104 protein-coding genes and 3 pseudogenes (2 of these 107 running past the window's edge) are annotated in these 112,424 nt (G+C 72.1%); 46 read left to right on the top strand and 61 right to left on the bottom strand.

The genetic code is table 11. The features are described from left to right. Nucleotides 1-39 carry the final stretch of a peptide-methionine (S)-S-oxide reductase MsrA gene (gene msrA / locus AC3CH1_RS16505; RefSeq protein ID WP_018956078.1) on the top strand. 627 nt of this gene lie to the left of the window's left edge, so 39 of the gene's 666 nt are visible here — the last part of the coding sequence; the start codon falls outside the window, past its left edge; it ends in the stop codon at nt 37-39. A gap of 63 nt (nt 40-102) precedes the next feature. Here msrA and AC3CH1_RS16500 read toward each other — a convergent pair whose 3' ends face one another. Next, nucleotides 103-810, bottom strand: a complete 708-nt coding sequence (locus AC3CH1_RS16500) for a TetR/AcrR family transcriptional regulator (RefSeq protein ID WP_488463640.1) — start codon at nt 808-810, stop codon at nt 103-105. A 104-nt stretch (nt 811-914) separates the two neighbouring features. On the opposite strand from AC3CH1_RS16500, the gene AC3CH1_RS16495 reads away from it, so the two are divergent. Beyond that, on the top strand, nt 915-1,829 hold the full coding sequence (locus AC3CH1_RS16495; RefSeq protein WP_488463639.1) for an alpha/beta fold hydrolase: 915 nt from the start codon (nt 915-917) through the stop codon (nt 1,827-1,829). Between the two features lie 57 nt (nt 1,830-1,886). On the opposite strand, the gene AC3CH1_RS16490 is transcribed toward AC3CH1_RS16495, so the two are convergent. The 4 genes from AC3CH1_RS16490 to AC3CH1_RS16475 all read right to left on the bottom strand — a co-directional run bounded on the left by AC3CH1_RS16490 (nt 1,887) and on the right by AC3CH1_RS16475 (nt 5,105). Next, the gene (locus AC3CH1_RS16490; protein WP_488463638.1) at nt 1,887-2,336 is read right to left on the bottom strand and encodes a helix-turn-helix domain-containing protein; all 450 of its coding nucleotides are present in this window, start codon (nt 2,334-2,336) and stop codon (nt 1,887-1,889) included. Nucleotides 2,337-2,470: 134 nt separating this feature from the next. Continuing rightward, nucleotides 2,471-3,043, bottom strand: coding sequence for a hypothetical protein (locus AC3CH1_RS16485; protein ID WP_488463637.1), 573 nt, complete (start codon nt 3,041-3,043; stop codon nt 2,471-2,473). Between the two features lie 153 nt (nt 3,044-3,196). Next, on the bottom strand, nt 3,197-4,585 hold the full coding sequence (gene gdhA, locus AC3CH1_RS16480; RefSeq protein WP_018956073.1) for an NADP-specific glutamate dehydrogenase: 1,389 nt from the start codon (nt 4,583-4,585) through the stop codon (nt 3,197-3,199). Nucleotides 4,586-4,922: 337 nt separating this feature from the next. Continuing rightward, complete coding sequence (locus AC3CH1_RS16475) at nt 4,923-5,105, bottom strand: hypothetical protein (protein ID WP_488463636.1); 183 nt, start codon at nt 5,103-5,105, stop codon at nt 4,923-4,925. A 525-nt stretch (nt 5,106-5,630) separates the two neighbouring features. On the opposite strand from AC3CH1_RS16475, the gene AC3CH1_RS16470 reads away from it, so the two are divergent. Then, nucleotides 5,631-6,080: an RDD family protein gene (locus AC3CH1_RS16470; RefSeq protein ID WP_488463635.1), complete on the top strand. Its 450-nt coding sequence runs from the start codon at nt 5,631-5,633 to the stop codon at nt 6,078-6,080. 38 nt (nt 6,081-6,118) lie between these two features. Here the strand turns inward: AC3CH1_RS16470 and AC3CH1_RS16465 are convergent, their stop codons facing one another. The 6 genes from AC3CH1_RS16465 to AC3CH1_RS16440 all read right to left on the bottom strand — a co-directional run bounded on the left by AC3CH1_RS16465 (nt 6,119) and on the right by AC3CH1_RS16440 (nt 10,886). After that, nucleotides 6,119-6,286: a hypothetical protein gene (locus AC3CH1_RS16465; RefSeq protein ID WP_488463634.1), complete on the bottom strand. Its 168-nt coding sequence runs from the start codon at nt 6,284-6,286 to the stop codon at nt 6,119-6,121. A 236-nt stretch (nt 6,287-6,522) separates the two neighbouring features. Next, nucleotides 6,523-7,332: an AAC(3) family N-acetyltransferase gene (locus AC3CH1_RS16460; RefSeq protein ID WP_488463633.1), complete on the bottom strand. Its 810-nt coding sequence runs from the start codon at nt 7,330-7,332 to the stop codon at nt 6,523-6,525. A gap of 58 nt (nt 7,333-7,390) precedes the next feature. After that, on the bottom strand, nt 7,391-7,933 hold the full coding sequence (locus AC3CH1_RS16455; RefSeq protein WP_488464416.1) for a hypothetical protein: 543 nt from the start codon (nt 7,931-7,933) through the stop codon (nt 7,391-7,393). Nucleotides 7,934-8,279: 346 nt separating this feature from the next. Beyond that, nucleotides 8,280-8,663 carry a winged helix-turn-helix transcriptional regulator gene (locus AC3CH1_RS16450; protein ID WP_488463632.1) on the bottom strand — a complete coding sequence of 128 codons (384 nt, stop codon included), beginning with the start codon at nt 8,661-8,663 and terminating at the stop codon, nt 8,280-8,282. 268 nt (nt 8,664-8,931) lie between these two features. Then, a complete protein-coding gene (locus AC3CH1_RS16445; RefSeq protein WP_488463631.1) occupies nt 8,932-10,200 on the bottom strand; it encodes a L,D-transpeptidase in 1,269 nt (422 codons plus the stop codon). Nucleotides 10,201-10,436: 236 nt separating this feature from the next. Then, nucleotides 10,437-10,886 carry a hypothetical protein gene (locus tag AC3CH1_RS16440; protein WP_469221578.1) on the bottom strand — a complete coding sequence of 150 codons (450 nt, stop codon included), beginning with the start codon at nt 10,884-10,886 and terminating at the stop codon, nt 10,437-10,439. Between the two features lie 108 nt (nt 10,887-10,994). On the opposite strand from AC3CH1_RS16440, the gene AC3CH1_RS16435 reads away from it, so the two are divergent. Next, a complete protein-coding gene (locus AC3CH1_RS16435) occupies nt 10,995-11,309 on the top strand; it encodes a hypothetical protein (RefSeq protein WP_488463630.1) in 315 nt (104 codons plus the stop codon). A gap of 104 nt (nt 11,310-11,413) precedes the next feature. Here AC3CH1_RS16435 and hutH read toward each other — a convergent pair whose 3' ends face one another. Continuing rightward, a complete protein-coding gene (gene hutH / locus AC3CH1_RS16430; RefSeq protein WP_488463629.1) occupies nt 11,414-12,973 on the bottom strand; it encodes a histidine ammonia-lyase in 1,560 nt (519 codons plus the stop codon). Nucleotides 12,974-13,095: 122 nt separating this feature from the next. On the opposite strand from hutH, the gene AC3CH1_RS16425 reads away from it, so the two are divergent. Next, the gene (locus tag AC3CH1_RS16425) at nt 13,096-13,833 is read left to right on the top strand and encodes a translation initiation factor IF-2 (RefSeq protein WP_488463628.1); all 738 of its coding nucleotides are present in this window, start codon (nt 13,096-13,098) and stop codon (nt 13,831-13,833) included. A gap of 115 nt (nt 13,834-13,948) precedes the next feature. On the opposite strand, the gene AC3CH1_RS16420 is transcribed toward AC3CH1_RS16425, so the two are convergent. The 4 genes from AC3CH1_RS16420 to AC3CH1_RS16405 all read right to left on the bottom strand — a co-directional run bounded on the left by AC3CH1_RS16420 (nt 13,949) and on the right by AC3CH1_RS16405 (nt 18,458). Continuing rightward, nucleotides 13,949-15,103, bottom strand: a complete 1,155-nt coding sequence (locus AC3CH1_RS16420; RefSeq protein WP_398069321.1) for a GGDEF domain-containing protein — start codon at nt 15,101-15,103, stop codon at nt 13,949-13,951. A gap of 103 nt (nt 15,104-15,206) precedes the next feature. Beyond that, nucleotides 15,207-16,019 (bottom strand): enoyl-CoA hydratase/isomerase family protein, encoded by an 813-nt coding sequence (locus AC3CH1_RS16415; RefSeq protein WP_488463627.1) that lies wholly within the window; start codon nt 16,017-16,019, stop codon nt 15,207-15,209. 191 nt (nt 16,020-16,210) lie between these two features. Then, nucleotides 16,211-17,410 (bottom strand): adenylate/guanylate cyclase domain-containing protein, encoded by a 1,200-nt coding sequence (locus AC3CH1_RS16410; RefSeq protein WP_488463626.1) that lies wholly within the window; start codon nt 17,408-17,410, stop codon nt 16,211-16,213. Between the two features lie 178 nt (nt 17,411-17,588). Next, on the bottom strand, nt 17,589-18,458 hold the full coding sequence (locus tag AC3CH1_RS16405) for a biotin--[acetyl-CoA-carboxylase] ligase (protein ID WP_488463625.1): 870 nt from the start codon (nt 18,456-18,458) through the stop codon (nt 17,589-17,591). Nucleotides 18,459-18,613: 155 nt separating this feature from the next. Here AC3CH1_RS16405 and AC3CH1_RS16400 point away from each other — a divergent pair, with 155 nt between their 5' ends. From AC3CH1_RS16400 to AC3CH1_RS16385, 4 genes are all read left to right on the top strand, one after another. After that, a complete protein-coding gene (locus AC3CH1_RS16400; protein ID WP_488463624.1) occupies nt 18,614-20,194 on the top strand; it encodes an acyl-CoA carboxylase subunit beta in 1,581 nt (526 codons plus the stop codon). A 48-nt stretch (nt 20,195-20,242) separates the two neighbouring features. Next, on the top strand, nt 20,243-20,449 hold the full coding sequence (locus AC3CH1_RS16395) for an acyl-CoA carboxylase epsilon subunit (RefSeq protein WP_488463623.1): 207 nt from the start codon (nt 20,243-20,245) through the stop codon (nt 20,447-20,449). Nucleotides 20,450-20,537: 88 nt separating this feature from the next. After that, the gene (gene mmpB / locus AC3CH1_RS16390) at nt 20,538-20,666 is read left to right on the top strand and encodes a morphogenic membrane protein MmpB (protein ID WP_098018286.1); all 129 of its coding nucleotides are present in this window, start codon (nt 20,538-20,540) and stop codon (nt 20,664-20,666) included. A 101-nt stretch (nt 20,667-20,767) separates the two neighbouring features. Next, a complete protein-coding gene (locus AC3CH1_RS16385; protein ID WP_018956052.1) occupies nt 20,768-21,379 on the top strand; it encodes a Maf family nucleotide pyrophosphatase in 612 nt (203 codons plus the stop codon). A gap of 110 nt (nt 21,380-21,489) precedes the next feature. On the opposite strand, the gene AC3CH1_RS16380 is transcribed toward AC3CH1_RS16385, so the two are convergent. Then, nucleotides 21,490-21,936: a hypothetical protein gene (locus tag AC3CH1_RS16380; RefSeq protein WP_488463622.1), complete on the bottom strand. Its 447-nt coding sequence runs from the start codon at nt 21,934-21,936 to the stop codon at nt 21,490-21,492. A gap of 354 nt (nt 21,937-22,290) precedes the next feature. Here AC3CH1_RS16380 and AC3CH1_RS16375 point away from each other — a divergent pair, with 354 nt between their 5' ends. Next, nucleotides 22,291-24,045: an acetyl/propionyl/methylcrotonyl-CoA carboxylase subunit alpha gene (locus tag AC3CH1_RS16375; protein ID WP_488463621.1), complete on the top strand. Its 1,755-nt coding sequence runs from the start codon at nt 22,291-22,293 to the stop codon at nt 24,043-24,045. 181 nt (nt 24,046-24,226) lie between these two features. Next, a complete protein-coding gene (locus tag AC3CH1_RS16370; RefSeq protein WP_488464415.1) occupies nt 24,227-24,769 on the top strand; it encodes a TetR/AcrR family transcriptional regulator in 543 nt (180 codons plus the stop codon). A 253-nt stretch (nt 24,770-25,022) separates the two neighbouring features. Here AC3CH1_RS16370 and AC3CH1_RS16365 read toward each other — a convergent pair whose 3' ends face one another. Beyond that, nucleotides 25,023-25,982 (bottom strand): DeoR/GlpR family DNA-binding transcription regulator, encoded by a 960-nt coding sequence (locus AC3CH1_RS16365; RefSeq protein ID WP_488463620.1) that lies wholly within the window; start codon nt 25,980-25,982, stop codon nt 25,023-25,025. Between the two features lie 196 nt (nt 25,983-26,178). After that, nucleotides 26,179-27,618 carry an NAD(P)H-quinone dehydrogenase gene (locus AC3CH1_RS16360; RefSeq protein ID WP_007458836.1) on the bottom strand — a complete coding sequence of 480 codons (1,440 nt, stop codon included), beginning with the start codon at nt 27,616-27,618 and terminating at the stop codon, nt 26,179-26,181. Nucleotides 27,619-27,889: 271 nt separating this feature from the next. On the opposite strand from AC3CH1_RS16360, the gene AC3CH1_RS16355 reads away from it, so the two are divergent. The 3 genes from AC3CH1_RS16355 (at nt 27,890) to AC3CH1_RS16345 (ending at nt 31,234) form a co-directional block, all read left to right on the top strand. After that, a complete protein-coding gene (locus tag AC3CH1_RS16355) occupies nt 27,890-28,327 on the top strand; it encodes a gamma-glutamylcyclotransferase family protein (RefSeq protein ID WP_007458837.1) in 438 nt (145 codons plus the stop codon). A 116-nt stretch (nt 28,328-28,443) separates the two neighbouring features. Next, entirely contained in the window at nt 28,444-29,268 is an 825-nt protein-coding gene (locus AC3CH1_RS16350; protein ID WP_488463619.1) for a purine-nucleoside phosphorylase, read from the top strand. Between the two features lie 325 nt (nt 29,269-29,593). Then, the gene (locus AC3CH1_RS16345; protein WP_488463618.1) at nt 29,594-31,234 is read left to right on the top strand and encodes a phospho-sugar mutase; all 1,641 of its coding nucleotides are present in this window, start codon (nt 29,594-29,596) and stop codon (nt 31,232-31,234) included. 76 nt (nt 31,235-31,310) lie between these two features. On the opposite strand, the gene AC3CH1_RS16340 is transcribed toward AC3CH1_RS16345, so the two are convergent. Further along, on the bottom strand, nt 31,311-31,949 hold the full coding sequence (locus AC3CH1_RS16340) for a PH domain-containing protein (RefSeq protein ID WP_488463617.1): 639 nt from the start codon (nt 31,947-31,949) through the stop codon (nt 31,311-31,313). A gap of 171 nt (nt 31,950-32,120) precedes the next feature. Here AC3CH1_RS16340 and deoC point away from each other — a divergent pair, with 171 nt between their 5' ends. The 3 genes from deoC to AC3CH1_RS16325 are packed head-to-tail and all read left to right on the top strand — an operon-like array spanning nt 32,121 to nt 35,420. Further along, nucleotides 32,121-33,068 (top strand): deoxyribose-phosphate aldolase, encoded by a 948-nt coding sequence (gene deoC, locus AC3CH1_RS16335; protein WP_488464414.1) that lies wholly within the window; start codon nt 32,121-32,123, stop codon nt 33,066-33,068. A 5-nt stretch (nt 33,069-33,073) separates the two neighbouring features. Beyond that, nucleotides 33,074-34,513, top strand: a complete 1,440-nt coding sequence (locus AC3CH1_RS16330; RefSeq protein WP_488463616.1) for an aldehyde dehydrogenase family protein — start codon at nt 33,074-33,076, stop codon at nt 34,511-34,513. Continuing rightward, nucleotides 34,503-35,420 (top strand): aldehyde dehydrogenase family protein, encoded by a 918-nt coding sequence (locus AC3CH1_RS16325; RefSeq protein ID WP_488463615.1) that lies wholly within the window; start codon nt 34,503-34,505, stop codon nt 35,418-35,420. The genes AC3CH1_RS16330 and AC3CH1_RS16325 overlap by 11 nt, the downstream gene beginning before the upstream one ends. 75 nt (nt 35,421-35,495) lie before the next feature. Here the strand turns inward: AC3CH1_RS16325 and AC3CH1_RS16320 are convergent, their stop codons facing one another. Next, nucleotides 35,496-35,915 carry a hypothetical protein gene (locus tag AC3CH1_RS16320; protein ID WP_488463614.1) on the bottom strand — a complete coding sequence of 140 codons (420 nt, stop codon included), beginning with the start codon at nt 35,913-35,915 and terminating at the stop codon, nt 35,496-35,498. A 61-nt stretch (nt 35,916-35,976) separates the two neighbouring features. Here AC3CH1_RS16320 and AC3CH1_RS16315 point away from each other — a divergent pair, with 61 nt between their 5' ends. Further along, nucleotides 35,977-36,687, top strand: a complete 711-nt coding sequence (locus AC3CH1_RS16315; RefSeq protein WP_488463613.1) for a uridine kinase family protein — start codon at nt 35,977-35,979, stop codon at nt 36,685-36,687. Between the two features lie 325 nt (nt 36,688-37,012). On the opposite strand, the gene AC3CH1_RS16310 is transcribed toward AC3CH1_RS16315, so the two are convergent. Further along, nucleotides 37,013-37,780, bottom strand: coding sequence for a SigE family RNA polymerase sigma factor (locus AC3CH1_RS16310; RefSeq protein WP_488463612.1), 768 nt, complete (start codon nt 37,778-37,780; stop codon nt 37,013-37,015). 182 nt (nt 37,781-37,962) lie between these two features. Here AC3CH1_RS16310 and afsQ1 point away from each other — a divergent pair, with 182 nt between their 5' ends. From afsQ1 to AC3CH1_RS16285, 5 genes are all read left to right on the top strand, one after another. Further along, on the top strand, nt 37,963-38,640 hold the full coding sequence (afsQ1, locus tag AC3CH1_RS16305; protein ID WP_006127084.1) for a two-component system response regulator AfsQ1: 678 nt from the start codon (nt 37,963-37,965) through the stop codon (nt 38,638-38,640). Continuing rightward, a complete protein-coding gene (locus AC3CH1_RS16300) occupies nt 38,637-40,166 on the top strand; it encodes an ATP-binding protein (RefSeq protein ID WP_488463611.1) in 1,530 nt (509 codons plus the stop codon). The genes afsQ1 and AC3CH1_RS16300 overlap by 4 nt, the downstream gene beginning before the upstream one ends. Continuing rightward, nucleotides 40,163-40,798: a hypothetical protein gene (locus AC3CH1_RS16295; protein WP_488463610.1), complete on the top strand. Its 636-nt coding sequence runs from the start codon at nt 40,163-40,165 to the stop codon at nt 40,796-40,798. Before AC3CH1_RS16300 ends, AC3CH1_RS16295 begins: the two co-directional genes overlap by 4 nt. A gap of 96 nt (nt 40,799-40,894) precedes the next feature. Beyond that, nucleotides 40,895-41,467 (top strand): VanZ family protein, encoded by a 573-nt coding sequence (locus AC3CH1_RS16290; protein ID WP_488463609.1) that lies wholly within the window; start codon nt 40,895-40,897, stop codon nt 41,465-41,467. Nucleotides 41,468-41,560: 93 nt separating this feature from the next. Further along, entirely contained in the window at nt 41,561-41,767 is a 207-nt protein-coding gene (locus AC3CH1_RS16285; RefSeq protein ID WP_215111184.1) for a PspC domain-containing protein, read from the top strand. 127 nt (nt 41,768-41,894) lie between these two features. Here AC3CH1_RS16285 and AC3CH1_RS16280 read toward each other — a convergent pair whose 3' ends face one another. Further along, a complete protein-coding gene (locus AC3CH1_RS16280; RefSeq protein ID WP_488463608.1) occupies nt 41,895-42,197 on the bottom strand; it encodes a hypothetical protein in 303 nt (100 codons plus the stop codon). Between the two features lie 134 nt (nt 42,198-42,331). Further along, nucleotides 42,332-43,486 carry an adenosine deaminase gene (locus tag AC3CH1_RS16275; protein WP_488463607.1) on the bottom strand — a complete coding sequence of 385 codons (1,155 nt, stop codon included), beginning with the start codon at nt 43,484-43,486 and terminating at the stop codon, nt 42,332-42,334. A 103-nt stretch (nt 43,487-43,589) separates the two neighbouring features. On the opposite strand from AC3CH1_RS16275, the gene AC3CH1_RS16270 reads away from it, so the two are divergent. Continuing rightward, the gene (locus tag AC3CH1_RS16270; protein ID WP_488463606.1) at nt 43,590-44,351 is read left to right on the top strand and encodes an alpha/beta hydrolase; all 762 of its coding nucleotides are present in this window, start codon (nt 43,590-43,592) and stop codon (nt 44,349-44,351) included. Nucleotides 44,352-44,375: 24 nt separating this feature from the next. On the opposite strand, the gene AC3CH1_RS16265 is transcribed toward AC3CH1_RS16270, so the two are convergent. Continuing rightward, the gene (locus AC3CH1_RS16265) at nt 44,376-45,329 is read right to left on the bottom strand and encodes a LysR family transcriptional regulator (protein WP_488463605.1); all 954 of its coding nucleotides are present in this window, start codon (nt 45,327-45,329) and stop codon (nt 44,376-44,378) included. Between the two features lie 62 nt (nt 45,330-45,391). On the opposite strand from AC3CH1_RS16265, the gene AC3CH1_RS16260 reads away from it, so the two are divergent. From AC3CH1_RS16260 to AC3CH1_RS16250, 3 genes are all read left to right on the top strand, one after another. Beyond that, nucleotides 45,392-46,702 carry an MFS transporter gene (locus AC3CH1_RS16260; protein ID WP_488463604.1) on the top strand — a complete coding sequence of 437 codons (1,311 nt, stop codon included), beginning with the start codon at nt 45,392-45,394 and terminating at the stop codon, nt 46,700-46,702. Nucleotides 46,703-46,801: 99 nt separating this feature from the next. Continuing rightward, nucleotides 46,802-47,518 (top strand): L,D-transpeptidase family protein, encoded by a 717-nt coding sequence (locus tag AC3CH1_RS16255; protein ID WP_488463603.1) that lies wholly within the window; start codon nt 46,802-46,804, stop codon nt 47,516-47,518. Between the two features lie 179 nt (nt 47,519-47,697). Then, on the top strand, nt 47,698-48,729 hold the full coding sequence (locus AC3CH1_RS16250; RefSeq protein ID WP_488463602.1) for a sigma-70 family RNA polymerase sigma factor: 1,032 nt from the start codon (nt 47,698-47,700) through the stop codon (nt 48,727-48,729). A 180-nt stretch (nt 48,730-48,909) separates the two neighbouring features. Here AC3CH1_RS16250 and AC3CH1_RS16245 read toward each other — a convergent pair whose 3' ends face one another. Then, entirely contained in the window at nt 48,910-49,284 is a 375-nt protein-coding gene (locus AC3CH1_RS16245) for an STAS domain-containing protein (RefSeq protein WP_488463601.1), read from the bottom strand. A 201-nt stretch (nt 49,285-49,485) separates the two neighbouring features. Between AC3CH1_RS16245 and AC3CH1_RS16240 the strand changes: the two genes are divergently transcribed. Continuing rightward, the gene (locus AC3CH1_RS16240) at nt 49,486-52,833 is read left to right on the top strand and encodes a S8 family peptidase (RefSeq protein WP_488463600.1); all 3,348 of its coding nucleotides are present in this window, start codon (nt 49,486-49,488) and stop codon (nt 52,831-52,833) included. Between the two features lie 80 nt (nt 52,834-52,913). On the opposite strand, the gene AC3CH1_RS16235 is transcribed toward AC3CH1_RS16240, so the two are convergent. The 8 genes from AC3CH1_RS16235 to AC3CH1_RS16200 form a co-directional block, all read right to left on the bottom strand. Next, nucleotides 52,914-53,504, bottom strand: coding sequence for a Uma2 family endonuclease (locus AC3CH1_RS16235; protein ID WP_488463599.1), 591 nt, complete (start codon nt 53,502-53,504; stop codon nt 52,914-52,916). Nucleotides 53,505-53,802: 298 nt separating this feature from the next. Continuing rightward, entirely contained in the window at nt 53,803-55,080 is a 1,278-nt protein-coding gene (locus tag AC3CH1_RS16230; RefSeq protein ID WP_488463598.1) for a thymidine phosphorylase, read from the bottom strand. A 125-nt stretch (nt 55,081-55,205) separates the two neighbouring features. Beyond that, on the bottom strand, nt 55,206-55,634 hold the full coding sequence (locus AC3CH1_RS16225; protein ID WP_488463597.1) for a cytidine deaminase: 429 nt from the start codon (nt 55,632-55,634) through the stop codon (nt 55,206-55,208). Then, nucleotides 55,631-56,896, bottom strand: coding sequence for an ABC transporter permease (locus AC3CH1_RS16220; protein ID WP_488463596.1), 1,266 nt, complete (start codon nt 56,894-56,896; stop codon nt 55,631-55,633). Before AC3CH1_RS16220 ends, AC3CH1_RS16225 begins: the two co-directional genes overlap by 4 nt. Then, on the bottom strand, nt 56,893-58,011 hold the full coding sequence (locus AC3CH1_RS16215) for an ABC transporter permease (protein ID WP_488463595.1): 1,119 nt from the start codon (nt 58,009-58,011) through the stop codon (nt 56,893-56,895). The genes AC3CH1_RS16220 and AC3CH1_RS16215 overlap by 4 nt, the downstream gene beginning before the upstream one ends. Then, a complete protein-coding gene (locus AC3CH1_RS16210) occupies nt 58,008-59,591 on the bottom strand; it encodes an ABC transporter ATP-binding protein (RefSeq protein ID WP_488464413.1) in 1,584 nt (527 codons plus the stop codon). The genes AC3CH1_RS16215 and AC3CH1_RS16210 overlap by 4 nt, the downstream gene beginning before the upstream one ends. Before the next feature lie 356 nt (nt 59,592-59,947). After that, a complete protein-coding gene (locus AC3CH1_RS16205; protein ID WP_488463594.1) occupies nt 59,948-60,997 on the bottom strand; it encodes a BMP family lipoprotein in 1,050 nt (349 codons plus the stop codon). 174 nt (nt 60,998-61,171) lie between these two features. Then, a complete protein-coding gene (locus AC3CH1_RS16200) occupies nt 61,172-62,407 on the bottom strand; it encodes an amidohydrolase (RefSeq protein WP_488464412.1) in 1,236 nt (411 codons plus the stop codon). Between the two features lie 328 nt (nt 62,408-62,735). Between AC3CH1_RS16200 and AC3CH1_RS16195 the strand changes: the two genes are divergently transcribed. Continuing rightward, nucleotides 62,736-64,352, top strand: coding sequence for an FG-GAP-like repeat-containing protein (locus tag AC3CH1_RS16195; RefSeq protein WP_488463593.1), 1,617 nt, complete (start codon nt 62,736-62,738; stop codon nt 64,350-64,352). Between the two features lie 75 nt (nt 64,353-64,427). Here AC3CH1_RS16195 and AC3CH1_RS16190 read toward each other — a convergent pair. The 4 genes and pseudogenes from AC3CH1_RS16190 to AC3CH1_RS16175 all read right to left on the bottom strand — a co-directional run bounded on the left by AC3CH1_RS16190 (nt 64,428) and on the right by AC3CH1_RS16175 (nt 69,112). Further along, nucleotides 64,428-65,458 (bottom strand): annotated as a pseudogene (locus AC3CH1_RS16190) (hypothetical protein). A gap of 10 nt (nt 65,459-65,468) precedes the next feature. After that, a complete protein-coding gene (locus tag AC3CH1_RS16185) occupies nt 65,469-66,401 on the bottom strand; it encodes an N-acetylneuraminate synthase family protein (RefSeq protein ID WP_265599740.1) in 933 nt (310 codons plus the stop codon). Nucleotides 66,402-66,413: 12 nt separating this feature from the next. Beyond that, nucleotides 66,414-67,655: a cytidylyltransferase domain-containing protein gene (locus tag AC3CH1_RS16180; protein WP_488464411.1), complete on the bottom strand. Its 1,242-nt coding sequence runs from the start codon at nt 67,653-67,655 to the stop codon at nt 66,414-66,416. A 74-nt stretch (nt 67,656-67,729) separates the two neighbouring features. Next, on the bottom strand, nt 67,730-69,112 hold the full coding sequence (locus AC3CH1_RS16175; protein WP_488463592.1) for a DUF6716 putative glycosyltransferase: 1,383 nt from the start codon (nt 69,110-69,112) through the stop codon (nt 67,730-67,732). Nucleotides 69,113-69,319: 207 nt separating this feature from the next. Here AC3CH1_RS16175 and AC3CH1_RS16170 point away from each other — a divergent pair, with 207 nt between their 5' ends. Then, complete coding sequence (locus AC3CH1_RS16170) at nt 69,320-70,303, top strand: glycosyltransferase family 2 protein (RefSeq protein WP_488463591.1); 984 nt, start codon at nt 69,320-69,322, stop codon at nt 70,301-70,303. Next, nucleotides 70,300-71,634 (top strand): polysialyltransferase family glycosyltransferase, encoded by a 1,335-nt coding sequence (locus AC3CH1_RS16165; protein WP_488463590.1) that lies wholly within the window; start codon nt 70,300-70,302, stop codon nt 71,632-71,634. The genes AC3CH1_RS16170 and AC3CH1_RS16165 overlap by 4 nt, the downstream gene beginning before the upstream one ends. Before the next feature lie 159 nt (nt 71,635-71,793). Here AC3CH1_RS16165 and AC3CH1_RS16160 read toward each other — a convergent pair whose 3' ends face one another. From AC3CH1_RS16160 to AC3CH1_RS16140, 5 genes and pseudogenes are all read right to left on the bottom strand, one after another. Continuing rightward, nucleotides 71,794-72,879 (bottom strand): acyltransferase, encoded by a 1,086-nt coding sequence (locus AC3CH1_RS16160; protein WP_488463589.1) that lies wholly within the window; start codon nt 72,877-72,879, stop codon nt 71,794-71,796. 58 nt (nt 72,880-72,937) lie between these two features. Continuing rightward, nucleotides 72,938-75,310, bottom strand: a complete 2,373-nt coding sequence (locus AC3CH1_RS16155) for a polysaccharide pyruvyl transferase family protein (protein ID WP_488463588.1) — start codon at nt 75,308-75,310, stop codon at nt 72,938-72,940. Then, nucleotides 75,307-76,648, bottom strand: a pseudogene (locus AC3CH1_RS16150) (hypothetical protein). The gene AC3CH1_RS16155 and the pseudogene AC3CH1_RS16150 overlap by 4 nt, the downstream one beginning before the upstream one ends. A 71-nt stretch (nt 76,649-76,719) precedes the next feature. Beyond that, on the bottom strand, nt 76,720-78,102 hold the full coding sequence (locus AC3CH1_RS16145) for a polysialyltransferase family glycosyltransferase (protein ID WP_488463587.1): 1,383 nt from the start codon (nt 78,100-78,102) through the stop codon (nt 76,720-76,722). Between the two features lie 3 nt (nt 78,103-78,105). Further along, on the bottom strand, nt 78,106-79,071 hold the full coding sequence (locus tag AC3CH1_RS16140) for a glycosyltransferase family 2 protein (protein ID WP_488463586.1): 966 nt from the start codon (nt 79,069-79,071) through the stop codon (nt 78,106-78,108). Nucleotides 79,072-79,277: 206 nt separating this feature from the next. Between AC3CH1_RS16140 and AC3CH1_RS16135 the strand changes: the two genes are divergently transcribed. Then, entirely contained in the window at nt 79,278-79,739 is a 462-nt protein-coding gene (locus tag AC3CH1_RS16135; RefSeq protein WP_488463585.1) for a MarR family winged helix-turn-helix transcriptional regulator, read from the top strand. Between the two features lie 8 nt (nt 79,740-79,747). On the opposite strand, the gene leuE is transcribed toward AC3CH1_RS16135, so the two are convergent. Beyond that, nucleotides 79,748-80,458 (bottom strand): leucine efflux protein LeuE, encoded by a 711-nt coding sequence (gene leuE, locus AC3CH1_RS16130; RefSeq protein WP_488463584.1) that lies wholly within the window; start codon nt 80,456-80,458, stop codon nt 79,748-79,750. Nucleotides 80,459-80,699: 241 nt separating this feature from the next. Between leuE and AC3CH1_RS16125 the strand changes: the two genes are divergently transcribed. Then, nucleotides 80,700-81,818: a L,D-transpeptidase family protein gene (locus AC3CH1_RS16125; protein WP_488463583.1), complete on the top strand. Its 1,119-nt coding sequence runs from the start codon at nt 80,700-80,702 to the stop codon at nt 81,816-81,818. 489 nt (nt 81,819-82,307) lie between these two features. Here the strand turns inward: AC3CH1_RS16125 and AC3CH1_RS16120 are convergent, their stop codons facing one another. Together AC3CH1_RS16120 and AC3CH1_RS16115 are read right to left on the bottom strand one after the other, a co-directional pair. Beyond that, a complete protein-coding gene (locus AC3CH1_RS16120; protein ID WP_488463582.1) occupies nt 82,308-83,462 on the bottom strand; it encodes a hypothetical protein in 1,155 nt (384 codons plus the stop codon). Beyond that, complete coding sequence (locus AC3CH1_RS16115; protein ID WP_488463581.1) at nt 83,462-84,223, bottom strand: RNA polymerase sigma factor; 762 nt, start codon at nt 84,221-84,223, stop codon at nt 83,462-83,464. Before AC3CH1_RS16115 ends, AC3CH1_RS16120 begins: the two co-directional genes overlap by 1 nt. A 612-nt stretch (nt 84,224-84,835) precedes the next feature. Here AC3CH1_RS16115 and AC3CH1_RS16110 point away from each other — a divergent pair. After that, nucleotides 84,836-85,903, top strand: a complete 1,068-nt coding sequence (locus AC3CH1_RS16110; protein WP_488463580.1) for a methyltransferase — start codon at nt 84,836-84,838, stop codon at nt 85,901-85,903. A 191-nt stretch (nt 85,904-86,094) separates the two neighbouring features. On the opposite strand, the gene AC3CH1_RS16105 is transcribed toward AC3CH1_RS16110, so the two are convergent. The 7 genes from AC3CH1_RS16105 to AC3CH1_RS16075 all read right to left on the bottom strand — a co-directional run bounded on the left by AC3CH1_RS16105 (nt 86,095) and on the right by AC3CH1_RS16075 (nt 92,627). Further along, nucleotides 86,095-86,766, bottom strand: a complete 672-nt coding sequence (locus tag AC3CH1_RS16105) for a potassium-transporting ATPase subunit C (protein WP_488463579.1) — start codon at nt 86,764-86,766, stop codon at nt 86,095-86,097. 6 nt (nt 86,767-86,772) lie between these two features. After that, nucleotides 86,773-88,887: a potassium-transporting ATPase subunit KdpB gene (gene kdpB / locus AC3CH1_RS16100; RefSeq protein ID WP_488463578.1), complete on the bottom strand. Its 2,115-nt coding sequence runs from the start codon at nt 88,885-88,887 to the stop codon at nt 86,773-86,775. Further along, the gene (gene kdpA / locus AC3CH1_RS16095; protein ID WP_488463577.1) at nt 88,884-90,548 is read right to left on the bottom strand and encodes a potassium-transporting ATPase subunit KdpA; all 1,665 of its coding nucleotides are present in this window, start codon (nt 90,546-90,548) and stop codon (nt 88,884-88,886) included. Before kdpA ends, kdpB begins: the two co-directional genes overlap by 4 nt. A gap of 9 nt (nt 90,549-90,557) precedes the next feature. Then, nucleotides 90,558-90,647 (bottom strand): K(+)-transporting ATPase subunit F, encoded by a 90-nt coding sequence (kdpF, locus tag AC3CH1_RS16090; RefSeq protein WP_018955984.1) that lies wholly within the window; start codon nt 90,645-90,647, stop codon nt 90,558-90,560. Then, nucleotides 90,644-90,796, bottom strand: coding sequence for a hypothetical protein (locus AC3CH1_RS16085; RefSeq protein ID WP_488463576.1), 153 nt, complete (start codon nt 90,794-90,796; stop codon nt 90,644-90,646). Before AC3CH1_RS16085 ends, kdpF begins: the two co-directional genes overlap by 4 nt. Before the next feature lie 122 nt (nt 90,797-90,918). Further along, complete coding sequence (lysA, locus tag AC3CH1_RS16080) at nt 90,919-92,253, bottom strand: diaminopimelate decarboxylase (RefSeq protein WP_488463575.1); 1,335 nt, start codon at nt 92,251-92,253, stop codon at nt 90,919-90,921. 38 nt (nt 92,254-92,291) lie between these two features. Continuing rightward, nucleotides 92,292-92,627, bottom strand: a complete 336-nt coding sequence (locus AC3CH1_RS16075; RefSeq protein WP_488463574.1) for an SAV_915 family protein — start codon at nt 92,625-92,627, stop codon at nt 92,292-92,294. A gap of 201 nt (nt 92,628-92,828) precedes the next feature. Between AC3CH1_RS16075 and AC3CH1_RS16070 the strand changes: the two genes are divergently transcribed. Continuing rightward, nucleotides 92,829-93,398 (top strand): universal stress protein, encoded by a 570-nt coding sequence (locus tag AC3CH1_RS16070; protein ID WP_488463573.1) that lies wholly within the window; start codon nt 92,829-92,831, stop codon nt 93,396-93,398. Nucleotides 93,399-93,447: 49 nt separating this feature from the next. Here the strand turns inward: AC3CH1_RS16070 and AC3CH1_RS16065 are convergent, their stop codons facing one another. From AC3CH1_RS16065 to AC3CH1_RS16055, 3 genes are all read right to left on the bottom strand, one after another. Continuing rightward, complete coding sequence (locus AC3CH1_RS16065; RefSeq protein ID WP_488463572.1) at nt 93,448-94,026, bottom strand: hypothetical protein; 579 nt, start codon at nt 94,024-94,026, stop codon at nt 93,448-93,450. 52 nt (nt 94,027-94,078) lie between these two features. After that, a complete protein-coding gene (locus AC3CH1_RS16060; RefSeq protein ID WP_488463571.1) occupies nt 94,079-94,912 on the bottom strand; it encodes a DUF4328 domain-containing protein in 834 nt (277 codons plus the stop codon). Nucleotides 94,913-95,089: 177 nt separating this feature from the next. Beyond that, nucleotides 95,090-96,700: a beta-N-acetylhexosaminidase gene (locus AC3CH1_RS16055; protein WP_488463570.1), complete on the bottom strand. Its 1,611-nt coding sequence runs from the start codon at nt 96,698-96,700 to the stop codon at nt 95,090-95,092. Between the two features lie 459 nt (nt 96,701-97,159). Between AC3CH1_RS16055 and AC3CH1_RS16050 the strand changes: the two genes are divergently transcribed. The 8 genes from AC3CH1_RS16050 to AC3CH1_RS16015 all read left to right on the top strand — a co-directional run bounded on the left by AC3CH1_RS16050 (nt 97,160) and on the right by AC3CH1_RS16015 (nt 103,613). After that, nucleotides 97,160-97,762: a 2-oxo-4-hydroxy-4-carboxy-5-ureidoimidazoline decarboxylase gene (locus AC3CH1_RS16050; protein ID WP_488463569.1), complete on the top strand. Its 603-nt coding sequence runs from the start codon at nt 97,160-97,162 to the stop codon at nt 97,760-97,762. Nucleotides 97,763-97,987: 225 nt separating this feature from the next. Then, a complete protein-coding gene (gene sdhC / locus AC3CH1_RS16045; RefSeq protein ID WP_078625614.1) occupies nt 97,988-98,368 on the top strand; it encodes a succinate dehydrogenase, cytochrome b556 subunit in 381 nt (126 codons plus the stop codon). Nucleotides 98,369-98,373: 5 nt separating this feature from the next. Beyond that, nucleotides 98,374-98,856 (top strand): succinate dehydrogenase hydrophobic membrane anchor subunit, encoded by a 483-nt coding sequence (locus tag AC3CH1_RS16040; protein ID WP_488463568.1) that lies wholly within the window; start codon nt 98,374-98,376, stop codon nt 98,854-98,856. A gap of 30 nt (nt 98,857-98,886) precedes the next feature. Next, a complete protein-coding gene (gene sdhA / locus AC3CH1_RS16035; protein ID WP_488463567.1) occupies nt 98,887-100,641 on the top strand; it encodes a succinate dehydrogenase flavoprotein subunit in 1,755 nt (584 codons plus the stop codon). Then, on the top strand, nt 100,641-101,417 hold the full coding sequence (locus AC3CH1_RS16030; protein ID WP_488463566.1) for a succinate dehydrogenase iron-sulfur subunit: 777 nt from the start codon (nt 100,641-100,643) through the stop codon (nt 101,415-101,417). Before sdhA ends, AC3CH1_RS16030 begins: the two co-directional genes overlap by 1 nt. Before the next feature lie 136 nt (nt 101,418-101,553). Beyond that, complete coding sequence (locus tag AC3CH1_RS16025) at nt 101,554-102,153, top strand: hypothetical protein (protein WP_488463565.1); 600 nt, start codon at nt 101,554-101,556, stop codon at nt 102,151-102,153. A gap of 113 nt (nt 102,154-102,266) precedes the next feature. Next, nucleotides 102,267-102,701, top strand: a complete 435-nt coding sequence (locus AC3CH1_RS16020) for a hypothetical protein (RefSeq protein ID WP_488463564.1) — start codon at nt 102,267-102,269, stop codon at nt 102,699-102,701. A 156-nt stretch (nt 102,702-102,857) separates the two neighbouring features. After that, the gene (locus tag AC3CH1_RS16015; RefSeq protein WP_488463563.1) at nt 102,858-103,613 is read left to right on the top strand and encodes a TetR/AcrR family transcriptional regulator; all 756 of its coding nucleotides are present in this window, start codon (nt 102,858-102,860) and stop codon (nt 103,611-103,613) included. A 10-nt stretch (nt 103,614-103,623) separates the two neighbouring features. Here the strand turns inward: AC3CH1_RS16015 and AC3CH1_RS16010 are convergent, their stop codons facing one another. The 3 genes from AC3CH1_RS16010 to AC3CH1_RS16000 all read right to left on the bottom strand — a co-directional run bounded on the left by AC3CH1_RS16010 (nt 103,624) and on the right by AC3CH1_RS16000 (nt 107,129). Beyond that, the gene (locus AC3CH1_RS16010; RefSeq protein WP_488463562.1) at nt 103,624-105,177 is read right to left on the bottom strand and encodes an ABC transporter substrate-binding protein; all 1,554 of its coding nucleotides are present in this window, start codon (nt 105,175-105,177) and stop codon (nt 103,624-103,626) included. 290 nt (nt 105,178-105,467) lie between these two features. Beyond that, nucleotides 105,468-106,850, bottom strand: a complete 1,383-nt coding sequence (locus AC3CH1_RS16005) for a metallophosphoesterase (protein ID WP_488464410.1) — start codon at nt 106,848-106,850, stop codon at nt 105,468-105,470. A gap of 33 nt (nt 106,851-106,883) precedes the next feature. Next, nucleotides 106,884-107,129: an SCO4848 family membrane protein gene (locus AC3CH1_RS16000; RefSeq protein WP_228922465.1), complete on the bottom strand. Its 246-nt coding sequence runs from the start codon at nt 107,127-107,129 to the stop codon at nt 106,884-106,886. Between the two features lie 133 nt (nt 107,130-107,262). On the opposite strand from AC3CH1_RS16000, the gene AC3CH1_RS15995 reads away from it, so the two are divergent. Next, nucleotides 107,263-108,618, top strand: a complete 1,356-nt coding sequence (locus tag AC3CH1_RS15995) for a D-alanyl-D-alanine carboxypeptidase family protein (protein WP_488463561.1) — start codon at nt 107,263-107,265, stop codon at nt 108,616-108,618. Here AC3CH1_RS15995 and AC3CH1_RS15990 read toward each other — a convergent pair. Continuing rightward, nucleotides 108,615-109,592, bottom strand: coding sequence for a YihY/virulence factor BrkB family protein (locus AC3CH1_RS15990; protein WP_488463560.1), 978 nt, complete (start codon nt 109,590-109,592; stop codon nt 108,615-108,617). The genes AC3CH1_RS15995 and AC3CH1_RS15990 overlap by 4 nt on opposite strands. A gap of 172 nt (nt 109,593-109,764) precedes the next feature. On the opposite strand from AC3CH1_RS15990, the gene dprE1 reads away from it, so the two are divergent. Together dprE1 and dprE2 are read left to right on the top strand one after the other, a co-directional pair. Continuing rightward, a complete protein-coding gene (gene dprE1, locus AC3CH1_RS15985; protein ID WP_488463559.1) occupies nt 109,765-111,129 on the top strand; it encodes a decaprenylphosphoryl-beta-D-ribose oxidase in 1,365 nt (454 codons plus the stop codon). 53 nt (nt 111,130-111,182) lie between these two features. After that, nucleotides 111,183-111,937, top strand: a pseudogene (dprE2, locus tag AC3CH1_RS15980) (decaprenylphospho-beta-D-erythro-pentofuranosid-2-ulose 2-reductase). A gap of 54 nt (nt 111,938-111,991) precedes the next feature. Here dprE2 and AC3CH1_RS15975 read toward each other — a convergent pair. Beyond that, nucleotides 111,992-112,424, bottom strand: partial view of a 2'-5' RNA ligase family protein gene (locus AC3CH1_RS15975; protein WP_488463558.1) — the 3' portion only. It continues 167 nt past the right edge of the window; the window shows 433 of its 600 coding nt (coding positions 168-600); its start codon lies beyond the right edge, outside the window — the gene reads right to left on this strand; its stop codon occupies nt 111,992-111,994.

Raw genomic sequence — 112,424 nt, 5'->3', positions numbered from 1 at the left:
GTCTCCTGCCCGATCGGCGTGGCCCCGGTCGAGGGCTGATCCCGGGGCCTTACCCCTGCGCCGGCCTTACTCCTGCGTCGGGACCTCACTCCTGCGCCGGCCTCACTCCTGCGCCGCCCCCTGGCCGAGCATCGCCGGAAGCAGTCGTCGCAGCAGCGTGACGAACAGCGCGTCCCGGTCGGCCGGCGGTGCGCCGGCCGCGGTGAGGGCGGCGAGCAGGTGCGGGTGGCGGCCCTCGGCGGCGACGGCGGCCAGATGGGCCGCCTGGGCGGACCGGTCGCCGCCGCCCGTCGCGCCGGTCGCGCGGCGGGCGAAGAGGACGGCCAGGGCGCCGAGGAGGCCGATGGCCTCCAGCTTCTGTCCGGCGGTGCCCGGGGCGGGGGCCAGGATCCCGAGCGCGTGGTCGAGGTAGTCGATCGCGTGCGGGCCCAGCACCTCGCCGCGCCGGTCGTTCAGATCGGCCAGCCACGGGTGCCGGATGTGCGTGTCCCGGGACTGGAGGGCCAGGCCGACGAGCTCGTCCAGCCAGTCACCGCCGGTGGCGCGGGAGAGGTCCAGCTCGCCCGCGACCGCGTCCGCCATGAGGTCCAGCAGCTCGTCCCGGCTCCCCACATAGCGGTAGAGCGAGGCGGGCCCCGTACCCAGCCGCTGCGCGAGCGCGCGCATCGACACGGCCGCCAGGCCCTCCGCGTCGGCGAGGGCGAGGGCCGCCGCCGTGATCTGGGGGCGGCTCCGTTCGGGTGCGGGGCCGCGCGCGCCCCGCTCGGGGCGTGACCAGACGGTCGTCGGCCGGGTCTCGCGGTCATCCACGGTCCGCCACCTTCCTCAGTGCCCCTGTCCGGGCTCCGGAACTGGCTGTAGTCTAATACCGCGAACATCGTTCGCAGTAATGTCGTCCACCGGAGGAGCCCGCCATGACCTGGACCGAACGCCGCTTCGCCCGCAACGGTGCGGTCGAGCTCGCCCACGACCGCCTCCAGGAGGGCGCGGAGGGCGAACCGCTGCTCCTGGTGATGGGTCTCGCGGTCTCCCGGCACTGGTGGCCCGGCGGGTTGTGCGGGGCCTTCGCCGACGCCGGATTCGCCGTCGCCCGCTACGACCAGCGGGACGCGGGCGAGTCCACCCGGGTGCCGAAGCGCACCGCCCGGGGCAACCCCTTCGCCGCCCTGGCCGCCGGCCGCAGTGCGGCCTACACCGCCGAGGACATGGCCGACGACGCCGTCGCGGTCATGGACGCGCTCGGCTGGGAGTCGGCCCACGTCTTCGGGCAGTCGCTGGGCGGTGTCGTCGCCCAGCGCGTCGCCCTGCGTCACCCGGGCCGGGTGCGCACGCTCACCTCGTCCGCCGCGCTCCCCAGCGATGTGGGCGGGCTGGGAGCCTTCCGCCATCTCCGGCTCGGCACGCTCGCGAAGTTCGCCCGCATCAAGCCCGCCCGGGGCCGGGAGGAGCGGATCGCGGTCGGGCTCGCGGTGGCCCGGCTCGTCGCCTCGCCCGGCTACCCGTTCGACGAGGCGGAGGCCCTGGAGCGGATCACCGCCGACGTGGACACCGGCATCGCCGACCCGGACGCCCAGTCCCGCCAGATCGGGGCGCCGTGGCGCGGCCCGTCCCTGGCCGAACTGCGCGTCCCCGCCCTGGTGCTGCACGGCACGGACGACCCGCTGCTCAAGCCCTCCGCGGGACGGGCCACCGCCGCCGCGATCCGCGACGCCCGGCTCGTCGTCCAGCCCGGGGTCGGCCACGACATCCCGCGCGAGCGGCACACCGCCGTCGCCGCCGAGGTACGGGCACTCGCGGACCGGGCCGCCCGGGTCGGCGACCGACCGTGACGGGCCTCCCCGGGCCCGACGGCTCCGCGTACCGGCCCACGCAACGTCCCTCTCACGTCAGGCGGCCAGCAGCACGCCGCCCCTCGGGCCCGACGGGCGCATAGCACCGACCGAACCCGCCGGACCGGTCGACCGCACGGACCGGCGGCCACCGGCCGCACTCGACCCGAGCGAACGCGACCGGGACCGCGCGGCCGTGAGGGCCGCCAGCCGCTCCCCCGCCAGCGCCAGGACGTCGGCGAGGCTCAGGCCGAGCGCCTGGGCCGCTGCGGCCAGCACCTCGGAGGAGGCCTCCTTGAGCCCCCGCTCCACCTCGGAGAGATACGGCATGGAGATCCGGGCCGCCTCGGCGACGTCCTTCAACGTCCGCCCCTGGGCCTGGCGTTCACGGCGCAGCACCTCCCCGACGAGGTCACGCCAGAGCGGCTCCCGGGGGAGAGCCGGGACCGCCGCCGGGAGCGGGCGCAGAGGGATCACGTCGGCCTGGTTCGTCACTCGGATGCTCACCGTCCCCAGCCTAGGAGCGCGACGCCGCCCCGGCACGGGTCGGGCGTTGCGCTCCGGGCGGATCTGCTGGTGGCGAAGTCGCGTGACAGACAGCCGACGCCGGGGGACGGAGGGTTCGAGGAGGCGATGCGCGCTCACCCCGCCACGGCGACGGCGGTTCGACGTCGCCGGTAGTAGGCGATCGCGAGGGCGATGGTGATGGGCCCCCAAGCGGCGATGGGGGTGACGCACACCGTCGCCAGGGCATGCCAGGCGTCGTTGGTGTACCCGATGGAGTCGACGACGCCGTACAGGGTGAGGTCGCGATCATCGCCCAGCGGGACGGCGGTGAACAGAAGAGTGAGGATCAGGCCGCCGAGCACGGCGGGGACGACGGCCGCCATCGGCCGGACGCGTCTGCCGCCGATGACCGGTATCCAGGCGGGCGCCGTCTCTCCCCAGCCCCGGACCAGCCCGATGGTCAGGATCGCGACCACTTCCGTCAGCACGCTGAGCCCGAGAACATACGGGATGCTCAGCCAGTAGGCAGGCAGGCTGCCCTCCTGAGCCTCCTGCCCCATCGTGAAGTGCAGAGCGAAGGGCAGCCGCCACAGGCACGCCGGCAGCAGAAGCAGCGGTAACGCGTAGGCCAGGCGCTTGGCCCAGCGCGGAACGGGCCGCTCGGTGTCACTGACGGTCGGGGGCCGGTGCAGGATCTTCGGCGTCATGACTCCACCCTCGCGGAGCGGGCACGACGCCGAATCCCCCGAGCGAGCCAACCCGCTCCCCCGCCCGGGGGAGACCGTGTCTGGCGGCCTCACCCGGGCGGGGCAGCGGTTCCGGCGGCGACCCCAGCGGAGCCGGGGCCTCGCTCCGTACGGTCAGATCAGCCCCTGCGCCAGCATCGCGTCCGCGACCAGTTCGAAGCCCGCGATGTTCGCGCCCACCACGTAGTTGCCGGGGCTGCCGTACCGCTCGGCGGTCGTGTAGCAGGAGTCGTGGATGTGCCGCATGATCTCGGCGAGCCGCTCCTCGGTGTGGGAGAAGGTCCACGAGTCCCGGGACGCGTTCTGCTGCATCTCCAGCGCGCTCGTCGCGACGCCGCCCGCGTTGGCCGCCTTGCCGGGGGCGAAGGCGACGCCCGCCTCCTGGAACACCCGGACCGCCTCCGGCGTGGTGGGCATGTTGGCGCCCTCCGCGACCGCCTTGACCCCGTTGCGCACGAGGTCCAGTGCGTCGGCCTCATGGAGTTCGTTCTGCGTGGCACAGGGCAGGGCCACGTCCACGGGGACCGACCACACCCCCGTGCCGGGGACGAACCGGGCGTGCGCGCCGCGCCGTTCGGCGTACTCCGAGACCCGGCCCCGGCCGGCCTCCTTGATCTCCTTGAGGAGGGCGAGGTCGATGCCCTTCTCGTCGACGACGTAGCCGCTGGAGTCCGAGCAGGTCACCACGGTCGCGCCGAGCTGCTGGGCCTTCTCGACCGCGTAGATGGCCACGTTGCCGGAGCCGGAGACCGCGACGGTCTGACCCTCCAGCGACTCTCCACGGCTGCGCAGCATCTCGGCGGTGAACAGGACCGTGCCGTAGCCGGTGGCCTCCGTACGGGCCTGTGCGCCGCCCCAGCCGAGGCCCTTGCCGGTCAGGACGCCGGACTCGTATCGGTTGGTGATCCGCTTGTACTGGCCGAAGAGGTAGCCGATCTCCCGGCCGCCCACGCCGATGTCACCGGCCGGGACGTCGGTGTACTCCCCCAGGTGACGGTGGAGTTCGGTCATGAAGGACTGGCAGAACCGCATGATCTCGGCGTCGGACCGTCCCTTGGGGTCGAAGTCCGCGCCGCCCTTGCCGCCGCCGATCGGCATGCCGGTGAGGGCGTTCTTGAAGATCTGCTCGAAGCCGAGGAACTTCACGATGCCGAGGTTGACCGAGGGGTGGAAGCGCAGCCCGCCCTTGTAGGGGCCGAGCGAGCTGGAGAACTCCACCCGGAAGCCGCGGTTGACGTGGATGTCGCCGGAGTCGTCCGACCACGGCACGCGGAAGATCAGCTGGCGCTCGGGCTCGCAAACGCGCTCGATGATGCGCGCGTCGATGAACTCGGGGCGCTGGGTCAGCACCGGCCCGAGCGTCTCCAGGACCTCACGGACCGCCTGGTGGAACTCCTTCTCACCCTGGTTGCGGCGCAGGATCTCGGCGTAGAGCGGCTCGATGACGCGTGCCGCGGCATCGTGCGTGCGGGTGGAGTCGGGCGAGTCGGGGATGACCGGCATCTGATCAGGACCTTCCGTGGTCGGCTCGTGCGCGTCGACGCCCCCGCCCCGGGGAGCGCCACCGGTCTGCCTCCCCCGCCGGAGCCCCGTGGACTCCCTCCGGGGAGGACCACGCGGCCGACGTCCGGCAGGGTGATACGCAGGACCGTCGTACGATCCGATTGTCCCGTGCGGTCCGATGATCTTCGAGGACCATCCATATATTGGCCATGATCGGCCGTTTTGATCAGCGTCCGGGCCGTCGCGCAGGACCCGGAGCAGGCCCGGACCAGCGTTCCGGGCGGCTCACGCGGCTCGGATCCACCGGCCACGCGCCCACCCCTACAAGTGGCCAAGCTCACATTCCGGATCGGCGTTCGCGGGGGCCTCGCAGCACCCAGAGCCCGGCGCCGGAGGCGAGCACGACCACGCCCGAGACGATGCTCAAAGCCATTTCGAGGCCGTTCCTGTCGACCGCGAAGCCGAGGAGGACGTTGGCGACGAGGGCGGCGGACAGGACGAGCCAGAGCAAGGACTTCATGACGGGATGCCTCCGTGGTCGGTGATGCGTCCAGCCTGTCGGCCGGGGCGCGCCGCGAGGAGGAGGCGAGCCCCCGTATCGGGGTGGAGCAGGCTGAACCCCGCCCAGCGAGCGGGCGGGTGGGCGGCGCGGCCGGGGCCGAGCGGGATCATGGACCGGGCCGCCGGGAAGGCGCACGTGCGGCCGGTGGGCGACAACCGCAAGGGTCCCGTGAAAACAACGCCGGGGCGGCGGAGTTACCCGTCAGGAACAAGGACACCCCGCCTGACGATCAGTCATGATGCCCCCATGACGAAGCCGCGGGGGCGTCGGCGAGGACAGCCTCCTGACGCATTACGGGCGCTGTACGACGTACGCCGGGCCGGGGTCGGCGCCGCTCGTTCCCGGTCGGCCCCGCCCACGACCGCGGGCCGGTCGCCGCAGGGGGACACGCCTCCCCGGGCGGCGTATCCGGCGTACGCCCGCTCGGCGTACCCCACCCCCGCGCCCCGGGGGCAGCCGCGCGTCCCCAGGAGCACGGGCGACATGCGGCGCTACCTGGCGGTCGGCCTCGACAGCTACCTGTGCCTGCTCGCCGTCGGGCTCCTGGTGCGGTCCTGCCTGAACTCGGGCGGGACCGGACACGCGGTCGCCCTGCTGGTCGTCCAGTTGGTCACGCTGTCGTTCGCCAACCAGGTGCTGCTGACGATGGCGGTCCGGGCGAGCGCCGGAAAGCTGATCATGGGGGTGCGGGTGATCCGGCTGCCCGACGCGGGGAGGCCGGGATTCCGCCTGCTGGTGCGACGCTGGCTGTACGGGCTCCTCTGGCTGCCGAGCCGGCCCTGGCACCTGCTCCGCGGCCCGGCGGCGGCCGACGCCCCCGACAGGGCCCCGGGCCGCCGCTCCGAGACGCCCGAGGACCTCGCGGGCGTACGCCAGGTCCGGCGCAGCGATCTGCGGTCGTACCGGGCGGCGATGCGGGCGCGTACGGACTGAGCCCGCTCCGTCGAACCCTCGGGCGGGAAAGCTCCTCTTCAGCGCCAGTCGCCGGTGATCCAGGCGACCAGGCGGGGGTGGGCCGTGTACGGGTCGCACTCGACGACCGTGCTGCTGATGACGAAATCGTAGGTGACGACCTGCCCGACGTCGCGGGCCGCTCGGGTGAAGCCGTCGGAGAAGTCCCCGGGTTCCCCGATCGTCATCGGCTCATCGAACGCGGCCGGCGGATCATCGTGGCAGCCGACATGAGGGAGGGGCTGACCGAGGTACCAACCACAGACGAAGACGGCGTACAGGGCGGCGATAGCGCCCAGACGGCGCGGAGTTATCCAGGTTATCCAGTGAGACACCCGCCGGAGTGTTCCACGAACCGGGTTCCGGGGAACGCGGCGACCAGCCCCTGGCGGCACGCGGCGGTCAGCCTGGCGGCACGCGGCGGTCAGCCCCTGGCGGCACGCGGCCGATGCCCGGCGAGCCACTCCTCGGCGTAGGCAACCGCTTCGGCCAGTCCGAACAAGCGGCCCACAGCACCGCCGACTTCTCCCCTGACCACCGCCTTGTCCCTCTCGAAGGCCGCCCCCAGATCATCGAAGCGGTCGTCGGAGATCGCGGTGTCGCGCACCGTCCTCCAACGGCGGCCCCGGGAGGTCATGACCGCGAAGGAGTTGTCGACCTCCATCCCCGGAATCCGGTATTCGGCAAGGTGAAACGCCGTACACGACGCGAAGTCCGTGCCCAGGAGAAGGATCCGCGCTCCACTCTCTTCGAGCCGCGCGAGTGGGCTGCGTTCCCCGAGCCGGCAGTCGAGCGCGTGGCCGTCCACGATGTCGGCGGCGCGCGGACCCACGGCGGCGAAGGACGTCTGCGGATGGCGGCTGCGGAGAGCCCCCGGCCAGGTCCGGACGGTCTCCGGGACCGCACCGACGCCAAGGGCGGGTGTGGTGCGCGCGTCGAAGGGCGGCATCGCCGCACGGATGTCCGGCCACCACGCCTCGGGCACGGGCCTGTTCCCCCAGTGGGCCGGATCCGAGTTGCTTCCCGAGTACGTCGGAACGACCAGGGTTCCCTCGTCGCCGAGAACGTCGAGCAGTGCCATGACGACGACGACGGGACCGCCGCAGACCCAGCCGAGCGAGCCGAGGGAGGAGTGCACCAGCAGCGTTTCACCCGGCTTCAGGCCGAGCGCGCGCAGATCCGAGGCGAGCGAATCGCGTGTGCACATCGGGCCGGCCGGGGCTTTGTGAGGCATGGTCGCCCAGTGTCCTGGCCATACGGCCACCGCACCACAGGATTGTTGGCGACAGGACCTAGCCCGCGCTGCCGGCCGGCGACGGAGTCAGCGGCCCGGCCGTCGCCGGCCTGCGTCGGCGCCAGTACGCGTACGTCAGGATGCCGACCATGGGGCCCCACAGGACCAGAGGGACGTAGCAGGCGTAGAAGTAGACGGTCTCCCAGCCGCCGGCCTTGCTCGGAAAGTCGGCAGGCAGCGGATCGCCGTTGGTCTTGGACTGGGTGACCGTGGTGATGATCGCGATGACCGTGAAGACCAGGGTCAGGATCGTCGCCCCGATGGTGGCCGGGACGACCACGGCGGCCGTCGGTACCCGCCGCCCACCCCGTCCCGGCACCCAGCGGGGGAACACCTCGCCCCAGCGGGCGACCAGCCCGACGGCCGTGAGGGCGAGGACCTCGGAGACGAGGGTGAGGAGGACGACGTAGCCGTCCATCGCCCAGTCCGCGATCGACCCGCCACGCTTGTCCGCGGTGAACAGCACGCCCAGGCGCCAGATCCCGGACGGGAGCACCACCAGCGGCACCGCGTAGGCGACTCGGCGGGCCCAGCGCGGCACCCCTGCGGCGGGCTCGTGCGCCGCACGCCACGTCCGAGGCAGGCGGCCCTCGCGGCGTGGCGTGTTCGCTGCTTCGCTGGTGGTCGTGGTCCTGGTCGTGGTCGTGGTCGTGGTCGGCCTGGCCTGGAACATCTGCGCTCCTCACGTCCACGGGCCGGGCCGGCCCGTGCGCTTCGAGACTCGCAGCAGGGGCGGCCGGTCAGGATCGCTCCGCGGACCGAACGACCTCCGCCGGGCGGGCGAGCACGCATCCGGACGCTCAGCCCCGGGGATGACGGAGCACCGGCGGACGACTCGTACGTGCGCCCGGAATCGCGCACAGCGCGAGGGGCTCGCCGCGTGCCCGTCAGGCGTCGAAACGGCCGCGTGCACTCTCGATGTGACCGAGGTGCTGGTGGGTCCAGCCGCACAGGGCGTCGACCGTGGTGCGCAGGGCCCGGCCGGGCTCGGTGAGGGTGTACTCGACCCGCGGCGGCACGGTGGGGTACACCTTCCGGTCGACCAGGCCGTTGCGCTCCAGCATGCGCAGGTTCTGGGTGAGCATCTTGTGGCTGATGCCCTCGACCTCGTTCCGCAGCTCGCTGAAGCGCAGGGTGCGCTCGCCGAGCGCCTCGATGATCAGGAGCGCCCATTTGTTGGCGACGTCCGAGAAGATCTCCCGCGCCAGGGAGTCCGCGCGCCGCAGGTCGGCGTCCTCGGGCAGGCCCTTGAGCAGTTGCTTGGTCACCATGAGGTTCCTCAGTCACCGAAAAGTGCGTTCTTCCAGGTCAGCCCTCACTCTCCTACAGTTTCCGAGTAACCACAAGAGAGCACAAAGGAAGGCGAACACCGTGGCCGGCCACCATGGATGTCCTCACCTACGACGTGCCGGCCGAGAGCGACTTCGGCTACGCGCACCGGGGCACCGGACACGCCGAAGGCGGCGGTCCCGGAGTCTGCCGGGACCGCCGCCTTCGGGCGGGGACGGGGGGTGCCGAGGAGGAACGGCGGGGGAAGGATCAGGCCTGGGAGCCGGCCGTCCACTCGGACCAGCTCATGTTCCAGCCGTTGAGGCCGTTGTCCGGGGTGATGGTCTTGTCCGGGGAGTTCTTGACGATGACCACGTCGCCGACGAGGGAGTTGTCGTAGAACCAGGCGCCCGGCGCGCTGGAGTCGTTCGCGCCCTTCACATCGGCGAGACCCACGCAGCCGTGGCTGGTGTTGGCGTTGCCGAAGATGCCCTTGCCCCAGTAGTTGCCGTGGATGAAGGTGCCCGACGTGGACAGGCGCATGGCGTGCGGCACGTCCTTGATGTCGTACTCGCCCTTGCCGTCGTCATCGGTGAAGCCGACGGTGGCGCCGTTCATCCGGGTCTCCTTGTGCTTCTCGGAGATCACCATCTGACCGTTGTACGTGGGGTTCTCGGGGGAGCCCGCGGAGATCGGGATCGTCTTGATCGTCTTGCCGTCGCGGGTGACCGTCATCGTCTTGGCCTTCACGTCGACGGTGGAGACCTGGTCACGGCCGACCTTGAAGGTCACGGTCTTCTGCTGGACGCCGAAGACCCCGTCCGCGCCCTCAACGCCGTCGAGCGCCAGCTTCAGGGTGACGGTGGAGCCGCCCTGCCAGTACTTCTCCGGGCGCAGATCCAGTCGCTGGGAGTTGAACCAGTGGCCGACGACTTCCTGGCCGCTGCTGGAGGTCACGGTGATGCCGGCCTGGACGGCCTTCTTGTCCGTGATCGCCTTGTTGAAGTTGATCGAGACGGGCATCCCGACGCCGACCGTGGAGCCGTCCTCGGGGGTGAAGTTCCCGATGAAGCTGTTGTCGGGCGAGACGGTGGTGAAGGAGCTGTTCTCGTGGGCCTCGCGGCCCTTCGAGTCGGCCGCCGTGGCGTCGATCTTGTACGTGGTGGACCGCTCCAGCTGGCCCGCGGGCTTCCAGCTGGACCCGTCGGCCGCCAGCGTGCCCTCGACCGGGTCGCCGGCCGCCGTGGTCATGACGACCTTGGTCAGCTTGCCCTTGGCGACGGTGACCTGGGCAGCGTTGTTGATGCTGGCGTTGGCCGCGCCGTTCTTCGGCTTGATCGCTATCTGCGCCTCGGAGGCGTCCGCGGCTGCTGCCTTGTCCACTTCCTGCTGCGACGACTCCGAACTCCCGGCGTTCGTCTTGCCGCCCTTGTCGCCGTCGTCGCTACAGGCAGAAAGCACCAGCACGCCGCCGAGCAGTGCGGACATGGCCATGAGGCCCCTGCGCCGCTTGCTGTCCGTCATCACACGCTTCTCCATCGTCGCCGATTCCCCAAAATCCCCGGACGGGGCCGCCAGGCCGCTCTTCCCCGTCAATGTTCCAAGAACACCCGGAAAGGGTGCTCCGTTCCACATCCATGACAGATGTGGGGAACACCACTCATCGACGCGGCCCCGGCAGCGGTGGTTCCCGCGCCCCGGTCCTTCTTTCCGCCGGCGCCCGGCACGGCCCCGGTCCGCCGGTGAGCGGGGGCCGGGGCCGGTGTTCTCACCGATCACGCCCGCTGCGCGGGGTCACCGTCCTCGCCGTCGTTCGTCCCATTGTGCGCGACCGCGTCGCCGTACCCCTCCTCCTCGTCCCCGTCCGGCGGCAGGAAGAGGTCCTCGTCGCCGTCGTCCGCGCCGTCCCAGCCCTCCGCGTCGGGGTCGTACTCGATGCCTTCGCTGCTCCAGGAGGCCTGGGCCAGCTCGACCCCGGGCACCTCGCTGACCAGGTCGAAGGGATCGACCAGCGAGGCGAGGGCCTCCGCTCCGTCTGCCCGGACCGTGGCCTCCGCATGCATCCGCTCCTCGGCGGTGTCGCTCCCGGCGACCGCCGCGACGGGCTCCCCGTACTCGGCGGCGATGGATTCGAGGGCGGTACCGGTCAGGGCGTCGAGGTCGGTGACCTCCAGCACCATCTCCACGCGAAGTCGAACAAACCTGGATGTCTCTTCTGTGCTCATAGGCCGGAGCGTAAGGCCCGGCGCGGCCGCGACTTTCCACCGACCCGCTGCTTTGCTTAGCATCGGCCCACGGGGCTAACTCATGGTTGTCGCAAGGGGATCGAATCTGTGTCCGTCACTCGTCGCACACTGCTGACCGCCACCGCCGCAGGCACACTGCTGGCCGCTCTCTGGTTCGTCCCGTCGGCCAACGCGACCGGCGAGAGAGGCATTCAGGGCACCCCTGCCGCCGCGTCCGACCGAGCCGCCGAAGAGCCCGCCGGGAGCCCCGACGACGCCTCCGGCGCGCTCCTCGCCGACACCGGGGCGGGCCCGGACATCACGCCGTATCTCATCGGCGGCACAGCCCTGTTGGGCCTCGGCGCGGGCTTCGTCACGTACTCGGTGCGCCGCGCCGGGTCCGGGGCGCGCCCGGCGCTCTGAGCATTCCGTACGTACACGAGAGGGCCCCGCGACGATGGCGCGGGGCCCTCTCTTGCGTGCGCACGTCACGGCCTCTTCCGTGCACACGTACGTACGGGGTCGGCTCAGGCCAGCGGCCCCGTGACCGGCTCCACGGCCGCGACCAGGCGCCCCTCCCGTACGAACGCGTCGGCGGCGGCCAGGTCCGGCGCGAGGAAGCGGTCCGGGCCCGGGCCCTCGGCGCCGGCGGCCCGCAGCGCGTCCACGGCCGCCTGCGAGGCGGGGGCGGGGGGCAGGCCCTGGGCGGCGCGGATCTCGACGGCGCGGGTCGCGGCGTACAGCTCGACGGCGACGATCCGGGCCAGGTTGTCCACGGCCGTACGGAGTTTGCGCGCGGCGGACCAGCCCATGGAGACGTGGTCCTCCTGCATCGCGGAGGACGGGATGGAGTCGGCGGAGGCGGGCACCGCGAGCCGCTTCATCTCGCTGACCAGGGCGGCCTGGGTGTACTGGGCGATCATCAGGCCCGAGTCGACCCCGGCGTCGTCCGCGAGGAACGGCGGCAGACCGTGCGAGCGGTTCTTGTCGAGCAGCCGGTCGGTGCGGCGTTCGCAGATCGAGCCGAGGTCGGCGGCGACGATCGCGAGGAAGTCCAGGACGTACGCGACGGGCGCGCCGTGGAAGTTGCCGTTGGACTCCACCCTGCCGTCGGGCAGGACCACCGGGTTGTCGACGGAGGAGGCCAGTTCGCGGCCCGCGACCACGGCCGCGTAGTCGAGGGTGTCGCGGCCCGCGCCGTTGACCTGGGGGGCGCAGCGCACCGAGTAGGCGTCCTGGACCCGGGGTGCGTCGCCTGTGATGTCGGCGTGCCGCCCCGTCTGCCCCGACCCGGCCAGCACCCGCAGCATGTTGTCAGCGCTCACACCCTGGCCGGGGTGCGGGCGGATGGCGTGCAGCTCGGGGGCGAGGACCTTGTCCGTGCCGAGCAGGGCCTCCAGGGAGAGGGCGGCGGTGATGTCGGCCGAGGTGTAGAGGTTCTTCAGGTCGGCGAGGGCCATGACCAGCATGCCGAGCATGCCGTCGGTGCCGTTGAGGAGGGCCAGGCCCTCCTTCTCGCGGAGCTCGACCGGGGTGATGCCGTGCGCGGCGAGGAGCTCGCCGGCGGGGCCGACGGTGCCGTCGGGCCCCTCCGCGTCGCCCTCGCCCATCAGGGTGAGCGCGCAGTGCGAGAGCGGGGCGAGGTCGCCGGAGCAGCCGAGCGAGCCGTATTCGTGGACGACGGGCGTGATGCCCGCGTTCAGCACGTCGGCCATGGTCTGCGCGACCTCGGGGCGCACGCCGGTGTGGCCCGAGGCGACCGTCTTGAGCCGGAGGAACATCAGCGCGCGGACGACCTCACGCTCGACGCGGGGGCCCATGCCGGCCGCGTGGGAGCGGACGATGTTGCGCTGGAGCCGCGCTCGTAGTTCCGGGCCGATGTGGCGGCTGGCGAGGGCGCCGAAGCCGGTGGAGACGCCGTAGACCGGCTCGGGCTTGGCGGCGAGCGCGTCCACGATGAGACGGGCGGCGGACAGGGCCTCCACGGCGGCGGCGGAGAGCTCGACCCGGGCGTCGTGGCGGGCCACGGCGACGACGTCCTCGGCGGTGGTTCCGGACGTCCCCACCACAACAGTGTGCATATCCATATTCAGCAGCGTACGTATTGAAAGCCTTCATGTCACTAGTGGTGCCGCGCAGGGCCCCTTACGGGACAACGTGCGTACGTGAGCGGCTTGCCCGTCGCGCGCGCTGCCGGGAGGCTGCACGCATGCGTCGACTCCTGCTGCTCGCCCCGTTGTTGCTGTTCTCCGCCGCCGGATGCGGAATGCTCCAGTCCTCCGAGGGCGAGGCCACGGACTCCGCGCGGGACGTGGCCAGGAAGGCGGGCGAGCGGCTCTACGGTCAGCGTCCGCGCACGGCGGAGGAGGTCGGGTACATCGCCTCCGGCATCGAGGGGGTGGAGGTACTGCGGGTGAAGGGCGCCTCGACCCGTGAGGGGGACGGCATCGAGCTGGTCGTCCGCACGTCCGGCACGGCGTACGACCAGAAGTTCGACCCCCAGCCGGTCACCGTGCGGCGCTGTTTCGCGGTCCGGGTGTCGCCGGAGTCGCAGTGGCGCGAGGACCCGCGTGACGTGGACTGCCCGGACGGCCCCCCTATGACCTTCGCCCCGCCGCCCGAACCGCCCGCGCTGCCGTACGAGGAGCTGCGCGCAAAGCTCCCCCGGGTGCCGGAGGGCGGCCGGGTGGACGAGGCAGAGGTGCGCCGGGCGGTCGCCGCGCTGGACCTGGACGAGGCGATCCGTACCGAGGTGAAGGCGGGCGCCGACCGGGTCGGTGTCCTCCTGTCGGTGGAGGGCAACGGCTACGACCCGCAGGACTGCCTCCTCGGCCGGGTGAGCCCGGGCGCCACCGAGGTGTGGGTGCCGTCCCGGATACAGCGGATGCGCGGAGAGGGCGGCTGCACCGTCCAGAACGCCCTGGACCGGATGCCGCCACCGCACTGAGGCCCGACACCCACCACACGCTGGGACCGACGCACCACCACACGCCGAGACCCGATGCGCCACCTCGCCGGGGCACGCGCCCGCGCTCAGCTCGAACGCGGCGGCACACCCGGGGTCACGGCCTGTTGCCGCGCAGCCTGCGCCGGTCGTGCGCGGACTTCGGCGGGGAGTCCGCGAGCCGGATGACCTCGCCGTCCCGCCCGGCCACCACCGGGCCCGGCGAGCGGGCGGCCTTGGCCCGGTACTGCGCGGCGTCCGCGAGCCGGAAGAGCCTGCGGGCCGAGCGCACCGGGCCGATCGGGTCACCGGTGGAGGCGACCCCGCAGGCGACCCCGTCGCCCAGCTCGATCACCGCCGCCCGGTCGCACAGCTCGGTGGCGACGCCGACCACCGCGTCGGCCGGGGGGCCAGCCGCCAGCAGGCAGAACTCATCGCCGCCGAGCCGGGCCGCCAGCGCCTCCGGCAGCATCGCGCCGCACAACGACAGCACGGAGCCGAAACGTTCCAGCAGGCGGTCGCCGACGGCGTGGCCGTGGGTGTCGTTCACCGCCTTGAGGCCGTTCAGATCGCAGACGACGAGGCTGACGACCGTGTCGTCGACACGGTGCCGCTCGACGGCCTCGTCGAGCCGGATATCGACCGCGCGGCGGTTCGCCAGACCGGTCAGCGGGTCGGTGAAGGCCAGCTTGCGGACCTCCTCCAGGCGCTCGGTCTGGGCGATCCCGGAGGCCACGACGGCGGCGAGCACGGTCGCGAAGTTGGCGTCGGCCCGGTCGAAGACGGGCTGCCCGGCCGGTCGCGCCACATACAGCTCGCCCCACGCCCGGCCGTGCAGCACGATCGGCGCGACCACGCAGCAGCCCCGGCCCCGCCGCCGGAGCGCCGCGACCCGCTGGTGGCAGTACGGGCGGGCGCCACGCGCCGGGCCGCCCGCACCGGGCTGCCCGTCGGCGGTCTCCACCCAGGCGTCGGGTTCACCGCCGCCCGCCCAGCGCTCGTGCAGGAATTCGGTGATCTCCGGGAACTCATGGACCGGGTAGGCCTCCTCCTCGGGGAACTCCTCCTCCCCCTCGGCCCGTTGGCCCGCGTTCACCAGCACCCGCAGTCTGCCCCGGTCCCGCTCCCACACGGAGAGCGCGGCGAAACTGCCGCTCAGCGCCTCACAGGCGCCCAGCGCCGCCGCCCGCCACGATTCACGCGGCGTGTAGGCCGCGGCCATGGTCTGCGCAAGCGAAACCACGGCCCGCAGCCGCTCATCGTCACCACCCATTGCTACAGCTTATGTAGATTTGTTCCTTTTTGATCAGTTTGAAGCGTAACTAATTTCAACTATTTTCCGGACGGGCACTCACTCCGCGTAGCAGGCATTCCGGTCACTCACCGGGCCAGTCGGGGCGCCGCTTCTCGTTGAACGCGGCCACCCCCTCCGCCCGGTCCCCGGAGAAGGCCACCGACCGCCAGGCCGCGTCCTCCACCTCCAGGCCCGCCCGCAGATCGAGCCCCTGCCCCAGCCGGAGCGCCTTCTTGGCCGCACGCAGCCCGACCGGCGAGTTGGCGGCGATCCGGCCGCCCAGCGCGAGGGCCTCCGCACGGTCCCGGCCCGCCTCGACCAGCTCGTCGACCAGCCCCAGCTCGCGGGCGTCGGCGGCCTCGACGCGGCGGGCGCTGAACACCAGCTCGGCGGCGCGCGCCGCCCCCACCCGGCGCGGCAGCAGCTGCGTACCGCCGCCGCCCGGGATCACGCCCACGGACACCTCGGGCAGCCCGACCACGGCGGTGGTGTCGGCGACGATCACATCGCAGGCGAGGGCGAGTTCGAAGCCGCCGCCGAGGGCGAAGCCGTGCACGGCGGCGATCACCGGCATCGGCAGCTCCAAGACCCCGGTGTAGGCGGCGCGGGCGGTGGGCCGCTGGCGTACGAGGTCGGCGTCGGTGAAGGAGTTGCGCTCCTTGAGATCCGCGCCCACACAGAAGGCCCGCTCGTGGCTGGAGGTCAGGACGGTGGCCCGGACGTCCCGGTCGGCGCCGAGTGCGTCGCAGGCGGCGGCGATGGAGCGGGCCATGTCGGTGGAGACGGCGTTCATGGCCTTGGGCCGGTCGAGGACCAGCTCGGCGACGTGACCCTGCCCCTCGTGCCGTCGTACGACGACGAACTCCCCGAACCGCTGCTCGGACGTGACGGTCATGGCTGCTCCCCTGTCATGGACGGTCTGTTAACGAGCGTTACCGTCACGGATCCTAGACAGGTGGTGCCCGCCCCCGACAGGCCGGGACGGCGACGGGGACGCAACGACCGGAAGACGGGCGCGACGACGGAGGCGTGACGGCAGAGGCGGGACGGCAGAGGCGGAGGGGCGGGACGGAGGGGCGGCCGCCCTCAGGAGCCGGTCTTCCCCCGCCGGGCCAGCAGCCACGGCTCCACCACACCGAGCCCGCGCACCGGGCGCTGCCACATCGGCTGGAGCCCGAAGCGGTACGTCGGCAGCGGCGGCTCGTCGTCGGGCTCCAGGCCCTCCTTCTCGGCGACCCGGGCTCGTTCGGCCACGGCCGCGACGGCCTCGGCTGCCTGCGCCTCGGACTCCGGGGCATCGCCGTGCCGGACCAGCTCCTTGGCGAATGCCCCGTCGACCAGGACGGCGTCCTTCGGCGCTATCGAGGTGAGCCGGCTGGCGAGGTTCACCGTGGTGCCGAAGACATCGCCCATCCGGGTGGTGACCGTGCCGAAGGCGATGCCGACGCGCAGGGCGGGCATCGTCTCGTCCTGGGACATGGCCTCGATCAGCCGGAGCGCTATCTCGGCGGCGGTGCCCGCGTCGTCGGCGGCGAAGAGGACCTCGTCGCCGAGGGTCTTGATGAGCCGGCCGCCGTGCGCGGCGACCAGGTCGGCGGCGGTCGTCTCGAAGGACTCGACCAGTTCGCCGAGCTCCTCCTCCTCCAGTCGTCGGGTCAGCCGGGTGAAGCCGACCAGGTCGGCGAAGCCGACGGCGAGCCGCCGATCGACCATCTCCTCGTCGTCTGCGGCCTGCACGACGCGGCCGGTCGCGGCGGCGAGCTGGCGCCGCCACACGTAGACGAGGAACTCCTGGAGCTCCGGGAGCAGCAGCTCGACCAGCGGATACGTGACCTCGGTGCGGGTCATGCCGGGCTCGGGCGGCTCGGTCAGCCCCTCCAGGAACGAGTCGATCTGCCACTCGGCCAGCCGGGCGGTGGTCTGCCCGGTGGAGCGTGCCACCTGGATCGCCATCGGCTCGCTGAGCAGCCCCGCCTCGACGAGACCGGCGAGCCGCCGCAGGGCGAGCACGTCGGCCTCGGTGAGCGCCTTGGCCTGGCCGATGTCGGCGAAGCCCATGGCCCGCCAGAACCGGGAGGCCAGGTCCATGGAGACCCCGGCGGTGCGCGCCGCCTGGAAGGGCGTGTAACGCCGGTCGGCCCCCAGGATCAGCGCTTCGAGGCGGATGGCGAGGGGGTCGTCGGTCGGTTCCACCGTGTGGTCGACCTCGTGGTGGGGTGTGGCGTGGACCGAGGAGTCCGACCCGGGCTCCTCACCCGCGCCGGACGTCGTGTCGCCGACGGTCACCAGCCGCCTCCTGCCCGTTCCCTGCGCACTGCCCTGCCGATCTGTCGCTGGATCGCCTCAACGATACGGCAGGTGTGCCCCAGCTCACGTCCTTGGTTGTCCGTCATCGGTGCGTCGCGCGTGACATCTCAGGCATACGCGGTATCCACCGGTACGCCCGCCGGGGGCACCCGGCCGGTCAGGTCAGGCCGCCCGCGGCGCCCCGCAGGTGGACGACGTCCCCGGCCGACACCGGCCGCTGGAGACCACCCTCGGTGGAGAGGACGAGACGCCCGTCCCCGTCGATCGCGACCGCCTCGCCGATCAGGGACGTACCCCCCGGCAGCTCCGCCCGCACGGTCCGGTCCAGCGTCGCGCAGCCTGCCGCGTAGGCGGCCTGGAGCCCGCTCGCGGCCGCGTCGCCGTCCGCCGCCTTCCACCGGCCGTACCATTCCTCCAGCGAGCGCAGGACGGCGCGCAGCAGGGTCTCGCGGTCGGTGGAGACCGCACCGGCGAGCGCCAGCGACCCGGCGGTGGGGGCGGGCAGCTCGTCGGCGCGGAGCGAGACGTTGATGCCCAGGCCGACGACGATGCCGTCCCCGGCGAACTCGCCGAGGATGCCGCCCGTCTTGCGTTCCTCCCCTTCCACCGAGACCAGCAGGTCGTTGGGCCACTTCAGCGACATGTCGACACCCGCCGACTTCGCGAGCCCGGTCGCGGCGGCGACCCCGGCCAGCAGCGGGACCCACCCCCACCGCTCCACGGGGATGTCGCCGGGCTCCAGGTGGACCGAGAAGAACAGCCCGGAGCGGGGCGGTGCGGTCCAGGTCCGCTCCAGCCGTCCGCGCCCGGCGGTCTGCTCCTCGGCGACCAGCACCGTGCCCTCGCCCGCCGCCCCGGCACGGGCCCGCCCGGCGAGGTCGGTGTTGGTGGATCCGGTGGACTCCACGACCTCCAGCGACGTCCACAACGCGTCCGGCCGCAGCAGTCCGCGCCGCAGCGCGGTCACGTTGAGGGGCGGCCGGTCGAGGTCCGACCAGCGGTTGTGTGGCGCATCCGGGGGTGTCATGCAACCCAGCCTAGGTGTGGCAAAGGACGCACTGCCTTTCCGGAGGCGCGCCGATACCCTACGAGTCAGTAGCCAGAGCCGGACTGACGGCTGGCCGTCCCCCCGTGACCGGTGCCAGACGTCGTCCCCGTGACCAGGCAGGGAGCCGCCCCCCGATGTCCGAGCCGCTAAGCGACATCCACACCACCGCGGGCAAGCTCGCGGACCTGACGCGCCGCATCGACGAGGCGACGCACGCCGGTTCGGCCCGCGCGGTCGAGAAGCAGCACGCCAAGGGCAAGCTGACGGCCCGTGAGCGCGTCGAGCTGCTGCTGGACGAGGGCTCCTTCGTGGAGCTCGACGAGTTCGCCCGGCACCGCTCCACCAACTTCGGCATCGAGAAGAACCGCCCGTACGGGGACGGTGTCGTCACCGGTTACGGCACGGTCGACGGCCGCCCGGTCTGCGTGTACTCGCAGGACTTCACGATCTTCGGCGGTTCACTCGGCGAGGTCTACGGCGAGAAGATCGTCAAGGTCATGGACTTCGCGCTGAAGACCGGCTGTCCGGTCATCGGCATCAACGACGGCGGCGGCGCGCGGATCCAGGAAGGCGTCGTCGCGCTCGGCCTGTTCGCCGAGATCTTCCGCCGCAACGTGCACGCCTCCGGGGTGATCCCGCAGATCTCGCTGATCGTCGGCCCGTGCGCGGGCGGTGCGGTCTACTCGCCCGCGATCACCGACTTCACGGTGATGGTCGACCAGACGTCGCACATGTTCATCACCGGTCCCGACGTCATCAAGACGGTCACCGGCGAGGACGTCGGCTTCGAGGAGCTGGGCGGCGCCCGTACGCACAACACCACCTCCGGGGTGGCGCACCACATGGCGGGCGACGAGAAGGACGCCATCGAGTACGTCAAGTCGCTGCTGTCCTACCTCCCGTCGAACAACCTCTCCGAGGCCCCGGTCTTCCCGGAGGAGGCGGACCTCGCCACCACCGACGAGGACCGCGAGCTGGACACGCTCATCCCGGACTCGGCGAACCAGCCGTACGACATGCACACCGCGATCGAGCACGTGCTGGACGACGGCGAGTTCCTGGAGACCCAGGCCCTGTTCGCGCCGAACATCATCACCGGCTTCGGCCGGGTCGAGGGCCACCCGGTCGGCATCGTCGCCAACCAGCCGATGCAGTTCGCCGGCTGCCTGGACATCAACGCCAGCGAGAAGGCAGCCCGCTTCGTCCGCACGTGCGACGCGTTCAACGTCCCCGTCATCACCTTCGTGGACGTGCCGGGCTTCCTGCCGGGCGTGGACCAGGAGTACGGCGGCATCATCCGGCGCGGCGCGAAGCTGATCTACGCCTACGCGGAGGCGACGGTCCCGCTGATCACCGTCATCACCCGCAAGGCGTTCGGCGGCGCGTACGACGTGATGGGCTCCAAGCACCTGGGCGCCGACCTGAACCTCGCCTGGCCGACCGCCCAGATCGCCGTCATGGGCGCCCAGGGCGCGGTGAACATCCTGCACCGCCGCACCATCGCGGCCGCCGACGACCCGGACGCGACGCGGGCCGAGCTGATGACGGACTACGAGAACGCGCTGCTCAACCCGTACGTGGCGGCCGAGCGCGGCTACGTCGACGCGGTCGTCATGCCGTCCGACACCCGGGCCCACATCGTCAAGGGACTGCGTCAGCTGCGGACGAAGCGGGAGTCACTGCCTCCGAAGAAGCACGGCAACATCCCGCTCTAGCCGCAGCCGTACGTTCGCCCGTTCGCCCGTTCCCAGAAAGGCCTGCCCATGATCAAGGTCGTACGGGGCAACCCGACCCCGGAGGAGCTGGCCGCCGCTCTGGCGGTGGTCCGGGCGCGCGCCGCGGCGGCGTCCGCCGTCTCGTCCGGCGCTCCGCTGCCGCCCGAGCAGTGGTCCGACCCGGGGCGCATCGCCCGCGGCGGCAGCCCGCGTCCGGGCCCCCGGGCCTGGGCCCGGACGTACTGGCCGGCCTGAGCGCGCGAAGCCGCCCCCGCCGGCGCGGGGGCGGCTTTGAGTACCCGTACTCAGGCGTAGGGGCGGGCGGCGCAGCAGGATCGGGAGCATGCTGTGGTCCGACCCCGAGAACAAGCCTCCGAAGGAACTGCGCGACGCCCAGGCCATGATGCGCAGAGCGGGCGTCCTGCTGGCGCTGGCGATGCTGGTGGCGATGTTCGTCCTCGGCATCCGCTGAGAGAGCGGCGTGGGCGGGGTCGCGTCCGCCCGGGTCCCGGCCGCCCGTCGCCCTCCGAGAGCCGGGGCCGTGGCCGCCCGTCCCCCGCGGGCCCTTCTACGATGGCCCGCATGACTGATCAGCGCCGTCTCGTGCTCGCCTCCGCCTCCCCCGCCCGTCTCGGTCTGCTGCGGCAGGCAGGATTCGCTCCCGAGGTGATCGTCAGCGGGGTGGACGAGGACGCCCTGAGCGCACCGACCCCCGCCGAGCTGGCGCTCGTCCTGGCCCGGGCCAAGGCGGCGGCCGTCGCGGAGCGCGCCGAGGCGGCGGGCGCCCTGGTCATCGGCTGCGACTCGGTGCTGGAGCTGGACGGCGAGGCGCTGGGCAAGCCGGCCGACGCCGAGGAGGCCACCGCCCGCTGGAAGTCGATGCGCGGCCGGTCGGGCGTCCTGCGGACCGGGCACAGCGTGATCGACACCGCCTCGGGCCGTACGGCCTCGGCGACGGGATCCACGGTCGTACGGTTCGGCGAGCCGAGCGACGCCGAGGTCGCCGCCTACGTGGCCTCGGGCGAACCGCTCCACGTCGCGGGGGCGTTCACCCTGGACGGCCGCTCGGCGCCGTTCGTCGACTCCATCGAGGGCGATCACGGCAATGTCATCGGGCTCTCGCTGCCGCTGCTGCGCCGACTGCTGGGCGAGCTGGACGTCTCCGTCACGGAGCTGTGGGTCTGATCCGTCACGGCGTCCCGGAGCTGCGGGCCTGATCCGTCACGGCGTCACGGAGCTGGGGGCGTGATCCGTCACGGAGCTGGGGGCCCGCGGCGGTCCCGCCGAAAACACCCCTAGGCCGTCCGGGCCGCCGGGCCCGCCCCGTCGCTCACGCCGTCCTCCTCGGCCCGGGTCTCGGGCCCGTACGCCAGCAGGGTGAGCACCAGCAGGGCCAGCACGAGCATCATGAACGCGAAGGCGCTCCAGCCCACCAGGCCGACGGTGACCGCGCCGAGGACGCCGTGCACGACCGCGCAGCCGATCAGGGCGACGCGTCCGAAGCGCCCCGGGGCGCGGTCGCGGGCCCCGGCCAGCAGGGCGATCAGCCCGCACAGGACCAGCAGCAGGCCGGAGACGACCCCCATCACCCAGGTGCCGGTGGACATGGCGTCCGGGTCCAGGCCGGCGAGCGACATGTTCTGGTTCTCGGCGACCGTGGCCAGGACGGCGTTGATGAGCACGATGCCCACCGCCTCACCGAACAGTACGAGCGCGGTCACGATCGCCACCGGTCTGCGCATGACCGATCCACCCCCTGTTACCTACGGTACGTGCGTAGCGCGGACCCTACTCATGGGTATTCGTTCGGACAAGGGGTCGGACAGGCCCGTGCGCCGGGCAAAGAATCCTTCGACCGTTCGTAGGGACCCCACAAAGAAATGCTGCGAGGCGTTGACCCTAAAGACAGAGACCTGCACCACACCGGCTGGTTACTGTGCGGTTGAGGATCGCGGCGTACCGTGGTGCCACAAGGGATTCCACTACTGGGGCAAGCCTCGGATCACACTCCGTGTGGGCAAGCTCACCAATGGGGACGGGTCGTACAGCCGTGTCGGTAGTCCCTAAACTCAGCTTGTTTCGAGGAGGGAGTCATCGTGCGCAAGGTGCTCATCGCCAACCGTGGCGAAATCGCTGTCCGCGTTGCTCGGGCGTGCCGGGACGCGGGGATCGCGAGCGTCGCGGTCTACGCCGAGCCGGACCGGGACGCGCTGCATGTCCGGGCCGCAGACGAGGCGTTCGCCCTGGGCGGTGACACCCCGGCCGCCAGCTATCTGGACATGGCCAAGGTGCTGCAGGCCGCCAAGGACTCGGAGGCGGACGCGATCCACCCCGGGTACGGATTCCTGTCGGAGAACGCGGAGTTCGCCCAGGCCGTCCTGGACGCGGGGCTGACCTGGATCGGCCCGCCGCCGCAGGCCATCCGTGACCTGGGCGACAAGGTCGCCGCCCGGCACATCGCCCAGCGCGCGGGGGCCCCGCTGGTGGCCGGCACCCCGGACCCGGTCTCCGGGTCCGACGAGGTCGTCACGTTCGCCGAGCAGAACGGACTGCCCATCGCGATCAAGGCCGCCTTCGGCGGCGGCGGTCGCGGCCTGAAGGTGGCCCGCACCCTGGAGGAGATCCCGGAGCTGTACGACTCCGCCGTCCGCGAGGCCGTCGCGGCGTTCGGCCGGGGCGAGTGCTTCGTCGAGCGCTACCTCGACAAGCCCCGCCACGTGGAGACCCAGTGCCTGGCCGACACCCACGGCAACGTGGTCGTCGTCTCCACCCGTGACTGCTCGCTCCAGCGCCGCCACCAGAAGCTCGTGGAGGAGGCCCCGGCCCCGTTCCTGAGCCAGGCGCAGAACGACGAGCTGTACGCGGCGTCCAAGGCCATCCTGAAGGAGGCCGGCTACGTCGGCGCCGGGACGGTCGAGTTCCTCGTCGGCGTCGACGGCACGATCTCCTTCCTGGAGGTCAACACCCGTCTCCAGGTCGAGCACCCCGTCACCGAAGAGGTCACGGGCATCGACCTCGTACGCGAGATGTTCCGCATCGCCGACGGCGAGGAGCTCGGCTACGGCGACCCCGCCGTGCGCGGTCACTCCTTCGAGTTCCGTATCAACGGCGAGGACCCGGGCCGCGGCTTCCTGCCGGCCCCCGGCACCGTCACCACCTTCGCCCCGCCGACCGGCCCCGGCGTCCGCCTCGACGCGGGCGTCGAGTCCGGCTCGGTCATCGGCCCGGCCTGGGACTCCCTCCTCGCCAAGCTCATCGTGACCGGCGCGACCCGCGAGCAGGCGCTCCAGCGCGCCGCCCGCGCGCTCGCCGAGTTCACCGTCGAGGGCATGGCCACCGCCATCCCCTTCCACCGTGCCGTCGTCGCGGACCCCGCCTTCACCGCGGACCCGTTCACCATCCACACCCGGTGGATCGAGACCGAGTTCGTCAACGACATCAAGCCCTTCACCGCCCCGGCCGAGACGGACACGGACGACGAGGCCGGCCGGGAGACCGTCGTCGTCGAGGTCGGCGGCAAGCGCCTGGAGGTGTCGCTGCCGTCCTCGCTGGGCATGTCGCTGGCCCGCACCGGCCTCGCCGCCGGCGCGAAGCCCAAGCGCCGCGCCGCGAAGAAGGCCGGCTCCGCCGCCTCGGGCGACAGCCTCGCCTCGCCCATGCAGGGCACCATCGTCAAGATCGCGGTGGAGGAGGGCCAGGAGGTCAAGGAGGGCGACCTCGTCGTCGTCCTGGAGGCCATGAAGATGGAGCAGCCGCTCAACGCGCACCGCTCCGGCACTGTCAAGGGGCTCAGCGCCGAGGTCGGCGCCTCGGTCACCTCCGGCGCCCTGATCTGCGAGATCAAGGACTGACCGCCCGGCACGCTCCGCAGGGGCCCGGTCCACGTCGTGATGACGCGGGCCGGGCCCCTGCGTCGCAGTGGCATCCTGGAACCCACAGAAGGTCCGAGGTCCGAGGACCTGGGGAGGGGCTGAAGCCATGGCAGGGGCGATCCCGATGGGGACGAGCACGGCACAACCGCCGGTCCGGCCGATGCGCGCGGACGCGCGCCGGAACCACGACCGGCTGGTGGGCGAGGCTCGCAGGGCCTTCGCCGAGCACGGCACGGACGCGTCGCTGGAGGACGTCGCCCGCCGGGCGGGGGTGGGCATCGGCACCCTCTACCGGCACTTCCCGAACCGGGACGCCCTGATGAACGCGGTCTTCCAGGACGCCCTGAGCTCGCTCCTGGACCGCTCCCGGGAGCTGGCGGCGGCGGAAGCCCCGTGCCGGGCGCTGGTGGACTGGCTGGGCGCGATCGTCACTCATGCGGGTGAGTACCGAGGCCTGGCCCACGGTCTGATGTCCGCCTCCCACAACGGGAGTTCGGCGCTCGTCCAGTGCCACCTGCCGCTCCGGGAGGCGGGCGCGGGCCTGCTGCGCCGGGCCCAGGAGAGCGGGTCGGTGCGGGCGGACGTCTCGATCGACGATCTGCTCCAGCTCACCAACGCGATCGCGCTGGCGGCCGAGCAGTCGCCCGACGACCCGGAGTTGGCGGAGCGGCTGCTGCGGCTGACGCTGCGCGGGCTGAAGTAGCGGGCTCCTGCGGCGGCAGATCCAGCCTCTCCGGCGTTTGGGGAGCGGGGGTTCGGGGGCAGCGCCCCCGACCCGGGCCTAGGCCCTGTCGTCAAACTCCCGTCTGCCCCGCGGCGCCATGCACGCACTCTCGCCGCACCGGGCACACGCCCGAGTACGTCCAGTACGAGGACGTGAGCCCGGCACGCCGAGAGCACGCACCTGACCCCGCAGGGCCGCCCTCCAGGCGACGACGGGAGTTCGACGACAGGGCCTAACGCCGCCGCAGGTCCGCGACCCGCGCCCGCTCCCCTGGAACGTCCGCCAGCGCGGAAGCGCTGCGGAGCTGCGGCCCGAGACCGCCGTTCTGCGTGCGCCGCTGACCGGGCAGCGGCATGTCCCGCCGGGGCTGACGCCCCGGTGGGGGGCTGCCCCCGCCGGACGCGTCCGCCTCCGGACCGGCCACCGTGATCTCCACGCCCTGGTCCGCCAGGGACTGGAGCTCGGCGGCGGCCCGCTCGTCGTGGAGCGGGGGCTCGTCCGTCACCAGGCGGGTGATCAGCTCCGTGGGCACCGTCTGGAACATGGTGTCCGAGCCGAGCTTGGTGTGGTCCGCCAGGACGACCACCTCCGCGGCGGCCTGCACGAGAGCCCGGTCGACGCTGGCCGAGAGCATGTTGGAGGTGGACAGGCCACGCTCCGCCGTGAGGCCGCTCCCCGAGATGAAGGCCCGGGAGACCCGCAGCCCCTGGAGGGACTGCTCGGCCCCGCTGCCCACCAGCGCGTAGTTGCTCCCGCGCAGGGTGCCGCCGGTCATGACGACTTCGACCCGGTTGGCATGGGCCAACGCCTGGGCCACCAGCAGGGAGTTGGTGACGACGGTCAGACCCGGGACCCGCGCGAGCCGACGGGCCAGCTCCTGCGTGGTCGTGCCGGCGCCGACCACAATGGCCTCGCCCTCGCCGACGAGGCCAGCGGCCAGGTCGGCGATGGCAGTCTTCTCCGCGGTGGAGAGATGGGATTTCTGCGGAAAGCCGGACTCCCGCGTAAAACCGCCCGGCAAGACCGCACCGCCGTGCCGGCGGTCGAGGAGTCCTTCTGCCTCCAGTGCCCGCACGTCCCGCCGTACGGTCACTTCGGAGGTCTGGACGACGCGGGCGAGCTCACGGAGCGATACCGCCCCGTTGGCACGCACCATTTCGAGGATCAACTGACGACGTTCTGCAGCGAACACGGAACTGACAGTAACCTGACCGTCGGTGAGTTTTCAGCAGTTTGCGCCGAATAACAGAAGTTGTACTTCAAAGGGGCCTCCAAGTGGTATAGGAGACCCCTTTGCTGTTCGGCGGTGATCGTCAGGCGGTCGCCGCGCCGTCCGGACTGCCGCCCAGTTGCGGCGAGATGCCGGAAATGCCGTGCCTCCCGGGCTCTCAGCCCTCACCCGTGAGCTTGCGGGTGTGCAGCTGCCGGGCCACTTCGGCGATCGATCCGGACAGGGACGGGTACACGGTGAATGCGTTTGCGATCTGTTCCACCGTCAGGTTGTTGTCGACCGCGATCGAGATGGGGTGGATCAGTTCGCTGGCGCGCGGCGCGACCACGCAGCCGCCGACCACGATCCCCGTACCGGGACGGCAGAAGATCTTGACGAAGCCGTCGCGGATGCCCTGCATCTTGGCGCGCGGGTTGCGCAGCAGCGGCAGCTTCACCACCCGGGCCTCGATCTTGCCCGCGTCGACCTCGGCCTGGCTGTAGCCGACGGTGGCGATCTCCGGGTCGGTGAAGACGTTGGCGGAGACGGCCTTGAGATTCAGCGGGGCGACCGCGTCGCCCAGGAAGTGGTACATCGCGATGCGGCCCTGCATCGCGGCGACCGAGGCCAGCGCGAAGATCCCGGTGACGTCGCCGGCCGCGTAGACGCCGGGGGCGCTGGTGCGCGAGACCCGGTCGGTGAGGACGTGCCCGGAGTCCTTGAGCCGTACGCCGGCCTCCTCCAGACCCATGCCCGCGGTGTTCGGGATCGCGCCGACCGCCATCAGGCAGTGCGAGCCGGTGATGACCCGGCCGTCGGCCAGGGTCACCTCGACCCGGTCGCCGACGCGCTTGGCGGACTGGGCGCGGGAGCGGGCCATGACGTTCATCCCGCGGCGGCGGAAGACGTCCTCCAGGACGGCAGCGGCGTCCGGGTCCTCGCCGGGCAGCACCCGGTCGCGGGAGGAGACGAGGGTGACGCGCGAGCCGAGCGCCTGGTAGGCCCCGGCGAACTCGGCGCCGGTGACGCCGGATCCGACGACGATGAGCTCCTCGGGAAGCTCGTCGAGGTCGTAGACCTGGGTCCAGTTCAGGATGCGCTCGCCGTCGGGCTGCGCGTCCGGGATCTCCCGGGGGTGGCCGCCGGTCGCTATCAGCACGGCGTCGGCGGTGAGCCGCTCCTCGGTGCCGTCGGCGGCGGTGACGACGACCTGGCGGGACCCGTCGGCGGCCTGGAGCCCGTCGAGCCGGCCCCGGCCGCGCATCACGCGGGCGCCGGCCCGGGTGACGGAGGCGGTGATGTCGTGGGACTGGGCGAGCGCGAGGCGCTTGACCCGGCGGTTGACCTTGCCGAGGTCCACGCCGACGACCCGGGCGGCCTGCTCCACGTGCGGGGTGTCGTCGGCGACGATGATGCCCAGCTCCTCGTACGAGGAGTCGAAGGTGGTCATCACCTCGGCCGTGGCGATCAGGGTCTTCGAGGGCACGCAGTCGGTGAGGACCGAGGCCCCACCCAGACCGTCGCAGTCGACGACGGTCACCTCCGCGCCGAGCTGGGCGCCCACCAGGGCTGCCTCGTAGCCGCCGGGGCCGCCGCCGATGATCACGATCCGGGTCACGAAAAGTCCGCCTCGCGTTGTGTAACCCGCGGCCGTCTGCCGCCCCGGCCGGGGGTCCGGGGGATCGCCCCGGGGGAATGCAGTACGTACTCCATTGTCCCGCACGCGCCAAAGCGCTTCGCCCCGGGGCCCTCCATACGGGAAAGAGGGCGTTTGCCGCACGGGAACGAGCTGCCCGCACACCGGGTGCGCGCCGTCCCGCACTCCCCCGACCGGGGCCTTCGTCACAGGAACCGCCGCTCCCGCGCCCACCTCCCGTACCCTCGGTCCCATGTCGCTCTACGCCGCGTACGCCGGCAACCTCGACGCGCGGCTCATGACCCGCCGCGCTCCGCATTCCCCGATGCGCAGCACCGGCTGGCTCAACGGCTGGCGGCTGACCTTCGGCGGGGAGCAGATGGGCTGGGAGGGGGCGCTGGCCACCGTGGTGGAGGCGCCGCGCTCCCAGGTCTTCGTCGCGCTGTACGACCTGGCGCCGATGGACGAGGACTCGATGGACCGCTGGGAGGGCGTCGGACTCGACATCTACCGGCGGATGCGGGTGCGGGTGCACACCCTGGACGGCGAGGAGCCGGCCTGGATGTACGTGCTGAACGGCTACGAGGGCGGGCTGCCCTCGGCGCGCTATCTCGGCGAGATCGCGGATGCCGCGGAGTCCGCCGGCGCGCCGCACGACTACGTGATGGAACTGCGCAAGCGCCCCTGCTGACCAGGGCGGACCGGGGCCCGGTCGCACCGTGTTCGTGCAAAAGCACAAAGACGCGTGACGTGCCTCTGCGCCCGTACATCTACGCGCGTAGGGATTCAGCGGTTACGCTCGTCCGCGTGAACGCATCTGTTATTCCGGACAACATCCAGGGCGACCCGCAGGCAGCCGCCGCCGGGGCCGCCGCACGCCTGCGCGAGCTGACCGGCGCCGAGACCCATGACGTCGCCCTGGTCATGGGCTCCGGCTGGGCGCCCGCGGGCGAAGCACTCGGCGTCCCCGAGGCCGAGTTCCCCGTGACCGATCTGCCCGGTTTCCCGGCGCCCGCCGTCGAGGGTCACGGCGGCACGGTCCGCTCGTACCGGATCGGCGAGAAGCGCGCCCTGGTCTTCCTCGGCCGCACGCACTTCTACGAGGGCCAGGGCGTCGCCGCCGTCGCCCACGGGGTCCGTACGGCGGTGGCCGCGGGCTGCGGGACCATCATCCTGACGAACGGCTGCGGTGGGCTGCGCGAGGGCATGCGCCCGGGACAGCCGGTCCTGATCAGCGACCACATCAACCTGACGGCCGCCTCCCCGATCATCGGCGCCAACTTCGTCGACCTGACCGACCTGTACTCCCCGCGCCTGCGCGCGCTGTGCAAGGAGATCGACGACACCCTCGAAGAGGGCGTCTACGTGCAGTTCCCCGGCCCGCACTACGAGACCCCGGCCGAGATCAACATGGTCCGGGCCATGGGCGGCGACCTGGTGGGCATGTCCACGGTCCTGGAGGCCATCGCGGCCCGCGAGGCGGGCGCGGAGGTGCTCGGCCTCTCCCTCGTCACCAACCTGGCGGCGGGCCTGTCCGGAGAGCCCCTCAACCACGAGGAGGTCCTCCAGGCCGGCCGCGACTCGGCGACCCGGATGGGCGCGCTGCTGTCGAGGGTGCTGGACCGCGTCTAGGGCTGTACGCAGCCGGTCCGGCGGGCGTTTGCCGGCCGGCGCGGCTGCGTTCTCAGCGCGCCCGGCCGGCGTTTACCGACCCGCGCGGCTGCGTTTCCAGGCCGCCCGGCTACGTCTCCAGCCCGCCCGGCTACGTTTCCAGGCCAGCCCGTATACGTCTTCAGCCCGTCCGGCGTTTGAGGACCGGGGTCCGGGGCGGAGCCCCGGTTTCGGGAAGGGGCGGGGCGGGGAACAGCCCGCGCAGCGCCCACACCACCCCCGCCCCACCCTCACCCCCGCACTCACACCCCCGCACCCCCTCCCGCACCCCCGAAAGGCGGACCCCGTGCAGCACGACCTCATCGCGCAGGCCAGGACCTGGCTGGCCGAGGACCCCGACCCCGAGACGCGCGCGGAGCTGGGCGCGATCATCGAGGCGGGCGACGCCCAGGAGCTCGCCGCCCGCTTCGCGGGCACGCTCCAGTTCGGCACCGCCGGGCTGCGCGGGGAGCTGGGAGCCGGGCCGATGCGGATGAACCGGTCCGTGGTGATCCGGGCGGCGGCGGGCCTGGCCGCGTATCTGAAGGCCCAGGGCGAGGAGGGCGGCCTCGTCGTCATCGGCTACGACGCCCGCTACAAGTCGGAGGACTTCGCGCGCGACACCGCGGCCGTGATGACGGGCGCCGGGCTGCGCGCCGCCGTGCTGCCCCGCCCGCTCCCCACCCCCGTACTGGCGTACGCCATAAGGCATCTGGGCGCGGTCGCCGGGGTCGAGGTCACCGCCAGCCACAACCCGCCGCGCGACAACGGCTACAAGGTCTACCTCGGCGACGGCTCGCAGATCGTGCCTCCGGCCGACGGCGAGATCGCCGCCGCCATCGACGCGGTGGGGCCGCTGGCGGGCGTGGCGCGCCCCGAGGACGGCTGGGAGACCCTCGGCGACGAGGTGCTGGCCGCCTACCTCGCCCGTACGGACGCGGTCCTGGCCCCCGGCAGCCCCCGTACGGCTCGCGCGGTCTACACGGCGATGCACGGCGTCGGCACCTCCGTGCTGACCGCCGCGTTCGAGCGGGCCGGATTCCCGGCACCGGTCCTCGTCGCCGAGCAGGCCGAGCCCGACCCCGCGTTCCCCACCGTGGCCTTCCCGAACCCGGAGGAGCCCGGCGCGATGGATCTCGCCTTCGCCACCGCGCGCCGGGCGGCGCCTGACCTGGTCATCGCCAACGACCCGGACGCGGACCGCTGCGCCGTCGCCGTGCCCGACACCGCCACGGAGGGCGGCTGGCGGATGCTGCGCGGCGACGAGGTGGGCGCGCTGCTGGCCGCGCACCTGGTGGAGCGGGGCGTGAGCGGCGTGTTCGCCGAGTCGATCGTGTCGTCGTCGCTGCTCGGCCGGATCGCCGAGAAGGCGGGCCTCGGTCACGAGGAGACGCTCACCGGCTTCAAGTGGATCGCCCGGGTGGACGGTCTGCGGTACGGGTACGAGGAGGCGCTCGGCTACTGCGTCGACCCCGAGGGCGTCCGCGACAAGGACGGCATCACCGCCGCCCTCCTCGTCGCCGAGCTCGCCTCCGTACTCAAGGAGCAGGGCCGTACGCTCCTGGATCTGCTGGACGACCTGGCGCTCGCGCACGGCCTGCACGCCACCGACCAGCTCTCGGTGCGGGTGGAGGACCTCTCGGTCATCGCGGACGCCATGGCCCGGCTCCGGGAGCAGCCGCCGACCGCGCTGGCCGGTCTCGCCGTCACCTCGGCCGAGGACCTGGCGCGGGGCACGGACCGGCTGCCGCCCACCGACGGGCTGCGCTACCACCTGGAGGGCGCCCGGGTGATCGTCCGGCCGAGCGGCACCGAGCCGAAGCTGAAGTGCTACCTGGAGGTCGTCGTCCCGGTGGCGGACGCGGCCGGGCTGCCCGCCGCGCGGGCCCGGGGCGCCGAACTGCTCGCCGGGATCAAGCGGGACCTGGCTGCGGCGGCGGGCATCTGACGCTCAGCTCTCACGCCGAAGGGCCGGCACCCCCGGGGAGGGGGCCGGCCCTTCGGCGTGAAGTCGCCTCGGCCTCTCAGCCGAGCGCCCCCACCACCACGAGCAGGACGGCCCCCGCGACGGCCGGGGCGATCACCTCGTACGCCCAGCGCACGGAGCCGCGGTCCGCGCCCTCGGCGGTCGTGTCGCCGGCCCGCTCGGCGATGTCCCGCAGATCGCGGACCGTCTGGTCGGCGGATGCGGTGCGCGCGGCGGAGTCGCGGACGTCGGCGCTGACGGAGGTGCGGCCGTAGGGGTCGTCGTGCGCCGCGCGGGCCGCGCTGCGCGCCGCGCGCTTGCGGGCGCGCAGGGAGACCGGGACGGCCCACAGCTGGTACTTCGTGCCGTCCTGGGCGAGCAGCTCGGAGGAGTACGAGGCCCGTACGTCGGCGACCTCGGTCCAGGGCAGCTCGATCGTCCGGAACGGGTTGCGGACCCGGATGCGCTCGTCGTCCGCGAAGACGGCGGGCCGCAGGGTGAACGCCACGACCAGCGGCACCACGAGGAGCAGCGCGGCCGCCGCCAGCCAGGGCACCCGCCCCTCGCCCCGGATCATGGCGTCCCCGGCCATCCAGGCGACCAGCAGGAGCAGCAGCGACCCGCAGACCAGTGCGGCGACGGAACGATAGGTCCGTGTCGCGGGGGGCGGCTCCGCGGGAGGTGTGGGGCTCGTCATGGGGCCGATTCTGCCTGACGGGGGCGGAGGGGGGCCCAGCGGCCGCACCGCACGGCCGCACGGCCGCACGGCCCGGAGGAGCCGGGCCCGCGGGGGCGGGGTGCGGGACGCACGGACGGTCCGGCCCCCTGTACAGGTCGCTACGCGCGTAGATATGCTCCCCTGGTGACCATGCCCACCACTGCTCCCGCATTTTCCGACGCGACGGCGTCCGACAGTGCGCTGCGCCGCTTCCTGTTCGGGCTGCCCGGCGTCGACGCCGTCGGCCTCGAAGCGCGCGCCGCCGCCCTCGGAACCCGCTCGATCAAGACGACGGCCAAGGCGTACGCCATCGATCTCGCCATCTCGATGATCGACCTGACGACGCTGGAAGGCGCGGACACCCCGGGCAAGGTCCGGGCTCTCGCCGCCAAGGCCGTCAACCCCGACCCGACCGACCGCACGACGCCCCGGACCGCCGCGGTCTGCGTCTATCCCGACATGGCGGCCACCGCCGCCGCCGCGCTGGCCGGCTCCGGCGTGAAGGTGGCGTCCGTGGCGACGGCCTTCCCGGCGGGCCGCGCCGCGCTCGACGTCAAGCTCGCGGACGTTCGCGACGCCGTGGCGGCCGGGGCCGACGAGATCGACATGGTGATCGACCGGGGGGCGTTCCTCTCCGGCCGGTTCCTGAAGGTGTACGAGGAGATCCTCGCCGTGAAGGCGGAGTGCGGGACCGCCCGCCTCAAGGTGATCTTCGAGACCGGTGAGCTGTCCACGTACGACAACATCCGCCGGGCCTCCTGGATCGGGATGCTGGCGGGCGCCGACTTCATCAAGACCTCGACCGGCAAGGTGGCCGTCAACGCCACCCCCGCCAACACGCTGCTCATGCTGGAGGCCGTCCGCGACTTCCGTGCGCAGACCGGCGTGCAGATCGGCGTGAAGCCGGCCGGCGGCATCCGCACCACCAAGGACGCGGTGAAGTTCCTGGTGCTGGTGAACGAGACCGCGGGCGAGGACTGGCTGGACCCGCACTGGTTCAGGTTCGGTGCGTCCAGCCTGCTCAACGACCTGCTGATGCAGCGCCAGAAGCTCAGCACCGGCCGTTACTCCGGCCCCGATTACGTGACGGTGGACTGATAGCCATGGCATCCGCATTCGATTACGCACCGGCGCCGGAGTCCCGCGCCGTCGTCGACATCGCGCCCTCCTACGGGCTGTTCATCGACGGCGAGTTCACCGAGGCCGCCGACGGCAAGGTCTTCAAGACCGTCTCGCCGAGCAGCGAGGAAGTCCTCTCCGAGGTCGCGCGGGCCGGCGCGGCGGACGTGGACCGGGCCGTGCAGGCGGCCCGCAAGGCGTTCGAGAAGTGGTCGGCGCTGCCCGGCTCCGAGCGCGCCAAGTACCTGTTCCGGATCGCCCGGATCATCCAGGAGCGCAGTCGCGAGCTCGCCGTTCTCGAAACCCTCGACAACGGCAAGCCGATCAAGGAGACCCGCGACGCGGACCTCCCGCTGGTCGCGGCGCACTTCTTCTACTACGCGGGCTGGGCCGACAAGCTGGACCACGCGGGGTACGGGGCGAACCCCCGTCCGCTGGGCGTGGCCGGTCAGGTCATCCCGTGGAACTTCCCGCTGCTGATGCTCGCGTGGAAGATCGCCCCGGCGCTCGCCACGGGCAACACGGTGGTCCTGAAGCCCGCCGAGACGACTCCGCTCAGCGCCCTGTTCTTCGCGGACGTCTGCCGCCAGGCCGGGCTGCCCAAGGGCGTCGTGAACATCCTCACCGGTTACGGGGACGCGGGCGAGGCCCTCGTGACGCACCCGGACGTGAACAAGGTCGCCTTCACCGGCTCGACCGCCGTCGGCAAGGCCATCGCGCGCGCCGTCGCGGGCACGGACAAGAAGGTCACCCTTGAGCTGGGCGGCAAGGGCGCGAACATCGTCTTCGACGACGCGCCGATCGACCAGGCCGTCGAGGGCATCGTCACCGGGATCTTCTTCAACCAGGGCCAGGTCTGCTGCGCGGGCTCCCGGCTGCTGGTCCAGGAGTCGGTCCAGGACGAGGTGCTGGACGCCCTGAAGCGCCGGCTGTCCACACTGCGCCTGGGTGACCCGCTGGACAAGAACACCGACATCGGCGCGATCAACTCCGCCGAGCAGCTCGCCCGGATCACCGCCCTGGTGGAGACCGGCGAGGCGGAGGGCGCGGAGCGCTGGAGCGCCCCTTGCGAACTGCCGTCGTCCGGTTACTGGTTCGCCCCGACGCTCTTCACGAACGTCACCCAGGCGCACACGGTGGCCCGTGACGAGATCTTCGGCCCGGTGCTCTCCGTCCTCTCCTTCCGCACCCCGGACGAGGCGGTCGCCAAGGCGAACAACAGTCAGTACGGCCTCTCGGCCGGCATCTGGACGGAGAAGGGCTCCCGCATCCTCGCGGTGGCCAACAAGCTCCGCGCGGGCGTCGTCTGGGCCAACACGTTCAACAAGTTCGACCCGACGTCGCCGTTCGGCGGCTACAAGGAGTCGGGCTACGGCCGCGAGGGCGGCCGCCACGGCCTGGAGGCGTACCTCGATGTCCGATAACAACCGACTTGGCGTCTTCAAGACCTACAAGCTGTACGTCGGGGGCAAGTTCCCCCGCTCCGAGAGCGGCCGGGTGTACGAGGTGAGCGACTCCAAGGGCCAGTGGCTGGCGAATGCGCCGCAGTCCTCCCGCAAGGACGCGCGCGACGCGGTCGTGGCCGCGCGCAAGGCGTTCGGCGGCTGGTCGGGCGCGACCGCGTACAACCGCGGTCAGGTCCTCTACCGCGTCGCGGAGATGCTGGAGGGCCGCAAGGACCAGTTCGTCCGTGAGGTGGCCGCCTCCGAGGGGCTGTCGAAGTCCAAGGCGGCGGCCGTGGTGGACGCGGCGATCGACCGCTGGGTCTGGTACGCGGGCTGGACCGACAAGATCGGGCAGATCTCCGGTGGGGCGAACCCGGTGGCGGGCCCCTTCTTCAACCTCTCCACCCCCGAGCCGACGGGCGTCGTCGCGGTCCTCGCACCGGGGAAGTCGTCGTTCCTCGGCCTGGTCTCGGTGATCGCCCCGGTCATCGCGACCGGCAACACGGCGGTCGTCGTCGCCTCGGCCGACGCCCCGCTGCCCGCGCTGTCGCTGGGCGAGGTGCTGGCCACCTCGGACGTGCCCGGCGGCGTGGTCAACATCCTGTCGGGCGTCACGGCGGAGCTGGCGGCCCCGCTCGCCGCCCACCAGGACGTCAACGCGATCGACCTCACCGGTGCGGACGCCGCCCTGGCGAAGGAGCTGGAGATCGCGGCGGCGGACAACCTCAAGCGCGTCCTGCGCCCCGGGTCGGCCGACGCGGACGGCGCGGCGGACTCCGCGGACTGGTCGGCCTCCCCCGGCACGCACCGCCTGACGGCGTTCCTGGAGACCAAGACGGTGTGGCACCCGACGGGCGCGCTGGGAGCCGCCGGCTCCTCGTACTGACCGACACGCGATGCCCGGACGGGGCCGCCCTCCCACCCCGGGGCGGCCCCGTCCGCCGTCCGTCCGCGCCGGGCGTCAGCCGGTGACGAGCCCGGTGACCGTCCCCACGACGGGCAGGTCGCTCAGCGAGCCGCCGCTGCTGATCGGGTCCGTGAGGACGGCCGTGGTCAGCGGCTTGAAGTCCGCGATCTGGGTGCCCACGGCGTTGTCCAGGGGGTCCACCCCGGTGTTGGCCAGCGGGTCCAGTTGGAGGTCGGTGATCGGGGCGACGCTGCTGGCCAGCGAGGTCCCGAGCGCGCTGGTCACCGCCGGTCCGGCCGTCTCGCCGACCGCCTGGAGGGCCGAGGCGCCCTGGTCCGGGATCTCCGCGACCGGGGGCAGCTGGACGGCCCCCGCGGAGCCCGCGCCGGCTCCCAGGGCGGCTCCCAGCGCGGTGAGGGTCAGACCGGCGCGCAGCAAGCCGCGACGTTCGGGCCTGCGTGCATGAAGTGCCATGTTTTCCACCTGATCGATCTGGTCGGGTAATCGTCTGTGCGCGCAGAGTAGTTGAGGTGTGATGCTGGATACCAACAGGAGACCCGAGGGGTCCCCTGCGCGGCTCAATGCCTCACACTTCTGTTCTGTGAGTTCCCAACCGATCCCGACCCGCGTCGTCCTGCTCGCGGGCCCCTCCGGCTCCGGCAAGTCCGTCCTGGCCGCCCGCACCGGCCTGCCGGTGCTGCGCCTGGACGATTTCTACAAGGAGCACGACGACCCGACACTGCCCCGGGTGCCGGGCTCCACGGACATCGACTGGGACTCCGCCGGGTCCTGGGACGCGGACGCGGCGGTGGCCGCCATCGCCGAGCTGTGCCGCTCCGGCCGTACGGACGTCCCGGTGTACGACATCGCCACCAGCTCCCGTACGGACCACGAGGCCTTCCACATCGAGCGGTCACCGCTGTTCGTGGCGGAGGGCATCTTCGCGGCGGACATAGTGGAGCGCTGCCAGGAACTGGGCCTGCTGGCCGACGCGCTGTGCCTGCGCGGCCGCCCGTCCACCACGTTCCGGCGGCGGTTGGTGCGGGATCTGCGCGAGGGCCGCAAGTCGGTGCCGTTCCTGCTGCGGCGGGGCTGGCGGCTGATGCGGGCCGAACGCCGCATCGTGGCCCGCCAGACGGCCCTGGGGGCGTTCCCCTGCGGCAAGGAGGAAGCGCTGGGGCGGTTCGCCGCCGCGGCGGCCGGGCGGTGCCGCAGGGCGGGCGTGGGGGCCCGGGTCCCGGAGTAGGGACGCGCGCCCGGGGTCAGCCGGTGGGGCGGCCGCGCAGCCGAGGGTCCTGGCTGTGCTCGGTCGCTGACTTCCTGGTTCGCGGGGGCCGGGGACGACGGCGCCGTAACCGCCCGGACGCGCGGAGAAGCGGGGCCGTACAGGACCCCCCGGCCCGTACGACCCCGCTGTGTCTCCCCCGTGACCCGCGCCTCCCCCGAAGCGACGGGCCGTTCCCCCGTGGTGGTTCCCCCGAACCCCCTCGGTCCCCGCTTTTACCGCTCCCCCCGTACTCCCCCGTATTTCCCCCGTGGCCCCCGCCTCCCCCGAGACGGAGGGCCCAGCCTCAGGCCACCAACTCGCCGAAGGACTCCTGCTCGTCACGTCCGAAGCTGAGGACCTCGTCCTCGCGCAGCCGGCGCAGGGAGCGCCAGATGCTGGACTTCACCGTGCCGACACTGATGTCGAGGATCGACGCGATCTCCGGGTCGGTGCGGCCCTCGTAGTACCGCAGGACCAGCATCGTGCGCTGGAGTTCGGGCAGCCGGGCGAGCGCCTGCCACAGCACCGCCCGCAGCTCCGTGCCGCGCATCGCGTCCGTGTCGCCCACCGTCTCCGGCAGCTCCTCGGTCGGGTATTCGTTGAGCTTGCGCCTGCGCCAGGCGCTGATGTGCAGATTGGTCATGGTGCGGCGCAGATAGCCGCCGACCGCCGCCTTGTCGCTGATCCGGTCCCACGCCCGGTAGGTCGAGAAGAGGGCGCTCTGCAGCAGGTCCTCGGCCTCGAACCGGTCACCGGTCAGGTGGTAGGCGGTCGCGTACAGGGAGGCCCGTCGCTCCTGGACGTAGGCCGTGAACGCCGCTTCGGCGTCCGCGTCTCCCGTCCGGGCCGTGCGATCCCCCGTGGCCTCCCCGTACGCGCTCGCCGCCCCCTTGGGCGCGTCGACCACCGTCATGTACGGCACGCGCACCTGCTCCGCCACCGTCTGGCGCTGACGCCCGGCGCTCCGAACACACCCCCGTATATTCGTGGCGCCGGACTTCTCCGTGCTCCGCCCGACGTCGTGGAGACGCGTGACTACTGCGCTTGAGCTGGTGCTGTGCAGTGCGTTCATCTCGCGCCCCCTATCGGTGGAGTTCGTTCGTTCCCTGCTGACCAAGAGCTTGCCGGGGCAGTTTCATGGCGCTGTCCCCCGACTGTCACAGGCCTGTCACAGGGGTGGTCGGGGCCGTGCCCGGACAATCGGACCGGGCCACAGGTCGAACTGAAGCGCCACCATGGGCCAGAATGACGTTCGTGCCTTTCCTGTTGCTGATCGAGGACGACGACGCCATCCGCACGGCCCTCGAACTCTCGTTGTCACGCCAGGGCCACCGTGTGGCCACCGCGGCGACGGGAGAGGACGGCCTGGAGCTGCTGCGCGAGCAGCGGCCCGACCTGGTCGTGCTGGATGTGATGCTGCCCGGGATCGACGGTTTCGAGGTGTGCCGGCGTATCCGCCGCACCGACCAGCTGCCGATCATTCTGCTGACCGCGCGCAGCGACGACATCGACGTCGTGGTGGGACTGGAGTCCGGCGCGGACGACTATGTGGTGAAACCTGTCCAGGGACGCGTCCTCGACGCCCGGATCCGTGCCGTGCTGCGCCGGGGGGAGCGCGAGTCGACCGACTCGGCGACCTTCGGCAACGTGGTGATCGACCGCTCCGCCATGACCGTCACCAAGGACGGCGAGGATCTACAGCTCACACCGACCGAGCTGCGGCTCCTGCTGGAGCTGAGCCGCCGGCCCGGCCAGGCCCTGTCCCGGCAGCAGTTGCTGCGCCTGGTGTGGGAGCACGACTACCTGGGCGACTCCCGTCTGGTGGACGCCTGCGTGCAGCGGCTGCGCGCGAAGGTGGAGGACGTGCCGTCCTCGCCGACCCTGATCCGTACGGTGCGGGGCGTGGGCTACCGGCTGGACTCGCCTCAGTGACCGAAACCGCCAAGCGGTCCCTGCGCGCCGGTCTGCGCTGGACCAGTCTGCGGCTGCGCCTGGTCGTGGTGTTCGCGCTGGTGGCGCTGACGGCCGCGGTCTCCGCTTCGGGGATCGCGTACTGGCTCAACCGCGAGGCCGTACTGACCCGTACGCAGGACACCGCGCTCGACGACTTCCGGCGGCAGATGCAGGAGACCGCGGCGGAGCTGCCCACACGTCCCACCAAGGACGACCTCCAGCGGGCCGCCGGTCAGATGGCGTCCAGCTCCCCGGGTTACAGCGTGCTGCTGGAGGCCGAACGCGAGCGCGGCAAGCCGATCGTGGGCTACTCCGACCTGGACAGCTTCACCCGGGCCGACGTGCCGGACTCGTTGCAGGAGCAGGTGGCCCGCAAGCAGGCGCTGACGTCGAGCAACGAGCACGAGTACCACCTGTTCTGGCAGCGGACGAGCATAGCCGGCACGCCGTATCTGGTCGCCGGTACGCGGATCATCGGCGGCGGCCCGACCGGCTACATGCTCAAGTCCCTCGACCAGGAGCGGCAGGACCTCAACTCGCTGGCCTGGTCGCTGGCGATCGCCACCGCCCTCGCGCTGGTCGGCTCGGCGCTGCTGGCGCAGGCCGCCGCGACGACGGTGCTGCGTCCGGTGCAGCGGCTCGGCGACGCGGCCCGCAAGCTCGGTGAGGGCAAGCTCGACACCCGGCTCGTGGTCTCCGGCACGGACGAACTCGCCGATCTCTCCCGTACGTTCAACAGGACGGCGAGCTCTCTGGAGAAGAAGGTCGCGGACATGAGCGCGCGGGAGGAGGCGAGCCGCCGGTTCGTCGCCGACATGTCGCACGAGCTGCGGACCCCGCTGACCGCGATCACCGCGGTGGCCGAGGTGCTGGAGGACGAGGCGGACACCCTCGACCCGATGATCGCGCCCGCCGTGCACCTGGTGGTCAGCGAGACCCGGCGGCTCAACGACCTGGTGGAGAACCTGATGGAGGTGACCCGCTTCGACGCGGGCACGGCCCGGCTGGTGCTGGACACGGTCGACGTCGCCGACCAGGTGACCGCGTGCATCGACGCGCGGGCCTGGCTGGACGCGGTGGACCTGGACGCGGAGCGCGGCATGATGGTCCGGCTCGATCCGCGCCGGCTGGACGTGATCCTGGCCAACCTGATCGGCAACGCCCTCAAGCACGGGGGTTCGCCGGTGGGCGTGCGGGTGCGGACCGAGGGCGAGGAGCTGGTCATCGAGGTACGGGACCACGGTCCGGGCATCCCCGAGGAGGTGCTGCCGCACGTGTTCGACCGTTTCTACAAGGCCAGCGCCTCCCGCCCCCGGTCGGAGGGCAGCGGGCTCGGCCTCTCCATCGCCATGGAGAACGCGCACATCCACGGCGGTGACATCACGGCGGCGAACTCCCCGGACGGCGGTGCCGTCTTCGAACTGCGGCTGCCGCGCGACGCCGAGAAGCTCGCGCACCACGGCGAACCGGGGGCCAACGCCCCGGACGGGAACGGGGAGACGTGAAGCGCGGCGATGTCACGTACCGGCGAGGCCCGCTCCGGCGGCGTACGGCAGCCTCGCTGGCGGCCGTGCTGGCGGCCGCGGCGCTGGTCTCCGGGTGCGGGATCCGTACGACCTCGGTGCCGGTGGACGCGGGGCCCGCGCCCTCCCGGGTGCCGTGCCGGCTGTCCTCCTCGGACGTCGCCACCCGGTCGCCGGACAGCGTGAGCACCACGGTGTATCTGGTGTGCACCTCGCAGCTGGTCACCGCGGAACGTCCGGTGGCGGCGGACGCGACCGGCACCGACCCCCTGGTGGTCGCCCGGGCGCTGCTGGAGGAGGTCCAGCAGGCGCCGCCCGCGAACGAGCGGCGGGCCGGGTTCACCACCGCGGTCCCGGCGGGGCTGCGGGTGACCCCGGCCCGGGACGGCGACCCGGCGGGGGCCGTGCGGCTCAGCAGCCAGCCGGAGGACCTGTCGGCGGAGGCGCTGGCCCAGCTGGTGTGCACGTACGCGGAGAGCGAGGCGCTGGTCCGGGACGGCTCGGTGGTCCTGGGCGGGCCCGGGGACTACCCGCCGCGCGGCTATCTGTGCACCTCGCAGACGAAGTCCCGGCCGGGCGACCTGGCCACGCCGGACGCCGTCCGGCTGGACTGACACGGGTTCCGGGCGGTCCGCGGGCCCTCCCGGGCGAGCCGCCCGGGAGGGCGTCCGCGGCGGCGCGGAACCGATCCTGCCGGTCGCGGCGTCTTGGTGGACGTGCGTCACAGTTCGGACGGCGAGACCGTCATCCACTTCCGCGCGGCGGGGGTCACTCTCCTCGTCGCGCATCTGCTGTTCGTCGGGTGGCTGACGCTGCGCCCGCTGGACGTTCCCTGGATCACGGCGGCGAATTTCGAGCCGCTCGCCGGGATCAGGGCGGACCTCGCGCTGGGACCGGCGGAGGCGGTCCGCCGGATCGGCGGGGCGGTGTTGCTGCTGGCCCCGCTGGGGGTGCTGCTGCCGATGGCCGGGGGCCGGATCTTCGTCTCCCCTTGGGTGTCACTGCTGCGTACGGTCGCCGCCGGCGCGCTGATCTCGCTCGCCATCGAGCTGGGCCAGACCGGGGTGCCCGGTCAGGTCGTCGACATCGACTCGCTGCTGCTGAACACCACCGGGGTGGTCCTGGCCCATCTGCTGGTCGTCCCGGTCTGCCGGGCCCGGCTGCGCCGCCGGGGACTGCCGGGGGTACGGGACCTGCCCTACTACCGGCAGGAGACCCGACTCAGGGACGAGGCCCCTGGGGGGTCGACCCCGACGATTACCGGGGTCGGTCTCGCCCCGTAGAGCGATGCTTTGTCCCCCTTCGCGGCGCACCATGGATACATCGGGGAGCGCACGAGGCCGCTCCTCACACCACGGTTCGCGAAGGAGCCCACCATGGCCGCACTTGTCCGCCCCCGCGAAGGCCGCATGATCGGCGGAGTGTGCGCGGGTCTCGCCCGGCGCTTCGGCATCTCCGCCAACACGATGCGCGTCATCTTCGTCGTCTCCTGCCTGCTTCCCGGCCCGCAGTTCCTGCTCTACCTGGCGCTGTGGGCGCTGCTGCCGTCGGAGAAGTCCGCCTCCTCCGCGACGGCCTGGTGACGCGCCGGACCACGGGGAGCGGATACGCGCGGTGGGGCGCACACCCTGGATCAGGGTGTGCGCCCCACTGGCGTGTGCGGGTGGCGCCGGTGGCCCGGCGCGCGGGCCGGGGTGGCCCGGAAGCCTCTCAGCCGCCGAGCGGGATCCCGTTGGCGGTGAGGCCCTTGGTGGGCAGTCCGCCGAGCAGGCCGGTGACCGGGGCGGCCGCGTCGGTGGCGTCGCCGCCGAGGATCTTTCCGACGGTCTCCTGGACCGGCGCGTTCTGGGCCGACTTGGCGACGGTGTCGAGCGCCATCGTCGAGACGGGGAGCACCCCGGCCGCGGCCTCCAGCGGCAGCGAGGGGGCGGCGGAGGCGCTGCCGGCGGCGGCAGCGGCGAAAGCGGCGCCGAGAGCGGCGACACCGAGAGTCTTGGCAGCAGACTTCTTCATGGAGAATTCATCCTTGGGGAAGGGGATGTGAGCGGCTCTGCACGCTAGCCATCCCGCTGCCCCTGTCGCAAACATCCCGACACGCGGAAAAGGGCCGGGTTTCCCCTTCCCGGCCCTTTGACCTATCGGGTCCCTCAGCGTGCGGAGGCCGCGGAACCGCTGGTCACAGCGGTCTGGCGGAAGAGCCACTCGGACTTCAGCTCCGCGTATCCGGGCTTGACAACGTCGTTGATCATGGCGAGACGTTCATCGAAAGGAATGAAAGCTGATTTCATCGCATTGACGGTGAACCACTGCATGTCGTCGAGCGTGTATCCGAAGGCCTCGGTCAGCCGCTCGAATTCCCCGGTCATGCTCGTGCCGCTCATCAGCCGGTTGTCCGTGTTCACGGTGATCCGGAAGTGCAGCTTGCGCAGGAGTCCGATCGGGTGCTCGGCGTACGAGGTGGCCGCGCCGGTCTGGAGGTTGGAGGTCGGGCACATCTCCAGCGGGATGCGCTTGTCCCGTACGTAGGAGGCGAGGCGGCCGAGGGTGACCGAGCCGTCCTCGGCGGTCTCGATGTCGTCGATGATCCGCACTCCGTGGCCGAGGCGGTCGGCGCCGCACCACTGGAGCGCCTGCCAGATCGACGGCAGGCCGAAGGCCTCGCCCGCGTGGATCGTGAAGTGGTTGTTCTCGCGCTTGAGGTACTCGAACGCGTCGAGGTGGCGGGTGGGCGGGAACCCGGCCTCGGCGCCCGCGATGTCGAACCCGACGACGCCCTGGTCGCGGTAGCCGTTGGCGAGTTCGGCGATCTCCAGCGCACGGGCGGCGTGCCGCATCGCGGTGAGGAGGGCGCCGACGCGGATGCGGTGGCCGCTCGCGCGAGCGTTGCGCTCGCCCTCGCGGAAGCCCTCGTTGACGGCCTCGACGACCTCTTCGAGGGTCAGGCCGCCCTCCAGGTGCTGCTCGGGGGCGTAGCGGATCTCGGCGTAGACGACGCCGTCCTGGGCGAGGTCCTCGGCGCACTCGGCGGCCACCCGGAACAGCGCGTCACGGGTCTGCATGACGGCGCAGGTGTGGGCGAACGTCTCCAGGTAGCGCTCCAGCGAACCGGAGTCGGCGGCCTCGCGGAACCAGACGCCGAGCTTGTCGGCCTCGGTCTCGGGGAGGGAGTCGTAACCCTGCGCGCGGGCCAGCTCGACGATGGTGCCCGGCCGCAGGCCGCCGTCGAGGTGGTCGTGGAGCAGCACCTTGGGGGCGCGCCGGATCTGGTCGGAATCAGGGACGTTCGGGGTCTGGCTCGTCATCTTGGCACTCTAGCGCCTACGCGCGTAGAGCGCCTGGTGTCGATGCGTAACAGTGACCGCGAAGTCGGGTGGAGTACACCTCTCCTTCTGACACTGTTCTGTCATGGGACAGAGCGCACTCTCCTCGCCCGATGCCCGGCTGGGACGGGCCGTTCGGACGGCCGGAACGATGGACGAGGTCAGCGGCGTGGTTCTGCTGCTCCCGGGCGGCCGGGCCGACTCGCACCGTCGCCCCTCCCCCCTGTCGTACGCGGCACAGCTGCCGTTCGCCCGTTCCCTGGCCCGCGCCGGGGTGGGCGACGGGCTCGCGGTGCACGTGCTGCGCTACCGCCGCCGGGGCTGGAACGCGGACGACGCGCATCCCGTCGAGGACGCCGCGTGGGCGGCCGACGAGGTCCAGCGCCGGTACGGCGACGTACCGGTCTGCCTGGCCGGCCACGGGACGGGCGGCCGGGCCGCGCTGCGGGCGGCCGGGCACGGCGCGGTCACCTCGGTCCTGGCGCTGGCCCCGTGGCTGCCGGAGCAGGCGTCGGCCGAACCGGAGCCGGTGAGGCAACTGGTGGGCCGACGGGTGCTGATCGTGCACGGCACCAACGACGAGCGCACCGACCCGGAGCTGTCCTACCGGCTGGCCGAGCGGGCGAAGAAGTCCAACCGGGACACCTGCCGCTTCGAAGTCCATTCCGACGGCCACGCGTTGCGCCAGCACCGCTCCGAAGTGATGGCGCTGGCAGCCGACTTCGTGCGTGGCTCGCTCTTCGCCCGGTCCTACGCCCGCCCGGTCGCGGACGCGCTCGCCGCGCCGCCGCCGCTGGGGCTGCGGATGCCGCTGGCCGCCGGGTTCGGCCGGTCGCTGCGGCACTGAGCGCATGCCTCGCCGGGCGTCCGCTCAGTCCGGCAGCAGGTGGCCGCGGCGCGAGAGCAGGAAGCGTTTGAAGGCGGCGACCGGCGGGGTGTCGGGGTGGCCGTCCAGCCAGGCGACCCCGATCTCGCGGGCGGCGCGCGGCGAGGTGACCGTCAGCTCGACGACGCCGGGGCGGGCGACCGCGGGCGGCGGCAGCAGGGCCACCCCGAGCCCGGCGGCGACCAGCCCGCGCAGGGTCTCCGCCTCCTCGCCCTCGAAGGCGACCCGGGGTGTGAAGCCCGCCTCCGCGCACAGGTCGTCGGTGATCCGGCGCAGCCCGTAACCGGGCTCCAGGGTGACGAACGTTTCGTCGGCGGCCTCCGCGAGACGGATGCGCCGGCGGGACGCCAGACGGTGGTCGTCGGGGACCACGAGGCGCAGCCGCTGTTCGTCGAGGCGGCGGGAGACCAGGTCGGGGGCGTCGGGCACGGGTGAGGTGAGGCAGAGGTCGAGGCCGCCCGCGCGCAGCCGTTCGATCATCGCCTCGCCGTAGTTCTGCACGAGCTGGAAGCGGACCTTGGGGTGGTCGACCCGGAAGGCGCGGATCAGGGCGGGCACGGTCTCCGAGCCCATGGTGTGCAGGAAGCCGAAGGAGACCCGGCCCGCCGTCGGGTCGGCGTCCGCCCGGACCGAGTCGGCGGCCTTCTCCACCTCGGCCAGGGCCCGTTCCGCCGAGCCGAGGAAGGTGCGGCCCGCCGGGGTGAGCGAGACGGTGCGGCCCCTGCGGGCGAACAGGGCGACGCCCAGGTCCGCTTCGAGCCGGACCATGGCCCGCGAGAGCGTGGACTGCGGGACGCCCAGCTCCTGTGCGGCCCGGGTCACATGCTCGTGCCGGGCGACCGCCTCGAAGTACGCGAGGCGAGGCGCGAGCACGGCCCGGATGTCTTCTTCGTAACTGCTGGGTGACAGCCGAGGCCCTGAGCTGCGTTCATGCGCCATGGGATTGATTATCGCAGTTCTGTGCATTGGACGCATGAAACGTCTCGCTCTACTTTCGACGTATGCCTCCTGCCAGTACCGGGGCATCCACCATCGTCGTGGATGCCTCTGCCCCGCAGTCCCCCGTCACCACCACCGCCGAGCCCTCCGCCGCCACCCATGAGCGTCTGGAGCCCGGCCGCCCCGGCTACCGCCGGATGAGCCTCGCCCTCTTCGCCGCCGGTGTCGCGGCCTTCGCACTCCTCTACTCCACCCAGGCGCTGCTGCCCGCGCTCTCCGCGTCGTTCGACGCGACCGCCGGACAGGCGAGCTGGACGGTCTCGGCCGCGACCGGGGCGCTGGCCCTGTTCGTGCTGCCGCTGAGCGCGCTCTCGGAGCGGTTCGGGCGGCGGCAGATGATGACGGCGTCGCTGGCGGTCGCGGTGCTCGTCGGACTGCTGGTGCCGTTCGCCCCCTCGATGGGCGCGCTGATCGCGCTGCGCGCCGTCCAGGGTGCGGCGCTCGCCGGACTCCCGGCCTCCGCGATGGCGTATCTCGCGGAGGAGGTGCGGCCCAAGGCGCTGATCGCCGCGATCGGACTGTTCGTCGCGGGCAACAGCATCGGCGGTATGAGCGGGCGCATCCTCACCGGCTGGGTCGCCCAGGCCTGGGGCTGGCGTGCCGCGCTGGCGGCGGTCGGGCTGCTCGCGCTGGCGTGCGCCGTCGCGTTCCACTTCCTCATCCCGAAGGCCCGGAACTTCCGTCCCGGTTCGCTGAACCCGAAGGCCCTCGCGAAGACCGTCGCCACGCATCTGGCGGACCCGCTGCTGGTCCGGCTGTACGCGATCGGCGCGCTGTTCATGACGGTGTTCGGCGCGGTCTACACGGTGATCGGCTACCGGCTCGTCGAGGAGCCGTTCAGCCTGCCGCAGGGCGTCATCGGCTCGATCTTCCTGGTCTACCTGGTCGGTACGGTCTCCTCCGCCGCCGCCGGACGTCTGGTGGCCCGCCTCGGCCGCCGGGGCGCGCTCTACCTGGCGGTCTCCACCACGGCCGCCGGGCTGCTGCTCTCGCTGGCCGACCAGCTGGCCGCCGTACTGCTGGGCCTGGTGCTGATCACGGCCGGCTTCTTCGCCGGGCACGCGGTCGCCTCGTCGTCGGTGAGCCGTACCGCGACGACGGGCCGGGCACAGGCCTCGGCGCTCTACCAGTCGGCGTACTACCTGGGCTCCAGCGTGGGCGGCACGCTGGGCGCGGTCGCCTTCCACGCCGGGGGCTGGACGGCGACGGTGGCGCTCGGGCTGCTCGCGGTCATCGGGGTCGTCTCGATCACCCTGTACGGGACCCGGGTGGCGCGCGCGGAGCGGCGGGCGCTCGTCCCCGCCACGCGCTGAAGCACAACCGAGACGTACCGGCGCGCAACCACCGCACCCCCTCGCACGTCTACCATGCGTAACCAGCAACGCACTGTGGGCGAAGGGGAGTCGGCGCGCATGCGAGTCACGGCGAAGATATCCGGAAGACCTCTGCGACGAGGGGTGGCCCTGTCCGTCGCCGGACTGGTGGCCGCTCCGGCCCTGGTCCTGGGCACCGGCACCGCCGCCCACGCGGCGTCCTGCACCACGTCGGTGGGGCCGCACCAGAAGCAGGTCGAGAAGTTCCTGAAGCGGCCCGTGGACGGCAAGCAGTCGACCGCCGACTGCAAGGCGATCCAGAAGTTCCAGAAGAAGCACGGGATCACCCCCACCATCGGCTACGCCGGTCCGCTGACCTGGCGCACGATGAACACGATGCTCGCCCAGAAGGCGGCCGGGAAGAACCCCAACAAGGCGAAGAAGTGCCCCACCGACAAGGGGCGCATCGCTTGTGTCGACCTGACGCGGCAGCTGAGCTGGATCCAGGACGGCACGAAGCTGAAGTACGGCCCGGTGCCGGTGCGGACCGGCCGGAACGGCGTCGAGACCCGGACCGGGTCCAAGAAGATCTACTGGCGCAACATCAACCACTGGTCGACCATCTACAAGGTCTGGATGCCGCACTCCCAGTTCTTCGACGGCGGCCAGGCGTTCCACTCGGTCACCAAGTCCATGTACAACCCGCCGGGCTCCGGCGGCTGCGTCAACATGCGCCCCGCCGACGCGAAGGCATACTGGAAACTGCTGAAGAACGGCGACGACGTGTACGTGTACGGGCGCAAGCCCGGGACCTGAGCGACGCGCTCGGCACCGGCGGACACCTTGAGGGGTGCCGGGAGGATCGTGGCCGCGGCCACGGCCGCCGGGCGCCCCCTTGTCCTCTTTCCGCCCCGACTGTCAGTGGCCTGCGGTAGCTTCCGACGTACCGGGTGACGGATGCCACAGCGCGGGCTGCGCGCGACAGGGGTGGAGCGATGAGCGATCTGACCACGACGACGGCCACAGGAGCGGCGGCGGGCGCCGGGGGCGCCGCCGACGCCGCCGGGATCGACAGCCGCCTGGAAGGGCACCGGATCGAGCTGACGGGGTACTGCTACCGGATGCTCGGATCCGCCTTCGAGGCCGAGGACGCGGTGCAGGACACCCTGGTCCGGGCCTGGCGCAACTTCGACAAGTTCGAGGGCCGCTCCTCGCTGCGCTCCTGGCTCTACCGGATCGCCACCAACGTCTGCCTGGACATGTTGAACGCGGGCAACAAGCGGGCCCGCCCCGTCGACCTGACGGGCCCCACACCGCTCGCCCAGGCCGCGCTCAGCCCCCGCCCGGAGAACGTCTGGCTGGAGCCGATGCCCGACGGCCGGATCCTGCCCTCGGTCCAGGACCCGGCGGAGGCGGCCGTGGCGCGCGAGTCGGTGCGCCTGGCGTTCGTCGCCGCCCTCCAGCACCTGCCGCCCAAGCAGCGGGCCGTGCTGATCCTGCGCGAGGTCCTCGCCTGGAAGGCCGCGGAGGTGGCCGAGCTGCTGGAGACCTCCGTCGCCTCGGTCAACAGCGCCCTGCAGCGGGCCCGCGCCACGCTGACCGAGACGGAGGGCCGGGCGGGCGACGTGGCGGACCCCCTCGACGAGGAGCAGCAGAAGCTCCTGGAGCGCTATGTGAAGGCGTTCGAGGGATACGACATGACCGCCCTGACCGCGCTGCTCCACGAGGACGCGGTGATGACGATGCCGCCGTTCGACCTGTGGCTCCGCGGCACCGGGGACATCACGGGGTTCATGACCTCCATCGGCGCGTCGTGCGCGGGCTCCAAGCTGGTGCCCGTCCTGGCCAACGGCTCCCCCGGCTTCGCGCACTACAAGCCCGCCGAGGACGGGGACGGGTTCGTGCCGTGGGCGGTCCAGGTCATCGACATCCAGGACGGGGCGATCACCGGGATGCACTGCTTCCTCGACGTCCCGCGCTGGTTCCCGCTGTTCGGCCTGGCCGAGCGGCTCCCGGCCGACGCGTAGGAGTGAGTGGCCGGGCCGACCGGCTCCCGGCCGACGCGTAGCACTCAGTGGCCGGGCCCGGCACCCCGGGGCGCCGGGCCCCGGGTCGGCGCAGCCGGGGCGCCGGGCCTCCGCCGGCAGCCGTACGCACGTAGGTGCGCGGCCGGAGACGGTACGGGCCCGGCCCGTGCGCGCCCGACGTCAGCGCGGGTCGGGCACCCGCCCCTCCGGGCCCTCCTCCAGGGCCACCACGTCGGCCAGCCCCACCAGGTCCAGCAGCGAGCGGAGTTCGGGGGGCACGCGCAGCAGCCGCAACGTGCGTCCGGACCGGCGGGCGACGAGCGCGAGGCGGGCCACCGCCTCGACCAGGGTCAGATCAGGCCGGATCACCCCGCCCACATCGCAGTCCACCGCCGCGCCCGGGGCGAGGGCAGCCCCGCGCGGGTCGGCGAGGGCGCGTTCCAGCTCGGCGCAGAGGCCGGGCACGACGGCGCGGCCGACCTGGCCGGTCACGGTCAGGGCGATCGGATTCTCGGTATCCACACCAGGCAGACCGGACCGGCGGGCGAAATTCATCGGCCCTCTCCGTGCGACCCCGCCACGGAGGGGCCGTTTTGCGACAACTGTGAGCTCCTGGCGCCTTGCGCGTAAACCAACTCCCCCATTCTTCCCTCTAGTTCGGTGAACCGACGGGCCGCAGCCGTGGTTCCTGCGTCGCTGCGGACCGGCGGGACCGAGAAACCATCGAGTTCTCCAGGGGGAGAGTTGCGCAGACACGTGAGAACCGCGTGCATACCGGCGGTCGCCACTGCCGTGGCCGTGGCGCTGGCGGCGGGCATGACCTCGTCCGCCGTCGCCCAGCCGGATCCGAGGGCGTCGTCCGACGCCCGGGCCCAGGACCGTTCCCAGGACAGGGAGCTGCGTCAACTGACCCTCGTCACGGGGGACCGGGTCACCGTCGACGACCAGGGCAAGCCGGTCGCCTTCCGGCCCGCGAAGGGCCGGGAGAACATCCCGGTGCAGCGGATGAGCACCAAGGGGCACACCCTCGTCGTTCCGGCGGACGCCCATCGGCTGATCGTCTCCGGCAAGCTCGACCGTCGGCTGTTCGACGTCACCGAGCTGAGCCGCCCGGAGAACCTCCGGGCCCAGCGCGACGGTCTGAAGCTGATCGTCGGCTACCGGGGCGAGCAGGCGGCCGCCGCGAAGGCGCAGGTCCGCGACGCGGGCTCCACAGAAGTGGGACGCAGTCTGAAATCGCTGAACGCCGAGTCGGTGACCACACCGACCGCCGACGCGCCGGCCATCTGGAAGGCGCTCACCGACCGACGCGCGAGCGGTGAACGGGTCACCACCGCGGCCGGCATCGACCGGGTCTGGCTGGACGGCGTGCGCCGGGCGAGCCTCGACAAGAGCATCCCGCAGATCGGCGTCCCGGCGGCGTGGAAGGCCGGGTTCACCGGCAAGGGCGTCAAGATCGCGGTCCTGGACACCGGGACGGACGCCACCCACCCCGACCTCAAGGGCCAGATCCTCGCGGAGAAGAACTTCAGCGCCGCCAAGGACACCAAGGACCGGGTCGGCCACGGCACGCACGTCGCCTCGATCGCGGCGGGCACCGGCGCCAAGTCGGGCGGCAAGTTCAAGGGCGTGGCCCCGGACGCCAAGCTGCTCGCGGGCAAGGTGCTCGACGACGACGGCTACGGCGAGGACTCCGGCATCCTGGCCGGAATGGAGTGGGCAGTCGCCCAGGGCGCCGACATCGTCAACCTGAGCCTCGGCGGGATGGACACCCCGGAGGTGGACCCGCTGGAGGCCGCGGTCGACAAGCTGTCGGCCGAGAAGGGCGTCCTGTTCGCCATCGCCGCGGGCAACGAGGGCAACAGCGCGGGCACGGTGGGCTCGCCGGGCAGCGCGGACGCCGCGCTCACCGTGGGCGCGGTCGACGACCAGGACAAGCTGGCGGACTTCTCCAGCCGCGGCCCGCGGGTCGGGGACGGGGCGGTCAAGCCCGACGTGACGGCCCCCGGCGTGGACACCACGGCGGCCATCCCGTCCGGCTCGCTGATCGCGAAGGAGGTGGGCGAGAACCCCGCCGGCTACGCGACGATCTCGGGTACGTCGATGGCCACCCCGCACGTCGCGGGCGCGGCCGCCCTGCTCAAGCAGCAGCACCCCGACTGGACGTATACCGAGCTGAAGGGCGCGCTGACCGCGTCCACGAAGCCCGGCGCGTACAACCCGTTCCAGCAGGGTTCCGGCCGGATCGCGGTGGACCGGGCGATCGCCCAGACCGTGGTCGCCGACCCGGTCTCGGTGAGCTTCGGGGTGCAGCAGTGGCCGCACACCGACGACAAGCCGGCCACCGAGAAGGTCACGTACCGCAACCTCGGCACGAGCGACGTCACCCTCGATCTGAAGGCGACGGGCACCGGCCCCGCGGGCAAGCCCGCCCCGGCCGGCTTCTTCACGCTCGGCGCGGACCGGGTCACCGTCCCGGCGGGCGGCACGGCGGAGGTGACGCTGACCGCCGACACCCGGCTCGGCTCCACGGCCGACGGCACGTACTCCGCGTACCTGGTGGCCACCGGCGGCGGGCAGACCGTGCGCACGGCCGCCGCGGTCGAGCGTGAGGTGGAGAGCTACGACGTCACGGTCAAGCACCTCGGGCGGGACGGCCGCCCGGCCGCCTACGCGGACAGCACGCTCTTCCGCTTCGGTGCGCAGTCCGGCAACCCGTTCCTGAGCCCGCCGGTCGTCGACGGCACGGCGAAGATCCGGGTGCCCAAGGGCACGTACGTGGTCAACTCCACGGTCTACAACGACCCGGACGACGTCACCAAGGGCGCCGACTGGATCGCGCAGCCCAAGGTCGCGATCACCAAGAACACCTCGCTGACGTTCGACGCCCGCAAGGCGAAGCCGGTGAAGCTCACGGTGCCGGACGCGAAGGCGAAGGCTCAGCTGTTCTCCCCGGACTACCGGGTGGAGGAGGCGAACGACGCGGTCTCCTTCGGCCGGCTGATGGAGTCACCGGCCGGCATCCGCACGCTCCACGCCGGCCCGAAGATCACCGACGGCTCGCTCGCCCAGCACTGGTCGGGCACCTGGAGCAAGGGCGCGTCGACCGAGTACGACATCGCGGTCGGCGGCACGGTCAAGCAGCTCGCCACCGGCTTCGACCGGAAGTTCACCACGGCGCAGCTGGCCAAGGTGAAGATCACCATGGGCTCGGCCGCGCCGAAGAAGAAGGGTTCGATCACCGCCTTCCCCCTCCTGCCCACGCAGGGCGGCAGCTGGGCGACCTCGATCGACCAGAAGCTGCCCGGCACCCGCACGCTGTACGTCTCCACCGGGGACAAGGTGGCCTGGAGCTTCGACTTCGACCAGCAGGGCCCCCTCGACGCGGACGGCTGGCCGACGTACGAGGCCAACTACCAGGTCGGCAAGGAGGCGGCGTACAAGGCGGGCAAGACGTACACGAAGTCCGTGAACACGGCGGTGTTCGGCCCGCTGGTGGACAAGGACTACGGCATCGTCCGTGACGGCAACGAGATCACCGGCTTCCTCCCGCTGCTGGCCGACGGCCGGGGCAACGCGGGCGAGATGCTGTTCACGTCGGCCGAGACCGTCCTGTACCGCAACGGCAAGAAGCTCGGCCAGAACGGCGACCCGGTGGGCGGCGAGCCCTTCCGGGTCCCGGCGGGCGCGGCAGACTACAAGCTGACGACCACGGTCCAGCACAACGCCAGGGTCAACCCCCTCTCCACCCGGGTGGACGCGGCCTGGACGTTCCGCTCGAAGAAGACCGCGTTCACGATGCTGCCCGTCTCCACCGTCCGGTTCACCCCGGCCGTGGGCGCCGACGGCCGGGTCAAGGCGGGCAAGACCGTCGCGGTGCCGGTGAAGGTCCACGGCGCAGCTGCGGGCAAGAACCTGAAGTCGCTGAAGACGTACGTCAGTTACGACGGCGGCAAGACCTGGAAGAAGGTCACCGTCAAGAAGGGCAAGATCACCGTCAAGAACCCGGCCAAGGGCAAGGCGATCTCCTTCTCCGCCAAGGTCACCGACAAGAAGGGCAACACCTCGTCGGTGAAGATCTACAGCGCGTACTTCGGCAAGTGACCCGATACGTCCGGTAGTTCACGCTCGCATGACGGCGGCCCGCCGCACGGATCCTCTCCGTGCGGCGGGCCGTCCGCGTGTCAGCTGATGGGGAAGACGCTGGTGTCGATGACCAGCCCGAACGGCTCGGGAAGGGTCAGCTTCCGCCCGTACTCGACCGTTTCCAGGACCCGGTACGTACCGCCCTCCGGCTCCCCGTACAGCGTCGCGGTCGGGCGGCCGGAGTGCCAGGGGTCAAGGAGCAGGAAGAGCTCCACCCCGGCCTTGGCGTAGCCGTTGACCTTGCTGACGCGGTCGTGGTTGGCGTTGGCGCGGGAGGTGATCTCGACAACGAGGCGGGCTTCGGCGGCGGGGACGGTGTGACCGGTCCCGACGAGCAGCGCTCGCTCCATGACCACGAGGTCGGGGATATAGATGCCATCCCGCCCCGGCAACGAGAGGCCGAGCGTCTGGTAGACACCCCAGTGCTCCGGGATGACGGTGTAGAGCCTGCGCTGGAGCAGCTCAGCGGTGGTGTTGTGGTCCTTGGACGGCGGTGGCGACACGGTGACGATCTCCTCGATGATCTCCACCTTGCAGCCCTCGGGTGCGTCCGTCTCCTCCCAGATCCGGACCAGGTCGTCCCAGTCCTGGCCGTGGCCCGGCACGGGTTCGACGGTGAGTGCGCTCATGGCGGTCTCCTCTATCGGTACGTCACCTGGGGCCTTGCGTCCGGATCAGGGCGGGCTCGCGGGCCCCGGCACGCGCATCTGCCGCGTTGTCGTCAATCACCATGGCTCCTTCCCCAAGCTCTCGGCTCCGCTCGAGCAGGGGAGACCCCATCTGCCTCAATCCTCCGCCTTGCAGCTGCACGCACCGGACCCCGCTCCCTGATCCACCCTGATCCGGACGCAAGGCCCGAGTCCAGCATGCCGAACGGGACCGGTGGCAGTCCACCGATCCCGTTCACCCATATGGGGAAACCGCAGGTCAGGCGATACGTTCCCGCACCACCGGCAGCGGTGCGAACGACGTGCCGGCCGGGGCGATGTCGTACGCCTCGGGCAGCGCCTTCAGCGCGTAGTCGAACTTCTCCGGGGTGTCCGTGTGCAGCGTCATCAGGGGCTGGCCCTCGGTGACGGTGTCGCCGGGCTTCGCGTGCAGCTCGACGCCCGCGCCCGCCTGCACCGGGTCCTCCTTGCGCGCGCGGCCCGCGCCGAGGCGCCAGGCGGCGACGCCGACGTCGTAGGCGTCCAGGCGGGTCAGTACGCCGGAGGAGCGTGCGGTCACCACGTGCTGCTCTCGGGCGGTCGGGAGCGTGGCGTCCGGGTCGCCGCCCTGGGCGGAGATCATCCGGCGCCAGACGTCCATGGCGGAGCCGTCGGCGAGGGCCTTCTCCGGGTCGGCGTCCTTGAGCCCGGCGGCGTCCAGCATCTCGCGGGCGAGGGCGAGGGTCAGGTCGATGACGTCCTTCGGGCCGCCGCCGGCCAGCACCTCGACGGACTCGCGGACCTCCAGCGCGTTGCCCGCGGTGAGGCCGAGCGGGGTGGACATGTCGGTGAGCAGCGCGACCGTGCGCACCCCGCTGTCGGTGCCGAGCGCGACCATGGTGGAGGCCAGTTCGCGGGCGTCCTCGATGGTCTTCATGAAGGCGCCCGAGCCGACCTTGACGTCCAGGACGAGCGCTCCGGTGCCCTCGGCGATCTTCTTGGACATGATCGAACTGGCGATCAGAGGGATCGCCTCGACGGTGCCGGTGACGTCGCGCAGCGCGTACAGCTTCTTGTCGGCGGGGGCGAGGCCGTCGCCGGCGGCGCAGATGACCGCGCCGGTGCCGTCGAGGACGCTGAGCATCTCCGCGCCTGTGAGGTGGGCCCGCCAGCCGGGGATGGACTCCAGCTTGTCCAGGGTGCCGCCGGTGTGGCCGAGGCCCCGGCCGCTGAGCTGCGGCACGGCCGCGCCGCAGGCGGCGACCAGCGGGGCGAGCGGCAGGGTGATCTTGTCGCCGACGCCGCCGGTGGAGTGCTTGTCGGTGGTCGGGCGGGACAGCGCGTCAAAGTTCATCCGCTCGCCGGAGGCGATCATCGCGGCGGTCCAGCGGGCGATCTCGGTGCGGTTCATCCCGTTGAGCAGGATCGCCATGGCGAGGGCGGACATCTGCTCGTCGGCGACCTCGCCGCGGGTGTAGGCGTCGATGACCCAGTCGATCTGCTCGGGGGTCAGCTCGCCCCGGTCCCGCTTGGTGCGGATGACGGAGATGGCGTCCATGGGAATCCTTCCGGCCTGGTGCGTACGCAAGAGTAAGAGTCCCAAATGACTCTACGCGCATAGAGGGGCAGAGGAGCGGTGGCCCTTCCGGGAAAGGGAAGGGCCACCGCCAGGAGATACGAGGTTCAGCCGAGGTGCTGCGGGCCGAAGGCCTGGGGCAGCATCTGGTCCAGCGTGCGCCGTCCGTCCGGCGTCTCCAGGAGCAGCTCCGGGCCGCCGAACTCGTACAGCAGCTGTCGGCACCTGCCGCACGGCACCAGGACCGCCCCGGTGCCGTCCACGCAGGTGAAGTGGGTCAGCCGGCCGCCGCCGGTGGCGTGGAGCGCGGAGACCAGACCGCACTCGGCGCAGAGCGAGAGGCCGTAGCTGGCGTTCTCCACGTTGCATCCGGTGATCGTGCGGCCGTCGTCCACGCGGGCGGCGACACCGACCGGGAAGCCCGAGTAGGGGGCGTACGCCCGGGACATGGCGTCCCGGGCCGCGGCCCGCAGGGTCTCCCAGTCGGCCTCGCCGAACGCCTCGGCGGGCGGGCCTCCGGCGGCGGGCGGCGTCACTTGCCCTCGCCCTTGCGGTACGGCACGCCGTCCGCCTTGGGCATCCGCAGCCGTTGCGCGGAGAGCGAGAGGACCAGCAGCGTCGTGACGTACGGGGCGGCGTCGACGAACTGGCTCGGCACCTGGTCGGTCAGGAGGTACCAGGTGAACAGCAGCGCCGAGACGGCCGCCGAGATCACCGCGGCGACGTACTTCTTCCGGTACAGCTGCCAGAACACGGCGATGACCAGCAGGATCGCCAGCAGGAGCAGCATCGCGTGGACGTTCTCCGCGCCGCCGCGCAGCTTGAGGCTGTCGGTGAAGCCGAAGAGTCCGGCGCCGAGCGCCATGCCGCCCGGCATCCAGTTGCCGAAGATCATCGCGGCGAGGCCGATGTAGCCGCGGCCGCCGGTCTGGCCCTCCTGGTAGATGCCGGTGGCGACGATCGCGAGGAACGCGCCGCCCAGGCCCGCCAGACCGCCGGAGATCGTGACGGCGATGTACTTGTACTTGTAGACGTTGACGCCGAGGGTCTCGGCGGCCACCGGGGACTCGCCGCAGGAGCGCAGCCGCAGTCCGAACGGGGTGCGCCACAGGATCCACCAGGTGGCGGGGATCAGCAGCAGGGCGACGACGGTCAGCAGGGAGAGTCCGGTGACCAGGCCGCCGAGGATGCCCGCGAGGTCGGAGATCAGGAACCAGTGCTGTTGTTGCAGGTCCTGCAGCCAGTCGGAGAGTCCTGGGATCGTGATCTTGTCGATCTGATCGATGCGCGGGGACTGCTTGGAGGAGCCGCCCTGGATGCCGTCGAAGGCGAAGTTGGAGAGGTAGCGGGTGACGCCGACGGCGAGGATGTTGATGGCCACACCGGAGACGATGTGGTTCACGCCGAAGGTGACGGTGATGACCGCGTGCAGCAGGCCGCCGAGGCAGCCGCCGAGGATCCCGAAGAGGACGCCCACCCACGGGCCCCACTGGAAACCGGCCCAGGCGCCGAACCAGGTGCCCAGGACCATCATGCCTTCGAGGCCGATGTTGACGACGCCCGCGCGCTCGGCCCACAGGCCGCCGAGTCCGGCGAGGCCGATCGGGACGGCCAGTTCCAGGGCGCCGGCGACCTGGCCGACCGAGGTGACGTCGTTGGCGCCGCTGATGAGGCGTACCAGGGAGACCAGGGCGAGCGCGCCCGCGATGATCAGGAGGACGACGGGCAGGGAGAGCTTGCGGCGGCCGCCGCCCTTGGTGGGGGCGACGCGTGCGGCGGTGGCTTTGCTCGTGCTCACAGGGCCGCCTCCTTCTCGGTCTTGATGGCATGGCCGGCGGCGAGCTCCTCGCCGACCTTCTGCTGCTGGCGGCGGATGCCGTACCGGCGGACCAGCTCGTAGGAGACGACGACCGAGATCACGATCAGGCCCTGCATGATCGTGGCGATCTCCTTCTCGTACCCGTACTGGTCGAGCGAGGCCGACGACTTGTCCAGGAAGGCGATCAGCAGGGCGCTGAAGGCGATGCCGAGCGGGTTGTTGCGGCCCAGCAGCGCGATGGTGATGCCGGTGAAGCCGATACCGGTGGGGAAGTCGAGGCTGTAGGTGTGGGTGTCGCCGAGCAGCGTCGGCATGCCGGCCAGGCCCGCGACCGCACCGGAGATCAGCATCGAGGTGAGGATCATCTTCTTGGCGTCCACGCCGGACGCCTGGGCGGCGCTCTCGCTGGCGCCGGTGGCGCGCAGGTCGAAGCCGAACCGGGTGTGGTTCAGCACGAACCAGTACAGGAGGCCGCAGCCCGCGGCGACGAACGTGAAGCCGTAGATCTCCCCTGCCTGGTCGCCCATCGGCAGCCCCGGGAACCAGCCGGACTCGGCGATCTCACCGGTGGTCAGGTTGTTGGAGCCGGCCGGCTGCTCGCCGAAGTTCTTCGGCAGGATCAGCCAGGCGACCAGGGCGGTGGCGATCGAGTTGAGCATGATCGTCGAGACGACCTCGCTCACCCCGCGGGTGGTCTTGAGGAAGCCCGCGATGCCCGACCAGAACGCGCCGACCAGCATCGCGACGATCACGATGAGCGCGATGTGCAGCGGCCCCGGCAGGCTGACGCTCGCGCCGACCAGCGCGGCCATCATGGCGGCGAGGCGGTACTGCCCGTCGACGCCGATGTTGAAGAGGTTCATCCGGAAGCCGACGGCCACGGCGAGTGCGGCGAGGTAGTACGTACCGGCCTGGTTGACGATCAGGACCTGTACGTCGACGTAGCTCGCCGACTCGAACATGATCCGGTACGGCTCGAAGGGGTTCCGGCCGGAGGCGAGCAGCACCGCGGTCGTCAGCGCGAGGGCGACGACCAGGGCGAGCACCGGGCCGGCGAAGCCCAGGATCAGCCGGTCCTTGTCGAATTTCTTCATCGGGCCTCGTCCTCCGGGCTTTCGAGGTGCCCGGTGGCGGCGCCGGTCATGGCCGAGCCCAGTTCCTCCGGGGTGATGGTGGCCGGGTCGGCGTCGGCGACCAGTCGGCCGCGGTACATGACGCGCAGGGTGTCGGAGAGCCCGATCAGCTCGTCCAGGTCGGCCGAGATCAGCAGGACGGCCAGCCCTTCGCGGCGGGCCTCGCGGATCTGGTCCCAGATCTGCGCCTGCGCGCCGACGTCCACGCCACGGGTGGGGTGGGCGGCGATGAGGAGCTTGGGCGCGTGGCTCATCTCGCGGCCGACGATCAGCTTCTGCTGGTTGCCGCCGGAGAGGGAGGCCGCGGTGACCTCGATGCCGGGGGTGCGCACGTCGTACTCGCGCACGATCCGCTCGGTGTCGGCGCGGGCCGCCTTGTTGTCCAGCAGCCAGCCGCGGCTGTTGGGCTTCTCGGTGACGTGGCCGAGGATGCGGTTCTCCCACAGCGGGGCGTTCAGCAGGACGCCGTGGCGGTGGCGGTCCTCGGGGATGTACCCGATGCCGGCCTCGCGCCGCTTGCGGGTGGGGACCTGCGAGATGTCGTCCTGGTCGAGGGTGATCACCCCGCCGTCCGGGATGCGCATGCCGATCAGGGCCTCGATCAGCTCGGTCTGCCCGTTGCCCTCGACCCCGGCGATGCCGAGGACCTCGCCCTGGTGAATGGTGAGGTCGATGCCGGCGAGCACGTCGCGGACGGTGCCGTCGGGGTCGGTGACCGTGAGCGCCAGGTCCTTCACGCGCAGCATCGGCACATCGGTGACGGTGGACTCGCGGGTCTCCGGCGAGGGCAGCTCGCTGCCGACCATCAGTTCGGCGAGCTGCTTGGTCGTGGTGGACGCCGGATCGGCGGTGCCCACGGTCGTGCCGCGGCGGATCACCGTGATGTCGTCGGCGACGGAGAGCACCTCGCCGAGCTTGTGCGAGATGAAGATGACGGTCAGGCCCTCGGCCTTGAGCTCGCGCAGGTTGGCGAAGAGCGCGTCGACCTCCTGCGGTACGAGGACCGCGGTCGGCTCGTCCAGGATCAGGATGCGGGCGCCCCGGTAGAGGACCTTGAGGATCTCCACGCGCTGCCGGTCGGCGACCCCGAGGTCCTCCACGAGCGCGTCGGGCCGGATGCCCAGACCGTACGCGTCGGAGATCTCCTTGATCTTCTTCCGGGCGCCGGAGCCGATGCCGTACAGCTTCTCGCCGCCCAGGACGACGTTCTCCAGGACGGTGAAGTTGTCGGCGAGCATGAAGTGCTGGTGCACCATGCCGATGCCCCGCTCGATGGCGTCGCCCGGGTTGGAGAACGAGACCTGCTCGCCGTTGATCGCGATGGTGCCCTCGTCCGGCTTCTGCATGCCGTAGAGGATCTTCATCAGGGTGGACTTGCCGGCGCCGTTCTCACCGACGAGGGCATGGACCGTGCCCTTGGCGATCGTGATGTCGATGTCGTGGTTGGCGACGACGCCGGGGAAGCGCTTGGTGATGCCGTGCAGTTCCACGGCAGGGGGGCTGCTGGACGCGTTGATGACGCACTCTCCTTGGCCGGACAGGAGCGGGGGCGGAGGGGCTGGGGGGCTCTGGGGGGCGGGGGTGAAGTTATCGCGCCGGAGGGCTGTCTACACGCGTAGCGCTGCCGAATCGTGAAACACAGGTGCACGTCACGGTCCGGACGCGCGGTCCGGGCCGGGTGGGAGAGCACTGCGAGAGGCGGATCTTCATTCGTTTCTGCCGCGAACGTTCGCGTTCCGCGGGGGACCGCGAAAGTTGGCGTTCCGCGGCGTGGAGCCTGTCCGTACGGCGGGAATGGACTCGCGGCCCTGTCCGTCCCCGCCGACCGCGGATGCGGCCGGCGGGGACGGACAGGGCCTTGAGGAAACCAGCTGTACGGCAGGAGGCTCCGTGCTGCTTACGGAGCGGTCTTGACGGTGATCTTGCCGCCGATGATGTCCTGCTTGGCCTTGTCGACGGCCGCGATGACGTCCGTCATCTTGGTGAACGCCGGGTTGGACATCGACAGGCCGACGCCGTCCTTGTCCAGGCCGTAGCGGATCTCACCGGTGGTCGGCTTGCCGTCCTGGACCGACTTGATCAGGTCGAACACCGAGTCCTCGACGTCCTTGGTGACCGAGGTCAGGATGGACTCCTTGTAGGCCGCGAGGCCCTTCTGCTGGTACTGGTCGGAGTCGACGCCGATGTTCCACTTGCCCGCCTTGGAGGCGGCCTCGATGGCACCGGAACCGGCCAGACCGGCGGCCGAGTAGATCACGTCGGCCTTCTTGTCGAGCTGGCCCTGGGCCGCGGCCTTGCCGAGGTCGGGCTTGGAGAAGCCGTCGAAGTTCGGCGGCTGCGTGAGGTACTGCGGGAGGACCTTGACCGCGGGGTCGGTGTCCTTGGCGCCCTGGATGAAGCCCGCCTCGAACTTCTTGATCAGCGGGGTCTCGACACCGCCGATGAAGCCGATCGTCTTCGTCTTGGTGACCTTGGCGGCGGCGACGCCGGCGAGGTAGGAGCCCTGCTCCTCGTTGAAGACAATGTTGGCGATGTTGTCGCCGGTCACCGAGGCGTCGTCGATGATGCCGAAAGTGGTCTTCGGGAACTTCGGCGCGACCTTCTTGATGGCGGGGGCGTAGGCGAAGCCGACGCCGATCACCGGGTTGTTGCCGGAGCGGGCCAGCTCGGTGAGGCGCTGGACCTTGTCCGCGTCGCCCTCACCGTCGGAGGGCTCGGCCTCGCTGCCCTTGACGTCGAGTTCCTTCTCCGCCTTGGCGAGTCCGGCGTAGGCGGCGTCGTTGAACGACTGGTCGCCGCGGCCGCCGATGTCGTAGGCGATGGCGGCCTTTTCGCCGCCCGAGTCGGAACCGGCGTCCGACGACGATTTTCCGCCACAGGCGGTGACACTGAGAGCGAGCGCCGCGGACGCAATGCCCACGGTGGTGATCCTGGTGATCCGGCGCAAGGGAAGGCTCCTTCAAACCTGACCGAAGCGCCTCTTCCGGCGCTGGTTTCGCGGCGATCGTAACGCGCGTAGATGTCAGATAAGAGCACGTACGGAAGCCGTTATCGGATCGTCGTGAACAGAAGGCCTCCCGTAGGTCCACGAACGGCCCACGAAGACTGTGTCAACGCTCCGCTAACGGTTCCCGTCGAACAGCGCCGCGGCGGTGAACAGCTCGACCCCCACGGTGATGGCTTCCTCGTCCACGTCGAAGTTGCCGCGGTGCAGGTCGAGCCCGCGCGTGTCGCCCGGGGTCCGGACGCCGAGGCGGGCCATCGCGCCGGGCACCCGCTCCAGGTACCAGGAGAAGTCCTCGCCGCCCAGGCTCTGCTCGGTGTCCTCGATCGCATACGATCCGCGGCGCTCGGTCATCGCGGCGTCCAGCAGGCCGATGGACTCCGCGTCGTTCACCACGGGCGGCACACCGCGCACGTAGTTGATCACGGTCTTGGCCCGGTGCATTCCGGCCACCTCGTCGATGGCGGAGTGCACCAGGTCGGGGGCCGCGCGCCAGGCGTCCAGGTCCAGGCAGCGGACGGTGCCGGAGAGCTCGGCGTGCTGCGGGATGACGTTGGGGGCGTGCCCGGTCTCCAGCCGCCCCCAGGTCAGCGCGAGCCCGGAGCGGGCGTCGACCCGGCGGGCGAGCAGCGCGGGCACGTCGACGGCGATCCGGGCGGCGGCGGTGACCAGGTCGGTGGTCAGGTGCGGCCGGGCGGTGTGCCCGCCGGGCCCGTCGAGCGTGACCTCCAGCCGGTCGCAGGCCGAGGTGATGGCCCCGATCCGCAGCCCGATCCGCCCGACGTCCACCTTCGGGTCGCAGTGCACCCCGATGATCCGCCCGACACCCTCCAGCACCCCGGACTCGATGGCGTCGACCGCGCCTCCGGGCAGGACCTCCTCGGCGGGCTGGAAGATCAGCCGCACGGCGTGGGGCAGCAGCCCCTCCCGGTCGAGACCGGCGAGCACGAGCCCCGCCCCGAGCACGGTGGTGGTGTGCACGTCGTGCCCGCAGGCGTGCGCCCGGTCGGGCACGGTGGACCGGTAGGGCACGCCCGCCTTGGTGTCCGGGATCGGCAGCGCGTCGATGTCCGCCCGCAACGCCAGCATGGGCGTCACCCCGTCCCACTCCCCCACGTCGCACATGAGCCCGGTCCCGACGGCGAGGACCTTCGGCTTCAGCCCGGCCTTCTCCAGCCGGTCCTTGATGGCCGCGGTGGTGCGGAATTCCTGGTTGCCCAGCTCGGGATGCATGTGCAGATCCCGGCGGAAGGCGATCAGCTCGGCACGCAGTTCGTCGGAGAGCCTGCCGGGCAGCGCACCTCCCCCGGACTGGCCGGCCGGGTTGTGGGGGCGGGAGGCGCGGGACTTCAACTGGTTCACCTTATGAAGCGTAGGCCCCCTGCCCCCTCAACTGGCCACAGATCAACAAAACTTCAGCCGCTCAGGCGAACAAATTTCCTGTGAGGACGTGTGACGCTGGGTGGTTGCGGGTATACCCGTTCGCCTTCCGCACCGGGGTCCGCGCGCTTGCGGGAAAGGCGCGAGACACGCGGCGAGAGCCTTCATAGGATCGCGCAGAAATCATGAGCATCCTGTGAGGAGCCCTATGAACAGTCGGTCCGACTCCGCCCCGAACAGAAAGAGACGGAACAGAGAGGGACGGAACAGAGAGGGACGGCTCCGTCACGGCACGCTCCTGGTGGCCGTCGCCGCGTCCCTCGGTACGGTCGCCGCCCTGGCCCCGCCCGCCGCAGCCGCGCCGGGCCTCTCCCGTACCACCGCGTCCGCCGACCGCGCGCGCCCGGCGAACACACCCCCCGAGATACCGGACCGCCTGGCCACGAGCCCCGCGACCGCGTGCGCGGGCGGATTCATCGGCAATACCCGGACGACGCTCATGGCCCGGGTGCAGGACGCCGACTCGCCCTCCCTCACCGCACAGTTCCAGGTCTTGGACGCCGACGGCACGGACCCGGTGGCCGAGCATTCGGTGGACGCCACGGCGGGCAGCACCGCCGCCGCCTACTCGATCGACCTGCCTTCCGGCGATTACCGCTGGCGGGTCCGGGCCACGGACTCCGGGGGAGCCGCATCCGCCTGGACCGGTTTCTGCGCCTTCTCGGTCGACCGCGTACGTCCGGACCGGCCGCCGACGGTCGTGTCGGAGGAGTTCCCCGACGCGGACGCCGGATGGCCGGCGGAAACCGGGGACGCCCGCACGCCCGGCACCTTCACTTTCGGCGCCGACGGCGTGGACGACGTCGTCGAGTACGTCTGGTACAGCACCTTCGACTCGCAGCAGCGGAAGGTCTCCGTCTCCCCCGGTGGGACGGCCGACGTGACGGCCACTCCACTGACCGGCGGCCCGCACATGCTGTACGCGTACAGCGTCGACCGTTCCGGCAATCGCTCGGACACGACCACCTACCACTTCTACGCCCGGGGCATCACCACACCCGACGCCCCCGGCGACCTCAACGGAGACGGCGCCAAGGACATCTGGAGCCTGGACGACCGAGGCGAGCTGCTCACCTACGCGGGCCGGGGCGACGGGACCTTCGCCCCCGCGGCCGACGCCGGACTGACCGCCCCCGGGGCCGGCACCGCCTACCGGACCGACTGGAACGACGACGGATACATCGACCTGGTGACCCTGGAGTACAACCCCAACACGCGGCGGAAGCATCTCTGGGTCCATCCCAACAGCGGCCTGGGAAGGGTCGACGGCACCCGGGACCGGCAGCTCCTGACGGTCGACTGCCCGGTCCCGGACGAGGACTACGGCTGTGTGGGCGAGCCCGGCTGGACCGGCGACGACCATTGGGGCGACGCGGAGCAGGTGATCGCCCCCGGCGATCTGAACGGTGACGGCAGAAGTGATCTCCTCGTCCGTGAGGGCGGCCGGCTGTGGATCTACCACGGCAAGCACGGGATGCGGCTGAATGTGCCGGTGGCGGTCGGCGGCTCGGACTGGGACGACTTCACCGTCCTCGCGCCCGGCGACCTCGACGCTGACGGCCTGGCCGACCTGTGGCTGCGCGACAACGCCACCGGCGACCTCCACAGCGTGCGCGGCGGCAGCGGCACGGACGGCGCACCGGACCCCGCCGCCTGGGGCGACCCCGCGAACCGTGTGCTGATCGGCACCGGTTTCACCATGGTCGCCCGCCCGGTGCTGGACACGGTCGGCGACCTCGACGGCGACGGTGTCGCCGATCTGCACGGCCGTACGCAGGACGGCACCCTGACACTGTGGCCGGGCCGCGTGGCGGCGGACGGCGGCTTCGGCTTCGGGGAGGGGCGGGCGATCGGGTAACTCCCCCGGATCGGCCGGGTGTTCCCCCGAGGATCGCCTGACTCCCCCGGGCCGCCGCCGCGCCGGCGGCGGCCCTCAGGTAGCCACCGACGACAGCCGCTGCACCCCCCGCGCCGTCTCCGTGACCCCGCTCAGGAAGCCCTGGGCGCGGGGCGAGGCCGTGGCGCGGAGCCATTCCGGGGCGATGTCGCAGACCGCGACGTTCACGCCCGTGCCGGCCAGGGCCAGCGGGAGGGTGTGGACGACCGTGGAGGGGAAGCTGACGATCGTGCGGCCGATGGGGCCGCGGCGGGCGATGAGCTCCAGGGGGAGGTCCGGGCGGACGATCTCCAGGCCGGTGGCGGCTTCCAGGGCGTGGAGCTTCTCGGCGGACTCGCGGCGGTGGGCGAAGTAGCGGGTGGCGCCGTGGGCGCGGGCCAGGGCCGTGACCGCCTCCTGGTACGGGACGGGGTCGACGACGCCCGTCTCGACCAGGGAGGTGCCGACCAGGTCCGCGCCCTTGCCGATGCTGGGCGGGCCGAAGCGGGCGCGGGTCCAGGCGAAGGTGTTCGGGGTGACCGCGATGCCGGGCGGAGCCTCGACCGGCATCGCGGTGAACACCTCGACCGTGTGGTTCGCGCTCGGGGTGAAGCGACGGCGGGCCGTCGCCGTGACCGGGGCCAGGACCAGTTCGCGCGGTCCGGTGCGGCCCCGGCGGTGCCAGCGCGTCAGCCGTTCGCCCCGGGCCAGCTGGGCGACGAACTCCATGGTGGCCGTGCCGTCGTCGACCACCGTGAGGCGATCGGCGCGGACCAGGGTCAGCAGGAGCTGCACATAGCGGGAGAACGGGTCGCCGATCACTATGTGGTCCGCGCGCCGGACCAGGCCGGCCAGGGCGCGCAAGGCCTTCAGGGGGCGCCGGACTCGCCGCGCGCCTCCTGCCAGCGGACGGCGATGCCCTCGTCGCGGGCCAGCTCCGCCATCCGGCGCAGCTGACCGCGCGACATCGGGTCGACCGGGGGGAGGACGACGACCGTGGTGGCGGCCGGATCGTCTCCCCCCTGGGTGTGAACCCACTCCAGGACGTTCAGGAGCTGGACCGGGCTCTCGACGAAGGCGAGGTTCACCGGTCGGCGCTCAGACCGCGACCGGCTCGGGGGCCGCCGCGTTCTCGGTCTCGGCGACGACGCCCGCGACCCGGCGGAGCTTCTTCATCGGGCCGAGCTCGGACTCGTACACCTTCTTGACGCCGTCACCGAGGGAGGCCTCGATGGTGCGGATGTCGCGGACCAGGCGGGTCAGGCCCTGCGGCTCGACGGAGGCGGCCTGGTCGGAGCCCCACATGGCGCGGTCCAGGGTGATGTGGCGCTCGACGAACGTGGCGCCGAGCGCGACGGCGGCGAGGGTGGTCTGGAGGCCGGTCTCGTGGCCGGAGTAGCCGATCGGGACGTTCGGGAACTCCTGCTGGAGGGTGTTGATGACCCGCAGGTTCAGCTCCTCGGCCTTCGCCGGGTACGTGGAAGTGGCGTGGCAGAGAAGGATGTTGTCGCTGCCCAGGACCTCGACCGCGTGGCGGATCTGCTTCGGGGTCGACATGCCGGTGGAGAGGATGACCGTGCGGCCGGTGGCGCGCAGGGCGCGCAGCAGCTCGTCGTCGGTGAGGGAGGCGGAGGCCACCTTGTGGGCGGGGACATCGAACTTCTCCAGGAAGGCGACGGCCTCGGTGTCCCACGGGGAGGCGAACCAGTCGATGCCGCGCTTGGCGCAGTGCTCGGCGATGGCGGTGTACTCGGCCTCGCCGAACTCGACGCGGTGGCGGTAGTCGATGTACGTCATCCGGCCCCAGGGGGTGTCGCGCTCGATGTCCCACTGGTCGCGCGGGGTGCAGATCTCCGGGGTGCGCTTCTGGAACTTGACGGCGTCGCAGCCGGCTTCGGCGGCCGCGTCGATCAGCGCGATGGCGTTGTCGAGGTCGCCGTTGTGGTTGATGCCGATCTCGCCCGTGATGTAGACGGGGTTGCCGGGGCCGGCGGTGCGGGTGCCGAAGGTGCGCAGGCGGGAGGTGCTCATGGTGGTGCTTCCTTACTTGGTGGGGACTGTGGGGACAGAGGGAGTGATGGTGAGGGTGGGGCCCAGCAGCCAGGCCGCGATCTCGCGGATGGCGCCGTAGCCGCCGGGGGTGGTCGTGACGGCGCGCGCCGCGGCGCGTACCGAGTCGTGGGCGCTCGCGACGGCGACGGGCCAGCCGGCGATCGAGAAGCAGGGCAGGTCGTTGACGTCGTTGCCGACGTAGAGGACCCGGTCGGGGGCGATGGACTGCTCGTCGCACCACCGCTTCAGCGCCTCGTCCTTGCGGTCGATGCCGTGCAGGACGGGGATCTGGAGCTTGCGGGCCCTGGCCGCGACGACCGGGTTCTGCTCGGTGGAGAGGATCAGGAGCGGCACTCCCGCCTTGCGCAGCGCGGCGATGCCCAGGCCGTCGCCCCGGTGCACGGCGACCGTCTCGCGGCCCTCGGAGTCGACCATGACCCGGTCGTCGGTCTGGGTGCCGTCGAAGTCCAGGACGACCGCGTCCACGTCCGCGAGGGAGGGCAGCGGGGAGGGGTCCAGGAGCGGGGCGAGCGCCCGGGCGCGGGCCAGGTCGTGCGGGTCGTCGATCTCCAGGACCCGCGCCGGGTCGGTGGGGACCAGGGCGGTGTGGCCGAAGAAGCGGTGGCGGTGGGTGCGGAAGCCCGCCGCGTCCATCGCGTAGGCGGCGCCGGTCTCCAGGTGGTCCTGGGGGCGGTCCTGGCGGCGGGGGCGTACGGACTTGTCGTGGTTGACGCCGTACGTTCCCTCCTCGACCGCGTGCCCGTCGCGCCAGACGAAGCCGTGGAAGGGGGCGACCGTGACGGCCGTGTCCGCGCCGTCGTGGGCCACCGCCCGGGCGACGCCGTCGATGTCCTCGCGGGAGACGAACGGGCTGGTGCACTGGACGAGGAGGACCACGTCGACGCTCCGGGCGCGCTCGGCCTCGTAGACGTCCATCGCGTGCAGCACGGCCGCTTCGCTGGTGGCGGTGTCGCCCGCGATGGCGGCGGGGCGCTCGACGACGTGCAGCCGGTGGGCGGCCCGGAGGTCGGCGGCGGCGGTGCGGGCGGCCTCGGCGATCGCCCCGTCGTCGGTGGTGACGACGACGTCGGTGACCTCGGGGGCGGCGAGCGCGGCGCGGACGGCTCGGGCGACCAGGGGGATGCCGCCGACCTCGGCGAGGTTCTTGGCGGGGACGCCCTTGGATCCGCCGCGGGCGGGGATCACGGCGAGGACGGTCGGGGGCGGTTGCATCGTTGTCCCTGGGGTCATGGTGGCTGCTCCTGGAGTCGTGGGCCCCGAGGCCCCGGGGGCTCCCTCGGGCGAGGTCACAGCTCCCCCATCCGGCGGATCACGGGGGCGACGCGCTGGACGCCCTGGCGGTAGGCGCCCCGGGCCGCGTTGCGGACGGTTTCGCGCACCGCGCCCCGGACCCGGCCGGGCTCCTGTGGTGCGGCGGCCCCGGGGAGGGGCGTGCCGTCGGGGGCCAGGTGGTGGCGGCCGAGGATGCCGGGGAGGTAGCCGGGAGCGGTGGCGGGTGTGTAGTAGGGCGCCGGCGGCGGGAGTTGGCCGGTGGCGAGGAGGGCGGTGACCTTGGCGCGGGCGGTGTCGTAGGCGGTGCCGTACGAGCCGTCGGCGGCGACGCCCTGGCCGGCCAGCCACGCCCCGTCGGGCCGGGGCCGGACCCCGCCGTCGAGCCGGTCCCAGGAGGTGAGGAGCCCGGAGCCGACGAAGTGGTGGTTGCCGAGCGTCTCGCGGACGCCGAGGTCGGTGAGGACCGCGGTCGGGATACGGCGGTGCAGGGACTCCAGCGCGGCCGTCGAGGAGACGGTGACCAGGAGGTCGGTGCGGTCCAGTACCTCGCCCATGTGCCCGTACACCAGGCGGAAGTTGGGCGGCAGGCCGCCGGGCAGCCTCTGCGCGAGCTTCTGGTAGGGCAGTTCCTCGATGTGCGTGGTGTGCTCGCCGGGCTTGGAGCGCAGCTTCAGCAGCACCTCGCGGCGCGGGTGCAGCCGGGCGTGCTCGACGAGCCTGCGCAGCAGGTACGTACGGTCGGCGCGGGAGGCCGGCACGGAGGGCTGGGCGGCGAACACCACCGTGTCGCGGCCCTCTTCGGGGCGGTACGGGGCTCCGCCCAGGAAGGGGAGGGCGGCCTCCGTGACGGCCGAGGCGTCGGCGCCCACTCCCTCGTACACCGCGCGGAAGCGCTCCGCGTCGTGGGCCGAGTTGGCGAGGACGACGTCCGCGCCGTGGCGGAGGAGGAGCCCGTCGGCGAGCTTCTCGTAGACGACGCCGACGTATCCGGTGACGACGACGGGGCGGCGCGGCAGGTCGAGGGCGGCGAGGCCGTGCAGCATGGCCTGGACGCCGCCGCCGACGAGGGCGAGGACGACGAGGTCGTACCCCTCGTCGCGCACGGTGTGCAGGAACTCGACGGCGGTGACCTCGCGGACCCGCCCGGCGTCGATCCCGACCTCGCCGACCTCCGCGAGTTGGCGGGGCGTCGGGGTGGCCCGGCCGCGCAGCAGCAGCCCGCTGACCTCGACGGGCCGGGCGTCCGGGCCGTCCGTCCCGGCGGTCAGGCGGCGCGCGGTGAGCGCGCCCCATTTCCACCGGGTGTCGGAGTCGGCGAGGACGGCGACCCGCAGCGCCGGTCGGGGCGCGGCGGGGGTTTCGGCCGGTTCGGCCTCATTGCTGGTACGTGGGGGCACGTCCTAGAAGTTAGGAAGGCATTTCGATGCGCGGCCCAACGTGATGGCAACAGATGGTTAACAGCGAGCCGACGCTTGGGGGCGGGCCCGAATAGACCCCCAATTCCGGTCCAGGAAAAGGTAGTTCACCTGAGGGACGGGCGTTGTTCACCTTCTGGGCGCATGGCGGAAAAGGAAAGGGCCGGAGCCGCACCTAACGTGATGCGCGTGGTTAAGCTCTCCGTCATCGTGCCGTTCTTCAACGTGCGGGCCTACGCGCCCGACACGCTCAGAAGTCTGCGGGCCAACGCCCGCGAGGACTTCGAGTTCCTTCTCGTCGACGACTGTTCGACCGACGGGACACCCCGGCTGCTGCGCCGGGCCGCCGACGAGATCCCCGGGGCCGTGGTTCTGCGGCACGAGGTGAACGGCGGTCTGGCGACCGCGCGCAACACCGGTCTGGAGGCCGCCCGCGGCGAGTACATCGCCTTCCTGGACGGCGACGACTGGCTGGCCCCCGGGCACTACGAGCGGCTGGTGGCCCGGACCGAGGCGCTGGGCTGCGACTTCGTGCGCACCGACCACGTCCAGGCGAACGGGAAGTCGCGGACGATTCGCCGGGTGCCGCACGGGCCGCACGGGGTGGTGAGCGACCCCCGGGCCGCGATCCTGCCCGCCCACCGCACCACGTCGGTGGACTACGCGTTCGCCTGGGCGGGCCTCTACCACCGGCGGCTGCTGGACCGCGGGCTGCTGCACTTCACCGACGGGCTGCGCACGGCCGAGGACCGGCCGTGGATCTGGCGGCTGCACCGGGAGGCGGAATCCTTCGCCGCCCTGGGCATGCTCAGCCATTTCTACCGGCGCGGGGTGGCCACGTCGCTGACCCAGATCGGCGATGTACGCCAACTCGATTTCCTGCGCGCTTTCGACCAGGTGATCGCCGAGACGGCCGCCGACCGTGACGCGGACGCTTTGCTGCCGAAGGCCGTACGCACCTACTGCTCGGTCATCGCCCACCATCTGGGCTCCCTCGACAAATTCGAACCGCCAGTGGCCCGCGAACTGAAGTCGCGCGGCGCGGACGCCCTGGGGCGCCTGCCGCAGCCGCTGCTGGACGAGGCTCTCGACGCCATGGACGTGACACGAGCGACCCGGGTGCGCAGGCTGCGCCGCCGCGCGGTCGCCGCGAAGGGGGCCTCGGCCGCATGACCATCCGGATCTTCCACGCCTCCTCGCCCGCCGCGACGGTGCTGCTCGCCGCGGCCGTCGACGCGGGCTGCTTCACCGAGCCCGACCGCCGGATCCTGCTGCTGTCCCGGACGGGGCCGGCCCCGGAGGCCGTCGCCGATGTCTCGGAGACCGCCGGTTTCGAGCGGCTGCGCGCCCGGTTCGACGAGGTCCTCTCCTGGAACGACGCGATCTCCCCCTTCCACCCGGACGGCTGGAACCCCCGGGCCGACGACGCCCCACTGTGGGAGCGCCACTTCCGGCGCGCCTGGGGTCTCGGCGACGAGGAGCTGGAGCTGGTCGTGGACTCCCCGCACGCCGGTCCCGCCCGCGCCCTCACCCAGGTCTTCGCCGGTGTCCCCGTCGATGTGTACGCGGAGGGGCCCGGCGGCTACGGCCCGACCGGGGAGAAGATCCCCCCGCTGACCGGGGTCCGGGTGCGGCGGCTGCTCCATCCGGACCTGGTTCCCGGGGCGCGCCTGTTGTTGCTGGGCGAGTACGGGGTGGAGCAGCGGACCGTGCCGGCCGAGGCGATCACCAAGGTCGTCGGTGAACTGGCGGACGCGGAGGTGGGGTTGCCCGCCGCCGAGGCGCCCGCGCTGCTGCTCGGGCAGGACCTCGCCGGGGCCGGGCTCATCACGGTGGCCGAGGAGGCGGGGCTGCGGCTGGAGATGGTGCGCGGGGCCGCGGCCCTCGGCCACCGCCGGCTGGTGTTCGCGCCGGACCCGTACGCGCCGTGGGAGGACCCGGCGGCGCTGCGCGCCGAGGCGGACCGGCTGGGCGTCGAGCTGACCGTGCTGGACACCGTGCGGCCCGTCGTGGCCGATGTGCTGCTGCACCGGCTGCGGCCCGCGCTGGTCGTCGGGTGCACCTCGGCCGCCCTGTTCGGGGCGGCCCGGTTCCACGGCCTCCCGGTGGCGGCCGTCGGCACGGGGCTGCTCCTGGAGCGTCTGGCCCCGTACGAGAACGCCGAGCGGATACCGGCGACGCTCGCCGACGCCCTGCTGCCGGGGATCGGTGACGCGGAGACGGTCGCCGCGCAGCCGCCCTGGACGGGTGCGGAGTTGGACGGTCTGCTCGCGGCCGTCGCATTCGCGATGCGGCCGAGGGTCCGCCCCGATCTGCGTCCGGCAGCCGAGCGCTATCTCTCCACGCACCTGGACGACCGCACCTGGCGCTACTTCAAGCGCCGCCGCCTGGCCTCGCTCGCGCTTCCCGGCGTGGTCCCGGCCCGGCTGGCGTTCCTGCGGAGCAGTCCGGCCCTGCGCCGGGTGGCCCGGCGGGCCAGGGCGTTGCGGAGCGGCCGGGGCTGAGGAGCGGTTGGCGTTGCGGAGCGGCCGGGGCTGAGCAGCGGTTGGGCGGCCAGGGGCCCCTCCCGGTAAGCGCGGCAGGCGCGCGGGGCGGCCGGGGCTGAGGAGCCGCTGAGCGGCCAGGGGCCCTCCCGGTGAGCGCGGCAGGCGCGCGCGGGGCGGTCAGCCCAGCACCTTGCTCGCGCCCGCGCGGCCCCACAGCATGGCCGCGCCGAACGACACGGCCGTCGTGGCCACCGTGATCCCGACCACGAGCGCGGCGGCGGCCGGGCCGCCCAGGTCCGCCCGGACGAAGGCGTCGGTGAGGACGCCGAGCACGAGCACGTGCACCAGGTAGGCCCCGAACGACGCGTCGGCCAGCCGGGTCAGGGCGGGGCGCAGCCCCTCCGGGACGCGCAGACCGTGCAGGGAGATCAGGACGCCGCAGCTGAACAGGGCCACCAGGACGTGGGCGTACGGGATCGCGTAGTGCACCTCGTGCTGGTACGCGATCACCCCGGCCAGTCCGGCCGCCGCGAGCAGCAGCCACGGGAGCCGCCTCCGGCCGAACGTCCCGGCCGGAGCGGCGAGCAGCAGCGCCCCGAGCACCGCGTAGATCAGCTGGTACGGCCCGAACGCCCAGCCGAAGCGGGGCAGTTCGCGTCCGGTGGCCTCGGCCAGGTCGCCGAAGAGCGACGGTGCGGACGCCAGGACCAGCAGGGCCGCGCCGAGGCCCCAGGGCCGCTTGCCCGACCTGACCAGCACGACCAGGCCCAGGACCATGATCACGGGGAGGTAGGCGTAGAGGTACCAGAGGTGGTAGGCGGGGCGGACCGAGGCGAACACGGAGTCCAGCGCCAGTTCGCCCACCGGGTCGTCGTTGGTTCCGCGCAGCCTGCCCCAGGCGAGGTAGAGCGCCGTCCAGACGGCGAGGGGCACCACGATCCGCACGATGCGCCGCCGCAGCCGCGCGCCGTCCTTCGGCGGGGCCCCGACCAGGACCACCCAGCCGGCGATGGCGAAGAAGAGAGGCACGGCGAAGCGGCCGACGGAGTCGGCGGTCAGCCCGGCCCAGTAGGTGCCGGCCCCCTGGGACGCGGTCCGGCCCACGGCGTTCACGAAGGCCGATCCGGCGTGCAGGCCGATCACACCGACCGAGCAGAGCAGCCGGATCAGGTCGATGTCGTAGCGGTGCTCGCGGACGGGACGGGGCGTCTCCGGAACCGTCGGCGCCGGGGCGGGGGCGGGGGCGGGGGGTGTGGTCGGCATGGTCCTCAGGGGGTGGACGGGGCGCGCAGCAGGGCTACGGACGGGGTGGGACCGGGCGTCACGCCCGGCCCCCGGGGCGGGCGGTGTGGTCCCGGTCGGCGGCGGGCCTGGGCGCGGGAACCGCGTGGCCCGCGCCCGGGTCGCCGAACGGGTCGGGCAGGCCGGTGAGTTCACGCAGCCGGGCGAGGTTGTCCCGGGTCACCGACCAGAGCAGGTCCTGCCGGTCGTGGACGTCGGCCACCGCCGCCGGGTGGTCGGCCAGGACCGCGCGGGCCCGTTCCGCGAGCCTGGTTCCGAGGGCGCGCTCGTGGACGGAGACGCCCCAGTCGGGCCGGTCGATGTCGGCCAGGAAGTAGGCGAGTTTGGGGTGCGAGACCAGGCTGATGACCGGGGTGCCGCAGCCGAAGGGGATCATCCCGGCGTGCCCGCGCATCCCGATCACCAGCCGGGTGCGCCGGTAGAGGTCCCGCATGGCGTCGTTGGAGAGCAGGTACAGGGGCTCCACGGGGAGCGTGAGGCCGTGCTCCCGGCGCAGGTCGTCGACGAAGCGTTCGTCGGCGGGCATGTGCGCGGCGTAACGGACCTCGGCCGACGCGGACACGGCCCGGATCGCGGCGGCCATCTCGGCGAGGAAGTGCCCGTAGTCGTGGCCGAAGCGGAGCCCGGCCCGGTCGTAGGCGCAGTTGACGAGCACGGTGTCCTCGCGCGCGGCCGGTTCGGCGAGGCGGGGGTCGAGGTGGCGGGCGACCGTGGTGGGGCAGGGCTGGTAGCGCACCTTCTCGCGCAGCGACTCGGGCAGCAGTTCCCTGACCCGGGCGACGGAGCCGTGGTTGCGCAGCCCGAAGAACGCGGACCGCTCGACCAGGGCCCGCAGGGAGGCCGCGAACCGGTCGCGGCGGTAGCGCTGGCCGTCGAAGACGTTGTAGCCGACGGCGAAGACCGCCAGCGGGGCGGTGATCCGGGCGAGGACGTCGTCGGGGATGTTCCACTGCCAGCCGCTGTTGCCGTTGGGCGCGGTGTCGGGGAGGAAGAGTCCGCCGCCGCCCACGATCACCGCCCGCCGGGCGTTCAGGCGTTCGAGGGAGGCCTCGTCGACCAGTAGGTGCGCGTGCTGCTGGTGCCAGCGGTCCGGGCCGGTGTCGGCGGTGAAGCAGCTGCGGACCGCTTCGGGCAGCACCTTGTCGCCCGCGTTCTCCTCCCCGTCGGCGAACAGGGCGACGTGGGCGAGCTGTTCAGCGGGCCGCGTACGGACGGGCTCGCGTTCGACTGCGGCCAAGGCGGCCGTACGGGCGTACCAGGCACGGCAGTTGGCGTCGGTCGGGTCGGTTTCCAGACCTGCGAGCGCATAGCCGCGGGCATCCTCGGTGCGGCCCAGCAGCCAGGCCAGTCGGGCCAGTTGGCCGAAGGCGCGGGGTGCGAAGTCCGGGGAGGCGGTCGCCAGCAGCAGGTGTGTCTCGGCCTCCTCGTACCGGGACAGCGCCATCAGGCAGACGCCGAGCGTCTCGTGGCAGCGCGGCAGGTCGGGGCGGCCCGCGACGGCCTCTCCCAGCAGGGCGACGGCCTCGTCGTGCCGGCCGCGTCCCCGGTGGATCTCGGCGAGCTGCCGGACCAGGTCGATCGGCGGCCGGGACCCGGAGGGGAACGGGAGCGCGAGGTGCAGCAGCAGATCGGGGTGCTTGGGGCCGGGCAGGGCGAGGAAGGCGGCCCGGAACGCCTCGTCGTCCAGGTCGAAGCGCGCCCTGGCCGCCCGGGCGGGGGCGAAGCCGGTACGGGTCGCGGGAACGCCCGCGAAGTTCAGGACGACGACGTCCTCGGGGACCGGCAGGCCGTCGTGGAGCCGCCGCGCCGGGAAGTCGTCGCGGGAGTCCAGGGGTACGAGGGGTACGAGGAGGCCTGCCGGGATGTCCTTCGCCCCGGGCGGCACCGGACCGAGGTCCTGGCGCTGGATCACCATCAGTCCGTCGTCGGGGACGCCGCCGCGCGGGTCCGGGGCGCCGTCGGGTCCGGGGCGCGGCACGGCGGCCACGCCCGTACGGAGCCTCAGCAGGGCGCCGAGCCGGCCGAGGGCGACCATGGCGGGGGTGAGGGCGATCACCGTGTCGTACCCGTCGAGGCGGAACACGTCGTCGCGTCCCTCGGCCGGGCGCGGGATCAGCCGGGGGTGCAGTCGGCGCGCGGCGTCGAAGGCGGCGTCCGGCAGGCCGGGGTGCGGGACGACGACGTCCTCGCAGAGGGCCGGGTCGCTCAGCGCGAGGCTGCGCAGGAGGGCGTGGAGCCCGGGCAGTTCGTCCGCGTCGGCGACGTACACGGCGAAGGCGATCCGGCGCTTCCCGGTGACGGCGCGGCGGTCGTCGTCGGCGGCGGTCTCCGTGGCCGCAGCGCTCGTTGCGGGGCCGGTCTCGGACCCGGGCGTGGAGTCGTTCGTCGTCATCTCAGGGTGATCCTCACCGCGGTGTCGTCCGTGTTCGCGGCCCGTGTCCCGACCCATTCCCGTTCGCGCGGGGACAGGGCCGCCGGTCCTTCGAACCCGATGAGGTCCACCCGGGCCGGGGTGCCCAGGAAGTCGAGGAGCCGCAGCACGGTGTACGCGGTGCTCGCGGGTCCCGCGCCGCCGGGCTCCTCGCCGAGCAACGCCGGGTCGTACAGCGGGCGGCGCAGCGTGGCGTCGCCGACGCGGTCCTGGGCGCCGGGGACGAGCCGGCCGCGCAGGGCGAGCCGCCAGTGCGGGAGCGGGTCGCCGAAGACCAGCCGGACACCCGCCCGCCGGTCCCAGCGGGGGCCCTTCCACGGGGTGTCGCCGCGCAGGGTGCAGGCGTGCAGATCGGTGCGGGCGGCGGGGGCGGTGTGGCGTACCTCGTCGCAGCGCACGACGAGGTCGTAGCCGTGGATCAGGGCGGCCATCGGGCTGCCGGGTCGCCGCTCCTGCTCGGCGGTGCGCGGGGTGTCGGCGACCAGGCACACCGTGCGGCCCGCGACGAGCCGGCGCAGACCGGGTACGCCGATGGGCTCGGCCCCGCCCAGCAGCGGGTCGGCCATCGGGTCGCGGTCGGAGAGCCGGCGGTGCTCGGCGTAGAGCGCGGCGAGCCGGCGCACCATCGGGTCCCCGGCCCCGTGTTCGGCGGTACGGAGCCGGACGAGGTCGGTGAAGGCGGCGCGGGCCTCGGCGGCGGGAAGGTGCCGCGACAGGCGGGCCGCGGCGCGGGACGCGTCCGTTTTGGCCCCCGCCGTCTCCCGGAACAGCGTCAACGCCTCGTCGACGCGGTCCCCGGCGGCGCGGAGGGTGACGATCCGGCGTTCGACGTCGCGGGAGGCGGCGGCGTTCTGCTGGAGCGCGAGGTGGCGTTCGTACGCGGCGATGGCCTCCTCGCCCCGGCCGAGCGCGTCCAGCGCGTTGCCGCGCAGCCGCCACGCGCCCTTGGAGCGGGCGCGCACGGCGGTCGCCTCGTCGGCCAGGGCCAGGGCGAGGCGTGCCTCGGCCTCGCCCCCGCTGTCCAGGGCGTGTTGTCCGGTGCGCAGCAGCGCGTCGAAGGCGTCGGCGCCCGGAGTGGAGCACGCGGTGGTCAGGGCGCCGATCGACGCGATGAGCCGGGTGTGGCGGACGTCGGTGAGGGGGCCGGTGGCGGCGAGGGCGGCGAGGTGGTCGCCGCAGAGCCGCAGGGCGGCCAGGAGCGCCGGGTCCGGTCCGCCGCCGGGCGCCCGGGGCCGGTGTGCCGGGCCGTCCCGCTATCGCACGTACTGACGTGAGCAGCCCGGTGAGGGTCTGGCCCATGCTCGTTCCGCCGTTCTGTGAGTCGGGCTGTGGGGTCGGACACCGACCCGGGTCCGCGCCCCGGCCCCGGGTCAGAGGCCCAGGGTGCTGCGGGTGCGCCGCACGGTGCGGCGCACCCGGACCGCGGCTCCCCGGGGGCCGCCGCCGGGGAGGGTGAGGCTCTGGAGGCGGCGGCGTTTGAAGTAGTGCTGGGTCGTGGGGTCGAGCCGTTCCCGCAGCCAGGCCTCGGCGTCGGGGCGCAGCCCGGGGTTGAGCTTGGCCTGCATGCAGTAGCCGACGGTCCTCACCAGCGGGGCGAGGGTGTCCGGGGCCGTGCGCGGTAGCAGGGGGACAGCCCCGGCGCCGTGCGCGTCCAGGTCGGGGACGAGGTGGTCGGTGATCGTCAGCGGGACGCGGTTGCTGTTCTCGTACGGGGTGATGCGGTCGAGGACCAGGCGGGTGCCGACGCGGGCGACGGGGATGCCGTAGTAGGCGGCGGCGGTGAACATCGCGGTGGAGAAGCAGCCGACGACCAGGGTGGGCGCGCACCGCTCGTACAGCGTCTCGGCGAGCAGCGGGCCGTCCAGGGTGGTGAGCCGTACGCCGGCCGCGGCGGCGGCCTCGTCCAGGGCGCGGGAGTAGCCGGCCGGGGCGGTGGGGTGCGGCTTGAAGAGGATGGAGGTGTGCCCGGCGCGGGCGGCCCCGCGCAACATCCGCACGTGCAGGTCCTCTTCCTCCTCCACGGTGAGGATGTTGAGGGCGGCGAGGTACTGGCCGAGCAGCATCGCGGTGGGTACGGCGGCCTCGGCGGCGGCGAGCTGCTTGTCCCCGTCGGCCGCGGCGGCGATCTCGGCGAGGACGGTGCGGAAGGCGTCGTCGGGGACGAGCTCGGGTTCGACGCCGGCCTCGGCGAGGAGGAGCGGGCGCAGCCCGGTGACCAGGTCGAGGTGGAGGACGCGCCGGATGCGGCAGGCGATGGACTGCGGCAGCCGGTTGCGGGTGGGGCCGTAGCTCATCAGGCCGTCGGCGTAGACGTGGACGGCGCTCTCGGAGAAGATCGCGGCCAGCGCGCGGCCCGGGTTGACCTGGATGGACTCGACGGCCAGGTCCACGGGGGCGTCGGGGGCGATGTCCCAGGCCAGGCGGAAGGCCCGCTGCCACAGGACGGTCTCCTCGGAGCGGGGGCCCCAGCCGCTGGGGTGGTGCGGGCTGATCGCCTCGTTCCAGTCGACGACGGCGTCGAAGCGGGCGGCGAGGGAGCCGTAGCCGCGCATCTCCTCCAGGCGCAGGGCCGTTTCGGGGACGGCCGCGTTGTTGGAGACCAGCAGGATCCGGTGGCTGTCGGTGGCCCGGCCGAACTGTCCGGCGTCGAGCGCGGCGGCGAGGGTGGCCGCCCCGTACAGGGTGGACACCTGGAAGATCTGGGTGCGCGGGGGCGTACGTACGGAGGTGGGTACGGGCGTGGGTACGGACATCGGTCAGGCGGCCTTCTGCTTGGCGCGCAGACGGCTGAGGAGCGTGCCGCGCTTGTCGTCGATCATCGTCAGGGTGCGGTCGAGCACGTCCTGCGGCATCCGGTGCAGTGCGGCGGCCGACTCGGAGCGCAGCCGCCGGGCGGTGGCGGGCTCGTAGTCGTCGGCCTTCTCGTTGTGGAAGGCGATCATCGCGCAGTAGGTGCGGACGGCCTTGGGCAGCAGGGTCTTCGCGTCCCGGTCCGCGCGCAGCTGGTCGAGCAGCGTGTCGTAGGCGGGGAAGAAGTCGAGTTGGCGGGCGTCCTTGATCTGGGTCAGGGAGGTGGTGACCCCGCGCCGGTAGAAGATGCCGTACAGCCCGAGCGCCGCGTAGGTGCGGGCGCGCAGATGGAGCTGCCAGATCCACAGCCGGTCCTCGGCGGTGCGCAGTTCGGTGGCGAAGCGCTGGGCGCCGTCCGCGAAGAGCCGCCGGTGGTAGATGCCGGCCCAGACGAACGGGTAGTCGACCATGGTCTCGCGCTCGGGCACCCCGATCCCGTCGCGGGGGTCGAGCAGGGTGTCCCGGAGGGGCGCGGGGGCGCGCCGCACGACGCGGGTGGTGCCGGTGGACTGGACGTGGTCGGTGCGGGCGAAGTCGCAGTCGAGGTCCTGGGCGGCGCGCACCAGCCGGTCCAGATGGCCGGGGGCGTACCAGTCGTCGCCGTCGAGGAAGGTGAGGTAGTCGCCCTCCGCGGCGTCGATGCCGCTGTTGCGGGCGGCCGCGATGCCGACGTTCGTACCGTGTCTGATCACCCGGGTGCGCGGCAGCCGCTCGGCCCAGTGGTCGACGATGTCCTGCGTGCCGTCGGTGGACGCGTCATCGACCAGCAGGAACTCGATGTCCGGGTCCGCGTTGCGGGCCAGGCTGCCCAGCGTGGTCGGAGCGTAGGCCGCGACATTGTGGAGCGGTACGACAACGGACAGTTTCGGCACGCGTGCCCTCGCCTTCGATCATGGTCCCGACAACCTAGTGAGACGGCGGGAGGATCGGGTGACGCCCGCCACGACAGCGGGTGAACTCTGCGCGTCCGCGGAATGACCGGCCACGCGCGCCGGAGAACGTTCCGGGCACGCGCGCCGGAGAACGCCGGACAACGGGGCTTGACCTCAACTTTGCTTGAGGTTCTACGTTCTGAGGCATGAACTACTCACACGACGACGCAGGACTCGCCCGCCAGCCGATCGGCTACTGGAGCTGGGCCGCGCACGAGGCGACGGTCACCCACATCCGCTCGGCGCTGGCCGAATACGGACTCACCCAGCCTCCCTGGTGGGTGCTCAACCAACTGGACGGTGCGGACGAGGAGGGGCGGGACCGGGCCGAGCTGGTCACCATGCTCAGCGGCTACCTCGACACCGGGGCGGACGGCATGGAGGAGGCCGTGGAGAGCCTCCTCGAACGGGGGCTGGTCTCCGAGGACACCGTGGCCCGGCTGCGGATGACCCCCGAGGGGCGGGCGCTGCGTGAGAAGGCGCTCGCCCGGGTCACCCGGGCGAGCGCGGAGATCCACGAGGGCATCCCCGAGGCGGAGTTCGTCGCCGCGCTGAAAGTGCTCCAGCGGATGATCCACAACGTCGGGGGGAAGGCCTGGCACCAGTGAGGCCGGAGCTACACGCTGCTGAACGAGAGCTTGGCCGCGAACCCGAGGAACAGGACGCCCGCCGCGGAGGTGGCCCCCGCCGACAGTCGTTTACGGCGGCGGAAGGCGGCGGCCAGGCGGGTGCCGCCGAAGATCAGCACGGAGAGGTACGCGAAGCTGGCGAGCTGGAGGAGCGTGCCGAGCACCAGGAACGACAGCGCCGGGTAGGCATAGGTCGGATCGACGAACTGGACGAAGAAGGAGATCAGGAACAGGATCGCCTTCGGGTTGATCAGGCTGACCACCAGGGCCCGGCGGTAGGGCCTCTCCACGGGGGCCGTCGCCCCGGAAGCCCCGGAAGCCCCGGCCGACGCAGCCGCGCCGGCGGCCCCGGCGGCGTCCACGGTCTCCGCCAGTTCGGCGGTGCGCCGGTGCCGCTCGCGCCACAGCGACACGGCCGCCCGCAGCATCCCGATAGCCATCCAGGTCAGATAGGCCGCGCCCGCGTACTTGACGATCGCGAAGAGCAGGGGCGTGGTCTGGAGCAGGGACGCGGCGCCGAGCGCGGAGAGCGTCATCAAGATGGCGTCCCCGGTCCAGACGCCCGCGGCGGCCGCGTAGCCGGTGCGCACGCCGCGACGGGCGGCGACGGAGAGCACGTACAGCGAGTTCGGCCCCGGCAGAAGGACGATCAGCGCCAGACCGGCGAGATAGGTCGGAAGATCGGTGACACCCAGCATGGACGGAGTCTCGCACGCCTGTACGGGGTGTCGTCCAGGGGCTTTCACCAGGCGCTATCGGCGGTCCGGCCGCACCCGGGAGACAAGCGCGCCGTGCGGGCGGACCCGGCCATGATCGGCCGGGCAACCCCTCGGGGGGCTGGACGCGCGGCCGGGGTCCGACGGAGGATTCGGTGACCGGGCCGGGCGGGAATTCCGTACAGGAGGCGCCGGGCGGGCGGTGAACCAGGGGGGACCGAGCATGGCGGACACGTACAGCGGGTGGGACGGCCGGGGAGCGAGCGACCCGGGCGGGACGCGGCCGTCCGAAGCGGTCGCAGGACCGGGACCCGGGCCGGGACCGGGACCAGGGTCGGGACCGGGACCGGGGTCGGGACCGGGACCGGGGCCGGGGCCGGGGCCGGGGCCGGGACCGGACGTAGCCGCCGAGCGGTGTGCGGGCGGAAGGATCCGGGGGCGCCGCGTCGCCGCCGCCTCCCTCGTCGCGCTGGCGGCCCTCGCGACGGGATGCGAGCCGGGGACCGCCGAAGGGGCGCAGGAGGTGCCGCCGCCGGTGCGCGCCACGCAGGCGGCCGCGCCGACGCCGAGCCCCTTCCTCACGGCCCCCGCCCCCACGACCGAGGACGCGAAGCCGCGCACCGCACCCAGCCCGTCGGCGTCCACCGCCGCCCCGGCCCCGGCCCCGACGAGGGCCAGGCCGGCCCCGAAGACGAGCTCCGCACCGCCGCCGCGCGTCCTGATGCGTACGGGGTCCGAGAGCGACCAGGTGCGGGAACTCCAGGCCCGGCTCCGCCAGATCGCCCACTTCGGGCGGAATCCCACCGGCTACTACGGCTCCGTCACCGCCGACTCCGTACGCTCCTTTCAGGCCAAGCGGCGGCTGCCGGTCACCGGAAGCACCGACGCGGTCACCTGGCAGCGGCTGCTGGCCATGACCCGGGTGCCGACGGCCGCGGAGCTGGACCCGCCGACCGAGCGGCGGGTGGCCGCGCCGGACGAACGGTGCCTGAAGGGCCGGGTCCTGTGCATCAGCAAGAAGAGCCGGACCCTGGCGTGGATGAACGACGGCAGGGTCGTCTCCGCGATGGACGTGCGCTTCGGCTCGGAGTACACGCCCACCCGGGAGGGCGTGTTCGAGGTGTTCTGGAAGTCCCGCGACCACGTGTCGACGCTCTACGACACCCCGATGCCGTACGCCCTGTTCTTCAGCGGCGGCCAGGCGGTCCACTACTCCGCCGACTTCGCGGCCAACGGCTACGGCGGCGCCTCGCACGGCTGCGTCAACGTGCGGGACAAGAAGAAGGTCGCGGCCCTGTTCGACCAGGTGAAGAACGGCGACAAGGTCGTCGTCTCCTGGTGATCCGGAACGGATGGCGCGCTGCCTGCCGGTGATCCGGCGTACGGCGGGCGAGGAGGAGAGGGCGCGGGCGGGACCGGGGGAACGTGTCCCGCCCGCGCCGATGCGCTGAGCCGAAGGTACGGGGGGAACCCCGGCTCGTTGCGCGGCCGATGACCAGTCGGCTCACTCTGTACTGCGCCCGGCCTCCGGAAAACGTCACACCCGGCCGCCCTGGCGGGTCGCGAGGCCTCTTGCACCGCAGGTCAGGGGGTGGCTCGGGCCGGCAGCGAGCGGTCCAGATCCGCAAGGAAGGTTCTGGTCGCCGACGGGCGGTTCAGCAACCAGCGCGGTGGCGGCGGTTCAGGCAACCAGCGGGGCGCGGTTCGGATCATCAGCGCGGCACGGTTCAGATCATCAGCAGGCAGGACGGCGGTTCGGGTCGTCACGGAGCGGTTCAGATCATCAGCAGGCAGGACGGCGGTTCAGGTCGTCACGGAGCGGTTCAGGTCGTCAACGAGCGAGCGCGGAGGCCACGCCGGAGCTCCTCGGGAGCGGCGGGGCCTCGGTGTCCGTCCCGGCACCCGTCTCCGGGGCCGCACCGGAGCGCGGTACGGGGTGGAAGGAGACGGGCGGCAGCGCGCCGCCGTCACCGTCGCCCGGCCCGTTCTGACCGTCGTCGTCACCGTCATCGTCACCGTCACCGGAGCCGCCGGAGCCGCCGTTCCCACCCTTCCCGCCGTTCCCACCGTTTCCGCCACTCCCGCCGCCGCCGTCGAGGAGGCGGTCGCAGAAGCGCTCCAGGTTCTTCTCGCCCTTCGCGAACCGGATCAGCTGCCGTCGGCTCCGGTCGTCCAGGCTGCCGTCGCGGAAAGCCTTGCAGGCCTTGACGGACTGCTCGTACCAGTTCCCGGACGCCGTGTCCTCGCCGGGGCCGTCGGGCTTCTCCTCCTGGCCCGCGCCACCCCCGGCCGTCTCCTCGCGACCGTCGCCGCCCGGCTTGTCCGGACTGCCCGGGCGGTCCTCGCCGGGCTCCCGGCCGGTGTCGCCGGTTCGCGCGCTGTCGGGGTGCTCGGGCCCGTCGGACTCCCGGGTCGCGGGCGAGGAGGGCTCCTTGGACGCGTCGGGCGGGGGCGGGTGCGCCGGGGACGACGGGGCGTCCGCGTGCCCGCCGGAGCTCAGCGGGCCCGGGGTCACGGCGGCCGACACGGAGGTGGCCGGCGCGGGCGAGCCCTGTCCGCCGAACGTTCCGGTGAACACGCCGGTGCCTGCGGCCACCGCCACCCCGCCGAGCGCACAGCCGGCGAGCGAGGCGACCAGGCCGAAACGGACCGGCCGACTCCAGCGTGGGCGGCGGGCCGGGGTGTCGGGGGCGGAGCCGAGGTGGACGGCGCGCAGCAGACCGGGCCTGCCGGGGACGGCGGCGGAGAGACCGGTGAGCCGGTCCACGCCGTTGCCGTGGCCGGCCTGCCGGAACGCGGCGAGGACCGCGTCCTCGCCGGGGAGTTCGCCTGCCGGGGTCCTGGACCCGCCGCGGGCCGCGCCGAGTGCTTCGGCGAGCCGGAAAGCGTCGGTGCGGGCCTCGTCGCCGACGGGGACGACCGGTTCGCCGCGGAGCAGTCTCTCCGCCGCGTCCTTGTCAAGCCACTCGTAGTGCTCGTCGGCCATCACATGTCCTTCTGCGTCCACGGTCGCGAATGCGTCACACCGGGAGTGACCCCGGCGGGCGCCACCGGACCGCCCCGCCCGGGGCGCTGCGCGGGTACGCCTCCGAGGCCGGCGCCACCGGCCGCCCCCTGGCCCGCACCGTCGTCGCCGCCCCGCGCCGGGTCCGGGGCGTCGTCCACGGGGGCGCCGTCCGTCCGGTTCGCCCCGGGGTGCTCCGCGCCGAGGAGTTCGGCCAGTCGCTTGAGGCCCCGGTGGGCGGCGGTGCGTACAGCGCCGGGCCGCTTGCCGAGGGTCTGCGCCGCGCTCTTCGCATCGAGCCCGACGACCACCCGGAGCACGACGGCCTCGGCCTGGTCCTGCGGCAGCTGGGCGATGAGGGACATGGTGCGGTCCGTGTCCAGCGCCTCGATGGCGTCGCCCGCGGTGTCGGACTCGGCGGCCCGCGCCGTCAGTTCGGTCTCGTCGCCGCCGATCGCGGGGCGGCGGCTGCGCATCCGCAGATGGTCCAGCGAGCGGTTGCGCGCGATCCGGGCGGCCCAGCCCCGGAACCGGTCGGCGTCACCGCTGAACCGGTCGAGGTCGCGCGCTATCTGCAGCCACGCCTCGGACGCCACGTCCTCGGCGTCCGGCTCCCCGACCAGCGTCCGTATGTAGCCCAACAACCGTGGCTGCACCGCGCGGTACACAGCACGGAAGGCGTCCTCGTCCCCGTCCTGTGCCGCGAGCACCGCGGCAGTCAGCTCCGCGTCGTCCCCCAGCACTCCCTCAACCCGCTCTGCCGTCCTCGATCGCAGCTGGTCAACTGCTGCGCAACCCTGCGCGAACCAGCACGCTACGTGCTCGGCGGGGGCCGCGTCCATGACTTGTACAACCCGCAACAATTCGTCGGCCGACGCGCGGTGTGACAGAAAACGCAGTCATGGCGCTGAGATGAGTACGGGGTCGTGCTGCGACCCCGTGGAAGACGGCCGGGGCCTCTCCTGTGGGGGGTGGCGGCCCCGGTCGTCGCTCCAACGTGTGGTCCTTTGGCCTGGCGCTTCGTAGGCCGCTTACCCCCTCCGTGACCAACGCGCCGGCGAATCCTTCCGGGTGAGCGCGTTCTCGGAGTCGACCCTGCCGCTTCTGCCGGAGAGCCTGCGGTCAGCGGCGGTGGTCACCGGCAACCCCGTACGGCCGGAGGTCCTGACCGGCCACCCCTGCCACCCCTGCCGCCCCTGATCGCGCAGGGTTCACGCCCACGGGTTACCCGGCGCTCCTGTGTCTGCCGGACGTATGGGGACCGGAGCCGTTCCGGCCGTTTCTCCGCCTCGTTATTCCGGGTACCGCACGGCCGAGGCCGCCGGGTGGGAAGACGAGCAGAAGGAGGTCCGGCCGTGGACACGGACGCACGCCAGCAGGGGAAGGACGCGCGGGGAGGCGCGGGGCTCCTGGAGATCGCCTCGGGAGGGTCCTTCTCGCGCGCACTGGCCGTGGCGGCCAGGCTGGGGATCGCGGACGTCCTCGACGGCGCCTCCATGACGTCCGTCGACATCGCGGGACGGACCGGCAGTGATCCGGAGGTGATGCTCCGCCTCCTTCAGACCCTGGCCATGCGGGGAGTCTTCGTGCGCGACGGGGACGGGTTCCGGCTGGCGGAGAGCCACGCCGCCCTGCGCGGCGACCATCCCCGTTCCCTGCGGCACCACTGCATCCTGCTGGCCGAGACCTACGACGACGCCTTCGCCGGACTGCTCGGCACGGTCACGACCGGGCGCTCCGGGTTCGAGAACGTCTTCGGCCTGCCGCTGTACGCGTACCTCGGCCGGACACCGGAGGCGGAGCAGGTCTTCGACGCCGCGATGGCGGAGCTGGCGCGACCGACGGCCGCGGCGCTCGCCGAGAAGTTCTCCTTCTCCGGGCCGGGGCGGCTGATCGACGTCGGCGGCGGGAACGGCACGCTGCTCATGTCGCTCCTGGCCCGCGATCCGGCACTCCAGGGGACCTGTGTCGACCGGCCGGGCGTCTGCGCCCGGGCGGCGGCCGGCCTGGCGGAGGCCCCGGACCGTTCGCTCGCCGACCGGCTCCGCTTCCAGCCGGCGGACATCTTCGAGGAAGTGCCCGAGGGCGGCGGGGTCTACCTGCTCAAGAACGTGCTGCACGACTGGTCGCCCGAGCAGGGAACGCGCATCCTCACCGCGGTACGGCGGGCCATGGAGCGCACCGCGCACGCCGTCGACCGCACAGGAACGCGGCCCAGGCTGATCGTGCTGGAGCCCCTGCTCGACCGGGAGTCGGACGGCGCCCATGCCCTCTACCAGATGGTGCTCTGCGGAAAGGAGGTCCGCGGGTTCCGGACCGCCGAAGACGTCTGGCGGCTGCACACGGCCGCCGGCCTCGAACCGCTCTCCGTCACGCGCCTGTCCGACGGGCACCACGCCTTCGAGAGCCGATGTCCGGAGTGATCAGGCTGCTGATCGAACTGCTGATCAGGCTGTCATTCCCGGCCCTCGCGCGTGCCGGCGGTCGCGCGCATTGAGCACGGCCGGCGGTCTCGCGCGTCGAGCACGGCTTCCCCCGCTTCGCCGATCGCCTCCCGGGTTACGCCCCGGGTGGCGATCGGCAACCTCGACCCCACCGTGTCCCGCCCCGTCCCTCAGTCCCGGCTCAGGTCCCTGAGCGCGGTGTTCAGCTCCAGGACGTTCACCCGCGGCTCGCCCATGAAGCCGAGCAGCCGGCCGGTGGTGTGATCGGCGACGAGGTCCTCCACCTCCTTGACGTCGAGGTTGTTCTTCTCGGCGACCCGGTTCACCTGGAGTGCGGCGTACGCCGGGGAGATGTGGGGGTCCAGGCCGGAGCCGGAGGAGGTGACGGCGTCGGCCGGCACGTCCGCGGGCTTCACCTGGTAGGTGGGGGTGGAGTTGTCCTCGACCACGGCGGCCTTGGCTTCGGTCACCCACTGGACCAGTTCCTCGTTGTCCCCGGAGCGGTTGGTGGCCCCGGAGAGGATCAGGGAGTACTGCGTGTTGACGCTGTTGCTGCCGAGGCCGTTGGAGGGGCGCGGCTGGAACCACTTCAGGTCCGGGGCGGGTGACTCCTCGCCGTCCTTCGGCGGGAGGTCGTACCGCTGGCCGATGAGGGAGGAGCCGACGACCCGGCCGCCGCTGTCCTTGATCTCGGAACCGTTGGCCTTCTCGTTGAACAGGGCCTGGGCGACGCCGGTGACGGCGAGCGGGTAGAGGACCCCGCACACCAGGGTGAGGACGAGCAGGGCTCGCAGTCCGGCCCCGAGCACGCGCACGGTGCTGCTGACGGAGTTGTTGGTCATGGCGGATCAGCCGATTCCGGGAAGGAGGGAGAGGAGCAGGTCGATGATCTTGATGCCGACGAACGGGGCGACGATGCCGCCCAGTCCGTAGACGCCCAGGTTGCGCCGCAGCATCCGGTCCGCGCTCGCGGGCCGGTAGCGCACGCCCTTGAGGGCGAGCGGCACCAGCGCGACGATCACCAGGGCGTTGAAGATGACCGCGGACAGGATCGCGGACTCGGGTGAGGTGAGCCCCATGACGTTGAGCCGGTCCAGCGACGGGTACGCCACGGCGAACATGGCGGGGATGATCGCGAAGTACTTCGCGACGTCGTTGGCGATGGAGAAGGTGGTCAACGCTCCTCGGGTGATGAGGAGTTGTTTGCCGATCTCGACGATCTCGATGAGTTTGGTGGGGTTGGAGTCGAGGTCCACCATGTTCCCGGCCTCCTTGGCGGCCGAGGTTCCGGTGTTCATCGCCACGCCGACGTCGGCCTGGGCCAGGGCGGGGGCGTCGTTGGTGCCGTCGCCGGTCATCGCGACGAGCTTGCCGCCGGCCTGTTCCCGCTTGATGAGGGCCATCTTGTCCTCGGGCGTCGCCTCGGCCAGGAAGTCGTCGACCCCGGCCTCCTCGGCGATCGCCTTCGCGGTCAGCGGGTTGTCACCCGTGATCATGACCGTACGGATGCCCATGCGGCGCAGCTCGTCGAACCGCTCCCGCATCCCCTCCTTCACCACATCCTTGAGGTGGACGACCCCGAGGACCCGGGCGCCGTCCGCGTCCTCCACCGCCACCAGCAGCGGCGTACCGCCGGCCTGGGAGATGCGGTCGGTGAGCGCCTGCGCGTCCGGGGAGACGCTGCCGTCGCGCTCCTTCACCCAGGCGATGACCGAGCCGGTCGCGCCCTTGCGGACCTTCCGCCCGTCCAGGTCGACGCCCGACATCCGGGTCTGCGCGGTGAACTCCACCCAGGCGGCGCCGGTCAGCTCCCCCTGGGTCCGCTCCCGCAGCCCGTACTTCTCCTTGGCGAGTACGACGATCGACCGGCCCTCGGGGGTCTCGTCGGCGAGCGAGGAGAGCTGCGCCGCGTCCGCGAGCGCGCCCTCGGTGACGCCCTCGACCGCGAGGAACTCGGCGGCCTGACGGTTGCCGAGGGTGATGGTTCCGGTCTTGTCGAGGAGCAGGGTCGACACATCGCCCGCGGCCTCGACCGCGCGCCCCGACATGGCCAGGACGTTGCGCTGCACCAGGCGGTCCATGCCCGCGATGCCGATCGCGGACAGCAGGGCCCCGATCGTGGTGGGGATCAGACAGACCAGCAGGGCGGCGAGCACGATCAGCGATGTCTGGTCGTCCGCGCCCGCGTAGATCGCGAAGGGCTTCAGGGTGACGACGGCCAGCAGGAAGACGATCGTGAGGGACGCCAGCAGGATGTTCAGGGCGATCTCGTTGGGCGTCTTCTGCCGGGAGGCGCCCTCCACCAGGTTGATCATGCGGTCGATGAAGGTCTCGCCGGGCTTCGTCGTGATCCTGATGACGACGCGGTCGGACAGCACCTTCGTACCGCCGGTGACGGCCGAGCGGTCGCCGCCGGACTCGCGGATGACCGGGGCGGACTCGCCGGTGATCGCGGACTCGTCGACGGAGGCGACGCCTTCCACGACATCGCCGTCACCGGGGATGGTGTCGCCGGCCTCGCAGACCACCAGGTCCCCGATGCGCAGGTCCGTCCCCGCGACCCGCTCCTCGTTGGGGCCGATGACCCGGCGGGCGACGGTGCCGGTCTTGGCCTTGCGCAGGGTGTCGGCCTGGGCCTTGCCCCGTCCCTCGGCGACGGCCTCGGCGAGGTTGGCGAAGACGGTGGTCAGCCAGAGCCAGGCGGTGATCGCCCAGCCGAACCAGTCGGTCGGGTCGGTGAACGCCAGCGCGGTGGTGACCACCGAACCGACCAGCACGACGAACATCACCGGCGACTTCACCATCACGCGGGGATCGAGCTTGCGCAGCGCGTCCGGGAACGACTTCAGCAGCAGCTGGGGGTCGAACAGCCCGCCGCCGACCCGGTTGGCAGCACCGTGGCCATCGGCCGGCGGTATGTCCCCGTGCGGCGCGCGCGTCGGGGTGGGGGTGACGGTGCTCATGAGGCGAGCCCTTCGGCGAGCGGACCCAGCGCCAGGGCCGGGAAGTAGGTGAGTCCGGTGATGATGAGGATCGTGCCGACGAGCAGCCCCGAGTAGAGGGGCTTGTCGGTGCGCAGCGTGCCCGCGGTCTCGGGCACCGGTTTCTGCCCGGCGAGCGAGCCGGCCAGGGCCAGGACGAACACCATCGGCAGGAACCGGCCGAGCAGCATCGCGATGCCGATGGTCGTGTTGAACCACTGGGTGTCGGCGTTGAGCCCGGCGAAGGCGGAGCCGTTGTTGTTGGCGCCGGAGGTGTAGGCGTACAGGACCTCGGAGAAGCCGTGCGCGCCCGAGTTGGTCATCGAGTCGGCGGGGGTCGGCAGGGCCATGGCGACGGCGGTGAAGCCGAGCACGAGGGCCGGGGTGACGAGGATGTAGCAGGCCGCGAGCTTGATCTGGCGGGTGCCGATCTTCTTGCCGAGGTACTCCGGGGTGCGTCCGACCATCAGCCCGGCGATGAACACCGCGATGATCGCCATGATCAGCATGCCGTAGAGGCCGGAGCCGACACCGCCGGGCGCGATCTCGCCGAGCTGCATGCCGAGCATGGTGATGCCGCCGCCGAAGCCGGTGTACGAGGAGTGGAAGGAGTTCACCGCCCCGGTCGAGGTCAGCGTCGTGGCGACCGCGAAGATCGACGATCCGGCTATCCCGAAGCGGGTCTCCTTGCCCTCCATGGCGCCGCCTGCGATCTCGAACGCGGGCCCGCGGTGGGCGAATTCGGTCCACATCATCAGCGCCGTGAAGCCGATCCAGATGACGGCCATCGCGCCGAGGATCGCGTACCCCTGCTTCAGCGATCCGACCATCCGGCCGAAGGTCCGCGTCAGCGCGAACGGGATCAGCAGGATGAGGAAGATCTCGAACAGGTTGGACAGGGGGTTGGGGTTCTCGAAGGGGTGGGCGGAGTTGGCGTTGAAGTAGCCGCCGCCGTTGGTGCCCAGCTCCTTGATGACCTCCTGGGAGGCGACCGCGCCGCCGTTCCACTCCTGCGTGCCGCCCATGAACTGGCCGACCTGGTGGATGCCGGAGAAGTTCTGGATCGCCCCGGCGGCGACCAGGACGATCGCGCCGATCACCGAGATCGGGACCAGGATGCGGACGGTCCCGCGCACCAGGTCGGCCCAGAAGTTGCCGAGTTCACCTGTACGCGACCGGGCGAAGCCCCGTACGAGTGCCACCGCGACGGCCATGCCGACGGCCGCGGACAGGAAGTTCTGCACCGCGAGACCGCCGGTCTGCACGACGTGGCCCATGGCCTGTTCGCCGTAGTACGACTGCCAGTTGGTGTTGGCGACGAAGGACGCGGCGGTGTTGAACGCCTGGTCCGGGTCGATCGAGGAGAAGCCGAGCGAACCGGGCAGCGAGCCCTGCACCCTTTGCATCAGGTACAGGAAGAGAACGCTCACCGCCGAGAAGGCGAGCACTCCGCGCAGATAGGCGGGCCAGCGCATCTCGGTGGCCGGATTGGCGCCGATGGCCTTGTATATCCACTTCTCCGGGCGGTAGTTCTTCTCGGAGGAGTAGACCCTGGCCATGTAATCGCCCAGCGGGCGGTAGGCGAGGGCGAGAGCGGCGATCAGGGCTGTGAGCTGGAGCAGACCAGCGACCTGGGGACTCATTTCCTTGACTCAGAACCTCTCCGGGTAAAGGAGAGCGAGGATGAGATATCCGAGCAGGGACACGGCCACGACGAGGCCGACGACGTTTTCGACGGTCACAGCTTGGTCACCCCCCGGGCGATGAGAGCCACCAGCGCGAACACCGCGATCGTGGTGGCGACGAAGGCCAGATCGGCCATCGCGAGCTCCTGATTGACGTGATGAAGAAAATCGGCCGTTTGGCCGATACGAGCAAACCGCGACTTCATCGGGGCGATAAGCCACCTTGACGGGGTCCATACGAATACCGGGGGACCCTTGACGCCGATCTGACGCGGCCGACCGGGCCATGCGCACGCGGCCGTACGCCCACGGCCCCCGCCCGCACTTTCTAAGCGCCGATGTCGCGCCGCCGGAGGTCCTCCTGCGTCTCGCGCCGGATCAGCAGGCGTGCCGCGCCTTCGTGCACCGCGACGACCGGCGGCCGGCCGACGAGGTTGTAGGCGGAGGCCATGGAGACCTGGTAGGCACCCGCCACGGGTACCGCGAGCAGGTCGCCGGAGCGGATGTCGCCGGGCAGGAGGACGTCGCTCGCGAGGACGTCGCCGGCCTCGCAGTGCCGGCCCACCACCGTGGCCGCGACCGGTCCGGCGGTGGCCGCGCGGCCGATCAGGCGGGGCGCGTAGCGGGCCCCGTACAGGGCGGGCCGGGGGTTGTCGCTCATGCCCCCGTCGACGGCCACGAACATGTTCGGGCCGGTGTGCTTGACGGAGAGGACGCGGTACAGCGCCACCCCGGCCGGGGCCGCGATCGCCCGCCCGGGTTCGATGGCCAGCCTCGGCACGGGCAGGCCCGCCGCCGCGCAGCCGGTGGCGAGTTCCGCGCCGAGGCGGCGCGCGAGGGCGGTCAGGTCGAGGGCGGGCTCCCCCGGCCGGTAGGCGACCCCGTGCCCGCCGCCCATGTCGAGCTCGGGGAAGGTGACGCCGTGGCTGTCCTTGACCCGGGCCATCAGTCCGACCATGCGCCGCACGGCCACCAGGTACGGCCTGACGTCGGTGATCTGCGAGCCTATGTGGCAGTGCAGGCCGGTCAGTTCGAGCTGCGGCTGACCGAGCACACGGGCGATGGCGTGCTGGGCGGACCCGTCGGTGAGGGACAGGCCGAACTTCTGGCCGTCGGTACCGGTGCGGATCTTCTCGTGGCCGCCCGCCGACACCCCTGGCACCACCCGCACCATCACCTTCTGCCGCCCCGCGGGGCCGGTCAGCGCGGCGATCCGGGCGATCTCCGACGGGCTGTCGACGACGATCCGCCCGACCCCGAGCCGTAGCGCCGTCCCGATGTCGTGCGGTGTCTTCGCGTTGCCGTGCAGCACCATCCGCTCCGGCGGGAACCCGGCGGCGTGGGCGAGTTCGAGTTCACCGCCGGAGCAGACGTCCAGCCCCAGGCCCTCCTCGTCGATCCACCGCGCCATCGCCCGGGACAGGAACGCCTTGGCCGCGTACAGCACCTGGGCGTCGGGGAAGGCGGCCCGGTAGGTCCGGCAGCGTGAGCGCACCTCGTCCTCGTCCAGCACGTACGCGGGAGTGCCGAACCGGTCGGCGAGACCGGCGAGCGAGACCCCTCCGACGCTCAGGTCGCCGTGCGGGAGCCGGACGGTGGAGGCGGGCCAGACGGACAGATCGTCCAGCCCTGCCGGGGGCTCGGTGAGAACGGGAGCGGACATGGCGGCGTCTCCTCGGGAGGCGTGGGACGGGGCGCGGGTCACCGGGCGCGCGCGGGCTCTTCGGCCGCGCGCATGGGCACGGCGGTGACGGCCGGGGCCGAGAGGACCGGGTCGACGACGAGCCGGTCGACACCGAGCGGCTCCGTGAGGGAGCGCAGGGCCGGTTCGGCGAGCCTGATCGCGGCCTGGCCGGCTCCGAGGGCCGCGGTCAGCAGCCCGAGGCCGGTGAAGCCGACGGCGGTGCGCTCGCCCAGCGGCGTACGGAACATCCGCAGCGCGGGGCCGGCGGCTTCCGGCCGGACGGGCACGTACAGAAGCACGGCCCGGGCCTGTTCGTCGGGGTCGGGGTCGTCGTCGTACGAGAAGAGGCACATGAGGTTTCCTCCGGGTGGAGCCGCGATCGGCCGTCGTCCGGCCGCATGACGTCGAAGCTATGCCCGCCCCGGCGCCGGAAGCCCTCCCGCCTTACGCGATGTTGACGGGCACCGCCCGGTTCATACGCATCGCTGACGCTCGCCTCCCCCGGCCCGCTCTTCAATGGAATTCCGGAACAGGACGAGACAGGAGGCCGGACCGTGCGGCAGAGAATCGTGGTCGGCGTGAGCGGCTCCCCGGGGAGCCTCACCGCCCTGCACCGGGCCACCGCCGAGGCGCGGGAACGCAACGCGGATCTGTACGTCGTGCTGGCCTGGCAACTGCCCGGCGGAGGTCTGGGCGGCCGTGCCACCTATGGCACCGCCGCGCTCCGGGAGTACCGGGAAGCCGCTGTCGAGGAGCTGCGCACCCTTCTCGACGGTGCGTTCGCCGTCAGGAGGCCGGGCGTCGCGCTGTCCGGGCTCGCCGTGCGCGGCGAGCCCGGAGCGGTTCTCGTCGAGGCTGCCGGGTCGGCCGACGGCCTCCTGGTCGTGGGTGCGGGCTCACGCGGCAGACGGCTGCCCGCCCTGCGCCCGTCGGTGGCGCGTTACTGCCTGACGCACGCGGCCTGCCCCGTTCTCGCGGTGCCCCCGAACCCGCTCGAAGCCGAGCTCGCCGCCGTACTGGGCGACAACTGGCCCCTGCCGCCCGGGCGGTGGGGAACGCCGGGGCGGTGGGGAACGCCCGGGCGGTGGGGAACGCCCGGACGGTGGGGAACGCCCGCGCCGTAGGGGAACACCGGGCTGTAGGGGAACGCTCGCGCCGTAGCGCGCCCGTTCGTCAGACCCGGCCGCGGGCCCGTCGTGACATCACGGCGCGCAGGACCCGGCGGCCCTCCGTGGACAGGTCCAGCGCCTTGCGGAGTCCGGCGCCGCTGCCGGCCGTGCCGGTGGTCTCCGCCAGGATCTCCAGGATGCGGACCTGCCGTTCCAGCTCCCCGGCGACCAGCGGCCCCACGGCGGCCGGTTCACCGCCGCGGGCCGCCTCGAGCAGCCGCTCCTCTTCCGGCGGCGTCTCCCCGTCCGGGGCGTCCAGCCGCCCGTGGATCCGCAGGGCGACCAGCGAACAGGCGTCCGCCCACCCCCGCAGCGGTACGGCGTCGAAGTCGGAGGGGGCGGCGCCGAGCATGGTCCGGACGAGCGCGGCCGGGCCATCGGTGACGGACTCGTGCTCCATCCCCGTCCGCACCGCCGCGAGCCGGATGGCCCAATCCTGTCCGTTCTCGCAGCTCGCCCAGAGCGGGCGCAGCGGCTCCGCCCCGGGCCCCGCGAGCAGCGGCAGGCACCGGTCCAGGCAGGCCAGCGCCCCGGCGGCCAGCGCGCGCTCGTCGGCTCGTTCGATCAGTTCCAGCAGACTCATCGACGTCTCCCTCGGTCTACCGGATACTGCGCCGAATGGCCGAAAATCGTCACTATGGGGCGACGGGCTCCGGGGCCGCCCGCTCGGGGGCGGCCGCGGCCTGCCGGATGCCGGCCCGCTCCCCCTGCATCCGGGTCACCGCGCGCACGAAGAGGACGGCGAGCACCGCGGCCACGAGATCCAGCGCGTCGGCGGCCGCGACGAGGGCCGCCGCGTCGGCGATCTGCTCCGGCTCCTGAGCCCGGTTCCACTGGCTCACGGCGATCCGGGAGGCGAGGACGGAGACGATCCAGCCGCCCCACCACAGGTTCAGCAGCGTCTTGGGAACCGTGCGCCACCCGCCATCGGGGTGGAGCGGGACGCTCGCCTCCCAGATGCCGCTCGCGACGCGGTAGGGGAACCAGAGGTTGGCGACCGGGACGAACCAGCCGCCCACCGCCCAGCCCGGCCCCATCCGCTGCACGCCGGACTCGAAGACCTCGGCGTTCCGGCGGGCCCGGTGGAACCAGATGATGAAGAGGACGCCGGTGGCCAGGAACGCCGCCGTCTGGAGCGTGCCGGCGAGGTCGTACAGCTCCTGCGCCCGCAGGCCGGGCCCGGTGTAGATGTTGAGGGACTCGTCCGCCGCCAGCCCCTCCCACAGGCTGCCCAGGTGCAGACCGGCGCCGATGACGAACAGGTCGCTCGCGACGACGCAGCCCAGCAGGGCGACCACCGCCCGCGCCAGGCCGACCGGCGGACGCGGCGCGCCGGCGCCCCGGCCGCCGGGGACGAGGTCGGGCACGGGGCCGGGAAGGGGTGCCGCCCCGGGGACCGGGGCCTTCGCGCCGCCGGGCAGCGGGGGCCGGGTGCCCGAGCAGAAGGTGCACAGCCCGTCGTCGGTCACGGCCGTTCTGATACGACAACGGGTGCAGAGCATGGACATGGCGAAGTCCCCCCAAGGACGGGCCGGCGGTGTGTGGCCTCACGTCCCTCCCCAGGAGCGCGCGGTCGGCGGACCGTAGCCCGTGGACGGCGTCGCTGTCCACGGGCTACGGTCCGCCGCCGGGTAACGCCCCCGGACTCACCCCGCGCTGCCGGTCCGCTCCGCCAGTTCCTGGAACCGCGCCCAGCTCAGCGCCGGTTTCCGCGGATCCCACAGCTTCTGCGAGGTCGCCACCAGGGGCATCCTGATGCCGTCCGCCACCTGCTGGGTGGTCTGCGCGTTCGCCAGGTCGCCCCAGACGGCGAACCGGCCGCCGAGGATCTGCTGCGAGTAGCGCTCCGCCACGGGCTCGGTGCCGCGCATGACCAGCGGGGTCCACTGCTCGTAGATCCGCTCGCCGGTCGGGTAGACGAACTCGTTGGGCTCGCCGAGCACGTAGTAGAGGAACTCGTCGTTGAGGTTCAGCATCTTGTAGCCCGCGGCGAGGTACTCCTGCGGCGGGCGGGCGCCGATCTCCTTGCCGGTCCAGTACTCGATCTCGATGTTCTCGTCGGCCTTGACCTTCGTGTCCCGGAAGAGCCCGTCGTTCCAAGCCTTGGCGGTCCGGCCCTTCGGGACGACGACGGCCGCGCGGTCGTTCAGCCAGCCGGTGGCCAGGTCCTCGATCGAGGCTCCGGCGCCGTGCTTCTCCTCCGCCGCGCGCTGGAGCTGCGGGTAGGAGGCGGCCGGGTTCTGGACGGTCAGCGCCTGGTACTCGTCCGCGCCCAGGTGCCAGAAGCGCCCGGGGAACAGCTCGGTGTACTCGTCGAGGAGTTCGTCGATCAGCTTGGCCGCGCCCGGCTTCGAGATGTCGATGGAGCCCTTCGACTCCACGCCCGCGGTGTTGCGCAACTGGAGGTCGGGGTGGGCGGCCAGCACCGCGCCGAGGTGTCCGGGCGAGTCGATCTCGGGGACGACCTCGATGTGCCGGCTGTTGGCGAGGGCGACGATCCGGCGGACCTCGTCCTGGGTGAGGGCTTCGTCGGAGACCACCTCGGGGTGCGACTTCGACTCGATCCGGAAGGCCTGGTCGTCGGAGAAGTGCAGGCCGAGCTGGTTGAGCTTGAGGTCGCCCATCTCCCGTATGCGGTCCTCTATCCACTCCGCGCTGTAGTGCTTGCGCGCGATGTCGAGGTTGAGTCCGCGCTGCGGCCGGTCCGGCCGGTCGTTGACGACGCCCTCGGGGAGCGTGCCGTCCGCCTTGACCGACTGCTTCAGGGTGCGGGTGCCGTAGAAGACGCCCGACTCGTCGGGTCCGGTGATCTTCACCTTCCGGTCGCGCACGGTGAGCGTGTACGACTCGGTGGGGCCCGCGTCCTTGTCGCCGAGCGCCAGCTCGACGTCTCCCGTCCGCGCCGGTTCGGCGCCCCGGTAGCGGATCTTCAGCTCCTTGGCGAGCAGCTCCGCCTCGTCGGCGAGCACCTGGCTGCCCTTGGCTATGACGACGGTGCTGTCCTTGCCCGGCTGCCAGCCGGGCCCCCGGGCCGGGGTGTGCTCGCGCACCGCGGGGATCGTGCTCGGTGTGCTGGACATCGGGTAGCTGCGGGAGGGCGACGGGGCGACGGCCTCGGCGGAGGTGCCGGAGGGCGACGCGGTGTCGCCGGACGATCCGTTGCCGGACCCCTCCGGCCAGACGACGACGGTGAGGGCGACGGCGGCCGCGGCCGTGACAGCCGCGCCGGTGACGAGGGCACCACGCGTGGGCGACATCGGGCAGATTCCTCCGTTGAGGGGGCAGGAGCGGGTGAAACGAGTGAAGAGACGATGAAACAGGTGAATAGGGTGCAAGGTTGACATTTCTGCCGAGGTCTCGCCCATCGAGGGCTTCGGGGGATCGAACAGAACCCCGGTCGACGCAGGTCAGATACTCGTCACACGTTCCGAAACTCTCCCGTTCGGGTGATTTCTGCGCGGTCCGCCCGACGTCCGCCGACGGATCTCGCTAGCGTTGCGGCACATTCGTCTCTCCCTTCACTCCCGCCCCCGCGGAACTCACCCCCACGCCGGGCAACCTCGGTACGTCCTGATCTGTCTTCCAGGGGCAGAAGGTTCCTTCCGGGGCCACGGAGTCATAGCCGTCGTTGATACGAGGAGTCCACGCTGTCCAGGTCCAGCGAGCCCCCCGCCGGCCTGCCGAAGCGATCCGCGCCCCCGGCCGGCCGTCCGGCCGTGCCCGCACAGCCGCGCCACCCGCTTCCGACCGACGGCTCGGAAGGCCCGGGTGGCCCCGGAAGGCCGGGTGGCCTGGAAGGCCCGGGAGGCCCGGGAGGCCCGCCCACCGCCGCACCGCCGGTTGATCACGCCTCCGGCCTGGCCCATTTCAACCACCTGCCCTTCGCCGCCGCCGAGGCGGCCTTCCTGGAGTGCTGCGGCAGTCTCCGCTGGGCCCACCGGATGGCCGCCCACCGCCCCTACCCGGATCTCGGCGCTCTACTGGCCGCGTCCGACGAGGCGGGCTACGACCTCGCGCCCCGGGACATCGCGGAGGCCCTGGCCTCGGAGCCGGCCCCCTGCCTGCACGACGACGCCCCCCGCGCCGCCCACCTGGCGCTGCGGGCCGCGCACGCGGCGTACGAGAGCCGGTTCGGCCACGCCTTCGTGATCTGCCTGGACGCCTGCCGCCCCTCCCAGCACGTGGACCAGGTGCTGGCCGGGATCCGGGTCCGGCTGGCGCACGACCCGGACGAGGAGCGGGCGGTGGCCGCCGAGGAGCTGCGGCGACTCGCCCGGAGCCGGATCCTCGAACTGCTGGCGGCGGACCCGCGGCGGTAAGGGGTGCCGGACGCGCGGCGGTGGGGGTGCCGGACGCGCGGCGGTAACGGGCGCTCTAGCCCGTACGTGCCTGTTTGATTGCCACTTTGATCACACGGGAGGCCCCGGCGGATACGAACCGACAATGCGTCGCTACGATGGCCAGGGCCGGTGGACCGTACCCGGCCGGGTCAGACCGACAGTCAAGCCGGCCGACCCTCATCCCCGCTCCCGGAGGGTTCTTCCGTGCCGGCTGGAACGCTGTACCGCGGCCGGGAAGGCATGTGGTCCTGGGTGGCTCATCGAGTCACCGGTGTCCTCATTTTCTTCTTCCTGTTCGTACATGTCCTGGACACCGCTCTCGTCCGCGTCTCCCCCGAGGCCTACGACGAAGTCGTGGCCACGTACAAGACGCCGATCGTCGCGCTCCTCGAATACGGCCTCGTGGCCGCGATTCTCTTCCACGCGCTGAACGGTCTCCGGATCATCGCCGTGGACTTCTGGGCCAAGGGCCCGCGACTCCAGAAGCAGATGCTCTGGACCGTGATGGGCATCTGGATCGTGCTGATGGTCGGGGCCCTGTACCCCGTCCTCGGTCACGCCGTACGCGACGTCTTCGGGAGCTGAGGCCCATGTCCAGTGAGACTTCTTCCGCAGCCGCCATCGGCGACGTCGAAGGCGTGAGCCTCTACGACGTCGACCACCCGGCCCCGGTGATCGAGCCCCCGCGCAAGCGCACGGGCAAGACCCCCAAGGCCTCGCGCGGCAACTTCGAGATGTACGCCTGGCTCTTCATGCGCCTGTCGGGCATCCTCCTGACCGTCCTCGTCATCGGCCACCTGCTGATCCAGCTGGTGCTCGACGGCGGCGTCTCCAAGATCGGCTTCGCCTTCGTGGCGGGCCGCTGGGCCTCGCCGTTCTGGCAGGTCTGGGACCTGACGATGCTGTGGCTCGCCATGCTCCACGGCGGCAACGGCCTCCGTACGGTCATCAACGACTACGCCGAACGGGACAACACCCGCTTCTGGCTGAAGATGCTCCTGTACACCGCCACGGTGTTCACCGTCCTGCTGGGCACGCTGGTGATCTTCACCTTCGACCCGAACATCCGCTAGGCGCCGGGACAGAGGGACCAGAGGGAAACCATGCAGATCCACAAGTACGACACCGTCATCGTCGGCGCCGGCGGCGCCGGCATGCGCGCGGCCATCGAGTCGACCAAGCGCAGCCGTACCGCCGTGCTGACGAAGCTCTACCCCACCCGCTCCCACACGGGCGCCGCGCAGGGCGGCATGGCCGCCGCGCTCGCCAACGTGGAGGAGGACAACTGGGAGTGGCACACCTTCGACACGGTCAAGGGCGGTGACTACCTGGTCGACCAGGACGCCGCCGAGATCCTGGCGAAGGAGGCCATCGACGCCGTCCTCGACCTGGAGAAGATGGGCCTGCCGTTCAACCGGACGCCCGAGGGCCGCATCGACCAGCGCCGCTTCGGCGGTCACACCCGCAGCCACGGTGAGGCCCCGGTCCGCCGGTCCTGCTACGCCGCGGACCGCACGGGTCACATGATCCTCCAGACGCTGTACCAGAACTGCGTCAAGGAGGGCGTGGAGTTCTTCAACGAGTTCTACGTCCTGGACCAGCTGATCACCGAGGTCGACGGGGTCAAGAAGTCCTCCGGCGTCGTCGCGTACGAGCTGGCGACCGGCGAGATCCACGTCTTCCAGGCGAAGTCGGTCATCTACGCCTCCGGCGGCACCGGCAAGTTCTTCAAGGTGACCTCGAACGCCCACACCCTGACCGGTGACGGCCAGGCCGCCTGCTACCGGCGCGGCCTGCCGCTGGAGGACATGGAGTTCTTCCAGTTCCACCCGACGGGCATCTGGCGCATGGGCATCCTGCTGACGGAGGGCGCCCGCGGTGAGGGCGGCATCCTCCGCAACAAGGACGGCGAGCGCTTCATGGAGAAGTACGCGCCGGTCATGAAGGACCTCGCGTCCCGTGACGTCGTCTCGCGCTCCATCTACACGGAGATCCGCGAGGGCCGCGGCTGCGGTCCGGCCGGCGACCACGTGTACCTCGACCTGACGCACCTGCCGCCGGAGCAGCTGGACGCCAAGCTCCCGGACATCACCGAGTTCGCGCGGACGTACCTCGGCATCGAGCCCTACACGGACCCGATCCCGATCCAGCCGACCGCGCACTACGCCATGGGCGGCATCCCGACCAACGTCGAGGGCGAGGTGCTGGCCGACAACACCACCGTCGTCCCGGGCCTGTACGCCGCCGGCGAGGTCGCCTGCGTCTCGGTGCACGGTGCCAACCGCCTGGGCACCAACTCGCTGCTCGACATCAACGTCTTCGGCAAGCGCTCGGGCATCGCCGCCGCCGAGTACGCGGTGAAGACCGACTTCGTCGAGCTGCCCGAGAACCCCGCCCAGCTGGTCGCCGACCAGGTCGAGCGGCTGCGCGGCTCCACCGGTACCGAGCGCGTCGCGACCCTGCGCCTGGAGCTCCAGGAGTGCATGGACGCCAACGTGATGGTGTTCCGCACCGAGCAGACGATCAAGACGGCGGTCGACAAGATCGCCGAGCTGCGCGAGCGGTACCTCAACGTGTCCATCCAGGACAAGGGCAAGCGGTTCAACACCGACCTGCTGGAGGCCATCGAGCTGGGCAACCTGCTCGACCTGGCCGAGGTCATGGCGGTCTCCGCGCTCGCCCGCAAGGAGTCCCGCGGCGGTCACTACCGCGAGGACTACCCGAACCGCGACGACGTCAACTTCATGCGCCACACCATGGCGTACCGCGAGGTGGCCGCCGACGGCGCCGAGTCGATCCGGCTCGACTACAAGCCGGTCGTGACGACCCGCTACCAGCCGATGGAGCGTAAGTACTGATGGCTACCCCGACCCTGGACAAGACCGACGGGACCGCGAAGCCCGAGGCCGGCTTCGCCGACTCCCCGTTCATCACCGCCACGTTCCGGATCCGCCGCTTCAACCCCGAGGTCTCCGACGAGGTCCAGTGGCAGGACTTCCAGATCGAGATCGACCCGAAGGAGCGTGTCCTCGACGCCCTTCACAAGATCAAGTGGGAGCTGGACGGGACCCTGACGTTCCGCCGTTCCTGCGCGCACGGCATCTGTGGCTCCGACGCGATGCGGATCAACGGCAAGAACAGGCTCGCCTGCAAGACGCTGATCAAGGACATCAACCCGGACAAGCCGATCACGGTCGAGGCCATCAAGGGCCTCACGGTCCTCAAGGACCTCGTGGTCGACATGGACCCGTTCTTCCAGGCGTTCCGCGACGTCATGCCCTTCCTCGTCACCAAGGGGAACGAGCCGTCCCGCGAGCGGCTGCAGTCCGCCGAGGACCGCGAGCGGTTCGACGACACCACCAAGTGCATCCTGTGCGCCGCGTGCACGTCCTCGTGCCCGGTGTTCTGGAACGACGGCCAGTACTTCGGCCCGGCGGCGATCGTCGCCGCGCACCGCTTCATCTTCGACTCGCGCGACGAGGCCGGCGAGCAGCGGCTGGAGATCCTCAACGACCGTGATGGCGTGTGGCGTTGCCGCACCACGTTCAACTGCACGGACGCCTGCCCGCGTGGCATCGAGGTCACCAAGGCGATCCAGGAGGTGAAGCGCGCGCTCATCACGCGTCGCTTCTGACCCGCTCGTAGCACCTGTTACGTCGACAGGCCCCGTCCCCGCAGCCTTCTGCCGGGGGCGGGGCCTGTTGCTGCGCCGGGGGCCGCACGGGCGGTACGGTTCAGCGGAGCTGAAGACCGAAAGAACGGGGATCGTCGTGAGCGAGCCGAATCCGTACGCGGACGACGCGTACAAGTGGGGACCGCCCCAGCAGCCGGGCCACCAGCCGACGGTGGCCGACGGCCCGGGGTACGGCCATCCGGGGCCGGGGGCTCCGCCCGCGTACGGCTATCCGCAGCCGCTGCCGGAGTCCGCGACCCAGCCCGGCCCCGGTTACGGGTACCCCAACGCGGCGCAGCCGACGATGCCCGGCCAGTACCTCCCGGTGCCCCAGGGAGCGCCCGGCCGGGGCGGCGTGCCGATGCTGTCGATCGGCGACATCACAGTGATGAGCGACGCGATCGTCACCCCGTCCGGGACGATGCCGCTCAAGGGCGCGGTCTGGACGGCCACGGACATGTCGCGCACGGAGGAGAAGATCCCGACGCACGCGGTCGTGCTGGCGATCATCTTCGCGCTGTTCTGCCTGATCGGTCTGTTGTTCCTGCTGATGAAGGAGAAGCGGACCACCGGCTTCATCCAGGTCACGGTCACCAGCGGCGGCCGGCACCACTCGACGATGATCCCCGCCATGGGCCCGTACACCTTTCCCGCGGTCATGGGCCAGCTCAACCAGGCCCGCTCCCTGAGCGCCTGACGCCAGGGACCCTCTGACCCACCTCCCCCAGGACCCCTTCTTGAACATGTTCAAGAAGGGGTCTACAGTCATGCCCGAAAGCATTTTTGAACGCGTTCAAGGGAGGGTGGGGCATGGACCTCACTGTTGTCGCGTACGTCATCTATCTGCTGATCACCGTGGCGCTCACCGTCTGGGTCGCGCGCACGCTCAGCCGCAACGGACGGATCTTCCTCGCCGATGTGCTGCACGGGAACGAGAAGCTCGCCGACGCCGTCAACCACCTGCTGGTGGTCGGCTTCTACCTGGTCAACCTCGGGTTCGTCACGCTCTACCTGAGATACGCCGGCGGGGTGGCCAACGCCCGTGAGCTGTTCGAGGTCCTCTCGGTGAAGGTGGGCGTGGTGCTGCTGGTGCTCGGCGTCATGCACCTGGGCAATGTGTGGGTCCTCAGCCGCATCCGCCGCCGCAGCACCCTGGAGCGCGAGCAGACCCCGCCCGTGCCGCCGGGGGCCTGGACGCCGCCGGCCGGCCGGGGCCCGTGGGCCGCACCCGCGCCCGGGCGGTGAGCCAGGCGACCCAAACCGCGTACGAGGCGCCGCCGGGACCCGCCTCGTACGCCGCCGCCCGCTACCGCTCCCCGGCCCTCCCGTCCTGCGCACCCGGGGTCCGTGAGTGCGCCGCCCCGCCCGGAGGACCGGGGGGTCCCCGATAACCTTGGGCCCGTGGCGAAGGAAGAGAAGAACGTGCAGGAGACCAAACCGGCCAAGGCCGCGAAGAGCGAGCAGACCCGCACGCTGATTCTCGAAACGGCGCTCCGGCTCTTCGCGGAGCGCGGCTACGACCGGACGACCATGCGGGCCATCGCCCAGGAGGCGGGCGTCTCGGTCGGGAACGCCTATTACTACTTCTCCTCCAAGGAGCACCTGGTCCAGGGCTTCTACGACCGGATCGCCGGCGAACACGCGGCGGCGGTCCGGCCCGTGCTGGAGGGCGACCGGGATCTGACCGTACGCATCAGGGGCGTACTCCTCGGCTGGCTCGACGTGGCGGAGCCGTACCACCGCTTCGCCGCCCAGTTCTTCAAGAACGCCGCCGATCCGGACAGCCCGCTCTCCCCGTTCTCCGAGGACTCGGTGGCCGCCCGCGACGCGGCGATCTCCATCCACGAGCGCTGCGTCGCCGGAGCGGACGTCAAGAGCGACCCGGAACTGGCGCCACTGCTGCCGCAGTTGATGTGGCTGATGCAGATGGGGCTGGTGCTGTTCTGGGTGTACGACCGCAGCGAGGGCGCCGAGCGCAGCCGCCGGCTGGTGGAGCGCACCGCGCCGATCGCCGCCCGGGCGATCTCGCTCTCCCGGTTCCGGGTGCTGCGACCGCTGGTACGGCAGATCCACGGTCTGCTGGTGGAGTTCCTGCCGGGTACGGAGACGGCCGGGCCCCAGGGGCGAGACGCCCCCGAGGCCCGGCCGGCCGGCTGACCCGTCCGGATCAGATCCAGCTGAGTTCCCACAGGCGCCAGGTGCCGGTGCCGTCGGAGAGGTACTGGGAGCCGGCGACCTCGGACTTGGCGACGACGTAGTCCTTCTTCTGCCACAGCGGCAGCAGGGGGACGTCCTCGCCGACGAGCGACTGCATCTCCTTGAAGTCGTTCGAGGTCCGGCTGCGGTCGCTGAACTGCTGTGTGGCGGCGATCAGCTGGTCCATCTTCTTGCTGGAGTAGCCGCTGTGCAGGACGTTCCCGGTGCCGACGAGCGGCTGGCTGAAGGTGTCGGGGTCCGGGAAGTCGGGGAACCAGCCGACGGTGTACATCTCGTACTTGCCGGCCGCGTACCCCTTCTGGTACTTCGTCCACTCCACGGCCTCGACCGTGACCTCGAACAGTCCGTCCTTCTCCATCTGACGGCGCAGCTCGGCGGTCTCCTTGGTGTACATGTCGCCCTCGCGATAGGCGAAGTGGACGGGGACCGGCGTCTCCACTCCGGCCTGCTCCAGCAGTTGCGCCGCGCGCTTGGGGTCGGAGGAGGGGTAGGCGTCGAAGAAGGGGGTGCTGTGGCCGATGTAGCCGGTGGGGATCAGCGAGTACAGCGGGTCGACCGTGCCCTGGTAGACCTTGCGGACCAGGGGGCCCCGGTCGAGGAGCGTGGCGACGGCCTGACGGACCTTCTTGTCCGCGAACGGCGAGCCCTCGCGGACGTTGAAGATGATGTTGCGGATCTCGGCGCTGGCCGCCTCGGTCACCCGCACGTCCGGGTTGTTCACGTTGAGTTCGGCGAGCGTCTCGGACGGCAGCTGACGGTGGGCGATGTCCACATCGCCGCTGTCCCAGGACGTCTGGAGTTCCTCGGAGGTCTTGAAGTAGCGGATGTTCACCGCCTCGCCGGTCTTCTTGAGCGCGCCCCGGTACTTCAGGTTCGGCACCAGCTCGGCGCTCTTCCCCGACTCGTACGACTTCAGCACGTACGGGCCGGAGCCGTCGACCTGGTTGCCCTGGCGGAGCTTGCCCTTCGGGTACTTGGTCGGGTCGACGATCGCGGCGGCGCCGGTGGCGATCTTCTGCGGGAAGGTCGCGTCCTTGCCGGACAGGTTGAACGTGATCGTGCGACCCTCGGTCGTCACCGTGTCGAGCGTGGGGAAGAGACCCGCGGGGCCGACGTCCGACTTGATCGTGAAGATCCGGTCGAAGGAGTGCTTGACGTCCTCGGCGGTGATCTTGCGGCCGTTGGAGAAGGTCAGGTCGTCGCGGAGCTTGCACTGGTACGTCTTGAGCTTCTGCCCGACGAATCCGCAGCTCTCGGCGGCGTCCGGTTCCGGCGTGACCGCACCGGGCTTGAAGGTCATCAGCGACTGGTAGATGTTGCTGTAGATCGCCCAGGAACCGGCGTCGTAGGCACCGGCCGGGTCGAGGGAGGTGACGACGTCCGATGTCCCGACGGTGATCGCGTCGGTCTTCGCCTCCCCCGACGGGAGCAGTTGCCAGGCACCGACGCCCGCTATCACCAATACCGCGAGAATCGCGAGAATCCGTACCCGGACCGACCGCATTGCCGTGCTCTCCCTTACCAGCCCCACCTCGGCGGACGCGTTTGTGACGCGCACATCGCCGCATGTTCGCGCTTACCCAATCACACGATTTTCACATCTGGAAGAGTAAATGGGGCGCTCACAGCCTTTTATTGGACACGCGCCCGAACCTCTGTCCGAAAAGGCTGTTTCGCGCTTCCTACCTGCGGGTTTCCGTAGCTGACGGTGACTCTGCGGTGTGGATTCCATGACCAGGCATACGGGCTCCCGGAACGTCGCACCCGCAACGGAGGCGGACGCGCGCCCCACGCCTACGCCTGACGGGAGGCCAGCTCCACGACGGTGATGTCGGAGGGGGCGCCCACCCGGACCGGCGGGCCCCAGGCGCCGGCGCCGCGCGAGACGAAGAGCTGGGTGTCGCCGTAGCGTTCGAGCCCGGCGACGGTGGGGTTGGCCAGCTCGGCGAGGAGGTTGCCGGGCCAGAGCTGTCCGCCGTGGGTGTGGCCGGAGAGCTGGAGGTCGACGCCGTGCTCGACGGCGTCGTGGATGACGACGGGCTGGTGGGCGAGGAGGACGGCGGCCCGGCCGCGGTCCCGGTCGCCCAGTGCGCGGCCGAAGTCGGGCCCCTGCCCCTCGGTCTCGCCCGCGATGTCGTTGACGCCGGCGAGGTCGAAGCCCTCGATCTCGACCCGGGCGTTCTCCAGCGGGATCAGGCCCAGTTCGCGGACGTGGTCGACCCACTGCTCGGCGCCGGAGAAGTACTCGTGGTTGCCGGTGACGAAGAAACTGCCGTGCCGGGCGCGCAGGGCGGCCAGCGGTTCGGCGGCGGAGCCCAGGTCCGCGACGGACCCGTCGACGAGGTCGCCGACGACGGCGACCAGGTCGGGCGAGGTCGCGTTGATCGTGTCGACGATCCGGCGGGTGTGGGCGCGGCCGAGGATCGGCCCGATGTGGATGTCGCTGACCACGGCGATCCGGAAACCGTGGGCGGAGCGGGGCAGTCTGGCCAGCGGGACGGTGATGCGCCGGACGCTGGGCCCGCGCAGCACGCCGTACGTGCCGTACCCGACGGTGGCGAGTCCGGCGGCGGCCGCCGCGCCGCCGACCACCCGGGAGACGAAGAGCCGCCGGGAGGGGCCGGGAGCGGTGGACGTGGACGTGGAGGTGGCGGTGGAGGTGGTGTCCGGGGCTTGCGCGGAGGGTTCCGCTTCCGGTTCCGCCACGGGCTCCGGGGCCGTACGCGCCACGGCTTCCGAGCCGCTCGGAGCACCACCCGACCGGGACGGCACCAGCTCTTCGGCACGAGGGCGGGTCTCGCCCGGGACGTCGGCGAGGGCGCCGGAAGCCGTTCCGCTTTCCGCCGCGCCCGTCCTTGCGTCGCGCCGGGCGAGGAGCCGCAGGAGAAGGGGGCGTACCCCCTCGCCCACGAGCAGCGCCAGCGTCAGGTAGAGCAGGCAGGCCAGCCAGAGGAAGCCCGGCCAGGCCAGCACCTGCTGGAGCCAGAAGGGGGCTCCCACCCGGCCGGACGTCATGGCGCCGACAGTCAGCAGGGGCAGGACGAAGGCCGCGACGGTGCCCGCCCGGCGCAGCGGGCTGCCCGGCGCCGTCGTGTCACCGACGAAGCGGCGCCACAGATACCGGTGCACGGCGCCGAGCAGCGCCAGCACGACGAGCCCCACCAGAGCGAAGACCACTGCTGCCATCCGAGCTTCCCCATGTTCCCGTCGTCATGCGCGGTCGTCGCGCAAAGCCCTCACTCCGCGCAACCCGATCACGCCGACCGCCGTCCCCAGAGACAAGGACGTGATGGCGAGCAGCAGGTGCACCCAGAAGTACCCGGTCGGCTCGCCCGCGTCGTCGAAGGCGAGCCCGCTGCCGTCCTGCCACAGGTTCTTGACGAAAGTGATCCAGATGAACCAGCTCCACACCCCGAACGCGAGCAGGAACCAGGACACGCGGCGGCTGAGCTTCATGGGTCCAGTATCGCCGCCGCCTCCCGGCCCCCTCTCCCGGGGTGGCGTCCGAACGGGGCCGTCCCGGCGTTCCCTGCGGCGGGTCAGCCGGTCCGGGTCCGCATCCACACCTTCGCCCTGTACGTTTCCGACCGTGCCTGCTCTGAAAAAGATCGCCACCACGGTCACCGCCGCCGCCTTGTTGTCCGGTTTCGTCCTGAGTCCCGCCGTTGCGGCCGACAAGGACAAGAGCGACGACAAACAGCCCAAGCCGCCGAGCACGATGTCCAGCCTCGGCGGGGAGCAGCTCGCGAAGGCCGGCACCCAGGTCAATCTGGGCGCGGGGGCGCCGGTGCTGCCCAAGAAGCTGACCGGCCGGTCCTGGATCGTCGCGGACGCGGAGAACGGCGACGTCCTGGCGGCGCACAACTCGCACTGGCGGCTGCCGCCCGCATCCACGATGAAGATGCTCTTCGCGGACACCGTCCTGCCCGCGCTCCAGCCCACCTCCCTGACCCACAAGGTGACGGAGGGCGAGCTGTCCGGGGTCGGCGAGGGCAGCAGCCTGGTCGGGATCAAGGAGGACCACACCTACACGGTCCACGACCTGTGGCTCGGGGTGTTCCTGCGGTCGGGCAACGACGCGGTGCACGTCCTGTCGGAGATGTACGGCGGCATCCCGCAGACGGTGACCGCGATGCAGAAGCACGCCGAGGAGCTCCAGGCGCTGGACACCCGGGTCGTCTCACCGGACGGGTACGACGCGCCGGGCCAGGTCTCCAGCGCCTACGACCTGACGCTGATCGCCCGCAGCGGACTCCAGAAGAAGGACTTCCGTGAGTACGCGGCGACCGCGTCCGCCGACTTCCCCGGCGAGGAGAAGAAGGGGAAGAAGCGCGACTCCTTCGAGATCCAGAACACCAACCGGCTGATCACCGGGGACATCGGCGTGGACCCGTACCAGGGCATCGCCGGCGTCAAGAACGGCTACACCACTCACGCGGGCAACACGTTCACCGGCGTCGCCGAGCGCAACGGCAAGGTCCTGCTGGTCACGGTCATGAACCCGTCGGCGGAGGAGAGCCACGCCGTCTACAAGGAGGCCGCCCACCTGCTCGACTGGGGCTTCGCCGCGAGCGGCAAGGTGGCCCCGGTCGGCGAGCTGGTGCCGCCGAAGTCCGTGGACACCGGCACCGCGACCGGTGGCAAGGGCGCGGCACCCGCCGCCGGGGCCGACCAGGGCTCGGGGGGTCAGGTGGAGGCCGAGCACGCGTCGGCGGCTTCGGACGGTTCCAGCGGGGTCGGGATCGCCCTGGCGATCATCGGCGGTCTGCTGGTGTTCCTGGCCGGCGGGGTGTTCCTCGTCAACCGCCGCTGGCCGATGACCGGCCTCACCCGCCGCACCCCGCAGACGGCCGACCCGGCGGAGCAGGCCGAGCAGGCGGAGCCGGCCGCCGCTTCCGCCCCGGGCGCCTCGGCCGCCCCGGGCGCTCCGACCGACAAGTCCTAGACGCGGGTGGAGCCGTTGGGCCCCGTGACGGCTCCACCCGGCCCCGGCCCGCCCGCGCCGGGCCCGCCCGCGCCCGGCCCTTCCGCGCCGGGGGCCTGTTCGGTCTCCGCGCGGACCTCCTCGCCCTTGCTGCCGGTCGCCGTCCAGGCGGCGCAGAACAGCAGCAGCTTCGCGGTGAAGTTGATCCACAGGAGCAGCGCGATCGGCACGCCGAACGCGCCGTACATGCTCTTGCCCGCGACCTCCCGCATGTAGCTGCCGAGCAGCAGCTTGAGCAGTTCGAAGCCGACCGCCCCGAGCAGGGCCGCGACCATCAGCCGCCGCCGGGGCGGCTCCACCCCGGGCAGCAGCGTCAGCAGGTAGAGCAGCAGCAGGAAGTCCGCGACGACCGCGACCGCCAGGGCGGCCACCCGCAGCAGGACGCCGCCGGCCCCGTCCTCGGGGATGCCGATCAGATCGGCGGTCCAGCCGACCGCCGTCGAGCCGACGGTGGAGACCGCCAGGGTGGCGAGCGCCGCGCCGCCGAGGCCGACCAGCAGCACGGCGTCCTTCACCTTGGCGACGACGGGGTTGGCCTCCTGGACCTCGTCCAGCTCCCAGACCGCGCGCAGGCACTCCCGCATGGAGCCGACCCAGCCGACGCCGGTGAACAGCAGCAGCGCGCCGGCCACGAGGCCGACCGTGCCCGCGTTGGCGATCAGCCCGTCGATGCCCAGCTGGTCGGAGATGCCCGGCACCTGGTCGGCGATCTTGTCCTTGACGGTGTCGACCTGCTGGTCGCTCAGCAGGGCGGCGGCGACGGCCGCGCCGACCGCGATCAGCGGGAAGAGCGCCAGGAAGCTGATGAAGGTGATCGCCGCCGCGAGCCTGGCCCAGTGGACCCGGTCCAGCCGCTCGTAGGAACGCCACACGTGCGTTTCCATCAGCCGGGCGGCCAGGGGCCCGATCACGGGGAGTTTCTTCAGCCAGTCCATGACGTCACGCGTACCCTCCTGGGCCCGGAACATCGGCGGCCCTCCCCGGACTCTCCCGGACCCGCCCGGCGGTACTTCGTCACGCTCCGCCGACACTCACTCCGTCACCCGTTCCGGTGAGCGAATTCACCAATGCCGCGAAGGGGATTTCCCGGACGATACGGTCACCCTCATGTCCGTCGACACGGTGTCCTTGACCGGCTGGGGCCGCACCGCCCCGACGACCGCCGTGCGGTTCCGCCCCCGCACCCACGAGGAGGCCGCCGTCGTCGTCCGGGGGCGCGGGCCCCGGGGTGTCATCGCGCGCGGGCTGGGACGGTCGCCCGGGGACGCGGCGCAGAACGCGGGCGGCTCGGTGCTCGACCTGACGGGCCTGGCCCGGGTCGGCGGTGTCGACGCCGCCGCCGGCGTGGTGCGCTGCGACGCCGGGGTGAGCCTGGAACGGCTGCTGCGGGTGCTGCTGCCGCTCGGCTGGCTTCCGCCGGTCGTGCCGGGGACCGGCAGGGTGACGGTCGGCGGGGCGATCGCCTCCGACCTGTCCGGCCTCGACCACCGCCGCTCGGGCTCGTTCGCCCGGCACGTGAGCGCCCTGGAGCTGCTCACCGCCGACGGCCAGGTCCGTACGGTGCTGCCGGGCACCGCCCTCTTCGACGCGACCGCCGGGGGGCTGGGGCTGACCGGGGTGATCCTGGGCGCCACCCTGCGCCTGCGGCGCGTGACGACCGGGCTGATGTCCGTCTCCACCGAGCGCGCCGGGGACCTGGACGATCTGCTGGCCCGCTTCACCGCGGGCGGCGACCGGCTGCCGTACGCCTCCGCCTGGATCGACCTGATGGCCCGGGGCCGGGCGACCGGACGCGGGATCCTCACACGGGGGGAGCACGCCACCCCTGATATGCGCCCGGCGCACGCGGGGCGCACTTCGCTTTCCTGGCGTGTCGGAGGGCCCCAGGGACGGTTCAGGCTCCCCGGATTCCCACCGGTGCCCGGCGGGCTGCTGGGCCCGGCCTCGGCCACCCTGTACAACGAGATCCGCTACCGGGGCGCACCCCGCGCGCGGACCGGTGGGCTCCGGCCGGTTTCCGCCTTCTTCCACGCCGCGGACGCCTTCCCGGACGCGAACCTCCTGTACGGGCGGGGCGGCCTGGTGCGGTACCGGTTCGCCGTCGGGTACGGCCGGGAGGAGACCCTGCACCGGGTCGTGCGGCGGATCGCGGCGCGCCGGAGCCCCGCCGTGCGGGCCGTGCTCCAGCGGTTCGGGGCGGCGGACCCCGGCGGGCTGTCGTTCGCCGCGCCCGGCTGGTCCCTGGCCCTGGACCTGCCCGCGGCCCTGCCCGGACTGGCCCGCTTCCTCGACGACGTCGACGAGGAGGTGGCCGCCGCCGGGGGCCGGGTCTGCCTGGCCAAGGACTCCCGGATGCGGCCGGAGACGGCGGCCGCGATGTACCCGGGTCTCGCGGAGTTCCGGGAGCTGCGGGCACGGCTGGACCCGACGGAGGCGTTCCGCTCCGACCTGTCGCGCCGGCTCGGGCTGTAGGGCCCCCGGCGCTGCCCGCGTCTCTCCCCACCCCCTCTGACCAGGAGATTTCCGTGAAGGATGCCTTCGGCGCCCCGCAGTCCCTGCTCGTCCTCGGCGGCACCTCCGAGATCGCCCTGGCCACCGCGCGCCGGCTGATCGCCCTGCGCACCCGCCGGGTCTGGCTGGCCGGGCGCCCCTCCCCGCCCTGGAGTCGGCCGCCGCCGAGCTGCGCGGCCGGGGGGCGGACGTGCGGACCGTCGACTTCGACGCGCTGGACTCCGCCTCCCACGAGGTCGTCCTCGGCAAGGTCTTCGCGGAGGGCGACATCGACGTGGTGCTGATGGCGTTCGGGGTCCTCGGCGACCAGGCGCGGGACGAGGAGGAGCCGATGGCCGCGGTCCGGGTCGCCCAGACCAACTACACGGGGGCGGTCTCCGCCGGGCTGGTGTGCGCCGGCGCACTGCAGGCGCAGGGGCACGGTTCGCTGGTGGTCCTGTCGTCGGTGGCCGGGGAGCGCGCCCGGCGCGCCGACTTCATCTACGGCTCCAGCAAGGCGGGCCTCGACGCGTTCGCGCAGGGGCTCGGCGACGCGCTCCAGGGAACCGGGGTGCAGGTGATGGTCGTCCGTCCCGGCTTCGTCCGGACCCGGGCCACGGCGGGACGGCCGGAGCAGCCGTTCGCGACCGGCCCGGAGGAGGTTGCGGAGGCGATCATCACGGGGCTGCGGCGGCGCTCGGAGAGCGTGTGGGTGCCCGGTTCGCTCCGGGTGGTGATGGCGGCGCTGCGGCACGTCCCCCGCCCACTGTTCCGCCGGCTGCCGGTCTAGGGGCCGGTCCAGGTCCTGTCGTCGAACCGCCGTCGGTCTCGCCGGCCGGGGCGCTCAGGGCCGCAGCGACGGGGCCGGCGGCGCGTCGATCGTGTAGCCGCCCTGGGCAGGGACGGCGGGCGTGCCGCCGCCCGCTCCGAACGGGAAGTCCCGGAGCTTGCGCCAGACGGCGTCCGGGCCCTGCTCGTACAGCGCGAAGGATCCGCAGGTCCAGGCGGCCTCGTAGTCCGCGAGCTCCTCGTAGGCCCGGTCCATGGCCTCCTCGGCGATGCCGTGGGCCACGGTGACGTGCGGGTGGTAGGGGAACTGGAGCTCGCGCACCAGCGGGCCCGACGCGTCCCGGACCCGCTTCTGGAGCCAGGCGCAGGCCGAGGCGCCCTCGACGACCTGGACGAAGACGACCGGCGACAGCGGGCGGAAGGTGCCGGTGCCGGACAGCCGCATCGGGAACGGCCGGCCGGCCGAGGCGATCCGGTCGAGGTGCTCC

It is taken from the genome of Streptomyces sp. MGP-P1, from assembly GCF_057766565.1.
This window is presented reverse-complemented; position numbering and strand designations above follow the sequence as displayed.

Excerpts from the sequence above, each read along its gene's own strand:
- AC3CH1_RS16495 (WP_488463639.1), top strand. The coding sequence starts at position 915 with ATGACCTGGACCGAACGCCGCTTCGCCCGCAACGGTGCGGTCGAGCTC.
- AC3CH1_RS16485 (WP_488463637.1), bottom strand. The coding sequence starts at position 3,043 with ATGACGCCGAAGATCCTGCACCGGCCCCCGACCGTCAGTGACACCGAG.
- gdhA (WP_018956073.1), bottom strand. The coding sequence starts at position 4,585 with ATGCCGGTCATCCCCGACTCGCCCGACTCCACCCGCACGCACGATGCC.
- AC3CH1_RS16475 (WP_488463636.1), bottom strand. The coding sequence starts at position 5,105 with ATGAAGTCCTTGCTCTGGCTCGTCCTGTCCGCCGCCCTCGTCGCCAAC.
- AC3CH1_RS16470 (WP_488463635.1), top strand. The coding sequence starts at position 5,631 with ATGCGGCGCTACCTGGCGGTCGGCCTCGACAGCTACCTGTGCCTGCTC.
- AC3CH1_RS16465 (WP_488463634.1), bottom strand. The coding sequence starts at position 6,286 with ATGACGATCGGGGAACCCGGGGACTTCTCCGACGGCTTCACCCGAGCG.
- AC3CH1_RS16460 (WP_488463633.1), bottom strand. The coding sequence starts at position 7,332 with ATGCCTCACAAAGCCCCGGCCGGCCCGATGTGCACACGCGATTCGCTC.
- AC3CH1_RS16450 (WP_488463632.1), bottom strand. The coding sequence starts at position 8,663 with ATGGTGACCAAGCAACTGCTCAAGGGCCTGCCCGAGGACGCCGACCTG.
- AC3CH1_RS16445 (WP_488463631.1), bottom strand. The coding sequence starts at position 10,200 with ATGGAGAAGCGTGTGATGACGGACAGCAAGCGGCGCAGGGGCCTCATG.
- AC3CH1_RS16440 (WP_469221578.1), bottom strand. The coding sequence starts at position 10,886 with ATGAGCACAGAAGAGACATCCAGGTTTGTTCGACTTCGCGTGGAGATG.
- hutH (WP_488463629.1), bottom strand. The coding sequence starts at position 12,973 with ATGGATATGCACACTGTTGTGGTGGGGACGTCCGGAACCACCGCCGAG.
- AC3CH1_RS16425 (WP_488463628.1), top strand. The coding sequence starts at position 13,096 with ATGCGTCGACTCCTGCTGCTCGCCCCGTTGTTGCTGTTCTCCGCCGCC.
- AC3CH1_RS16420 (WP_398069321.1), bottom strand. The coding sequence starts at position 15,103 with ATGGGTGGTGACGATGAGCGGCTGCGGGCCGTGGTTTCGCTTGCGCAG.
- AC3CH1_RS16415 (WP_488463627.1), bottom strand. The coding sequence starts at position 16,019 with ATGACCGTCACGTCCGAGCAGCGGTTCGGGGAGTTCGTCGTCGTACGA.
- AC3CH1_RS16405 (WP_488463625.1), bottom strand. The coding sequence starts at position 18,458 with ATGACACCCCCGGATGCGCCACACAACCGCTGGTCGGACCTCGACCGG.
- AC3CH1_RS16400 (WP_488463624.1), top strand. The coding sequence starts at position 18,614 with ATGTCCGAGCCGCTAAGCGACATCCACACCACCGCGGGCAAGCTCGCG.
- AC3CH1_RS16395 (WP_488463623.1), top strand. The coding sequence starts at position 20,243 with ATGATCAAGGTCGTACGGGGCAACCCGACCCCGGAGGAGCTGGCCGCC.
- mmpB (WP_098018286.1), top strand. The coding sequence starts at position 20,538 with ATGCTGTGGTCCGACCCCGAGAACAAGCCTCCGAAGGAACTGCGCGAC.
- AC3CH1_RS16385 (WP_018956052.1), top strand. The coding sequence starts at position 20,768 with ATGGCCCGCATGACTGATCAGCGCCGTCTCGTGCTCGCCTCCGCCTCC.
- AC3CH1_RS16380 (WP_488463622.1), bottom strand. The coding sequence starts at position 21,936 with ATGCGCAGACCGGTGGCGATCGTGACCGCGCTCGTACTGTTCGGTGAG.
- AC3CH1_RS16370 (WP_488464415.1), top strand. The coding sequence starts at position 24,227 with ATGCGCGCGGACGCGCGCCGGAACCACGACCGGCTGGTGGGCGAGGCT.
- AC3CH1_RS16355 (WP_007458837.1), top strand. The coding sequence starts at position 27,890 with ATGTCGCTCTACGCCGCGTACGCCGGCAACCTCGACGCGCGGCTCATG.
- AC3CH1_RS16340 (WP_488463617.1), bottom strand. The coding sequence starts at position 31,949 with ATGACGAGCCCCACACCTCCCGCGGAGCCGCCCCCCGCGACACGGACC.
- deoC (WP_488464414.1), top strand. The coding sequence starts at position 32,121 with ATGCCCACCACTGCTCCCGCATTTTCCGACGCGACGGCGTCCGACAGT.
- AC3CH1_RS16330 (WP_488463616.1), top strand. The coding sequence starts at position 33,074 with ATGGCATCCGCATTCGATTACGCACCGGCGCCGGAGTCCCGCGCCGTC.
- AC3CH1_RS16325 (WP_488463615.1), top strand. The coding sequence starts at position 34,503 with ATGTCCGATAACAACCGACTTGGCGTCTTCAAGACCTACAAGCTGTAC.
- AC3CH1_RS16320 (WP_488463614.1), bottom strand. The coding sequence starts at position 35,915 with ATGGCACTTCATGCACGCAGGCCCGAACGTCGCGGCTTGCTGCGCGCC.
- AC3CH1_RS16315 (WP_488463613.1), top strand. The coding sequence starts at position 35,977 with ATGCTGGATACCAACAGGAGACCCGAGGGGTCCCCTGCGCGGCTCAAT.
- AC3CH1_RS16310 (WP_488463612.1), bottom strand. The coding sequence starts at position 37,780 with ATGAACGCACTGCACAGCACCAGCTCAAGCGCAGTAGTCACGCGTCTC.
- AC3CH1_RS16285 (WP_215111184.1), top strand. The coding sequence starts at position 41,561 with ATGGCCGCACTTGTCCGCCCCCGCGAAGGCCGCATGATCGGCGGAGTG.
- AC3CH1_RS16280 (WP_488463608.1), bottom strand. The coding sequence starts at position 42,197 with ATGAAGAAGTCTGCTGCCAAGACTCTCGGTGTCGCCGCTCTCGGCGCC.
- AC3CH1_RS16275 (WP_488463607.1), bottom strand. The coding sequence starts at position 43,486 with ATGACGAGCCAGACCCCGAACGTCCCTGATTCCGACCAGATCCGGCGC.
- AC3CH1_RS16270 (WP_488463606.1), top strand. The coding sequence starts at position 43,590 with ATGGGACAGAGCGCACTCTCCTCGCCCGATGCCCGGCTGGGACGGGCC.
- AC3CH1_RS16265 (WP_488463605.1), bottom strand. The coding sequence starts at position 45,329 with ATGGCGCATGAACGCAGCTCAGGGCCTCGGCTGTCACCCAGCAGTTAC.
- AC3CH1_RS16260 (WP_488463604.1), top strand. The coding sequence starts at position 45,392 with ATGCCTCCTGCCAGTACCGGGGCATCCACCATCGTCGTGGATGCCTCT.
- AC3CH1_RS16255 (WP_488463603.1), top strand. The coding sequence starts at position 46,802 with ATGCGAGTCACGGCGAAGATATCCGGAAGACCTCTGCGACGAGGGGTG.
- AC3CH1_RS16250 (WP_488463602.1), top strand. The coding sequence starts at position 47,698 with ATGAGCGATCTGACCACGACGACGGCCACAGGAGCGGCGGCGGGCGCC.
- AC3CH1_RS16245 (WP_488463601.1), bottom strand. The coding sequence starts at position 49,284 with ATGAATTTCGCCCGCCGGTCCGGTCTGCCTGGTGTGGATACCGAGAAT.
- AC3CH1_RS16235 (WP_488463599.1), bottom strand. The coding sequence starts at position 53,504 with ATGAGCGCACTCACCGTCGAACCCGTGCCGGGCCACGGCCAGGACTGG.
- AC3CH1_RS16230 (WP_488463598.1), bottom strand. The coding sequence starts at position 55,080 with ATGGACGCCATCTCCGTCATCCGCACCAAGCGGGACCGGGGCGAGCTG.
- AC3CH1_RS16215 (WP_488463595.1), bottom strand. The coding sequence starts at position 58,011 with ATGAAGAAATTCGACAAGGACCGGCTGATCCTGGGCTTCGCCGGCCCG.
- AC3CH1_RS16185 (WP_265599740.1), bottom strand. The coding sequence starts at position 66,401 with ATGAGCACCTCCCGCCTGCGCACCTTCGGCACCCGCACCGCCGGCCCC.
- AC3CH1_RS16180 (WP_488464411.1), bottom strand. The coding sequence starts at position 67,655 with ATGCAACCGCCCCCGACCGTCCTCGCCGTGATCCCCGCCCGCGGCGGA.
- AC3CH1_RS16165 (WP_488463590.1), top strand. The coding sequence starts at position 70,300 with ATGACCATCCGGATCTTCCACGCCTCCTCGCCCGCCGCGACGGTGCTG.
- AC3CH1_RS16160 (WP_488463589.1), bottom strand. The coding sequence starts at position 72,879 with ATGCCGACCACACCCCCCGCCCCCGCCCCCGCCCCGGCGCCGACGGTT.
- AC3CH1_RS16155 (WP_488463588.1), bottom strand. The coding sequence starts at position 75,310 with ATGACGACGAACGACTCCACGCCCGGGTCCGAGACCGGCCCCGCAACG.
- AC3CH1_RS16145 (WP_488463587.1), bottom strand. The coding sequence starts at position 78,102 with ATGTCCGTACCCACGCCCGTACCCACCTCCGTACGTACGCCCCCGCGC.
- AC3CH1_RS16135 (WP_488463585.1), top strand. The coding sequence starts at position 79,278 with ATGAACTACTCACACGACGACGCAGGACTCGCCCGCCAGCCGATCGGC.
- leuE (WP_488463584.1), bottom strand. The coding sequence starts at position 80,458 with ATGCTGGGTGTCACCGATCTTCCGACCTATCTCGCCGGTCTGGCGCTG.
- AC3CH1_RS16125 (WP_488463583.1), top strand. The coding sequence starts at position 80,700 with ATGGCGGACACGTACAGCGGGTGGGACGGCCGGGGAGCGAGCGACCCG.
- AC3CH1_RS16120 (WP_488463582.1), bottom strand. The coding sequence starts at position 83,462 with ATGGCCGACGAGCACTACGAGTGGCTTGACAAGGACGCGGCGGAGAGA.
- AC3CH1_RS16105 (WP_488463579.1), bottom strand. The coding sequence starts at position 86,766 with ATGACCAACAACTCCGTCAGCAGCACCGTGCGCGTGCTCGGGGCCGGA.
- kdpB (WP_488463578.1), bottom strand. The coding sequence starts at position 88,887 with ATGAGCACCGTCACCCCCACCCCGACGCGCGCGCCGCACGGGGACATA.
- kdpA (WP_488463577.1), bottom strand. The coding sequence starts at position 90,548 with ATGAGTCCCCAGGTCGCTGGTCTGCTCCAGCTCACAGCCCTGATCGCC.
- AC3CH1_RS16085 (WP_488463576.1), bottom strand. The coding sequence starts at position 90,796 with ATGAAGTCGCGGTTTGCTCGTATCGGCCAAACGGCCGATTTTCTTCAT.
- lysA (WP_488463575.1), bottom strand. The coding sequence starts at position 92,253 with ATGTCCGCTCCCGTTCTCACCGAGCCCCCGGCAGGGCTGGACGATCTG.
- AC3CH1_RS16075 (WP_488463574.1), bottom strand. The coding sequence starts at position 92,627 with ATGTGCCTCTTCTCGTACGACGACGACCCCGACCCCGACGAACAGGCC.
- AC3CH1_RS16065 (WP_488463572.1), bottom strand. The coding sequence starts at position 94,026 with ATGAGTCTGCTGGAACTGATCGAACGAGCCGACGAGCGCGCGCTGGCC.
- AC3CH1_RS16055 (WP_488463570.1), bottom strand. The coding sequence starts at position 96,700 with ATGTCGCCCACGCGTGGTGCCCTCGTCACCGGCGCGGCTGTCACGGCC.
- AC3CH1_RS16040 (WP_488463568.1), top strand. The coding sequence starts at position 98,374 with ATGTCCAGTGAGACTTCTTCCGCAGCCGCCATCGGCGACGTCGAAGGC.
- sdhA (WP_488463567.1), top strand. The coding sequence starts at position 98,887 with ATGCAGATCCACAAGTACGACACCGTCATCGTCGGCGCCGGCGGCGCC.
- AC3CH1_RS16030 (WP_488463566.1), top strand. The coding sequence starts at position 100,641 with ATGGCTACCCCGACCCTGGACAAGACCGACGGGACCGCGAAGCCCGAG.
- AC3CH1_RS16020 (WP_488463564.1), top strand. The coding sequence starts at position 102,267 with ATGGACCTCACTGTTGTCGCGTACGTCATCTATCTGCTGATCACCGTG.
- AC3CH1_RS16010 (WP_488463562.1), bottom strand. The coding sequence starts at position 105,177 with ATGCGGTCGGTCCGGGTACGGATTCTCGCGATTCTCGCGGTATTGGTG.
- AC3CH1_RS16000 (WP_228922465.1), bottom strand. The coding sequence starts at position 107,129 with ATGAAGCTCAGCCGCCGCGTGTCCTGGTTCCTGCTCGCGTTCGGGGTG.
- AC3CH1_RS15990 (WP_488463560.1), bottom strand. The coding sequence starts at position 109,592 with ATGGACTGGCTGAAGAAACTCCCCGTGATCGGGCCCCTGGCCGCCCGG.
- dprE1 (WP_488463559.1), top strand. The coding sequence starts at position 109,765 with ATGTCCGTCGACACGGTGTCCTTGACCGGCTGGGGCCGCACCGCCCCG.